Origin of the sequence: Allorhodopirellula solitaria, assembly GCF_007859855.1 — a bacterium.
Lineage (GTDB): Bacteria > Planctomycetota > Planctomycetia > Pirellulales > Pirellulaceae > Rhodopirellula > Rhodopirellula solitaria.
Genome location: NZ_SJPK01000002.1, coordinates 367,003 through 482,345 on the forward strand (window position 1 = coordinate 367,003; position 115,343 = coordinate 482,345).

Annotated in this window: 75 protein-coding genes and 1 other RNA gene (1 of these 76 running past the window's edge); 41 read left to right on the forward strand and 35 right to left on the reverse strand. The window is 58.8% G+C overall.

The genetic code is table 11. The features are described 5' to 3' along the window. Nucleotides 1-364: 364 nt before the first annotated feature. Nucleotides 365-3,220, reverse strand: a complete 2,856-nt coding sequence (locus CA85_RS04705; RefSeq protein WP_146390145.1) for a hypothetical protein — start codon at nucleotides 3,218-3,220, stop codon at nucleotides 365-367. A 166-nt stretch (nucleotides 3,221-3,386) separates the two neighbouring features. Here CA85_RS04705 and argH point away from each other — a divergent pair, with 166 nt between their 5' ends. The 8 genes from argH to CA85_RS04745 all read left to right on the forward strand — a co-directional run bounded on the left by argH (nucleotide 3,387) and on the right by CA85_RS04745 (nucleotide 11,602). Then, nucleotides 3,387-4,763: an argininosuccinate lyase gene (gene argH / locus CA85_RS04710; RefSeq protein ID WP_146390146.1), complete on the forward strand. Its 1,377-nt coding sequence runs from the start codon at nucleotides 3,387-3,389 to the stop codon at nucleotides 4,761-4,763. 40 nt (nucleotides 4,764-4,803) lie between these two features. Further along, nucleotides 4,804-5,763 carry a cytochrome c biogenesis protein CcsA gene (ccsA, locus tag CA85_RS04715; protein ID WP_146390147.1) on the forward strand — a complete coding sequence of 320 codons (960 nt, stop codon included), beginning with the start codon at nucleotides 4,804-4,806 and terminating at the stop codon, nucleotides 5,761-5,763. Further along, nucleotides 5,760-7,085: a glutamyl-tRNA reductase gene (hemA, locus tag CA85_RS04720; protein WP_146390148.1), complete on the forward strand. Its 1,326-nt coding sequence runs from the start codon at nucleotides 5,760-5,762 to the stop codon at nucleotides 7,083-7,085. The genes ccsA and hemA overlap by 4 nt, the downstream gene beginning before the upstream one ends. Before the next feature lie 254 nt (nucleotides 7,086-7,339). After that, nucleotides 7,340-8,038: a 3-keto-disaccharide hydrolase gene (locus CA85_RS04725; RefSeq protein ID WP_246112507.1), complete on the forward strand. Its 699-nt coding sequence runs from the start codon at nucleotides 7,340-7,342 to the stop codon at nucleotides 8,036-8,038. Nucleotides 8,039-8,045: 7 nt separating this feature from the next. Then, nucleotides 8,046-8,684 carry a sigma-70 family RNA polymerase sigma factor gene (locus tag CA85_RS04730; protein ID WP_146390150.1) on the forward strand — a complete coding sequence of 213 codons (639 nt, stop codon included), beginning with the start codon at nucleotides 8,046-8,048 and terminating at the stop codon, nucleotides 8,682-8,684. Next, nucleotides 8,681-9,985, forward strand: coding sequence for an arsenate reductase/protein-tyrosine-phosphatase family protein (locus CA85_RS04735; protein ID WP_146390151.1), 1,305 nt, complete (start codon nucleotides 8,681-8,683; stop codon nucleotides 9,983-9,985). Before CA85_RS04730 ends, CA85_RS04735 begins: the two co-directional genes overlap by 4 nt. Beyond that, nucleotides 9,942-10,505: a ribose 5-phosphate isomerase B gene (rpiB, locus tag CA85_RS04740; RefSeq protein WP_146390152.1), complete on the forward strand. Its 564-nt coding sequence runs from the start codon at nucleotides 9,942-9,944 to the stop codon at nucleotides 10,503-10,505. Before CA85_RS04735 ends, rpiB begins: the two co-directional genes overlap by 44 nt. A 14-nt stretch (nucleotides 10,506-10,519) precedes the next feature. After that, nucleotides 10,520-11,602, forward strand: coding sequence for a DNA polymerase III subunit (locus tag CA85_RS04745; RefSeq protein WP_246112508.1), 1,083 nt, complete (start codon nucleotides 10,520-10,522; stop codon nucleotides 11,600-11,602). 26 nt (nucleotides 11,603-11,628) lie between these two features. Here CA85_RS04745 and CA85_RS04750 read toward each other — a convergent pair whose 3' ends face one another. After that, nucleotides 11,629-13,098, reverse strand: coding sequence for a hypothetical protein (locus CA85_RS04750; protein WP_146390153.1), 1,470 nt, complete (start codon nucleotides 13,096-13,098; stop codon nucleotides 11,629-11,631). 329 nt (nucleotides 13,099-13,427) lie between these two features. On the opposite strand from CA85_RS04750, the gene CA85_RS04755 reads away from it, so the two are divergent. Genes CA85_RS04755 through CA85_RS24730 form a run of 5 tightly spaced genes read left to right on the forward strand, consistent with a single transcriptional unit; the run spans nucleotide 13,428 to nucleotide 18,134 of the window. Beyond that, nucleotides 13,428-13,790 carry a DUF3302 domain-containing protein gene (locus tag CA85_RS04755; protein WP_186774746.1) on the forward strand — a complete coding sequence of 121 codons (363 nt, stop codon included), beginning with the start codon at nucleotides 13,428-13,430 and terminating at the stop codon, nucleotides 13,788-13,790. After that, the gene (locus tag CA85_RS04760; protein WP_146390155.1) at nucleotides 13,787-13,987 is read left to right on the forward strand and encodes a hypothetical protein; all 201 of its coding nucleotides are present in this window, start codon (nucleotides 13,787-13,789) and stop codon (nucleotides 13,985-13,987) included. The genes CA85_RS04755 and CA85_RS04760 overlap by 4 nt, the downstream gene beginning before the upstream one ends. Continuing rightward, complete coding sequence (locus CA85_RS04765) at nucleotides 13,984-15,111, forward strand: HlyD family secretion protein (protein WP_146390156.1); 1,128 nt, start codon at nucleotides 13,984-13,986, stop codon at nucleotides 15,109-15,111. The genes CA85_RS04760 and CA85_RS04765 overlap by 4 nt, the downstream gene beginning before the upstream one ends. 48 nt (nucleotides 15,112-15,159) lie before the next feature. Beyond that, a complete protein-coding gene (locus tag CA85_RS04770) occupies nucleotides 15,160-16,044 on the forward strand; it encodes an SgcJ/EcaC family oxidoreductase (RefSeq protein WP_146390157.1) in 885 nt (294 codons plus the stop codon). 59 nt (nucleotides 16,045-16,103) lie between these two features. After that, the gene (locus CA85_RS24730) at nucleotides 16,104-18,134 is read left to right on the forward strand and encodes a mu-protocadherin- cell-suface protein (RefSeq protein WP_186774747.1); all 2,031 of its coding nucleotides are present in this window, start codon (nucleotides 16,104-16,106) and stop codon (nucleotides 18,132-18,134) included. Between the two features lie 152 nt (nucleotides 18,135-18,286). Here CA85_RS24730 and CA85_RS04785 read toward each other — a convergent pair whose 3' ends face one another. Beyond that, nucleotides 18,287-18,973: a beta-xylosidase family glycoside hydrolase gene (locus CA85_RS04785; protein ID WP_146390160.1), complete on the reverse strand. Its 687-nt coding sequence runs from the start codon at nucleotides 18,971-18,973 to the stop codon at nucleotides 18,287-18,289. Nucleotides 18,974-19,141: 168 nt separating this feature from the next. On the opposite strand from CA85_RS04785, the gene CA85_RS04790 reads away from it, so the two are divergent. The 3 genes from CA85_RS04790 (at nucleotide 19,142) to CA85_RS04800 (ending at nucleotide 21,863) form a co-directional block, all read left to right on the forward strand. Beyond that, the gene (locus CA85_RS04790) at nucleotides 19,142-20,077 is read left to right on the forward strand and encodes a hypothetical protein (protein ID WP_246112509.1); all 936 of its coding nucleotides are present in this window, start codon (nucleotides 19,142-19,144) and stop codon (nucleotides 20,075-20,077) included. A 479-nt stretch (nucleotides 20,078-20,556) separates the two neighbouring features. Then, nucleotides 20,557-21,588, forward strand: a complete 1,032-nt coding sequence (locus tag CA85_RS04795) for a carboxypeptidase-like regulatory domain-containing protein (protein WP_146390161.1) — start codon at nucleotides 20,557-20,559, stop codon at nucleotides 21,586-21,588. After that, nucleotides 21,585-21,863, forward strand: a complete 279-nt coding sequence (locus tag CA85_RS04800) for a hypothetical protein (RefSeq protein ID WP_146390162.1) — start codon at nucleotides 21,585-21,587, stop codon at nucleotides 21,861-21,863. Before CA85_RS04795 ends, CA85_RS04800 begins: the two co-directional genes overlap by 4 nt. Nucleotides 21,864-21,978: 115 nt before the next feature. Here CA85_RS04800 and CA85_RS04805 read toward each other — a convergent pair whose 3' ends face one another. Continuing rightward, on the reverse strand, nucleotides 21,979-22,935 hold the full coding sequence (locus CA85_RS04805) for a hypothetical protein (RefSeq protein WP_246112510.1): 957 nt from the start codon (nucleotides 22,933-22,935) through the stop codon (nucleotides 21,979-21,981). Nucleotides 22,936-23,155: 220 nt separating this feature from the next. Between CA85_RS04805 and CA85_RS04810 the strand changes: the two genes are divergently transcribed. Continuing rightward, nucleotides 23,156-26,125, forward strand: coding sequence for an AsmA-like C-terminal region-containing protein (locus tag CA85_RS04810; protein WP_186774748.1), 2,970 nt, complete (start codon nucleotides 23,156-23,158; stop codon nucleotides 26,123-26,125). 62 nt (nucleotides 26,126-26,187) lie between these two features. Here CA85_RS04810 and CA85_RS04815 read toward each other — a convergent pair whose 3' ends face one another. Both CA85_RS04815 and CA85_RS04820 read right to left on the reverse strand, forming a co-directional pair. After that, nucleotides 26,188-26,727, reverse strand: a complete 540-nt coding sequence (locus tag CA85_RS04815) for a MogA/MoaB family molybdenum cofactor biosynthesis protein (RefSeq protein ID WP_186774749.1) — start codon at nucleotides 26,725-26,727, stop codon at nucleotides 26,188-26,190. Nucleotides 26,728-26,784: 57 nt separating this feature from the next. Continuing rightward, complete coding sequence (locus CA85_RS04820) at nucleotides 26,785-27,231, reverse strand: Rieske (2Fe-2S) protein (protein ID WP_146390164.1); 447 nt, start codon at nucleotides 27,229-27,231, stop codon at nucleotides 26,785-26,787. Between the two features lie 96 nt (nucleotides 27,232-27,327). Between CA85_RS04820 and CA85_RS04825 the strand changes: the two genes are divergently transcribed. Next, complete coding sequence (locus CA85_RS04825) at nucleotides 27,328-30,204, forward strand: M16 family metallopeptidase (protein WP_246112511.1); 2,877 nt, start codon at nucleotides 27,328-27,330, stop codon at nucleotides 30,202-30,204. 62 nt (nucleotides 30,205-30,266) lie between these two features. On the opposite strand, the gene CA85_RS04830 is transcribed toward CA85_RS04825, so the two are convergent. After that, a complete protein-coding gene (locus CA85_RS04830; RefSeq protein WP_246112512.1) occupies nucleotides 30,267-31,574 on the reverse strand; it encodes a L,D-transpeptidase family protein in 1,308 nt (435 codons plus the stop codon). Between the two features lie 522 nt (nucleotides 31,575-32,096). Here CA85_RS04830 and CA85_RS04835 point away from each other — a divergent pair. The 5 genes from CA85_RS04835 to leuD all read left to right on the forward strand — a co-directional run bounded on the left by CA85_RS04835 (nucleotide 32,097) and on the right by leuD (nucleotide 38,546). Beyond that, nucleotides 32,097-33,842: a hypothetical protein gene (locus tag CA85_RS04835; RefSeq protein ID WP_146390165.1), complete on the forward strand. Its 1,746-nt coding sequence runs from the start codon at nucleotides 32,097-32,099 to the stop codon at nucleotides 33,840-33,842. 274 nt (nucleotides 33,843-34,116) lie between these two features. Continuing rightward, nucleotides 34,117-35,970, forward strand: a complete 1,854-nt coding sequence (gene glmS, locus CA85_RS04840) for a glutamine--fructose-6-phosphate transaminase (isomerizing) (protein ID WP_146390166.1) — start codon at nucleotides 34,117-34,119, stop codon at nucleotides 35,968-35,970. Between the two features lie 100 nt (nucleotides 35,971-36,070). Continuing rightward, complete coding sequence (locus tag CA85_RS04845; protein ID WP_146390167.1) at nucleotides 36,071-36,271, forward strand: hypothetical protein; 201 nt, start codon at nucleotides 36,071-36,073, stop codon at nucleotides 36,269-36,271. 138 nt (nucleotides 36,272-36,409) lie between these two features. Further along, nucleotides 36,410-37,867: a 3-isopropylmalate dehydratase large subunit gene (gene leuC / locus CA85_RS04850; protein WP_146390168.1), complete on the forward strand. Its 1,458-nt coding sequence runs from the start codon at nucleotides 36,410-36,412 to the stop codon at nucleotides 37,865-37,867. Between the two features lie 85 nt (nucleotides 37,868-37,952). Continuing rightward, nucleotides 37,953-38,546 carry a 3-isopropylmalate dehydratase small subunit gene (gene leuD, locus CA85_RS04855; RefSeq protein ID WP_146390169.1) on the forward strand — a complete coding sequence of 198 codons (594 nt, stop codon included), beginning with the start codon at nucleotides 37,953-37,955 and terminating at the stop codon, nucleotides 38,544-38,546. Here leuD and CA85_RS25945 read toward each other — a convergent pair. After that, on the reverse strand, nucleotides 38,543-38,665 hold the full coding sequence (locus tag CA85_RS25945; protein WP_261344704.1) for a hypothetical protein: 123 nt from the start codon (nucleotides 38,663-38,665) through the stop codon (nucleotides 38,543-38,545). The genes leuD and CA85_RS25945 overlap by 4 nt on opposite strands. 145 nt (nucleotides 38,666-38,810) lie before the next feature. On the opposite strand from CA85_RS25945, the gene CA85_RS04860 reads away from it, so the two are divergent. Further along, complete coding sequence (locus CA85_RS04860; RefSeq protein WP_146390170.1) at nucleotides 38,811-39,260, forward strand: NINE protein; 450 nt, start codon at nucleotides 38,811-38,813, stop codon at nucleotides 39,258-39,260. A gap of 184 nt (nucleotides 39,261-39,444) precedes the next feature. Next, entirely contained in the window at nucleotides 39,445-43,962 is a 4,518-nt protein-coding gene (locus CA85_RS04865; RefSeq protein ID WP_146390171.1) for a DUF4332 domain-containing protein, read from the forward strand. Here CA85_RS04865 and CA85_RS04870 read toward each other — a convergent pair whose 3' ends face one another. Then, complete coding sequence (locus CA85_RS04870; protein WP_146390172.1) at nucleotides 43,963-44,388, reverse strand: hypothetical protein; 426 nt, start codon at nucleotides 44,386-44,388, stop codon at nucleotides 43,963-43,965. It lies immediately after the preceding gene. 247 nt (nucleotides 44,389-44,635) lie between these two features. On the opposite strand from CA85_RS04870, the gene CA85_RS04875 reads away from it, so the two are divergent. Continuing rightward, nucleotides 44,636-48,070, forward strand: coding sequence for a PVC-type heme-binding CxxCH protein (locus CA85_RS04875; RefSeq protein WP_246112513.1), 3,435 nt, complete (start codon nucleotides 44,636-44,638; stop codon nucleotides 48,068-48,070). A gap of 17 nt (nucleotides 48,071-48,087) precedes the next feature. Here CA85_RS04875 and CA85_RS04880 read toward each other — a convergent pair whose 3' ends face one another. The 5 genes from CA85_RS04880 to tsaB all read right to left on the reverse strand — a co-directional run bounded on the left by CA85_RS04880 (nucleotide 48,088) and on the right by tsaB (nucleotide 53,128). Then, the gene (locus CA85_RS04880) at nucleotides 48,088-49,383 is read right to left on the reverse strand and encodes a polysaccharide pyruvyl transferase family protein (protein WP_146390174.1); all 1,296 of its coding nucleotides are present in this window, start codon (nucleotides 49,381-49,383) and stop codon (nucleotides 48,088-48,090) included. Between the two features lie 71 nt (nucleotides 49,384-49,454). Continuing rightward, nucleotides 49,455-50,663, reverse strand: a complete 1,209-nt coding sequence (locus CA85_RS04885; RefSeq protein WP_146390175.1) for an Nramp family divalent metal transporter — start codon at nucleotides 50,661-50,663, stop codon at nucleotides 49,455-49,457. Nucleotides 50,664-50,726: 63 nt separating this feature from the next. Then, on the reverse strand, nucleotides 50,727-51,755 hold the full coding sequence (locus tag CA85_RS04890) for a ThiF family adenylyltransferase (RefSeq protein ID WP_146390176.1): 1,029 nt from the start codon (nucleotides 51,753-51,755) through the stop codon (nucleotides 50,727-50,729). 49 nt (nucleotides 51,756-51,804) lie between these two features. Then, an RNA gene (gene rnpB / locus CA85_RS04895) (RNase P RNA component class A) lies at nucleotides 51,805-52,238 on the reverse strand. A gap of 62 nt (nucleotides 52,239-52,300) precedes the next feature. Continuing rightward, nucleotides 52,301-53,128: a tRNA (adenosine(37)-N6)-threonylcarbamoyltransferase complex dimerization subunit type 1 TsaB gene (gene tsaB, locus CA85_RS04900; RefSeq protein ID WP_246112514.1), complete on the reverse strand. Its 828-nt coding sequence runs from the start codon at nucleotides 53,126-53,128 to the stop codon at nucleotides 52,301-52,303. Nucleotides 53,129-53,232: 104 nt separating this feature from the next. Between tsaB and CA85_RS04905 the strand changes: the two genes are divergently transcribed. The 3 genes from CA85_RS04905 (at nucleotide 53,233) to tnpA (ending at nucleotide 55,449) form a co-directional block, all read left to right on the forward strand. Continuing rightward, nucleotides 53,233-53,991, forward strand: a complete 759-nt coding sequence (locus tag CA85_RS04905) for a metallophosphoesterase family protein (RefSeq protein ID WP_146390177.1) — start codon at nucleotides 53,233-53,235, stop codon at nucleotides 53,989-53,991. 4 nt (nucleotides 53,992-53,995) lie between these two features. Continuing rightward, a complete protein-coding gene (locus tag CA85_RS04910; protein WP_146390178.1) occupies nucleotides 53,996-54,754 on the forward strand; it encodes a metallophosphoesterase family protein in 759 nt (252 codons plus the stop codon). A 251-nt stretch (nucleotides 54,755-55,005) separates the two neighbouring features. Beyond that, nucleotides 55,006-55,449 (forward strand): IS200/IS605 family transposase, encoded by a 444-nt coding sequence (gene tnpA, locus CA85_RS04915; protein WP_146390179.1) that lies wholly within the window; start codon nucleotides 55,006-55,008, stop codon nucleotides 55,447-55,449. Nucleotides 55,450-57,783: 2,334 nt separating this feature from the next. Here the strand turns inward: tnpA and CA85_RS04920 are convergent. The 4 genes from CA85_RS04920 to ilvB all read right to left on the reverse strand — a co-directional run bounded on the left by CA85_RS04920 (nucleotide 57,784) and on the right by ilvB (nucleotide 66,744). After that, entirely contained in the window at nucleotides 57,784-62,409 is a 4,626-nt protein-coding gene (locus CA85_RS04920; RefSeq protein ID WP_146390180.1) for an Ig-like domain-containing protein, read from the reverse strand. A 673-nt stretch (nucleotides 62,410-63,082) separates the two neighbouring features. Further along, the gene (locus CA85_RS04925) at nucleotides 63,083-63,997 is read right to left on the reverse strand and encodes a serine/threonine protein kinase (protein WP_146390181.1); all 915 of its coding nucleotides are present in this window, start codon (nucleotides 63,995-63,997) and stop codon (nucleotides 63,083-63,085) included. Between the two features lie 2 nt (nucleotides 63,998-63,999). Next, nucleotides 64,000-64,914, reverse strand: a complete 915-nt coding sequence (gene accD, locus CA85_RS04930; RefSeq protein WP_146390182.1) for an acetyl-CoA carboxylase, carboxyltransferase subunit beta — start codon at nucleotides 64,912-64,914, stop codon at nucleotides 64,000-64,002. Between the two features lie 48 nt (nucleotides 64,915-64,962). Beyond that, nucleotides 64,963-66,744: a biosynthetic-type acetolactate synthase large subunit gene (gene ilvB / locus CA85_RS04935; RefSeq protein ID WP_146390437.1), complete on the reverse strand. Its 1,782-nt coding sequence runs from the start codon at nucleotides 66,742-66,744 to the stop codon at nucleotides 64,963-64,965. Nucleotides 66,745-66,937: 193 nt separating this feature from the next. On the opposite strand from ilvB, the gene CA85_RS04940 reads away from it, so the two are divergent. The 9 genes from CA85_RS04940 (at nucleotide 66,938) to CA85_RS04980 (ending at nucleotide 80,148) form a co-directional block, all read left to right on the forward strand. Further along, the gene (locus CA85_RS04940) at nucleotides 66,938-67,366 is read left to right on the forward strand and encodes a fluoride efflux transporter FluC (protein ID WP_186774750.1); all 429 of its coding nucleotides are present in this window, start codon (nucleotides 66,938-66,940) and stop codon (nucleotides 67,364-67,366) included. After that, nucleotides 67,363-70,368, forward strand: a complete 3,006-nt coding sequence (locus tag CA85_RS04945; RefSeq protein ID WP_146390184.1) for a DOMON domain-containing protein — start codon at nucleotides 67,363-67,365, stop codon at nucleotides 70,366-70,368. The genes CA85_RS04940 and CA85_RS04945 overlap by 4 nt, the downstream gene beginning before the upstream one ends. Nucleotides 70,369-70,757: 389 nt before the next feature. Further along, nucleotides 70,758-71,807 carry a DUF1559 domain-containing protein gene (locus CA85_RS04950; protein WP_246112515.1) on the forward strand — a complete coding sequence of 350 codons (1,050 nt, stop codon included), beginning with the start codon at nucleotides 70,758-70,760 and terminating at the stop codon, nucleotides 71,805-71,807. 184 nt (nucleotides 71,808-71,991) lie between these two features. After that, nucleotides 71,992-73,242, forward strand: a complete 1,251-nt coding sequence (locus CA85_RS04955; RefSeq protein WP_246112516.1) for a DUF5690 family protein — start codon at nucleotides 71,992-71,994, stop codon at nucleotides 73,240-73,242. Nucleotides 73,243-73,289: 47 nt separating this feature from the next. Then, entirely contained in the window at nucleotides 73,290-74,471 is a 1,182-nt protein-coding gene (locus CA85_RS04960) for a TIGR03364 family FAD-dependent oxidoreductase (RefSeq protein WP_146390186.1), read from the forward strand. Continuing rightward, complete coding sequence (locus tag CA85_RS04965) at nucleotides 74,464-74,643, forward strand: hypothetical protein (protein ID WP_146390187.1); 180 nt, start codon at nucleotides 74,464-74,466, stop codon at nucleotides 74,641-74,643. Before CA85_RS04960 ends, CA85_RS04965 begins: the two co-directional genes overlap by 8 nt. 297 nt (nucleotides 74,644-74,940) lie before the next feature. Beyond that, complete coding sequence (locus tag CA85_RS04970) at nucleotides 74,941-77,154, forward strand: C-type lectin domain-containing protein (protein ID WP_146390188.1); 2,214 nt, start codon at nucleotides 74,941-74,943, stop codon at nucleotides 77,152-77,154. Then, entirely contained in the window at nucleotides 77,154-78,869 is a 1,716-nt protein-coding gene (locus CA85_RS04975; RefSeq protein WP_186774751.1) for an Hsp70 family protein, read from the forward strand. Before CA85_RS04970 ends, CA85_RS04975 begins: the two co-directional genes overlap by 1 nt. 169 nt (nucleotides 78,870-79,038) lie before the next feature. Next, entirely contained in the window at nucleotides 79,039-80,148 is a 1,110-nt protein-coding gene (locus CA85_RS04980; RefSeq protein WP_146390190.1) for a hypothetical protein, read from the forward strand. A gap of 67 nt (nucleotides 80,149-80,215) precedes the next feature. Here the strand turns inward: CA85_RS04980 and CA85_RS04985 are convergent, their stop codons facing one another. After that, nucleotides 80,216-81,997: an ATP-binding protein gene (locus CA85_RS04985; RefSeq protein WP_146390191.1), complete on the reverse strand. Its 1,782-nt coding sequence runs from the start codon at nucleotides 81,995-81,997 to the stop codon at nucleotides 80,216-80,218. Nucleotides 81,998-82,410: 413 nt separating this feature from the next. On the opposite strand from CA85_RS04985, the gene CA85_RS04990 reads away from it, so the two are divergent. Next, nucleotides 82,411-83,301: a tetratricopeptide repeat protein gene (locus tag CA85_RS04990; RefSeq protein ID WP_146390192.1), complete on the forward strand. Its 891-nt coding sequence runs from the start codon at nucleotides 82,411-82,413 to the stop codon at nucleotides 83,299-83,301. Nucleotides 83,302-83,642: 341 nt separating this feature from the next. Here CA85_RS04990 and rsmH read toward each other — a convergent pair whose 3' ends face one another. The 4 genes from rsmH to CA85_RS05010 form a co-directional block, all read right to left on the reverse strand. After that, complete coding sequence (rsmH, locus tag CA85_RS04995) at nucleotides 83,643-84,578, reverse strand: 16S rRNA (cytosine(1402)-N(4))-methyltransferase RsmH (RefSeq protein ID WP_315852698.1); 936 nt, start codon at nucleotides 84,576-84,578, stop codon at nucleotides 83,643-83,645. Beyond that, on the reverse strand, nucleotides 84,575-85,543 hold the full coding sequence (locus CA85_RS05000) for a sugar phosphate isomerase/epimerase family protein (protein WP_146390193.1): 969 nt from the start codon (nucleotides 85,541-85,543) through the stop codon (nucleotides 84,575-84,577). The genes rsmH and CA85_RS05000 overlap by 4 nt, the downstream gene beginning before the upstream one ends. A 58-nt stretch (nucleotides 85,544-85,601) precedes the next feature. Beyond that, nucleotides 85,602-85,982 (reverse strand): acyl-CoA thioesterase, encoded by a 381-nt coding sequence (locus tag CA85_RS05005; RefSeq protein WP_146390194.1) that lies wholly within the window; start codon nucleotides 85,980-85,982, stop codon nucleotides 85,602-85,604. A 180-nt stretch (nucleotides 85,983-86,162) separates the two neighbouring features. Further along, nucleotides 86,163-86,666 (reverse strand): hypothetical protein, encoded by a 504-nt coding sequence (locus CA85_RS05010; protein ID WP_146390195.1) that lies wholly within the window; start codon nucleotides 86,664-86,666, stop codon nucleotides 86,163-86,165. Between the two features lie 155 nt (nucleotides 86,667-86,821). Here CA85_RS05010 and CA85_RS05015 point away from each other — a divergent pair, with 155 nt between their 5' ends. After that, nucleotides 86,822-90,448, forward strand: a complete 3,627-nt coding sequence (locus CA85_RS05015) for a proline dehydrogenase family protein (protein ID WP_146390196.1) — start codon at nucleotides 86,822-86,824, stop codon at nucleotides 90,446-90,448. A gap of 299 nt (nucleotides 90,449-90,747) precedes the next feature. Here CA85_RS05015 and lepA read toward each other — a convergent pair whose 3' ends face one another. From lepA to CA85_RS05030, 3 genes are all read right to left on the reverse strand, one after another. Continuing rightward, nucleotides 90,748-92,544 carry a translation elongation factor 4 gene (gene lepA, locus CA85_RS05020; protein WP_146390197.1) on the reverse strand — a complete coding sequence of 599 codons (1,797 nt, stop codon included), beginning with the start codon at nucleotides 92,542-92,544 and terminating at the stop codon, nucleotides 90,748-90,750. A gap of 737 nt (nucleotides 92,545-93,281) precedes the next feature. Continuing rightward, nucleotides 93,282-94,706 carry a TIGR01777 family oxidoreductase gene (locus CA85_RS05025; RefSeq protein WP_146390198.1) on the reverse strand — a complete coding sequence of 475 codons (1,425 nt, stop codon included), beginning with the start codon at nucleotides 94,704-94,706 and terminating at the stop codon, nucleotides 93,282-93,284. Nucleotides 94,707-95,379: 673 nt separating this feature from the next. After that, entirely contained in the window at nucleotides 95,380-96,498 is a 1,119-nt protein-coding gene (locus tag CA85_RS05030; protein ID WP_146390199.1) for a pyridoxal phosphate-dependent aminotransferase, read from the reverse strand. A gap of 125 nt (nucleotides 96,499-96,623) precedes the next feature. Between CA85_RS05030 and CA85_RS05035 the strand changes: the two genes are divergently transcribed. Next, entirely contained in the window at nucleotides 96,624-97,961 is a 1,338-nt protein-coding gene (locus CA85_RS05035; protein ID WP_146390200.1) for a glycosyltransferase family 4 protein, read from the forward strand. Between the two features lie 280 nt (nucleotides 97,962-98,241). Here the strand turns inward: CA85_RS05035 and CA85_RS05040 are convergent, their stop codons facing one another. The 9 genes from CA85_RS05040 to CA85_RS05080 form a co-directional block, all read right to left on the reverse strand. Continuing rightward, the gene (locus CA85_RS05040) at nucleotides 98,242-100,119 is read right to left on the reverse strand and encodes a prepilin-type N-terminal cleavage/methylation domain-containing protein (protein ID WP_146390201.1); all 1,878 of its coding nucleotides are present in this window, start codon (nucleotides 100,117-100,119) and stop codon (nucleotides 98,242-98,244) included. Nucleotides 100,120-100,304: 185 nt separating this feature from the next. Then, nucleotides 100,305-105,821 carry a hypothetical protein gene (locus CA85_RS05045; protein ID WP_146390202.1) on the reverse strand — a complete coding sequence of 1,839 codons (5,517 nt, stop codon included), beginning with the start codon at nucleotides 105,819-105,821 and terminating at the stop codon, nucleotides 100,305-100,307. 175 nt (nucleotides 105,822-105,996) lie between these two features. Beyond that, nucleotides 105,997-107,274 (reverse strand): type IV pilus modification PilV family protein, encoded by a 1,278-nt coding sequence (locus CA85_RS05050; protein ID WP_146390203.1) that lies wholly within the window; start codon nucleotides 107,272-107,274, stop codon nucleotides 105,997-105,999. A gap of 14 nt (nucleotides 107,275-107,288) precedes the next feature. Further along, on the reverse strand, nucleotides 107,289-108,458 hold the full coding sequence (locus CA85_RS05055; RefSeq protein ID WP_186774752.1) for a prepilin-type N-terminal cleavage/methylation domain-containing protein: 1,170 nt from the start codon (nucleotides 108,456-108,458) through the stop codon (nucleotides 107,289-107,291). An 11-nt stretch (nucleotides 108,459-108,469) separates the two neighbouring features. Then, nucleotides 108,470-109,627 (reverse strand): type II secretion system protein, encoded by a 1,158-nt coding sequence (locus CA85_RS05060; protein ID WP_146390439.1) that lies wholly within the window; start codon nucleotides 109,625-109,627, stop codon nucleotides 108,470-108,472. 1 nt (nucleotide 109,628) lies between these two features. After that, nucleotides 109,629-110,789, reverse strand: coding sequence for a type II secretion system protein (locus tag CA85_RS05065; protein ID WP_146390205.1), 1,161 nt, complete (start codon nucleotides 110,787-110,789; stop codon nucleotides 109,629-109,631). 200 nt (nucleotides 110,790-110,989) lie between these two features. Next, entirely contained in the window at nucleotides 110,990-112,432 is a 1,443-nt protein-coding gene (locus CA85_RS05070; RefSeq protein ID WP_146390206.1) for a type II secretion system F family protein, read from the reverse strand. A 777-nt stretch (nucleotides 112,433-113,209) separates the two neighbouring features. Then, nucleotides 113,210-114,931, reverse strand: a complete 1,722-nt coding sequence (locus CA85_RS05075; RefSeq protein ID WP_146390207.1) for a GspE/PulE family protein — start codon at nucleotides 114,929-114,931, stop codon at nucleotides 113,210-113,212. 103 nt (nucleotides 114,932-115,034) lie between these two features. Next, nucleotides 115,035-115,343, reverse strand: partial view of a type IV pilus twitching motility protein PilT gene (locus CA85_RS05080; RefSeq protein ID WP_146390208.1) — the 3' portion only. It continues 801 nt past the right edge of the window; the window shows 309 of its 1,110 coding nt (coding positions 802-1,110); its start codon lies off the right edge, out of view; it ends in the stop codon at nucleotides 115,035-115,037.

A 115,343-nucleotide genomic window follows, 5' to 3' on the forward strand; every position in this document is an offset into this window, starting at 1 on the left:
GCCAGCGCTGTTACTCTGTCCATGCGGAAACTCCGTTCTCCGAGGTGACGAGGTTGTAATTCAAGTCACTTTATGAACGGTTTTCCGCTTTTTTTATAGATCAATCCTTAACTTGATGCCTATGAGGTCAGCGGATCGCCACCTACGGCGTCTCGTTGGTCGTGGAACGTCGACCCCGAAGTGGGGCGCAGATCCCGTCCTGAGTGATTTTCAACCCCCATTCGGGGTTGGCCCTTGAGGCTCGCGTCGTATCCGGTGGTGTTCGCTTGCGCTCAAACCACCGGCTATTTTCTATCATCCCTGGCAGCTTGTCTGACAGGAAATCAGGCCGACAAACTTTGCTGTCACGCGGTGCAAGCCGGATTCAAAGCCCCGTCTTGGAATTCGTCCTCGCAATTTCGACGACGAGGTCAGCGACGACGCGATTGGAATACTGAGTCAGCGTTCCATCGGCACCGCGGAACCACTTCAATACCGGGGTTTGGTAGTCGGCAGGCGGATAGGTGGGTGGACGATCGTTTCCCGTCCCCCAAGCCGTGCTCCGCCAGTGCGGAGCGGCAGCAGGAGCGTTCGGATCGGCCGGTGCGAGATAGAATTCGCCGCCCAGGGCACAACGCAGGTCACTGCCGAGGATCACGCGCGTCTGTTCCATTGCCTCCTCCGGTGCAACGTCGAGTTGACTGCTGAGCGAGGCGAGGAAATCGGCCGCCGCAGCACTGCTCGTCGATGCTCGGCGATAGAGAAACTCGTTGACCCAGCCTTCGAGTTGGCTGCCATGAAGATTGCCCACATGAGCGCGGACTTGGGCCGAGTCGTCGGTCTCCTCCGCGGCAAGTTGTGAGATAGCCGCAGTCAACAGAGCCGGATCAAACGACAGGATACTGAACTCACCCCCGGTGAAACGGTAAACACCCCCGAGCAATCGGGTCATGTTCGGACCCACCGTTTGGCCGCGACCGATGCCGAGCGGCAAGCGGTCGAGCATGCCCGGCAGCGGCCAGGCCCCGAGATAGCCGGGCAGGGTCTGCAAGGCTTGGTAGCTACCGAGGATCCCATCAAATTCTTCCGGCTGAGCGGGATGAGAGTCTTTGATCCCGACGAACAGGTGTGTCGGCGGGCCGAGCACGTCACTGGCCACGTGCGCCTGCACCGCGACGATGTCATCGGCAGCAAAGCGAATGGAAGCCGTCGTGGGCGGGCCGAGTCGCTGAGCCCAGGAGCCGTAGTTCTCAGGCTGCCACGGCGCCACCTCCGCATGCACAGTCAATCGTTCGCGGCGTTCGGCGGAGTCGCCCTGCGCGGCTTGCCCCGCACCGGCAGCAACCTCGGCCTCCCGTTTGACGCTGACAAAGATCGGGTCGAGGCTGCCGAACTGCTGGGCATAGGCAGCCGCGATTTCGTTGTACCACTCGGCTTCGCTCGCCGTCACGGTTTCAATCGGATTGTCAGGGATCGGTAGGAACGTGCCACGAGCACCACGCCGCGTATCGAGGACACGGTCGCCGGCGGCAAACACGCCGCTCCCATCGGCACGCTCACCAAATCCCAACGGCAGGAAGCCAGCGTCAATGAGCGGATCGATCTCACGGACGGGCTCATACCCAGGTGTGGCTTGATCGGCCGCCGCCAGACGCGCCAGGTACACCAGGGCAATATCGGCCTCGGACTGCATTCGTCGCCGCAATTCAATCAAGTACTGTGGCGTCAGCAGACCCTGCAGCATCTCGGGTGAGAAATACACGAAAATGGTATCATCGATACTCAGTGGATGAAGGCTGCGGGCGGTTCGAAACGCTTTCGTTTTCGCCAGGGAATCACCGGTCTTGCCCACCTCGAGAAATCGTTCGGCAATCGCTTTGCTGTTGGTGACACAGATGAAACCGTTTTGTTCGACCATGTAAGAGCGGACGGTGTTGTCGCTCGATCGCAACAGGGTGCCGCGGCCGTTCGGCATGGTGACGTTCGTCAGGGAAAGGGTTTCGGAGCCATTGGCCAATTTCTTGCGATCGCTGTTGAAGCTCGACCGCAGCAGGTACGCATTGGCGGCTTGAAAAACCACACCCATCGCAGCGCCGTCGTTCAAGTAGAGGTCGCGGCCGATGACCGCTTGGTCGGCGATGATGGAGGGGCCGAGCATCCGCCCCATCACGGTCGTCTGCAATCCGAGTTGCTTCGTCAAACGCGCCGTGCCGTCGTTGGACAATCCGCTCAGGGAGATCATCTGAGACAGGTCGCCGCCATACTCGTCGGTGAGATCTTGGAACCAGAGGAAATTTTTGAAGTTGCCATAGCGGATGTAAAAACACTCCGGGGGTACATGGCTCGCCATCGCTTCGGTCTCGACCTCGCTTAGGTTCGGGGCGAGGTGGGATGCCGAGGGGGTTTCTTGCCAGCTGATCGGCGCAGGCAACGGGAGGGCAGCAACATCGGCTGCTGCGGGTAGGTCGGGAGCATCGAGATCTCGGCCAGCAGCCGCTGATGCAAAAACGCGGTTGGAAACACGAGCCGCACCGCTGATCCAGTCCAATGTCATTAGGAGCGGATCCTGCTCCACCTCGCTGTCGGTGTTTCCGTACCAGTCCGGGAGCGGCAGTCCCAATCGTCCCGAGAGCATGCCGACCAAGTAGGTGGGCAGCCAGGGCGGGGTGTCGAGCGATTCGATTTGTTGTCGGCTGTGGTTGGCGAAACCTGCCCACCAAGCCAAAAGTATCTGCTGACGTCGCGGCGAGTTGGGCTGAGGGCGAACTTCATACGAGCCTACGGCCCCGTCTCGATCGACGACCTCGACCGAAAATGGCTGATCACCTGAGAACAAAAATGTGATCCGGCGAGCAACCGTTTCCTGTTGGACCTCGTCGCCATTGGCGACCTCCCGGATCAGATTGCTGACCCGACCGAGCAAACGGCCTTCTCCGAAGCGGGGCAATGGCCGCTCCGATGGCAACTCGGAGGCGCGCACCTGCACGTTTTCGCTGACGGGGAAATAGCGTTGACGGGCCGGTTGTTTGAGTCGCAGCGGCGGCGGGCCTTGGCCAAGAACCGGACGCCGCAGCGGAATCTCGATGGTGGCGATGCCATAGGGAGTTCCCGAGACCGCCGTCACGCGAGGCGCCTGGATGGCCGGTGACGCGGGGTTGGCATACTGAGCTGCCGAGGGACCGGGAAGGAACCCCATCCCGCTGGCTAGGAACAAAGCGATCATCCGGAATCGTGGCGACATCAAGTTTTCAGTGCTCAGGGTGGGAGAATGAAGGACTTCGACCGGAGTGACCGGTTTTCAGCCAGGCGGGTTTGAGGCATCCTACAGGGAGGTGCGCCCGCGTGTCGGACGGTCGTCAACCGCTCGCTCTCTCCTTATTTCGCCCACATTCGCTTGAAAGTCAACCGTGGCTAGCCCTTCCCGCAGCGGTGTTTTTGCCGCCCAAACCGATCAACGACTCGAAGCCTATGCCGAAAGCATTACTTTCGATTCGCGGCTTTATCAACAGGACATTCGTGGCTCGATCGCTCACGCCAAGATGCTCTGCAACGTAGGTTTGATCAGCGAAGAGGAACTCACGAGGATCTGCGAGGAACTCGAGAATATTCGCGGGCAATTCGATCGCAGCGAATTGCCGCTGCGTTTTGAGCTCGAAGACATCCACATGCATGTCGAGCAAGCGTTGATTGATGCGACCGGCGACGTGGGGCGGAAACTGCATACCGCCCGCAGTCGCAACGACCAGGTCAGCACCGATATCCGGATATGGATCCGCGAATCGCTCGATGCCATTGACGCTCTGCTGCTTGACCTCCAGCGTGCTTTCCTGAGCCGCTGTGAGGATGACTTCGATGTGATCCTGCCGGCTTACACGCACCTGCAGCGCGCCCAACCCGTGCTCGCCCCGCACTACTGGCTCGCCTACATGGAAAAGTTAGAGCGGGACCGTGCGCGACTCGCCGATTGCCGCCGCCGCGTCAATCAGTGCCCCCTCGGCATCGCTGCGGTCGCCGGCACGACGCTGCCGATCGACCGCCAACAGACCGCCGAAGCCCTGGAGTTTGAAGGCATCACCGCGAACAGCCTCGACACGAGCAGTGACCGTGATTTTGTCATCGAATCCTCTTTCGTGCTGTCGATGATCGCATCCCACCTCAGCGGCTGGGCCGAAGAGTGGATCCTGTGGAGTACCGTCGAGTTTGATTTCATCGCCATCGGACAGGAATTCTGCACCGGCAGCAGCATCATGCCGCAGAAGGTCAACCCCGATACACTCGAACTGACCCGGGGCAAGTCGGCACGCGTCATGGGCGCCCTGCAAACGCTGATGCTGCTCGTGAAAAATCTGCCGCTGGCCTACAACCGCGACTTGCAAGAGGACAAACCACCCCTGTTTGACTCCTTTGACACGACACGGGCGATGTTGGAACTGGCGATTCCGATCGTCGCCGGGGCGAAGCTAAAACGGGATTCCATCGCGGCCCGGATCGAAAAGGGGTATCTCGACGCAACCACGTTGATGGAATGGATGATCCGCAAGGGCATGCCGCAGCGAACGGCCCATCACCTCGTCGGCGCGATCGTGGGCGAAGCGATGTCCCGCGGTGTGCCGCTGGCTGAACTGCCGATCGAAACCCTGCAAGGACTCAGCAGCGAGATCGACGAGAGCGTCTATGAGGTGTTGGGCACCCAGAACGCCGTCGCTGCGTTCTGTAGCGAGGGATCGACCGCCCCCCATCGTGTTCGCGAGCAGATTGACCTTTGGAAAAAGCGACTGGGGTAGGCAATGTCCGGATAGGCATCTCTTTGTGTAGGATACGGCAATGCTCCCCATTCTTCATCAAATATCGATCACTTGTTTCACGACCAGCTACGCGATCGCGCTCCTGATCGAGCTGCTGCGGCTGGTCGGCCGGCGTGTGCCTGGACGCGGTTTAGCGGAGCTGGTGATGATGGCGATTGGGATTTTTACCCACGTTGCCTATCTTTCGCTGCGGGCGACTGCGGACATCCCGGGCGGCGGCGCCGGCACGGCGGACGGGCAGGTGATCGAGGCCGGGCGGTTGGCGACGTGGACCGATTTTTCGTTGATGGTCTCCCTGGGGCTGGCGATCTGCTATTTCGTTCTTTACCTACGCCGTCCCGATACCGTCATTGGCTTCTTCTTTCTGCCTGCCATTCTCGGCTTGATCGCGTTGGCGATCTCGGTGCGGCATCTGCCCCCATTTGACCGCGGGGAAGCCACAGCGTTTTGGCGAAACGTGCATGCGATTTCGATGATGCTCGGATCCGCTGCAGTGCTGTTCGGTTTCCTCGCCGGTGCGATGTACCTAGTCCAGTCGTGGCGTCTGAAGCACAAACGGGCTGGCTCGGCACTGCGATTGCCCACCCTGGAGACGCTGCAGAATCTCAATCGCCGTTGTCTCGTGATCAGCACGGTCGCCGTGGGCGTGGGATTGGTATCGGGCGTCGTGATGAACCTCAACCGCTGGGGGGAGATTCCCTGGACCAACCGCGGCATCATGCTATCGGGGGTTCTGTTCGTGTGGTTGGCCTCGGCGACGATGGTGGAATATTTCTATGCTCCGGCGAGCCGGGGCCGCAAAGTCGCCTACCTGACCTTGGCGAGTTTCGGGTTCCTCGTGCTGGCCATGTCGGGCGTGTTGACGACTCCTCATGGAGGCGCGGCGCATCCTGCCGGGGTCAATGCAGAAACGGTAGGTGACGAAACGTCTCCGGCCGATTTGCCTGCCCCCGCCGACCGGCAGCGAGGTGACGCATGACGCTGCATATGATCGGCTGTTCGCATCACGATGCCGCAGTCGAAGTTCGTGAACAGCTCTCGTTCTCATCGGAGCATTCCTCGCAGGCCCTTGCCACGTTCAGCGAGCGGTTTGATGGCGCTGAGCTCGTCGTCCTGTCCACCTGCAATCGTGTGGAACTCTATGCCGCGGGCGGACCATTCGGTTCCGGCTTGACTGCGAGCGAGTCCGCTTCGGGATCGTGGTCGGACGAGCAGGTACGCACAGCGTTGATCGAGTTCGTAGCTGAATGCTTGCAGAAACGTGCGGAGTTTGTGGGCGAACACATGATCGTTCGCCAGGGCCGTGAGGCCGTCGATCACTTGTTTCTCGTCGCCGCGAGCCTCGACAGCATGGTGGTCGGCGAGGCGCAGATTCTTTCACAGGTGAAACAGGCCTATGACTTGTCGAATCTCGCCGGTGCGACGGGACCGCTGACCCATGCCGCCTTCCAGGCTGCCAACCGAGCGGCCAAACGCGTGCAGACCGAGACCACCATCCACCGCCGGCGGTTGAGTGTGCCGAGTGTCGCCATCGGCGAGGTGGTCCCTGAGGTGTTTGAGACACTGCGCGGAAAACGCGTTGTCTTGTGCGGTGCGGGTGAGATGGCCGAAGAGACGTTGCGGTACCTCAAGAGCGGTGGTAGCAATGATCTGTGTATCGTCAATCGCGGCCAAGAGCGAGCTGCGGCCCTCGCACAGGTCTTCGATGCGCAAACAGCGCCACTCGACGAACTCTCCGATCAGATTGTCGCCGCCGATCTGTTAATCGGTACGACATCGGCCGAAGAGCCACTCGTCGATGCAGCTACGTTTGCGAGGCTCAATGCCCAGCGAGGCGGGCGGGTCCTACTCGTGCTCGATCTCGCCGTTCCACGTGATTTTGAGCCGGTGATCGGCGAGGAGCCCGGCGTCTACCTGTACCAGATCGACGACCTGCAAGCGGCGTGCAATCGCAATCGACGCGAACGCGAAAAACAATGGCCCAAAGCCAAGGGGATCCTGGACGAAGAGGTCCAGCGGTTTTTTGATGTCTTGCAACAGCGGGCCACCGGTCCAGTTATTCAGCGACTCCGCCAGCGTGCTGATCAAGTCAAAACGGCTGAGCTGGAAAGGCTGCTGGGCAAACTCAATGGCTGCAACGACCCCGCGATCACCAAGGAAATTGAAAAGTCCTTTGATCGACTCACCAACAAACTATTGCACCCGCCCATGGCTTCGCTGCGTGATGACGCCGCCGCAGGCCATTCGCGGGGGCTGCTCGAAGCCCTCCGACATCTGTTCAATCTCGGCGACGATTTATAAGGTTCTTGCCGATTGGCCCACGTTTTCAGTTATATTAGGACGCGGTGTCCTGCGTACGTCTTGGCACCAACCCAAGACTGTCGGTGCCACCTCCTCCGCAGCGGGCGGAAGCCCCGACTCAACGGATTCGTGTTTGCGGCAGTCCAGATCTTCTGCCTCTCCATTCTCCCACTCTCTCTCCACTGAATATGCTTTACCGCCAACGATTTGTCCTGCCTCTCACCATTTCGGCCCTCGCACTGTCGACAGCATTCATGTCGGCCCCTCATGCCACCGCCCAGGACGCCGGTCTTGCTGAGAAAGCTGCTGCGGTCCCACGCACCCTCGAGGGCGGTGAGGTCACCGAGTTGTTTGATGGCGAAACGCTCGACGGCTGGCGGGGCCGCGATGATCTGTGGTCGGCTGAAGACGGTGCGATTGTTGGCCGGACGACCAAAGAGGATCCGATCAAACAGAATACCTTTTTGATTCTCGATGAAGAGATCCAAGGTGATTTCGAGCTCACTCTGCAGTTCAAAATCGATGGCGGTAACTCAGGGATCCAGTATCACAGCCGGGTTCTCGACGAAGACAAGTTCGTTGTCTCGGGTTACCAAGCCGATATTGACGCAGCGAACCGCTATGCGGGTATCCTGTACGAAGAGAGAGGACGCGGCATTTTGGCTCTGCGTGGCCAAGAGGTCGCGATCACAGAAGACGGGGAGAAACAAGCCGAAACCGTTGCCGATGCCGCTGAACTCGGCAGAGGCATCCATCCGGGCCAGTGGAATGATTACCGGATCGTGGTTCGCGGTCACCAACTCGAACACTTCATCAACGGAGCCCTCACGATGCAGGTGACCGACAACCAAACCGATCACTGGCGTGATTCCGGCGTGATCGCGCTGCAGCTGCACCAGGGCCCGCCGATGACGGTGAGGTTTAAAAAGATCACGTTGCGGCAATGGAAATAGCCTTCCGATGACCAAATCCATTTGGCCGCAAGGTGACAAGACCGACGTGCTGATCCAATCGGCACGCGGGGGCGATCCCGATGCGGTCAATCAGTTGCTCGACCGACACCGCGCCGCGATCCATCGTCTCGTCGAGATGCGACTCGATCGAAGGGTTCAGCAGCGGGTTGACGTCAGCGATGTCGTTCAAGATGTTTTGGTCGATGCCAGTGGTCGACTCGATCAGTACCTGAGCGATCCTGGCATGGCGTTTCACCTCTGGTTGCGGCAAATCGCATGGGACCGGATCATCGACACTTACCGGCGACACCGCGTCAGCGCCAAACGCAGCATGGACCGGGAACAGCCCATCAACCGCGGGGCGATCGATGAGTCGACGATGAACCTTGCCATCCAGCTCAGTGATCCGGGGCTGGGCCCCGCGGCAGTCGCGACTCAGCACGAGATTGCCCGCCACGTCGAAACCGCCATTGAAACGCTCGAGGACGCCGACCGAGAGGTGATCTTAATGCGTCACTACGAACACCTATCCAACCTCGAGATCTCCGAGGTGCTCGGCCTGCAACCCGCTGCGGCGAGCATGCGATACCTCCGTGCCCTCCGCCGCCTCCGCAGCGTGCTCGAACAAGAAGATGAAACGGGATGATCTACGACCTGCAGCAAACCGATGATCCCCGCGACGTCATCCATCGCAGTGTCCAGGCATTGGCCGAAGGCGACATCATCGGACTACCGAGCGAGACGGTGTACGGCGTCGTTGCCAGCGCGCTATGCCCTGCCGCGGTCCAGAAATTGGCGGACCTGGTCGGTGGCCCCGCCGGGGATCCAGCGATCCCGAAGGCACCGCCGGGGCAAATGATACCGCCGGGGCAAATGATACCGCCGGGGCAGATTGCACTGTGTGTGCGCAGTTCCGAGGCGGCTGGCGACTTCCTAGTTCCGCGCACCACGCTCGCCCGACGATTGCACGAACGTTGTTTCCCAGGGCCACTGACTCTGATCGCCGATTGCGACCGCAAACACTCGGCTGTGGGGATGCTACCAGCATCGGTGCAGCGGATACTGCACCGATTTGCCCGTCCAGAGGGTGAAACCACCGGCGAGCCGACTGGCGCGACGTCGCCGGTTGCGTTTCGCTGTTCCAATCACCGGTTGCTCAGCCACATCCATCGATATCTCACGGCGCCCTTGGTATGGGGAGAGTTTTCGAGTTCCGACGATTCCGCCATCACCACGGCAGCGAGTCTCGATGATCATTTGTCTCAGCAAGCTAGCCCTCATCCATTGCCGGTGCTGCTAGACGATGGTGTCAGCCGCTATGGTGGAGTGGGTACCATCGTTCAATTGTCAGGGAATTCTTGGCAAATCCTGAGAAAAGGAGTGATCCAGCGAGCCGCTATGAACCAGTTTGTGAAACCAGTGATTGTGATCGTGTGTACGGGCAATACGTGCCGCAGCCCTATGGCGGAGGCATTGCTTCGGGATATTTTGGACCGTCGATTTGGGCGTGAAGACGTCGCCCGGGTGCTCTCGGCCGGCGTTGCGGCACAGCGTGGGCACGGGGCCAGTCCCCAATCGGTCGAGGTCATGGGCCGCCGCGGTTTGGATTTGACCGGACATTGCAGCCAACCGCTCGACGATCCGCTGATGTCGATGGCCGACCTCGTGCTGACGCTCACGCGCCAGCACCGCGATGCGATCCTGGCCGCATGGCCCAATCGCAAAGGGCGTATCCACACGCTCCGGCGGGATGGGGGGGATGTTAGCGACCCGGTTGGAATGCATGTCGACGTCTACGAACAATGCGCCGACCAGATTCGTGACGAGCTGGAGAAATGGGTGGATACTCTCGATGAGGATTTTTTCCCATCAACGCCTGACAAAGTGACGTCGGAGGGCCATAATGGAAGCGACGGCCCGGACGCCCCTGAAATCCCCGAGGAGTAATCTGTTGAAAATTGGTTTAGCGAGCGATCACCGCGGCGTGCATATCAAGGCACGGCTCGTGCAAAGTTTGACGCATGAGGGGTATGACGTTTTCGATGCAGGCACCGATTCTTCCGAACCGGTGGACTACCCGGATTTCGCCATCAAGGTCGCACAACGGATTGCCCACGGCGAGCTCGATCGCGGTATCTTGATTTGCGGTACGGGCATTGGCATGTCGATTGTCGCCAATAAATTCCCCGGCGTGCGCGCCGCTTCGTGCTATGACGAGGTGATGGTGGAAATGTCGCGGCGGCACAACGATGTCAATGTGCTGTGCTTGCCCGGTGATCTCATCGGCGAACGATCGATTGATGATTTGGTGATGATGTGGCTGAACACGGAATTTGAGTGTGGTCGTCATGGCACGCGGGTGGCGAAGATCTGCGAACTCGAATCGACGCTTGGCAAGACGGCGCATCCGAGGTGTGGTTCAGCCGCCGAGCAGGTGACGACCGCCTCGCCCACCCGCACAAGCTGAGCGGGCGAGCTTCCTTGGCAACTCCGAGTCCTCCGCCGCACACCTTTCCCCGGTCATGGGACGACCTGATCGGTCACCAGCAGATTCGTGCCGCGATTGGCAGTGCGATCGCCAAGCGGCGGCTCGGTGGGAGCCTGCTGTTTGTCGGGCCTCCGGGCGTTGGCAAGACCGCCACGGCATTGCTCTTGGCGCAGACCGTGCTCTGCCGGCGCAACCCATCCTCGAGTATGCGCCCCTGCGGGGAGTGCTCCGACTGCGCCCAGGTTCGCGCGGCGACGCACCCCGATTTGATTCAGGTTTCCAAGCCCCCTGATAAAACTTTGATCCCCCTCGAAGTACTCATCGGGCCCGTTGAAGCGCGCTTGCAGGAAGGGTTCTGCCATGACGTACACCTGCGTCCCATGCAGGGCGAACGCAAGGTCGCGATCTTACATGATGCGGACTTCCTCAATGAGGAAGGCGCCAACTGCTTGCTCAAGACCCTCGAGGAACCGCCCTCCAATGCGATCATTATCCTGATCGGTACCAGCGAACAGCGTCAATTGCCGACGATTCGCTCCCGCTGCCAAACGATGCGTTTCACCAGCCCCACGGGGGACGCAGGACGCGACTTGCTGCGCCACCACCTGAGTCGTTTGAGCGAAGCCGATGTCCCGCCCCCGGCTGTCAGCGATGCTGTGCTCGACGAAGCCATCGAGTTGGCTGCGGGTGACCTGCAAGTCGCCGCCAGGCTCGCCAGTGGTCAGAGTAGTGAAATTCGAGGCAAACTGCTTGCCCAGCTCAGCTCTCCGGTGCCCGATCCGGTGCTCGTCGCAAGGTGCATCCACTCGCATCTGGATTCACTCAGCAAGAAGGAGGCATCGCTACGCCGCGCCGGGCTACGTGATCTGTGCTCGATCGCGGTCCAGCACTATCGCGGTGAACTGCGTGGGGCCGCCCGCCAGGGGCAGTTCCATGGCGAGGCTGCTCGGCGTTTGGATCGCACCCTGCGTGTTTTCCGTGAAATTGACCGCAGTGCCAACCTGAACGCCTTGATCGACTGCTACGCCGCCGATCTCTCGCTCGCGGTGACAGCCGACCGCGGCGATATCGGCTAAGCGATCTTCGGGCCGTCGGGCCTCGCTTAGAACTGAATCTGATATTTGTCGGTCATTGTCCGGCGAATCTCAGCGGTCAGTTTGTCAATCTGGGACAGCACGCTGCGGTAGTCGGCGTAGGCCGCTCCCTGCGCTCGAGCGCTCGTCACGGCTTGATAGTCCGACGAGGAGTTCGGGTCGTAATAGCCGCTGGAGGAATACCCGGCACCGCCACCATAGAAGCCACCGCTGTAGCCGCCGACATTGTAGGAACTGCCACTGGACAGGGATTGCTGAGCTTTCATCTGGCCAGCCTGGATGTTGGTTTGGCGAACGTTCAACGCGTTGCCACGCAACAGGCTGGCGACATCGCTGGAGTACTTCAACATAACCGGGTCAACGTTCAGGGTTCCCATCTCATCGATCTGGCGGGCTTGCTGGTCGTTCCATTTTGCCATTCCCCCAGTCGTCTGGGACTTGTGCTTGCGGATTTGCTCGACGCGTTTGGTCACGTCGTCAAAATAGTGTTTGGTCGTGTAGGCGACGCGATCGGCCTCACTGCCAGGGGAATCGCTAAGCGTGATCAGTTTGTCGGACACGCTCTCGGCCGCGCCGAGCAGACTGAAAATGTTCAAGATGCCGGTCAGCGACGCTTCGGAAATGGGCCCTTGGAAGGAAAGACGGTTGCCATCGACCTTGGGTTTCCAGGTCAAGACTTCGGGGGCGGCCGTGCCGCTCCGCTCGAGGATCTCGGCCAGCAGGTCGCTGGCGATTGGCGTCAGGCTCGCCGGCGATCGCTCAAAGTCGACGGCCAAGATGCACTGCGAAAGGCTCTCGCGGCCGATGATCACGCTCACTCCTCGGACGCTCGCCAAAATACTCGCGACGGTTTTGGGAGGCTGGGCCTGGAGGGAATCAAAGTTCTTGAGTTTGGCTGCAAGAGGCACGGCCGATACCATGTGGTTGAGATCAGCCGCCATCATCATCGACAAGTACGATTCTGGTTGATCAGAAACCTTGGACAGATAGCTGGATTCACTCACGGAGCCACCCGGGGTGATCCAACGTCCCAACATCGAGCGGTCAGCGGGTCGGAGGAACCCTAAACGATTTTCCTTCATGGGCACCAAATAAGACTGCCGAGGCGACCAGACGACGTCGTGGCCCACGATCGAGTCGACGTATCCCGACACCGTTGCGGCGATCTGTTTGGCATCCACTGGGACCTTGAGTGTCGCGTAACCGGCTTCCCAACGCGGACGCAGGTTGGCGAAATCGAGATCCGAGACCAACCACATTTCGCGAATGTTATCGGTCACACGAGTCGAAATCTCAGCATCCTCGGTGAGTTGATTGAGCGCGGGGATGTTCAAATACAAAACCGAATTTGCCGGGGCGGGTGACCGCTGGAGCAGCTCGGTGAGTTTGGACTCCTTCTCCTGGGCACGGCTCGGCGTGCAGTAGAGCGTGGTGGCAACCAGCAGAATAGCGACGGCGCGTTTACGAAATGATGTCATGAGTGAAGCCAGCGTTCAGGGACGGACGAGTTGCCTGCACAGTGTAGTTGAACCCATCCGCCCTGACAGTCCATCGGGGAATCAAAAATCGCCAGCCGACTCGATCGCCGATCGCTGCCCCATCTCAGCGGAATGTCGCGAACCGTCCTGCCGCAGATTTGTGCAAAGAAACAGTCCTCCGCCGCTGGAAAACCCTGCGACACCCCTTCATACTCAACACGTGGAAACCATCCGCGATGTACCACCTGATCCGCGGGAACGGGTATTTCACGATCGGTGCATTCGTTTCGCCGTCCCGCTGCACCACGCGACTCCACGTGGAGACTCCCTTGCCTATCAACCATTTCGCCTTCGAGTCCATCGGGCCAACGCTCAACAGCATCGTTCTCGTGTTCTTGATCGTTTTTGCCCTAATCTTGCTCGGATTCGTCGTCTTCCTAGCAGCCTTGCCAGGCCGGATTGCCAAAGCGAGAAACCACCGCCAGGCGGCATCGGTCAACGTTCTCGGTTGGCTCGGCTTGCCGACGGGGGTGCTGTGGGCGATTGCTTTGGCGTGGGCGTACTATCGTACCGAGCCAGTACCACCGAGGGCGAACGCTGCCGCTGACTTGAAGAGTCTGTCGCGGCAAATCGCAGGGCTAGAAGAAACCGTTCGCCAACTAGAGTCCATTCGCCACGGAGATACCCCATGATCGTCGCGATTCTTGTCTGTGCCTACGTGATCTATCTCTATCATTCCTTGAAAGAGTCACCCGGGGACATCGGCGAGCCGCCGGCCGCCGATCCTGACGTCGGCGAGTCGAGCAGGGATTCTGCCGATGCATTGGCCGCGCGGCTCGCAGCCCTGCAGCGTCGGCTCGATGCCCTTGCCCAAGGAGCCGAACGATGATCTGGATATTGGGGGGGATTTACTGCGGTGCCCTGTGGTTGATCTTTGCGAAGTGGAAACTGGTCCGGATGTCGCTACCGGTCGCAGTCCTGGCCGCATCGGTCGGCCCCACTGCTTTGCTGATCCTGCTGTTCTGTGCCCAGTACTTTCATCCCTACACCCAAATGGCCAAGGTGTTTGAACGTGTCACCCCCATCGTGCCTCAACTCAGCCAACCGGGGCGGGTGACGGATGTGGAGGTCGCTCCCAACATTCCTGTCCGCAAAGGAGAAATATTGTTTCGGGTCGACACGGTTCCCTATCAGAATGCCGTTGAGCGTTCGGAGGCAAGGCTTGCCGAAGCCATCCAGAATCACAAGGTTGCCGAAACGGCCGTGGAAGTGGCTCGCGCGAGAATCGATCGTGCCACGTCGGAACTGGAGTTCGCAACGCGCGAGCGGGATCGCCAGAAGGAACTCATCGAGCAAGGTGCCGGCAGCGACCAAGAATACGAATCTGCCATCAACCGGCACGCCGAGGCTGTCGCGGTTGCGGCCCAAGCCGCCACCGAGCTGACCCAGTCCAAATTGTCCGTGGAGGTTGCTGAAACACAGACTACGCAATCCGAGACGGCCCTAGCCGATGCGCAGTACGATTTGAAACAGACCACCGTGACTGCTCCGAGCGATGGGTTTGTCAGCAATCTGCAGCTCCGCGAAGGGATGCTTGTCGGAGGTCCAGCCAGTACCGCCGTAATGAGTTTTGTAGCGGACCGAGATGATTTCAATCGGAGCGTGATCGTCGCTTCGTTCAAGCAGAAAAACTTCCTCCGAATCCACCCCGGTCAGTATGCCGAGGTCGCGTTGTATAATTATCCCGGTCGCATCTTTACCGCCCGTGTCCTCAATCGCATCGATGTGTCAGGAAGCGGCCAAATGGCAGTGTCGGGAAATCTCCCGGAGAATCTCGGCGGAACCCAAGTGACCACCTTTCCCGTCCGCGTGCGACTCGATAACGCCGACGACATCCACATGCCAGGAGGCTCACAAGCCAACGTCGCGATTTACACTGAAAGTGTCCAATTCGCCGGAATCCCCATTATGTTTTTGATTCGTGCTCAGAGTTGGTTACGATATCTCCAGTAGTTCTCTCTTTGGTAGCGTCTATTTTTGTCTAAGAAAAGAAGGTTTGTGATGCGATTTCAATCGGTTCGGCACGGAATCGCCGCAGCAATGTTGATCCTGGTGTGCACCCCGGTCCACGCAGGTGCGGAGGATGCCGAGGTGCAAGATGCGATCAAGGAATACATTGCAGCCTTCAATGCCAAGAACGCCGAGGCGTTGGCGGTGATGTGGACCGAAGACGCGTCCCACGTCGATCATGCTATGGCGGAGACGACATCGGGTCGCGACGAGATCATGGCGGATATCCAGGCCGTTTTTAAACAGCCTGAAGACGTCAAACTTTCTGGGAGCATTGATTCGGTGCGGATGATCACCGCGGAGGTGGCTAGGGTCACCGGCGAGGTTGGGGTCATGGTCAGTGGCGAGGAACCGTCTCTGAACCGCTACTCAGCAATCGTGGTCAATAACGAAGCGGGTTGGCAAATCGATTCCATGGAGGAGATGCCGATCCCGACTCCAGTGTCGAGTGCTGCTGCCCTGACACCTCTGGAGTGGCTTGTCGGTGATTGGACAGACGAGAGTGGAGAGGATCCCGTACAAACCCATGTTCATTGGGCCCTTGGCGGCGGTTTCCTTATTCGCACTTGCACCAGCGAAGCGGCGCAGTCCACTCAGATTATCGGTTGGGATGCCCGCGGCGGAGAAATTCGCTCCTGGACATTCCATAGCGATGGGTCGCACGGCGAAGGGGTCTGGAGCCCAAGTGGCGACGACTGGATGATTCGCAGCACCCAAACGCTCGAAGATGGCCGCATGGCTTCAGGGACCTATGTTTTCCATCGCGAGGGCGATGATGCCTTCACCATTAAATTGATGGGGCGGGAGATCGAAGGTGAACCCCAAGTGCCATCCGATCCCGCTCGAGTGATTCGCACCCCCGGTTCGACTCAATAGTGATCCCGCGCCAGCCCCACCCCATCAATCTGTTCGGTACTGTTCCCGAGGACCACGTCATGCGACATCTCAAACTACTTTTCATGGTCGCGTTGGCCGTCGCGTCGACATGGATCGGCGCCCCCGAAGTGATCGCCAAAGGGTTCAAAGGCGGCTCCCAAGGCCGTGGCGGGGGCGGAGGCGCTTCGCGAGGCGGGGCACGCCATGCCAGCATGCCCAACCTTGGTAGCAGTGGGCGATCTCGACCCCAACCCTCGATCAGTCGGCCCAGTTCGAGTCGCCCCAGCATCAGCCGCCCCAGCACAAGTCGCCCCAGCACGAGCCGGCCTAGCTTCAACCGGCCGACGACCAGTCGACCCAATATCAGTCGCCCGGGCGGTCCGCAGCTCGATCGACCGAATCTAGGTGGCTCGATTTCAGGTGGCCTGAAACCAGCGACGCGGCCGAGCACGCGACCGAATTTCCCCTCGACCCTGCCAGGCACGAAGCCCAGCCTACCTAGCGCGCGGCCGGGTAACCGACCCGAACGCCCCGCCACGTTGCCGGGCAACACGCTGCCCGGAAACCGACCCAATCGTCCGTCCACGTTGCCGGGCAAGAAACCGTCTCTGCCAGGGAACAAACCCAACCGGCCAAGTTTCCCCAGCCTCGACAATGGCGGCCGCCCCGGCCGGTTGCCAGGCCACGCAGATCGCCCCTCGGCTGGCGACGTGGGGGATTTTCTCGGTATCGGCGGCGGGGTTCATCCAACCACCCTGCCCGGTAAACTGCCTAACAGACCCGACATCGCCAATCGCCCCGACCGACCTGGGAACAATCGGCCTGGAATCGATCGACCCGGCAACAACCGCCCTGGGAACGATCGGCCAGGGAATAATCGACCTGGGAACGACCGACCCGGGAACGACCGACCTGGGAATAACCGACCTGGGAACGACCGACCTGGGAACAACCGCCCTGGGAACGACCGACCGGGAATTGATCGACCGGGCAATAACCGCCCTGGAAACGATCGACCCGGAAACAATCGACCCAATAACCGGCCCAATAGCAGGCCCAACAATCGTCCGATCAATATCGGCAGTTTGAATGTCGGCAATCAGGTCATCAACAACCGACCGACGTGGAGCAATATCGACCGGACTTCCGTCAACCGAATTCAGAATCGCTGGGGCAACCAAATCGGCGGTCTCCATGGCTGGGCGGGCGCACGCCCTGGGCGAATCAATCAATGGCACTCATGGGGCAATGACGTTCGATTCCGCTGGAACGGCTATCATCATCACAACAATTGGTTCGCAGGCGATTGGTGGTACAGCCATCCCGGTGGGCTGTGCCCCTGGCACTACTACCATAGTTTCAACCGATACCCATGGAACTATTGGTGGCGACGTCCGACCTGGACTGCGGCATCGTCATGGTTCACTTGGTCCGCTCCCGCAACCGTTTGGTCACAACCGATCTATTACGATTATGGGTCCGGTGGGAATGTGACGTATGAGAACAACAACGTTTACATCAATGGCGAAGAGGTCGCGACGGCCGATGAGTTTGCCCAGAGCGCTGCAGCTCTCGCGACGGTCACACCTCCTGTTTCCCCGGCGACCGAAGGTGGTGAAATCGCTGCCGAGGACGTGGCGGGTCAAGAGGTAGCCGACAGTGATGCAGCCGACAGTGACCAGTGGATGCCGTTGGGGACGTTCGCATTGTCCACCGACGAAGATGATGTCGAACCCACTCGGCTCGTGCAGCTCGCAGTGGATAAATCGGGGATCATCTCAGGAACGCTGTACAACCGTGAAACGGATCAAGCCGACGCGATCCAAGGGCGGGTCGACAAACAGACGCAGCGAGTCGCCATGCGTCTGGGATCTACCGACGAGATCGTTGCCGAGACAGGTCTCTACAACCTGACCCAAGACGAGGCGCCGCTGTTGGTTCACTTTGGCACCGATCGCGTCGAGAACTACGTCCTAGTCCGCTTGGAAGAGCCCGAGGAACCTGCAGATTCGGCTGACGCGGAGGCGGATACTGTCGGTGATGACAGCGCCGCACTCGACGACGCTGGTTCGGCTGATACTGGCATCTGAAGAGAATTCCAAACGCTGTTCTCTACTCATCGGTTCGCTCCTGCGTGTGCATGTCACACGCCGAAGCGAAGTTTTGAAATGAGAGAACCGCGGCATCCACACGCGTTCCTCTGTCAGCTCGTCCACTACGACAGAAATTGATCGTGCGTTGCTTACTCGGCCCCACTGCTCCATTGGATCCAGTGGACCGTGGCCCAGCGATCTGAGCCATCCTCGCCTTGATAAAATTGCAAACTCAGCTGCGGCGACAATGATTCGGGATCCGGCAACGTGGTCTTACCGGCGAGGGTCCAATTCGGCGACGTGGGGTTGCGAAAGGAGCCACGGATTTCTTGACCGCTGACCTGCAAACGCAACTGAACGAGCGGATCGGCATAGGGAATGATCGCGATCGTTTGCGTTCTGTCGTGTTCTTCCCGACCCATCACAATGTTGGTCACCCCATGCTCGATTTCTAGCCCCAGCTTGACCATCGAGCTATCGCTGTAGTACCAGACCAGGTCCGCTTGCTCCCAGCGTTTTTTGGGAAGGTGCGTCAATTGAACGCTAACCTGAACGGCATCGTTCCCGTCTTCGCGAAGCGGGTAAAGCAGGACGTTCTTTGCGTCATTCGCTGGCCCCCACATGTTCCCAGGCTCGATCAGAACCTGGAGCCCTTCTTTTGAAAACCGCCAGCCCGATTTGTTTTCTCGCAACCAATGCCATCGCTCACCGAGCAAACTCCCTTCGGACGCATCGCGGAAATCCTCTCTGATTTCGAACACTTGACCCACACTGACTGCCGGCCGGAGTGCGAATAGAAGGCTCATCAAGGCCAACCCAAGAAAACGACTCATCATTTGAATCCACCTTCACTTATCTCAGTACGTAAAACGGATCTTGATCGTGACGCCCAAAAAAACGGTATCCTGATGAATATCGCTTAGGTCCGTGTCATGCGTTTCGGGCCCCGTTTTCACTCCAGGCAAGTTATCGACACCGCTTGGCATTTTAGGGACACGTCACACATGCAGTCACGAATCTTCATCACCAGTATCCTAGTCGTTTCTTTGATGGCCCAGGCGGGCGGCACGCCGAGATTGTTTGCCGACGACCCGCCAGCACCATCTGGCCTAGTTGAACTGCGAAGTGGGGCTGACTCCGCTGAGGCGGCCTTGGATGCGATGGTGGCCGCCTCCAATACTGGGGATGATCAAGCAGCGATGTTGATGATCGATCCTGCTATCCGTCCACTGTTGCGCCCCAACATTGCGATCGAGCGTTTTGCAATCGATTCCTACCTTTTTGAAATCGGGATGTTCGGAGAACCAGACGGCAATGTCGGTGGCATCTTGTTTTGGTTCACACTCCGAGATCTGGTTCGCATCCGCAGTGTCAAGCTACTAGAAACACGAGTCGTCGATGACAAACGAGTCGTGTTCACAGTTCTGACGACGGAGAAAAGCTACCACGGAGAAGAGCATATCCACAAAGTTTGTCAGTTTCTGGCAATTCAGCGTTCTGACCGTTGGTACCTGTTCCGTCCGTTCGGCATGTTGTCGCACTTACTTCAAGGAAGGTCCCCAATGTCAAGTTCAGACGAGCAACTGTCGCTGCTGCTTGTCCATAGACCCTGCGACGAACGTACCAATCGAGAGGACGCGGATTACGAACTGGAATATTTGCTTCCCATTGAGCTCATTCACGAACACTTGGTTGCGGCAGCAAAGGATCCAAAGATCAAAGAGTACAACGAAATAGCTGAAAACGTCCAGAGATCCTACAACAACATCGTCAACCGAGCGAAGCGTGGTGACTATGAGTCGCGGAGCCAATTGAAATCTGCGATGGAACCATTGGAAGAGTGGGTAGACACGCTCTCGGAGGTGACGTTCTCGCTGGAACCGGGATTGCGCGAGTTCGGCGCGAAAAACCTGCCCGTCAAAGACTCAGTGCGACAGTGATTCGAGCAGCGCGGTTCGAGGAATGTAGAATGGAGTAAAAAAGGCTCATCCGACGGAAGCGTGCGCTGGAGGTTTTGGAGGAATGGCTCCAGTATCCAATGATTGATTTGTCGGAGGTGATAGTGGATCTTAGACTGGAGCTGGCGGGAGAAACGGAGCCGAGCTCTGCAGAGGTGCTGGCTTGGCAAGGGATATCTCGGTCGATGGTACGCCAATGGTGTTGCCGGTCCCTGTCGGACATTCGTTCGTCAGGGACGCATTTTTGTAAGATGATTGGATACGAGAGCCATGCCTAGAGAAACCTTCCCCCTGTGCTCCGCGCACGCTTCCGTCGGATGAGCCGTAAACAATCGGTACGTCATGATCAGAGACCGCGAGCGGAATACAACCGCGACGGCAAAGACGGTCAGTGATCAAATGCGGCAATAACCGGGAGCCAGAAGAATCGCATTCGGTCTCCACGGACGAGTAGCCCCTTCTTGACAACAGAACATTCGCCGTCGCTGAGCCATGTGTATGTTGAGTCGCCCTCGGTAGGACGTCCGTGCCTCGCGGTGACACGAGACGACCAAGGTCGACGGGTGGTGCGTGCTCAACCGAGCGAGACGATGCAGGGATCGGTCACGTTTCTCGACGAGGAGGGGGCCGACGCGGACGGCGGCCAGTCAATCGATTGGCATGGTCTCGTGATCACATTCATGACCGAGGAGACCGATGATGGTTCCTTTGCTTGGTCGGAAACCTCTTCGCAGTCATCGGGACGCTTTGCGACCGCTCCGCTACCCACCGGCAACTTAAGATCGGTCGCTGACGTGCCCGACTCGCTCCCGTTCACGCTTGAGCAGACTGCGGTTTACAATTTCAAACGCCCCGATCCCGGTCAGCCACTCGTGGTTCCGTTCGAACGAGCGACGATTGTGACAGGGGAATTGAATGCGGCGGGCAGTGACCGGCCGCTGAAAAATATCTTCATTCAGCTTACCGAACCGGGGCCAGCCGTTTTTAGCAAATCGGACGGCACGTTCGCTTTCCGGCACAGCCAGAGCCGCATTGGTTTTCTTCCCCGCGATGCATTGGGTCGACAGCTTATGCCTCGTGCGGCCTTCACTTATCCGCAAGGCTTCCCGGTCGATCACAAGCTGGATCTCACGCCGACGGTCATGCAGCCAGCATCCCGGGCGGTCGGGAAAGTCGTTGACCCAGCGGGAGACCCGGTCGCCGGCGCCACGGTGACCTGCGGTTACATGGTGGGGCCATTTGACAACCAGACGACGTACTATACAGACCAGGCGGGCGAGTTTCGATTTACTGAGGTGATTGACGGAGCCGACGTGATCCTGACGGACACTGCCGGTCAGCAACGGACGCCCGCGCCAGTGCGTTTGGTCTTGAGTGATGACAGCCGGTGCGAGCGGCTGAGCCCATTTCGAGTTGGGATCCGGAGATGGCCGAATGGCTTCTGTTTGCCGCGATTTGGAATTGTGATGTCGAGAGCACCATCCTGCCCATGAACGTGACCTGTCAACTTGCCGCCGAGTTGGCGTCCCAGGACCGAGTGATCGCCAAAGCGTTAGTGAGTCCGGCATTCGAGGATTGGTCTTGGTTGTTCGATACCTATGATGTCCGTGTGATTTTTCAGCAAACCCCTCCGATCAATGCCGCCGCGGCAATCGACCCAGAGTGGGCGATCGAACTGGCCGCGGATTTGTTCAAACGGCATTTCCATGACACACCCTCGCGGAAGTATGAAACGATCCATTCGATCGTGGGCGAGTGGACTCGATAACGGACGTTTCCAGTGATGTTCGCTTGCGCTCAAACCCCTGGCTACTTCTAAAGCGTCTTCGGCGTAGAACAGCTTGTGGGCAGAGGACAGGATCCCACATCCCTTAACGCAATGTTCAGTGGCGAGGCGTTTGCCATTGAACGGGCCGATTGGCGGTCGACATCGAGGGTTGATTCGCAGCGGGGGAAGCATCGACGAATCCGGCACCGGACGTCGGCATGGGGGCGGGTGCGTTAGGAGGATTCATAGGCACCGGTGCGGCGCCGTTGGGAACTATCGTGTTGGGAGACGAGCTGTTTGGGGGAGGTGCCCAGCCGTTAGCGTCGGCGCTCGACGTAGGCGTGAGGTTCGTGGCGGGGTATTGTCCCGGCTGAGCCGGCTGTTGCGGCGTGCTCGCTTGCGGGTAGCTCGCTTGCGGCGTGTAACTCGGCGCGTAGTTTGGCTGAGCAGCAGCCCCCATCGGACTGGCGTAGCCCATGGTTCCGGTATATCCCGGTGGCGGAGGCGCTCCCGTCAGATCATTGACCGGCATTCCGCCGCTGCGCACGCCCGTGGCAGCATCGTTAGACAAGTCCATGGCTGGGTTGATATTGGCAGTGGGATAGGCGCCGGTTTCGTGCCAAGACGAATTGCCCGCTGGCGTAGCGCCCTGGATGCTGGCCTGCGTCCCGGGAGCCCCCCCAGCGACTGCGATTTGGTTGGTGTTGCCAGCATCGTTGTAGGACATCGGCGCGATATTCGGTGGCGCGTAGTTGGCGGGCATCGCGTTGGTTGCCCCGCCAGCCTGGCCGGCAGGGGTGCCGTAGGAGCCGGTGGCCGGAGGTGGCACTCGGGCCGAGGCACCAAAGGGGCCCAGCGCTGGCATCGCGGGGCCCGTCGTCGACGTTTGGCCTGGCAGCCCCGAAACGGGAGCCATCGTGGCTCCTCCCGCGGGTGCGCCGGTTTGCTGACATCCCGTATGGAGCAGCAGCATCGATACACATCCCGCGACGAGGCAGCACGTGGTGCCCAGCGGCTGGCGGCTCGCGTGGGGCAACGACAGTGGAGCGTGTTGGTGAGATTTGAACATCATGGGGATGTTTCCGATCGATCAATCGAGTGGGCTCGAGCGGCACGAAACATCTTCGCAATCGCTTGGTTCATTCGGCTTTAACAAATCTTGATATTTTGTCGAAAGAGCAGAATCAGTCAGCGATCAGGGCTGTTTCGTTTCCGCTTTCCATGCAGTGCGGTCGAAGACTATGGTGAGAGTGACCATTCGAGAGATCGCAGCTCCTCAGAGTACCCCGCCCATGATGCGTCCTTTTCTACTGATCGTTTCCCTGCTCGTAACTTTGCCTGCCACGAGGTGCTGCTGGGCACAGCAGCGCGCTCAGGAGGCTGCCCAGGAACAACCCGCTGCGAATCCGCCTCGGTACTGGACGACCCAGTGGGCATTTGAGGACATCGACGCGGGAAAGCTGGTCTCGCGTCTGGCGAGGATCGGGATCGACATCGGCGTGCCTCTCGACGGGAAGGTCACGGTGCAGTTCGAAGTCGGTGTGCCCTGGACGGCGCTCGGCGACGGTGCCGCGTATCGATTCGATGGCACTCTCCGCAGCCCATCACTGCGTGTGGATACGATCCGCTGTGACGACCTCCGAGCCGACGTGAGATATCGCAGCGGCAAGGTCAGCCTGAGCAACCTGCGGACGCGACTCACGACGGCGACCTCCGACGTCGCGGGAGTGATTGACGGCGAGGGGACCGCTGAACTGATACCACGCGGTGACGTGACGGCCAAACTAAACGTCAAAGACATCGCCCTCCGTCCGATCACCGACCTGGTAATGAAGGTGCGCAGCGGTTCGGCGAACACGCTCATTCAAGCCGGAACGGTATCGGGCAACGTGCAGTTCGCGGCCCCGCTCGATGCGATTTCGGATGTCTCGTCCTACGAATTACAGGCCAACCTGCAGGGTGACTCCTTGCAACTCCAGGGACTGCCTCCAGCCTCTCTCGATATCCGTGACGTTTCGATTGAGTCCAGCACGCTGAATCTGGGGCGATTTGAACTCTCCGCGACGGATGATGAGTTTGACTCACTTCGGTTGCAGGGCACGGCGGTGCTACCGCTCGCTGGGGTGGGGCCATTCCAAGTGGACGTGGCCGGCGACGATATCCCCACCCAGAGCGTTGCTGCTTTCTTCCAATCCGCGAGCGGCCAGGCCGGTACCTCAGACGCCTTTGCATGGGTGCAAGGCAAACTGGACTTCCGCGGCCAGGGGAAGGGGCGATTGGCCGCCTCCCTTGCCGACAGCCAGTGGGATATTCAAGCCGCCGTCGCCTCACCCGGACTCCGGGTTGCTGGTGTGGATCTAGGGATCCTTGAGCATGAGATTCATCTCAACCCCAGCCATTTACAGGTTCAGCCAACTCGTACTGACGGTGAGTTGCCTGCACAGATGAGGGTTCGCCGGATCGCTTGTGACTACGTCGTCGAAGCGGACGCGGTGCGCCTCGATAGTCTGGACGCGGAACTTTTTGGCGGAAGCCTGACGGGTTCGGGCAGTGTCCCTTTCAGTGGACAGGGCCTCGTGGTGGCCGATGTGAAGTTTGCAGATATCCGCCCCGTGATTCGATTGCCCCTGTCCACAGCCAATCCTCCTGATTTTTCAGCATCGTTCGCGGGCGATTTGAAGTGGCGGGTGCCGGTCGGCTTGCTCGATCAACCGGCGTCGCACCAGGGCACCGCTCGGCTGGATGTCGCCAACATGCGTTTGGGCGACGAGGCACTCGGCGAACTTTCCCTTGAACTGTCTGCTGATCAAGGCGAAGTGTCACTGCGTGGCGATGGTCGAGTTCTCGATGGCACCGTGCGGATCGACATGGCGGCGGCAACATCGCCGGAGGATCGCTGGTCCGACGTGATCGGTCGATTGCACCGCTCGAACATACGACTGGGCAACCTCCCCATCGGCTCGATGTTGAGGCTCGCCGGCATGACTCATTTGAATGTTCAAGGTGATCTCTCCGGTGAAGTCAGCGGTACTTCTCTTCCACAGCTTGGTCGCTCGGGAGCTGACACCCAGTGGGAACTGAATGTTACGAATCTGCGACATGAAAATACGCTCGTATCGAGGCGAATCACCTCACGCGGTCGCTTCGATGGCCGTGTGCTGAGCATTGATTCGCTGGTGGGCGACTATGCCGGCGGATCGGCGCGGTCGAGCGGACGGATCGAGATCGATCGGCATACCGGTGAGCTGCAGTTGCGAACAGACCTGACAGCTCGCATCGACCGCGTGGATGTCCATCGTGGGCTGCTTTTCGCCCCCGCGATCAGTGATCGGGCCGAGGGGAAAGTTTCCGCCACGGTGCGGGTGAGCGGAATTGACCAGGCGTTGCGAGTTCGCGGCAATGCGATCGGGCGCGATCTCGCCGTGAGCGACATCCCGTTAGGGACCGCTCGCAGTGGTATCCATTTGGACGCCGACATCGTGAATCGGCGTTGGAAGCTGCGGCTGCCGACGATCACCGCTCAAGTGGGAGGTGGGTCGTTGGATGGAGACGTGACAGTAGCCTCCTCCCAGCGAGGTGCCAGTGGCGTCGATCTATCGAGTCAGTGGAAAGCACGACGCGTCGATTTTTTTCGTTTGAGCGATCAGCTCGGGCAAGCCACCAGTCGGGCAACCGGTGAAATCACAGGTGATTTGAGCATCGGAGGCAAATCCGTTCGCTCGGTCGACGATATCGCCGGTCGCTTCCGATTCCGCTTGGGTGAGACGCGAGGCGGTGCCGTCCCGGGACTCGCCGGAGCCGGGCGATGGCTGGGGCCGGTATCTCTGGCGACCGAACAATTTCATGTCGGGGAAGCCCGTGGTGTGATCGGAAACGGTGTCCTGACCATGGACGAATTTTGGCTGGGGGGCGATGCCGCCGTGGTCCGCGCCGATGGTCGAATCTTCTTGCGCAGCAAACGCATGGATATGGAGGCTTTGATCGCGACAGGTGACTATCGCGACATCGCCTTTGATCTCCAGCAATTGGCCGAGCAGTACCTGCTGCGCACGCTGCTGCCGGGGTCGGTCATCCTCGATATTTCGGATCTGCTGCGCGACCGCACCCTGGTCGTCCGGATTTTGGGCCGCATCGATCATCCGATTGTGCGGCTGCAAACCGCCAAAACGTTCCGCGAAGAAGCAGCCCGTTTCCTGATTCGCGAGAGCAGTCGCTTGATTCTCACCAGCGCCGGCGTCGGCGTCTTCGACGGGTTCGACTGATGGTGGGTCGAGTGCTGACCCTTGGATTAGCAGGGGCGAAGCAGGTAAGCCCCAAATGTTCCTCAGCCAGACACGAGTGCCGAGGCGTGCCGGATGATCGGCAGGACACACTGGTTCATGGCGGTGGTGACGGCTCCTGTCGATCCGGGCAGCGCGAAGACGACAAGATGGCCAATGCGGCCCGCTGTCGCTCGGCTCAACATACCCTTGGGACCAATCTCAGCAATCGAGAGGGCCCGGAAATGCTCACCGAATCCTGGAAGACTGACCTCGAGCAGCGATTCGATCACATCGACAGCCATATCGCGTGGGGCGATGCCCGTGCCGCCTGTGGAGATGATCGCATCAAGGGAATCGTCGGCCGCTAGCGCAGCGATTTTTTCACGCAGCGGTTGGGCATCATCGGACATCACCAATCGCTGGGCCACGACATGCCCTCCCTCCTGAAGAAGTTCGGCAACTCGGTCACCGCTGCGATCTTCCGCGAGTGAACGCGTATCGCTCAGCGTGATCACCGCGACTCGCAGGGCGGCCTCGATGTTCACGTCGCGGCACCCGCAATCAGGAGAGTCACACGTATGCTGTGGCGAATGGTTGGGCATGGGGGACACCATGGGGGCAATGGAGAGATGAGGGGCAGACGCAATGGCCTAGCAAGTTCAATTCTGTTGGTCTGACTCGTTCTCGACTGGCATTTGGATCTCGACGCGATCATTGAGCTGGCGAACCGGAAACGATTGCTGCAGCGGCTGGCGATTGATCATTTGAATCCCGGTGGCTAAGTCATATTGCCAGCCGTGCCAGGGGCAGGTCACGCAGCCATCCCGCACGATTCCGGCAGCGAGCGGACCGCCTTGATGCGAGCAGATTCCGTCCATCGCGAACCAGGATCCCGCGTGTCGAAAGACCGCGATCACACGTCCGGCGAGAAGAACTTCGACGGCAATGTCCTGATCGGAATCAACTTGGCCCCGCGATATCGTTTTGACGTCCGCCGTCGAGCCGACCTCCTCGTCGGTGATCTCAAGGGCGAGTCGCCAGTCACGATCGTCCGCCTCATCGGCTGTGTCAGGCGGCGGTTCGTCATGGGGGTTGGGTACAGGCATAGCCGCATCTTACCCAGGGTGATGGCCGAGGCGGTAGTCGGGGCGTTACAATTGCAACACCACGACCCGTCTGCCACCCAAAAGGATTTCAAACAGATGAAACGGCACCTTTCGCCAGCTCAATTTTGGCACTCGCACGATCGCATGGGCCGCCCATCGGCGCTGCGACTGATCCCCGTCCTGGCGTGCGTCTGGCTCGCCGTCATGACGCTGCCCTGCGTTGCGGATCCCCCGCCGTCGGAGTCTTCGTCGGAATCAAAACCCAACTCAAAAACAACCCAGGACGACAACGTGGCCGACTCCGCCAGCCTGCCCAAGCCGATTCGCAGCGTCGAGGGAATCTCCCAATACGAACTCGATAACGGCGTGCAGATTCTGCTGTTCCCCGACGAGAGTAAAGAGGTGGTGACCGTCAACATGACCGTGTTCGTCGGTTCGCGTCATGAAGGCTACGGCGAAGCTGGAATGGCTCACCTGCTCGAGCACATGCTCTTCAAGGGGACGCCCTCTCATTCGGCCATCCCGAAATCCCTAACCGAGCGTGGAGCACGCTTCAACGGAACGACCTGGATGGACCGGACGAACTATTACGAGACCCTGCCCGCCAGCGAAGATAACCTGGAGTTCGCAGTCAATCTCGAAGCCGATCGGTTGGTCAATAGCTTCATCCGCGGCGAGGATCTCGCCAGCGAGATGACGGTGGTCCGCAACGAATTCGAACGCGGCGAGAATTCTCCCACCCGCGTGCTGATGCAGCGAATGGAATCGGCCGCCTACGATTGGCATAACTATGGCAAGTCAACCATCGGCAACCAAAGTGACATCGAGCGAGTGCCAGTCGTCAAGCTGCGAGAGTTCTATCGCAAGTTCTACCGGCCCGACAATGTGATGGTCATCGTGGCAGGCAAGTTCGACCCGGATCACGCCTTGGCTACCATCGAGAACGCTTTTGGACCGCTGCAGGTCCCCAGCAAACCGATCAATGAAACCTATACCGTCGAACCGCCCAAAGACGGTGAGCGAACCGTGGTGCTGCGCCGCGTCGGCGACGTCCAAGCCGTCGGTGCCGCCTACCATATCCCCGCCGGCAGCCATCCGGACTTCGCGGCCGTCAAAGCACTGACCGTGATCCTTGGCGACGAACCAAGCGGCCGCTTGTACCAGGCCATGGTTCAATCGAAAATGGCTAGCCGCGTTTACGCGATGGCCTATGGATTCCGCGAGCCCGGGCTCTTGGTGTCGATCGCCGAAATCCCCGAAGACCATTCGCTCGAGCAAGCTCGTGTGGAACTGATCGAGGTGCTCGAGGATTCCTGGGGCGAGAACCCGATCACGGAGGCCGAAGTCGAGCGGGCGAAGTCTCAAATTTTGAAGCAACGCGACATGGCCAGTGCCGACACCGACCGCATCGCCGTCACCCTCAGTGATTGGGCCGCCCAAGGGGATTGGCGGCTCTATTTTCTCTATCGCGATCAAGTCGAAGCACTCACTGTTGAGCACGTTCGGGAAGTCGCCCAGAAGTACCTCGTCCGAAACAACCGGACCGTCGGCCTGTTCATCCCGAGCGAAGAATCCGAGCGCGTTAGCATCCCGGAATCGCCCGACCTCAACGTCGTGCTCAAAGACTATCGAGGCCGCGAAGCGGTCGCCGCTGGCGAGAGCTTTGACCCCGATCCCAACGTGATCGAGAAACGGGTGCTGCGCGGCGATTTGGTCGGCGGCATCGAGTACGCTCTGCTGCCGAAAAAAACACGGGGCGGTTCTGTTTCCCTGAAAATGGCAATCCGGTTTGGAACTCCGACGACGCTCAAAGACAAAATGGGCGCCGTCGAACTGCTCGGCCTCTTGATGGCACGAGGCACCACGGATCTGTCCTACCAAGAACTGCAAGACGAATACACCCGGCTGAAGGCCGACGTCTCGGTCTATACGTTGATGGGACTGCTTAGCGTGGAGATCAAAACCAAACAGGAAAACCTCGTCGAGGTCATCGAGCTCGTCGGCGATGTGCTCAAGACCCCACTGCTCGACGAGCAAGAGTTTGAACTCCTCCGGCAGCAAGCCGTCACCAGCTTGCAGCAGAGCCAAACCGAACCGAATGCACTGGCGCCGCGCAAGGTCCAACAGATTTTGTCGCCCTATCCCAAGGACGACATCCGCTACGTGATGACGATCGACGAAGAGATCAAAATGTACGAAGACGCCACGATCGAGCAGGTTCGCAACCTGCACGCGGAGTACCTGGGCAACCAAGCAGGCCAACTCGCTGTCGTCGGCAACTTCGAACCCGCCGACGTTCTCGACGCCGTCAAGGCACAACTTGAGGGTTGGACCACCGATGAGCCGTATGTGCGGATCGACCGCCCTGCACACCCCGACGTGCCTGGACAAACCGTCACGATTGAGACCCCGGACAAGTCCAACGCCCTGCTCTACAGCAGTGAGCAGTACACTCTGTCGGATCTCGATCCTGAGTACTCCGCGCTCACGCTCGGTAATTTCGTCCTCGGCGGCGGTTCACTGAGCAGCCGATTGGCAGATCGAGTTCGGCAACAAGAAGGTTTGTCCTACGGGGTTCGCAGCGGACTATCGCCGAGACCCAAAGACGAGCGAGTTGATTTGACGATCTATGCGATCACCAATCCGGATAACAAAGACAAATTGATGAAGGTTATTCGTGAAGAGATCGACCGATTGATTGCCGATGGTGTGACGCAACAGGAACTCGCTGCTGCCAAGCAAGCTTATCTGCAAGCAGCCCGGATCTCCCGTACCGGCGACGCATCGCTGGCAACGATGCTGCTGATGTCCCTCTTCACCGACCGCACCATGTCAGCGGTCGCTCAACAGGAACAACAGATTCGCGACGCCGAAATCGAGCAAGTCAACGCGGCGATCAAGAAGTACATCGATCCCGAGAAGCTCGTCATCGCCCTCGCAGGCGATTTCAGCTCGCAAGAAGAGAAGGAATAGTTGGCTGGCGAGGCCGGCGAACCCGTTCAGGCGGGTTTGCCTGCTGGCCTTGCCGCTGCGGTTCAGCGGATGGTGACCGAGGAACCTTCGGAGAGAATTCCGAAGACGTCGCGAGAGTAGTTACCCGCGATGCTGATACAGCCCTGATCGGTTGCCTCGTCGTTTTGAGGGCTGCCATGCAGGCTGATGCCTTGCCCCAAGTCGATCCACATCGACCCATAGGGGTTGCGTGGATTGCCCGGGGGGACGGGGGTGCCTGCCATGTCGTAGTAGGTCTTGGCGGACTTTTTCTCTTGGATCGTGTAGCTACCGGTTCGTGGTGAGGGGTCGCTGCCAATTCCCACGGGGAAACGGCCTGCGTACAGGTCACCTAGAAAGAGCGTCATCTCGTGATTCTCGAGATCCACGTCTGCGCGGAACGGGCCGCGGACGACTTTGAGATCTGTTCCCGGCAGAACCGTGACGGGATCACTGACGCCGTTGATGTTGGCGAGCAGCTGCCAGGGGACGTCGTACTTTTTAGCAATGTCCATCAGCGTTTCGTTGCCACCGACGCGGTGGGGTTCCTCGAGCAGGTGTTCCGAGGAATAGATCACGTCGCGTGCGAGCGGATCGAGTCGGCTGAGCAACTGCTCGCGTTGTTTTTGGCTGAGATTGGGTGTTTCGTAGAACAGGCTCAACGTCGCCAGGGCTTCGCGGCGTCGGTCTTCTTGAAACTGCCGGTCCGCGGTGGCAATGGCGTTGGCGAGTCCTGCATCCGCGGTGTCGGTTGCCGGAGACGAGGTGTTTTCGGGCGACTGCGGCGCGTTATCCAGCGACTCGGGCAATCCCATCTCAGCGGTTTCGTTGGGATCGGGCAGGCTAAAACTCGAGCCCGTCGACGGGTATTGGCGGTTCGGGTCGGCCGCGACGCTGGCGGATTCGCCAGCGGCGACCACCGGCAAGCGGCTGGCGACGGGTGGAAGTTCATCATTCACATCGACATCGCTGAGTTGGAACGAAGGCGTCTCGGGCGGGCCGCCGGGGCCAGCGAGCGCGTCGTTGTTAGCTCGGTCGCCAGGGCCTCCTAGAGAGCCTGGATTCCCTCGCCGCCCTGGTCCGTGCTGAGCCGGGTCGGCGGGGTCCATTGGGGGGCCGAGCATCCCGGATGCCATGGGCGAGTCGCCCATGCCTTCGGGGGTCCCGGTATCGATCCCGAAATCGGCGAAATCGTCGGGCAAGCCATCGCTGAACTCGCTGTTTTCAGACTCCACCAGCACCGATTGCAGGCCGGGTGGCAAGGAATCAGGCGGCGTCGTCATGGAGACGTAGGCTCCGTAGAGCACAGTCATCATAAGCACGACGATGGCGGATGTTTTGAGCGTTTGCACGGCGGTCTCTCCCTGCCGGTGGATGTTCGGGGTGCACGTCCGGCTGCCAATCGCAGCGAGTCGTGTTAAGTGAACATATGTGCGTGGAAACGAAATAGCGATAAGCCCACAAATCCCTGCGGGCCCGCTTCGTGCCCCAAGGCATAGCGAATCGGGGCTGGACGGTTCCAGAGCAAATCGTGGATTTTCAATTTGTTGAGAAAATGCAACGGTTGTGGCGACTGCGAAACAGGCTTGGCAATCTAGCGAAACTGTCCCAACGGACCTCGTGTAAAAGTCCACTTTTTTCAGGGTTTTTTCCACAATTTTCTCAAGTCCTGCCTAGGCTATTACAGCGTGGATATTGCTTTGAGTTACGGCATCTGCTTGGCAAAGCTTCTCCATCGCAAACGAAGTGGGTGGATTTCCTTTGGCCTCGCTCAATCGAATAATCCGGCCGGTGGTTTGTTGCCACCGCACGGGGAAAAGATTGACCTGCCAGTCCGAATGCTACTGTCCACGATGGCTACTACAAGCAGCACTATGAAACTGACGGTCATGAACATCATGCAGAAAAAACACCTCGCCTCGCTTTTCACTCGCTCCAACGGTGCCGCTTTGCTGGCCTCGCTGATGGCCGCTGGGATCCCTGCTGCCTCGGCCCAGGATGCCTGTTGTTTCCAACCCGCTTACCGTCTCGAGTGCGAAACGGTGATGCAGCCTGAAACCGTCGAGCGCACGCGGGTGACCTACGAGACCAAAATGGTCGAGGAAGAGGTCACGAGTTTCCGCCCTGTGCTCCGGACGCGGACCGAAGAACGCACCTACAAAGTTGCTCGGCCCGTTACGGAAACGAGCTACCGGGAAGAACGTTACACGATCTACCGACCTGTTACCGAAACCTCCTATCGGGACGAAACGGTGACCCAGACGCGATATGTCAATGAAACGGCAGAGCGGGAAGAGCAGGTCACGACCTACCGGCCGGTGACCGAAACGCAGATGTACCAGCAGCAATACACGGTGCAGCGGCCGGTGACTGAAACGCAGATGGTCCAGCGTCAGTACACCGTGCAACGCCCCGTCGTCGAGACGCAGTATCAGTCCGAAACGGTGACGTCGTTTCGCCCAGTGACGACGACTCGCCAGCAGACCATTGACGCAGGTGGATTCGTGCCCCAGACAACTGTCACCCCGGGAGCGGTACAGAACACCATGGCGTGGAACCCGCGGGCCTATGCCGTCCCTGGACCGCTGGGGATTTTCGCGCGAGTCAAAGGGGCACCCGTGATGGCTCAAACCTTTACTCCGCCGACCACCCAAACCCAAATGGTCTATCGGCCCAACTACATCACTCAGGATATTGCCCAGACCTCCTTTGTGCCGCAGTCGCGCCAGGTTCAACGCCCGGTGCAGGTCACCCGGATGCAATCCGAAGTCGTCACGCAGAACGTGCCTGTCCAGGTGCAGCGTATGCAGTCTGAAGTCGTCACGCAGAACGTCCCCGTGCAAAAGACCCGAATGGTTCCTGAGACGACGACTCGAAAGGTGCCGTACACGATCCGCCGTCCGATCACCGAAACGACCACTCGCAAGGTGCCCGTCGAGCATAAACGCTGGGTCGCCGAACAACGCATTCGCAAGGTGCCTGTGCAGAGCACGCGAATGGTCTACGAAACCAAGACGGAACCGATCACGGTGAAGTACTACGAGCAAGAAGAGGTGCGTCGAAAGGTCATGCGTCCCGTGACCGTTGCGAAGTACGAGCCCTACACTGTTCAACGCATGGTGCCCCGCCGAGTCGTCCAACGGATTCCCTTGTCGTACGTCGATCCGTTCAGCTCCGCGATCAGCAGCGGCTACTCGTCTTTCTCGCCAGTGATCGAGTCAACGACCGAGTGCGTCCCGTTTGAATCCTCAAGCGTTCAGGAACCTAGCGATTCGGTGCGGAGCAATCGAGTGAGTCCAGACGACGGGGATTCGGTGCTCGAAGCCCCTGCCCAGAACGACAGCGACGTTCCCCAATCCCGGATGGGCCGTGTTGAGATCGACGCTCCCGAGCGAGGGTCCGAAGGCACGCCGAGTTCGTCGGATCGTGATGCCGATGGCGGCTACGGAAGCGAAGACGAACCCCAGACCTTGCCCGATCCGCGAGACGCAAATCCGGTCGAGACACCAGAACTCGGTGCCCGCCAAACCGGTTGGCAATCGCGGAATTCCGTGTCCAACCCCGTCCGTCCGATCGCCCATCGCGTCCAGTGGAACCCAACTTTTGCTCGCGAGATTTGAGAACGAAGCCAGGCGGATGATGACATCTGAACAAGAATTTCACATAAGAATCGATCCGCGATAACGCCTCCGGCAGGTTGATCCAGGCGGCGGGAGAAAACGGCGGACAGATTCTTAGACCTTGACGTCAGGCGATAGAGTTGCGAAACCCTGCGCAGGAGCTGTCTTGAATGGTGGCTCCTTTTTCGCGTTTCTTTTCCCGACGTTTTCTTTTCTTGACCCAGGGTGGCTCTCTTGCGATTGCCATCTTCGACAGGAAGGCTGTAGCTGTACGATGTGTGGAATTGTTGGATATGTTGGTGGCGACGATGCCGCAGATTTCCTCGTCGAGGGGCTCCGTCGCCTGGAATACAGGGGCTACGACAGTTCTGGTGTAGCGATTGCTAGCGACGACGAGATCCACGTCACCCGCGCGGTCGGCCGGATCCAATCCCTCGCAGATCGTTTAGGCGACCCTCCCGCTGGCACGCTCGGTCTTGGTCATACGCGTTGGGCGACCCACGGACCAGCCACCGAGGTCAATGCACACCCCCACGTGGGCGGAAACGGCGAAGTCGTGCTTGTCCACAACGGGGTGATCGAAAACTATCAGTCGCTCAAAGATGGGCTGCTCGAGAAAGGCTATGTCTTCCAGTCGGCGACCGATTCGGAGGTCATCGCGCACCTCATCGCTGAAGGGCTCGCTAACACGCCGGCGACCGAGGGGCAGCCGCATGCCCGCTACGTCACCGCGGTGCAGTGGGCGATCGCTCAATTGCGAGGGACTTATGGATTGGGAGTCGTTTTTCGTAATAAGCCCGGGTTCATGATCGCCGCCCGCTTCGGCAGCCCGTTGGTGATCGGCGTCGGGCGGGGCGAGTATTTTCTGGCCAGTGACGCATCGCCGATTGCTGGCCGAGCTGATCGTATCGTGTACCTCGCCGACCACCAGCTCGCTGTGCTGACTGCGGACGGGTTCTCCGTCCTGCATCGCGACAGCGGTAAGGTGCGTGTTGAGATCCAGCCCCTCGAGGCTGAATCCGGTGAAGTCAGCCTCAATGGCTACGAGCACTACATGCTCAAGGAGATCTACGAGCAGCCCGATGCGTTGCGAAACGCGATGCGCGGACGTCTCAACGACCAAGATGCCACGGCCGTCTTCGGGGGTCTCAACCTCACCCCACAGCAGCTCCGCAGCGTCGAACGAATCATCCTCACCGGATGTGGCACGAGTTGGCACTCGGCGCTAGTGGGTGAGTACATGATCGAAGAACTGTCGCGAATCCCGGTCTGTGTGGAGTACGCGAGCGAATTGCGGTATCGCAATCCGCCGATCGAAAACAACACTCTCGTGTTCGGAATCACTCAAAGTGGCGAGACCGCCGATACGCTCGCGGCGCTCAACGAGACCAAGCGGAAGGGGCACCGCACCCTGGCAATTTGTAATGTCGTCGGCAGTTCCATCGCCCAGGCTTCCGATGGAGGGGTGTACCTGCACGCGGGGCCTGAGATTGGTGTCGCGAGCACGAAGGCTTTCACGAGCCAGTGCTGCGTGCTGGCGATGCTCGCCCTGTATTTTGGGCGGATGCGGCATATGAGCTTTGAGACCGGCCAGCAAATTATCGAGGATTTACGGCGGTTGCCCGCCATGATCGAGCAGGCGTTGACCTGCGACAACGAAGTCCGCCGTGTCGCCGAGAAGTACCAATCGGCAACCAATGTGCTGTACCTCGGACGCCGATACAATTTTCCCACAGCTCTCGAGGGAGCCCTCAAACTGAAGGAAATCAGCTATATCCACGCGGAAGGCTATCCAGCGGCCGAGATGAAACACGGCCCTATCGCGTTGGTCGAAGAGGAAACTCCGAGCGTGTTCATCATGCCTCGAGGGACCACGTATGACAAAGTATTGTCCAATATGGAGGAGGTAAAGGCGCGCGGAGGCCCCGTAATCGCAATCGCAAGCTCCAACGACACAGAAATTCGCAAAATTGCTGACGATGTGATCATGATTCCCGAAGCTCCGGAGTTCCTCCAGCCGATTGTATCTGTCGTGCCACTGCAATTGCTCTCCTATCACATCGCCGTTCTGCGGGGTTGCGATGTGGACAAACCACGTAACTTGGCGAAGAGTGTAACGGTTGAATAGATTCTGAGTTGTGCACAGAATGGGATGGATTATCCTTCCCTCTGACGAAACTCTTTTCTTCACTCATCTTCTAATTTTTCAGCGACGGGATAACAGTACCATGGACAATCGAGGTCTCAGTTTCAATTCACGCAAAGCCCTGACGGTCAATATTGGCGAGAACGCCGCGATGGAGCTCTCCGATCTACTCTCACAGCTCGTCAGTGAGGTCGAAGAACTGCGTCGAACCAAGGTGAGTGTGACGCGGATCGTCCCGAATCAGCATGACCGGATCCACGAACTGATTGAAGAACCGGTTTAGTATCTTGCGGCGCCCCCAGAGCCCGTGTTTTGAGGGGAGATCTTGACATTTCAGCGATGAGTGCCGACAGTGTGAGCGATAGCTCGCGAGAAGTGTTTCTCGCAGAATGTTCGCTCCTGGTATAATTCCCGCTGCTCGATGTCTGACCCCTCCGCTGCCGCTGCCCCCACATCGGCCACTCCCCCCGTCTCGACCGGCAACCGTACGTTGTTGGACAAAATTTGGGACGAGCACGTCGTCTACGCTCCCGAAGACGAAGCGTCGATTCTGTACATCGACCTGCACCTCGTTCATGAGGTGACCAGCCCCCAGGCATTCGAGGGATTGCGGATCAACGACCGGGCCGTTCGCCGGCCCGAGCGGACAATCGCCACGCCCGATCACAACGTTCCGACCTCCGACCGCAGTTTGCCGATCGCCGATCCGATCGCTCGCAAGCAGATCCAGACGCTGCGAGAAAACTGTCAGGAATTCGGTGTGCAACTGTTCGACATCGATGATGTCCGCCAGGGCATCGTGCACGTCATCGGCCCTGAGAACGGCTACACCCAACCGGGCATGACGATCGTCTGCGGCGATTCGCACACCGCCACCCACGGAGCCTTTGGGGCGCTCGCTTTCGGTATCGGAACGAGCGAAGTGGAGCATGTGTTGGCGACGCAGACGCTGTTGCAGTTCAAGCCGAAAACGTTCGAGCTCCGCGTCGATGGTGAGTTGCCCCGGGGTGTTACCGCCAAGGACATGATTTTGTACTTGATCGGCGAGATCGGGACGGCCGGTGGGACCGGCTATGTGCTCGAGTTCACCGGTGATTGCGTCCGCGCGATGTCGATGGAAGAGCGGATGACGGTTTGCAATATGTCGATCGAAGCTGGCGCTCGCGCCGGGATGATCGCTCCGGACCAAACCACCTTTGACTACTTGCGAGGGCGACCGGAAGTCCCACAAGATTTCGACGCCGCCGTCGAACGTTGGAAGAAGCTGCCCACCGATGCGGGCGCGACCTACGATCGCAGCAATGTCTATCAGGGCAGCGACATTCGTCCACAGGTCACTTGGGGGACTAACCCTGGGCAGGTCCTTGGGGTCGATGGCTGCGTACCCGACCCGGCCGACTCGAGCGATGTCGGCGAGCAGAAAACGATTGCCCTGTCGTTGCAGTACATGGATTTGAAAGCGGGCACACGGATCACCGATATCAACATCGACCGTGTTTTCATTGGCTCATGCACCAATGCCCGGATCGAAGACCTGCGAGCCGCCGCCGCCGTCGTCAAAGGCCACCAGTGCAGTAGCAACGTCAATGCGATGGTTGTGCCCGGCAGCGGTCAGGTCAAAGCTCAAGCCGAGAAGGAAGGTCTCGACAAGATCTTCGTCGACGCCGGATTGGATTGGCGGGAAGCTGGATGCAGCATGTGTTTGGCCATGAACCCCGACAAACTCGCTCCGGGCGAACGCTGTGCCAGTACCAGCAATCGGAACTTTGAAGGTCGGCAAGGCAAAGGCGGTCGAACCCACTTGGTCAGTCCCGCGATGGCTGCCGCCGCCGCCATCAAGGGTCACTTTTTCGATATCCGTCAGTGGGATTATCGCTAGCCTACCCCGTTTATTTCTCACACTTACTTCATTCACCTACTGAGCTGCTGACGAAACGTTAGCGGCTCCAAGCCGAAGGCTTCCGATGCAACACTTCACTGTCCATCAAGGCGTTGTCGCGACGATCGATCGCGCCAACATCGATACCGACGCGATTATCCCAAAGCAGTTTCTCAAGCGAATCGAACGGACTGGTTTTGGCCAGTTCTTGTTTTATGATTGGCGTTTTCTCGATGACGGCACGACCGAGAACCCCGAATTCGAGCTCAACCGAGTGAATGTCAAAGGAGCGTCGATCCTGATCGCGCGCCAGAACTTTGGTAGTGGCAGCAGTCGCGAGCACGCCGTCTGGGCACTCGACGATTATGGGTTCCGCGCCATCATTGCCCCCTCGTTTGCCGATATTTTCTTCAATAATTCGTTCAAGAACGGATTGTTGCCGATCGTGTTGAGCGAAGCCGACGTGGAAGAGCTGTTCCAGCGGACTGCTCAGGGCAACCCGTATCAACTCACCGTCGATTTGGAAAATCAAACAGTGTCGGACGGGGCCGGGTTCGAACGGTCTTTCGAGATCGACGCCAGTCGCCGTGAGAAGCTGTTGCACGGCCTCGACGACATCGCCCAGACGCTGCAGCAGGAAGACAAAATCACTGCGTACGAAGCGAATCTGGTCTCCTAGGATCCACCGCCGAGCGTGGTCGCAGCAACGGAGGCGGCGACCAGGCGACGATCTGGGGACGACGTGGGGACGACGTGGGGACGATCGGAGGCGGCGGGGCGGCCGATTTTGACTGGCACAGAATATGCATCCAGAACGCACCTGTTGATTGCTGTGACTGCCAAAACAGCGCGAGAACACGCGCCCGGATTGGTGTCAAACCCAGCCTAATAGGTTATCGCATCATGCCTATTTCGGCTCCGTCCCTTTGATTGCAGAGCATCCATGTCTCCATCGCAGCCACACGTTGCCTCCCCCGACGATTTTCATTCTTCACGAAGTCAGCCAGCGGAATTTTCACCGCCGACCCACCCGGTCTTGATAGGTTACCTCTTCTGGATTATTGGCTTCACGGGTGCCCACCGTTTCTATTACGGGAAGCCTTTGACGGGGGCCCTCTGGTTTTTTACCGGTGGATTGCTGCTGATCGGTTGGATCGTGGACCTGTTCTTGATCCCCGCCATGTCCGAAGAGGCGGAGTATCGCTACCCGGCTCGCGAGACGGACTACAGCATCGCCTGGATCCTGTTGATCTTCTTAGGACTGTTCGGCGCCCATCGGTTTTACATGGGAAAACTGCTCACCGGACTGGTTTACCTGGTCACCGGCGGCTTGTTCGGCATCGGTTACATCTACGATATCTGCACGCTCAACGATCAGATCAAGTTCTCTTGACGGCATTTGATTGAGTTTCACGGAATCGCTCTTTCGGCAAAATTGCCATTTCGATTAAAGTCGATGCAGGAAATTTTTATGGCGAAGGATCCCGCCAGGGGCAGGAGTGCCCCAGGCCTTCGCTGAAGTCGGTTGGTACCCGGGTGGGTGCCAGCTATCGCACCCATGGAATGGAGCGTCCGCGATGTTGTTGGATCGAATCGAAATTGACAGTCATGGTCCCTTGAGCCATGTGGAGTTGGGACCCCTGTCTCACCATCTCAACGTGGTTCTGGGGGCGCCCGGATCGGGCAAGACCGCGATCGGTCGATTCATTCGCGATTCACTGATCGACCGCGACTACCCTCGGGGCATGCTTAGCGGTTCGGCGGGACGCGTGGTCTGGGTCCACCAAAACGGCTGGATTCATTGTCGCCGCGAGCAAGACGGATCCCCGGGTGGCCGACGCAATGTTGAATTTGAGTCACGCGGTGAAGTGGCCGGCTCATGGAACGGTTACACCGACGGCTGGTTTGACGTTGCTGCACCGGGAGCGGGCCGTCATGGCAACGCGGCCGGCACGCGTCAGGGTCAGTCCTCTCTGGCTTCGCGAACGCTCGGCAATATCCGCATACCGGAATCCATCGTCGATGGCGTGATGGTCGACACGACGATCAGCAGTCCCTCTCGTGTTGTCGCTGCCTGCATCTCGGCTGGATTGGATCAACCCAATCTGGCTCCCCTGCCCTTCGAGAACGAAACCTCTCATTTCAATGAACGCGGCTTTGCGCACGAGAGCGGTTCTGTTTCGCCCGCGGCGCTCGATGACCGCCGGCGCCGCGCGATGCGAGCCGAACTCGCTGACGTGGAAGCCGAACTGGGGAAACGATTGGCGAGTGAGGGTGTCTATCACCGCGGCGTCGATGGCGTTGGCGAACCTGAACACATCGCGGCGTGCAGCGCCAGTGAGATCGAAACGCTCAGCCGGCATCGCGATGACTGCCTTCGTCGACGAGATGAGTTACTGCGGCGGCGTAACGAGTTGATCGCCCGTCGTGATGCGGAGCTACGAGAGCGTCATCATCATGGCGTGACCGGCTCGTACGATGCCAGCGAGTTCGGCCCAGTCGATTCGTCGCTCCACTCCCGACGAGCCGATGCCCACTGGATCGCTCGGGATGCTCGATTGCGAGCCCTCCATCAGCGTGCCGATTCGCTCCGCAGTCGTGCTGCGGCACTGCAGCGATGGATGGCCGAGCTCGACAGCCATCTCGATCGGCAGGGGAACTACCCGGCATCGACGATGGAGCCCGGTTACGGCTACGCTACTGCGGCATCGTACACTCTTCCCTCGGCGTGGCAGTCGGTGTCATCGGAGGAACTGCAGAACTGCATTCGCCAAGCTGACCAAGAGATTGTGTCGCTACGCCGCGTGCTCGCAGACGTGCGATCCTTGCGTGATCTTTTGAGTGCCTCGGGACGAACCGACGCGACGGTCCCCGAATCGTACGACTGGCTCGACGACGGCTGGCTGCGAGGCCGACGGTATGGTTACTTCGTCCGCGCAATGGACCATTATCGCAGCGATCGCCCCTGGTCCGACTTTTATGCATCGGCCTATCAACCGCTACGCCCCGTTGACGATCTCGCCATGCGGATCGAATCAACCACCCGTCATCTCGATTGGTTGCTCTCACGGTTTGAGAAGCCCTCGGCGGCGGCCGGTCACCCCTTGGACCCACACTCTTGGCTCGTCGAAAATGAACGCGATGGTGCCATTGAGCAATCACTGCGCCGCGTACGCGAGCAACTGCGCCATCGTGACTATGTGCAGCCCTCCTATCTCGACGCGACCACCGCTGAGCTGAACCGAACTCTGGATCACCTGCTCGCTCGCCGTCGCCGCGTGGTCGAAGCGTTGGCGGGCCAGTCGCTCGCGACTCGGCCTTCGTTTTCTCGGTTCACGAGCCACCATCCCGACTGGACGTCCGAACGCAGTGCCGCGGTCGAAGAGCTTGCGAGCGTCGAGCAAGAATTACGTGTCGTTCTAGACCAGACCGCCGTGCTGCGACATGCACAACGTTTCCTACCCATCGTTGATTCAGTCTATTCGATTGGGATGGGCAGAACGGCTGGGCGAGGGCACGGCTACGAGGCGGACATGACCGGGCGTTTCGATGCAATTACTGCGGAACTGCGTTCGCTCGATACAGAAATCGCTGGCTGCCACCGGAGCATCGAAGGTTTCGATCGAGAGCTCCAAGCGGCGAGGCCTCGGCGATCTGCCCCGAGCGTGCAACTCAATTATCATTCCCATGATGACATCACTCGGCTGCAGCGTCGCCGCGACGAATTGATTTCAGAATTGAATCGCTGCCGCCCGCAACTGCGAGATGAATCTTCGCTGGCTGAACTTTCCAGCCGCTGGTTGGTTCGGCTTTCCAACGGTCGTCACCGGCTCATCCGCTGGTCCACGTCGCCGATCGCGGCCGACCGCTACACGTCGTTGGCGTCCGATCGGGGCAATCCCGTCGATCCTGATAGCGTGCCCGGTCGCAGTGTCGCGGTATCGATTGACAATGCGGATGAACGAAGCGTACCGGCGACGACTCGCGCTGTCGCGGCCCTGGCGATCCGCATGGCAGCCGGCGAGCTACTGGGCCGGATGGGGCATGGGATTCCTTTGGTTCTCGAAACGCATCGCGAGCTGTTTGCTGACTACGCGTCCAATGGGCAATCACGCACAGCCGGTCACTCGAACTATCCCTACGCAGCGGACGCTGGCGCCTATGAGCATTGGACGGCCGAAGGGATCAGCGGAGACGCGATCGCCTCAGCCCTGGCGGATTATTCCGCCGCCGGTCGGCAACTGTTGATTCTGACTGAGCACAATCCGTTGGCGAACTACCTGCAACGCTGTGGTGCCCGTCATTTTGCCTTGCACACGCAGCGGGTCGTGCATGCTCACCGACCGCTGTGGCGGGGTGGTCAGCGTGACGATCGTTATAGCGGGCCGCACACAATCGGCGTCGACGGCTTGCCGGCCGAGCAATTTGGCCGTGCAGGTGAACCGGACTGGACCGATGCAGGACGTGTCAATCAAGAATTCGATCACGCCTGGCGGGAGAGCGCTGGCCTGCGAGGCGAGAGCTATCACAGTTCGACCGCGACGGACGTGCCCGCCGCCGGTGCAGCATGCCGCGACGGGTACTACTACACCGACCAGAGCTCGACGGTTTCGACAAACTCGCCGATGTCCCAATCGCGGGCGGCCCAATCGCGGGCGGCCCAGACGTCTGATGTGGCACAGAGCCTCACGGCCCGTCACCATAGCTCAGCGATTTCCGATGTCGACGACGTCCCCTTCTTCCTGACCGTGGACAGCCCGATTGATGCCGCGCCTTCGATGGATGCAGTTGCCGCTGAGCGACTTCGACGGATCGGTATTTCGCATATCACGCACTTGATGAACCAAGACAGCAACCGCCTGGCCGATACACTCGGCTTGGCCGGTGTGGATGCTCGCACGGTACGTCGCTGGCAAGCGGAGTGTCGCTTGATGTGCCGCGTGCCTCAACTCCGGGGTTTCGATGCTCGAGTGCTGGTCGGATGCGGAATCACCGATCCGGCTCAACTCGCGGCGATTCATCCGACGGATCTCCTCGATCGAGTAAAAACATTCCTGGCAACCGAACGCGGCCAACGTATTCTATTGTCGGGAACGAGCTATGAGTTGTCACGAATCACGAGTTGGATCGCTTCGGCGAACGACAGTGTTCACACGAACTTCCGCAGTCGCACGGTCGACGGGCGAGGTGTCCGGACGCGTGTGGCCCGTGAACAGGCCGATGCGCCACGCCGCAGTCGGCGTGGATCCACGAAAACGCAGTATGTCGACAACGGCGATGCCGATTTGACAGACGACGATTTTGATCAAGAGCGTTATGAAGTCCAAGTCGAACGGCGTGCTGAACGGATCGTGGACGATCTCGACGAGCTCACTCGAGACTACGATTCCGAAGGCAGTGACCGTCACCGGACAGGCGAGGAAAAACGCAGTCGCAAACGCTCGACGGAATCCCGGTCAACCTCCCCGTCCCCCGCTTCATATCGGATGACGAGCGAGGCGGCGACGCGATCACAGCGTGCAGAGCGGAACTCGCGACGGAAGGCCGAGCGGAGTGGGGCGACGCAGAGTCGACGCAGTTCGTCCGCACGGAGCGAGGGAAAGCAGCAGAGTCGGAAGCAATCCAGCGAGCGAACCGAAACCTCGACCGAGACCACATTACGTTTTTATCTCCACCGCGCCGATGACGTGGTCGATGCTCCATCGATTGGACCTCGTATGGCTGAACGGCTCAACCGGATCGGGATCGTTACCGTCGACGATCTGTTGCAGGCAGACGCCGCCGAGATCGCTGAGAGGCTCGATTACCGACGCGTCGAGACATCGACCGTTATCGAGTGGCAACAGCAGACGACTTTGGTGTGCCGTGTGCCGATGATGCGTGGCCACGATGCCCAGTTCCTCGTCGCTGCCGGTGTCACGACCGCAGAAGAGTTGGCTCAGTGCAGTGCCAGTGAGCTATTCGAGCTCGTCGATGCGATCGCCCAGTCGAGTGAAGGCAAACGGATTGCTCGCGGCGGTGCGTTGCCTGATCTGGAGGAAGTCACTCAGTGGGTCCAGTTCGCGAGCCAGCATCGCTCGTTGCAAGCAGCGTAGTCAGAATAGGCGTTGATAGCAGGCGAAGAAAATCCACGCGTGAAGGCCCAGCAGCATGGCTGCGGCGATCACGCGGGATGAGAACAGCCCGACGGTGGCCAGGGCGCAGCCCAGGGTCGCCACGATCACACCGCCAGCGGGAAAGAGCCCGAGGCAGGCTAGGGCGCAGATCGCCACCCAGGCGGATGCCCAATTGGCTGCCCGCAACACTCCCCATTGAGGATCCAGGACCAGCTCAGGTGTCGCCGAAGACACCGTATCGCTTGGCTCGGACGAATGGGCAAAGGGGCTGCCCCGGCGGACTGGTTCCTCGTTTGCAGATACCTTCTCCACCGGTCTCGCACTTTCGTCGGATTCACCGCGAACCGGCAGCTCAGCAGCCATGCCGTCGGTCGCGTCGCCGTCGTTTGTGGGAGGTTGGGACATCGATGAGTTGAATTTGTTTGTCAAATTTTGCGGCTGCAATCATGTTCTGTGCCGCTTGGGACGGTTATCCTAGTACATGCTCTTATCCTAGTGCATGTTGCCGGAATTGTCTGGTTTGCCTCCGTTGAATTGTGGCAGATTCTCCGGTCATCCTCTATCGCTGCCATTTCGATCTAATCGTCTTATGTCACATCCATTGCTGTCTCGTTATTCTCGCCCAGGCGATCGTTTGTCTCGCCCCCATCGAATGATTACTTGTCTACTTGCGATCGCCGTCGGGTCGATGGCGGGTCGAACGACACCGGCGGCTGAGTCGACGGACTCGAATCGGTCGACGGCCGCGGTCGCCGACGTGGCCGATGCCTCCAATGAGCCTGTCGAGGCGATGTCGGCAATTCGTGTCGAACCGGATTGGCAGATCAGGCTGTTCGCAGCAGAGCCGGATATTGCCAATGTGGTCGCCTTGGATGTCGATGCCCGGGGGCGAGTGTACGTTTGCGAAACCTTTCGCCAGAACCGCGGGGTCACCGACAACCGGGCTCACGACGAAGCCTGGGTGCTCGCTGATCTCGCGGCTGAAACAGTTCAGGATCGTATTGACTACCACAAGCGACTGCTCGGCGAAGGGGCAGCTGCGTATGCACAGCAAGAGGACCGGATTCGTCGTCTTGTCGACGAGGATGGAGACGGCAAAGCGGACCAGAGCACGATCTTTGCCGATGGCTTTCATGCCTTGGAAGAGGGCACCGGCGCAAGCGTGCTGGCCCATGGCGAGGACGTGTATTACACGTGCATCCCGAAGCTGTGGCGGATGACCGATGCCGATGATGATGGGACTGCTGATCAGCGGAGTGTTCTGTCGGATGGTTATGGCGTCCGCGTGGCATTTCGAGGGCATGACCTGCATGGCCTCACGATGGGGTATGACGGACGATTGTACTTTTCGATCGGTGATCGCGGTTTTCATATTTCCACACCCGATGGACGTATCCTCTCGCATCCCGACCAGGGCGCTGTGTTTCGCTGCGAGCCCGATGGCAGCGACTTGACGATTTACGCCCGCGGCCTGCGCAATCCACAGGAACTCGCTTTCAACGATTACGGCGACTGGTTCACGGTCGATAACAACAGCGATAGCGGCGACAAAGCGCGTATCGTGCAGTTGCTCGAGGGCGGTGATAGCGGATGGCGAATGCACTACCAATATCTTCCCGATCGAGGTCCCTTCGGACGCCAGAAAATTTGGGAACCGCATCACAACGACCAACCGGCCCACCTCGTTCCGCCGATCGCCAACTTCACCGATGGTCCTTCGGGGCTTGCGTTCTATCCTGGTACTGGGTTTGGCGATCGCTTGAAGAATCGATTCTTGGTGTGTGATTTTCGTGGGGGCCCCAGCAACAGCGGCATCCGATCCTTCGAACTCAACCAAGCCGGTGCGTTCTACGAACTCGGCGAGAACGACCAACCCATTTGGAATGTGCTGGCGACCGACGTTGCCTTCGGGCCCAGTGGAGAATTACTCGTCAGCGACTGGGTCAACGGATGGGATGGACTGGGCAAAGGCCGAGTCTATCGGATTACGGATCCATCCCAACGCGATGCCCCGGTCGTGGCAGAGGTCCAGGAGATGTTGGCGTCGGGTGTCGAGCAACTCGATGCCAGTACGCTCGCGTCTCGGTTGAGCCACGTCGATCGCCGCGTTCGCTTGGCTGCGCAGTGGGAATTGGCGCGTCGAGGTGAGGCGGAATCGCTGATCCAGGTTGCCCTCGACACCACCCTCGATCCGCGCTTTCGGCTGCACGGATATTGGGGCGCCGAACATGCTGTCCGGTTGCAGGACGACCAGCGTCTGCAGGTGCTCGAGGCCCTTCGTGTGGGTTTTGAGGACGCCAGCCCCTGGATTCGCGCCGCCAGTTGTCGCTTGGCAGCCGACCAACATGACGTCGATTCGATTGAGCAGCTCATCGATGCTGTCGACGACGACGATGCCCGTGTCGCCTACCACGCCATGATGGGGTTGGCCGAATTGCTAGCCGGTGATCAGCCAGGCTCAACAGATGCTCTCCAGAACGCGTCGATGTCCAAGATCCTCAAGCGGGTCGAGCTGAATGCCAACCGAGATCCCTCGCTGCGGCACGCCGCGATCCGTTTCATGGCTGCTGTTCCCGAGGTGGCGTCGCTCGTCAATCTGCAAACTCACCACTCCATCGACATCCGCCGCGCCGCCGTAGCGGCCCTGCGAAATCGTCGCAGTGAGAAGGTTGCCGAGTTCCTAGGCGATGCTGAGACGCTAGTCGTTGCTGAGGCTGCGATGGCGATTCATGACGCGCCCATCCCAGTCGCTCAAGAACGTTTGGCCGAGATGATCAGTCGGCCTGACCTACCGATTGATTCTGAACCGTTACTCAGGCGGGTGCTCTCGGCTGGATTCCGAATTGGAACGCCCGCCGCGGCGGCAGCCATCGCGGAGTTTGCGGCATCGGACCGCTCGCCGCAGTGGGCTCGAATTGAAGCGATCGATTCACTCGCCGATTGGTCCGACCCTGGGCCGTTGTGCCGGGTGTCCAACAAGTACAACCCGTTGCCGCCCCGACCTGTGCCAGGCAACAAACCGCTACCCGGCAGTCCGCGATCGCCCAGTGCGGCGAACGAATCCATTGCCAAAGTCGCCATGACCGGCCGCATCGATGAGCTGATGCTCGCCAGTGGCCCGGTCCGCGAAAAAGCGATCGACGTGGGTTCGACGCTCGGGATCGCGAAAATATCACCGAACCTGGTCAAGCGATTTACCGATAAATCGCTCAACCCGTCCAAGCGGGCAGCAGCCTTGACGGCGTTGTCTCGATTGGAAAAGCCACTCGCGATCGAACTCGCTCGAGAAGTCGACTTGGAACAGCCCACTGCCATCGTGCTGGCGAGTCTCCGTGTACTCGGACGCTACGACGCCGCCGGATCTCTCGAACGATTGGTCACCGCGACGAAGAGTTCCAGCCAACCGGTGCGAGGATTGGCGTGGGACCTGATTGCGGCCAACGATTCGCCCCACGCGGGAAAGTACATCTCGATCGGATTGCAGGACTACCTCAGCGGTGAGTTGCCCAGCGACGTGCGGCTCAATGTTGCTGAAGCGGCCCGCCGTCGCCTACCGGGGTCGGAGGCGAAGATCGCAGCCTATGAAGAAAAGTTGCAGTCCACCGAACCACTCGCCGCTTGGTTCGACAGCCTCAACGGAGGCGACGCCGACGCGGGTAAAAAACTCTTTTTCGGAAAGACTGAGTTGTCCTGTGTGCGGTGCCATCAAGTCGACCGGGCAGGTGGGGAAGTCGGGCCAAACCTGACCACGGTTGGGAAAATTCTCTCTCGTCGCCAGCTTCTCGAGTCGATCTGCCTGCCCAACGCGAGAATCGCCGAAGGCTTTGAAACAGCGGTCATCGCTGATGAGGATGGCAGTGTATTCATTGGAATCGTCGCCTCGGAAGACGACGACTGGGTCGAGCTGATCGCCGCCGATGGTGCCCACCACCGGATCGAGAAAGAACTCATTGTCGCTCGCAAGAAAGGCCAATCCTCGATGCCTCTCGGGTTGGCCAACCTCATCTCTGCCCGTGAGCTCCGCGATCTCGTCGCCTACCTCGCGAGCTTGCAGGTTGACCCGCGTGCCGCCTCGGACATCGAGTAAGAATCGTCTGAGATCCGCTACTCGATTTCTCGTTCGCCGTCGCTCAGAGATTGTTGGAGGACCTGCATCGTTTCTCGTTGGCGTTTCTGTACGAACGCTTTAGCTTTCTCCGTCTTGGCTTGAGCGGCGGCAAAATCGCTGGCCATCGCCAGAACAGCGTCGGGGATGGCGGCTGCTTCGGATTCAATATCCAGATCAAACAGCCATTCATCCAAACCGATGTCTCGCCACATGAATCCTTTGCTCGTCTGCTCGGCGAAGCGGCAAACGATCGCAGGGATGCCGTTGCCAACGGCCATAATGGGTGAATGCATCTCGCTACCAAACAGCCCTGCGCTGCGGACGTAGACGCTGAGCGCTTCATCGGTCAGCCAAAAGTTTTTCCGCCAAACCACGCGTCGCTGTACATCAGCAGGGAGCTTGTTGTAGAGGTTCTCTTTACCAACAGTCATCTGCGTCATGTCTTCCGGACAGAGCAAGACCTTTCGATCGGTTTCTCGAATCACACGGATAATTGCTTCGCGGATAGGCGCGTGGTCGTGTTCCCGCATCGCCTCGTTACGTGCAACGCGATCGGGATTTGCTTTGCGATGGTCACCGGGGATGGTCCAATAGGGTGTGTAGCGAAGTCGCGAAAGGCAACACAGAAAATTGCCAGGCTCCAGTCCGTTTGCGGCAAGGAACTTCTCCGCCTTCTCATCGGCCCGTAGATCGCAGGCGAATGCACCATCGGGACCGAATTCCATCACGGGACAGTTCACGCCTTCTTCCTTCGCCAATTCGAGCGACACCGAGTCACGAAAGAATACGAATTCCGCATCGCTGAGTAGATGGTCGGCGCCCCCTGACCGATACGAACCGTGGGTTATCCCATAGACACCGAATGGTTTTCCGGTGTGTCTGGTGAAGGCAGCGACATCGCGGGCTGCTACTAGCGAGGGCCCCGAGCCATGCAGGAGGAAGTCTGTGGTCGCAATGGCCGCTTGCAGATCATCATTGGAGGCTCTGCCCGTATCGTTGATTGTCCCTTTGACAATCTTCAGTTTGGGGAACCGCGCGTGTTCCATGGCGGCGACTTCCTCGGTCAGGTTCCCCGACGCCCACAAGGTCACCTCCACATCCGGAAGGTGTTCCTCTAAGAGTGCTAGCACACCCGGTGTGTGCGCGATGTCACCAATATTGACGCATTGCCATGAAGAGCGCAGCAGAACACGTGGCCGACGTGAGGGACTGCTCGCCGGTAGGCGATGGGCGATCGCGGCAACCAATGAAAGGGCAGAGCATTGGGAAAGGAATTGTCGACGTTTCATCATGGAAGGTCCTCCGAGCGTACTCATTCTTGAATCCAACTTCGCGTATCGCTTCATGGTACCAGCGTCGTTACTCAGGCGAGGATGATTCTCACATAGTTGATGACGATCGCGATGAGGACTGCATAACCGACGATCGCGATCGCATGCACCCACAGCGGCGTAACGTAGACGCCCATCAACTCACGATTTCGACCGATCGCGAGGATTAAGAAACCGAGCACGGGGAATGCGATCACTGCGACACCTTGCGCAAATCGCAATAACTCAATCGGCGAACCATCGAAGACCAAAACAATCGCCAACCCGACAAGGATGGCGATCGCTGTGTAGATTCTGACCGGACGGCCTTCCATTTTTGTTTCTTGATTCAAGCCATCGGCCAGCAATGTGCCGCCGATCAACGGATTGACGATCAATGACGACAGACTGGCGAAAAAGAATCCGAAAGTGAATAGATAGAAAGCGAAGGAGCCAACGAGTGGTTCGAGTTGCATCGCCATCGCTTGGGCTGAGAAGGTATCGGCGCCCTGCATCACGGCGGCACTGGTTAACAGAATGATTGTCGAGATCAATCCCAACACGCTGATCCCAATCAAACTGTCAATGCTCTCCGAGGCTAAGTGCTCCGTGCCCCAGGCTTTCTCACGCATCAGATAGCCCTGGTAAACGGCGCCGACGACCGAGAACGTTGTCGCCGCCATCCCCAGAGTCAGCAGCGCCGCGTCGGCATCGGGAAAATTGGGGATCAGGCCATTCGCTGCCTCGGGGACGTCGATACCAACCATCAGCAGCGTTCCGGCGAACGTCACGAGCATCAGCCCGACGACTACTTTGACGAGCAGTTCGAGTTTCTCGTAGAGGTTGGGCAGGAAAACCAGTGCGAGTCCAACGAGCGTGAACACGGCCGCCCAGACCCGGAAGTCGCCCCCGAGGATCGCCGCAGCTGCAAATCCGACCGCTGCGCTGTTGCCGGCTTGAAAGGCGAGCACGGCCAAAAACCCACCGAAGCTACCCAGGGCGGCCAATCCCCGGCCGTAGGCCTGCCGGGTCAAGTCGAACAGTGTCCGCCCCGTCACCAATCCGATCCGCGCGGCAATCCATGTGAACACCAGCATGAAAATGGTACCGATCGCGGGTACCCACAGCAGTTGATAGCCATAGGTGCCGCCGGCGATGGTGTTCAGCGTCAAGCTGCCCGGCCCGATCACGACCGTCGCCAAAATCAATGCAGGACCGATGTGGTCCATCCAGCGAGCGTGTTCTTGCGGTTGGTCAGTCATAGTATCCTTTGAGTTCTCGGCCACTGCCTGATGGAGTTTTACCCAAGAACATACCAGACATGGTCATGAGCCAACGTAGCGATCGAACAGTGAGCGAGCATGGGGGATGTCGCGGACGCCGCTGATCACGGCTCGCCCATCACGAAACAGGGTCACGGTTCGCTCGTCGGGTAGCGATAAGCGAACGAAGAATCGAGACGTTTTGACGGTTCCGATGGACTGCCAAGCATTGGACATGCGTTGCAGATCAACTCTTTGTCCCGAGCCGGCGATTTGCACTGCATCGCGGCCACAGAGCGATTCGGCTGAAACATCTTCTTCTGCGTCGAGGAAGTCATAGCGGCGGAGGCCACAGGCTGGGCAACTCGGATCGGCCGACAGCGCGATCGAGCGAAACTGATTGTGCCATAGATCGACCGACAAAATCTCGCTGCGAACGTTCGAACGGTTTCCCGATATCCACTTGATCGCTTCGCAGACCTGTAGGCTAGCGATCAGGTGGGTCGCAGGGGCGATCACGCCCGCCGTATCGCATGTCGCGGTTTCACCAGGGGCGGGTGGGTGTGGTAGCAGGCATCGCAGGCAGGGGGCTGCGCCCGTGAACAGGCGGACTTGCCCGTTCGCGCCGATGCAGCCGCCATGTATCCAGGGCGTTTGCGTTTTCAATGACCAGTCATTGAGCAATAAACGGGCGGCGAAGTTGTCGGTCGCATCGATGACGATGTCGGCACCCTCGAGCTGCTGCGAGATGTTGGCAGGGGTGATGTCGACCACGTGCTCCTCAATGTGGATCGACGAGTTGATCTGACGCAGATGGTGGGCGGCGGCTTCGACCTTGGCCGCTCCGGCCTCGGCATCGGCTTCGGTGTAGAGGCTCTGCCGCTGGAGGTTGCTCCATTCGACGAGATCACGGTCGATCAGGCGTAGCCTGCCTACGCCGGCGCGAGCGAGTTGGTCAGCGGCCACCGTACCGAGGGCGCCGCAGCCGAGTACGGCGACGTGCGCCGCCTCGATTCGTTGTTGTCCCAATTCACCGATCGGGTCGAACTGCGACTGGCGGAGGTAGCGTTCGTGGGACCTCGATACGGTCATGGGGCGAAGAATTGAATGAATGTGAACCGTCGGCGTATTTAAGAACGACCGAGACAGTGGGCTTGTAAGCCGGGTTTTGTAACAGCGAATCGCTGCCGATGACCATTTATCTGTGCACGACGATTGCTCGCCGCCTCCACTGCGACCTACCCGGATGTCGATGACGAGGCGGGCCGCCTCGATTGCACCCTGTTTGGTCTAGCTCCGGATGGGGTTTACCGAGCCGGCCGAGTCACCCCGGCCGCTGGTGCGCTCTTACCGCACCGTTTCACCCTTACCACGCATCCGCTGCCGACGCTCGTGGGAGCGAGCGGCCGCGAACCGTTCGGCGGTCTACTCTCTGCTGCACTTTCCCTGACCTCACGGCCGGTCGACGTTATCGACCATCCTGCCCTGCGGAGCCCGGACTTTCCTCCAATGGCGAAAGATCGCTGTGGACGAACCACCGCGACCGTCGCCGCCAGCGATCATCCCGCCCACTGTCTCAGTCTCGCTCTAGAATCCCCCGAAATGCAAGCGGTGACAAGCCGTCGGCAAAAACCAAATCAGCCGGCCTTTTCTTCCGCTGAGCTCGGTCGCAGGTAGTCCGGCACGAGCTCGATCGGATCAGTTGTCTCGCCGCGGGCGAGCATCCCAGCGGCCACGCGGCCGACGCCGACTGCCCGTACCTCCTCGTCGTCGCACCAACTGTCGGGGCCAAGACGGACATCAGTCGAGGCGAAAACGGAACGATCGCCCGCGAAAATGAAATTATTTTCTGCCTTCTTTCCATTGGCATCACCTGGCCTCGGCGCTGCGGTTAACACTTCCGCTTTCCAATCGTCGGCAGAAACGATTCCTGTCTCCGCTGCTTGTCCTGGCACGAACCTGCCCCGGTAGACTTGACCGCGATAGGCCGCCAGCCCCACCAGAACGGGACGCCGCTGCGGGGACTGCGATGCGGGAGACGCTGTCATGGCCGGTGCCAGTTCCGCGATCGCGGCGAGGGAATTCACCGCCACGAGCGGGATTTGGAGCGCATAGGCCAGTGTTTTGGCGGTCGTTACCGCAATTCGTAAACCTGTGAACGAGCCCGGTCCCGATGCCACGGCAACGCTGCCGAGCGAATCGAGCGAACCGTTGGAGAGAAATTCGGAGGCCAATTCGTCGATCGTCTGCGCCAGGCAGGCGGCTGCACGTGAATGGCGAGCAAGCGACCGAGCAGCAATTACACTGGTGCCCGCCAGCAATGCGATCGACCCTTCCCGGCCGATTACTTCGATGGCGAGCGAGTTTGCGGTCGACGATGGGGCCGGCGGCCCGGATATTTCCTGCTGCATAGGTTGTTGCACAAATTTCATAAACGCTACAATCCCCTCGTCGCGATCCATCATGGGATGATCGGGAAGCTCGATGGCCGTTTGTCAGTGAAGACAGACCGCTGCGGGTGTGATTGCTATTTTATTGATTCGAGTTAACTACGGGTTCGAGAGTTTTCGTGAAGCGAGCATTGATCAGCGATATCCACGGCAACCTGGAAGCCTTGCAGGCCGTGATGGCCGACATTGATGACATCGGTGTCGACGATATCTATTGTCTGGGTGACATCATCGGCTATGGACCCAATCCGTGCGAGTGCCTTGACGTCGTGATGCGGCGCTGCAATCGCACCATTCTGGGCAATCATGACCAGGCGGCGTTGTTTGACCCCGATGGGTTCAACCCCATGGCCCTGCGGGCAATCTATTGGACGCGTGACCAGCTCGATGCGGGCAATGGTAGTCAGTCTCAGGTCAATGCCCGCTGGGATTTTCTCGGCGAGTTGCCCCGTTTCGTCAACGATGAACCCTATCGCTTCGTCCACGGATCGCCGCGAGACCCGACTAACGAATACGTGTTCCCCGAGTACGTTTACGACACTCGCAAAATGGAGATACTGTTCGGCAAGATCGACCAGTATTGCTTCATGGGACACACCCACTTGCCCGGCGTCTTCACCACCTCTTGCGAGTTCATCTCGCCAGAGGAATGCGATCACACGTATTCCCTCGGATCGACCAAGCTGTTAGTCAATGTCGGCAGCGTCGGCCAACCCCGTGATGAAAACCCTCGCGCCTGCTACGTCATTCTCGATACTGACGCCAAAACGGTGACCTATCGACGCGTGGGCTATGATTTCAACGCCACAGCGGAAAAGATTTACTCCCATCCCGATCTCGACAATGCGCTCGGCGACCGACTCAAACGAGGACACTGAACGGGTGACACGCACTGCAATTTTGAGTGACATTCACGGCAACCTCGCAGCGCTCGAGGCTGTGATGGCAGACATGGAATCACAGCAGGTCGATCGCGTCGTCTGCTTGGGCGATGTGGTCGGCTACGGCCCGCAACCCTGTGAATGCCTAGACCAGGTCATGAAGTTCGATTTCTGCGTGCTCGGGAATCACGACAGCAGCTCACTGTTCGATCCCGAAGGGTTCAATGTGGCGGCCGAGCAAGCGATCTTCTGGACCCGGGCGGAGTTGGAAAAGGTCGGTGATCAACCGGAGCTCAGTCGGCGGCGGATCGACTATCTATGCGGGTTGCCCCGGACAGTTCGCGAGAACGATTGGCTATTTGTACACGGTTCGCCGCGTGGCCCAACCAACGAGTACGTCTTTCCCGAAGACACTCAAAATGCGAAGAAGATGGAGAAGCTCTTTTCGCTCGTGCCGCGTCTGTGCTTCCAGGGACACACGCACGTGCCAGGCGTTTTTACAGTCGATCATCGCTTCATCCGCCCCGCCGAAACCGGGACCGGCTACTCGCTGGCCGACCCGCACGCGAAGCTGATGATCAACGTGGGTAGTGTCGGCCAGCCCCGCGATAGTGACCCCCGCAGCTGCTATGTGATCGCCGATCACGAAGTCCTCGAGTTCCGCCGCGTCGAGTACGACATCGAACGCACTGTGAAATTGATCGAAGCCGAAAGCGATCTCGACAATTTTCTCGGCTATCGGCTCCGTGAAGGACGCTGAGGCGTTTCCGGCGCCAACCACCGGCTATTGTCTAGAACCGCGTTCGCGGTAAAAGGGCGTCCTCGCGCATCCCAAAGGGTTCATCAGACAGTAGCCGGGGATAAGCGGAACGTCATCCCCGGTCATCGAACCGGCATACCCCACCGACCCCGAAGGTGGTCGCAGCATCGAGTTGGAGCGACAGAGGCGGAACGGAAGGGGTATCCTGAAAACGAAAGGACCATCATTCACCCAGCTACTGAGGTACTGCCATGTCGACCTTTCACAGCATCAACCTTCACGTCACTTTTGCGACCAAGCATCGCACACCTTGGATCAAGAGCGAATGGATCGGACGGTTGCATGAATACCTAGGCGGTGTTGTCAAGCAACTCGATGCCAAGCCGTTGAAGATTGGGGGTATCGAGGATCATGTCCACTTGCTGTTTGGCATAAAACCCACCCACCAACTATCGGAGTTTATGCGTGAGCTGAAGAAGGCTTCTAGCAAATGGGTGCATGAGACGATTCACTATCCGCCATTCCAGTGGCAAGACGGCTACGCAGTTTTCTCCGTCAGTCCGCCGAGCTGCATCGCGGTGTCTCGATACATTGCCAACCAACGGGCGCATCATCGAAAGCGATCGTTTCGCGAAGAACTGATTTCCATGCTCGACGAGGCCGGTATCGCGTACGATCCCAAGTATCTCGAGTAAGCGGTGGTGTTCGTTGCACTCAAACCACCAGCTATTGTCTATAACCGCATTCGCGGTAAGAGAACGCAGCGATCCATCCCGAAGGGATCATCAGACAATAGCCGGGGATAAGCGTAACGCCATCCCCGGACACCGAGCTAGCATACCCCACCGACCCCGAAGGTGGTCGCAGCATCGGACATGGACGATCTTCAACCCCATCCGGGGTTGGCTCTTGCGTTTGTCGATGGTTCCCGGTGGTGTTCGCTTGCGCTCAAACCACCGGCTATTGTCTGAAACCGCATTCGCGGTAAGAGAACGCAGCGATCCATCCCGAAGGGATCATCAGACAATAGCCGGGGATAAGCGTAGCGCCATCCCCGGTCATCGAACCGGCGTACCCCACCGACCCGGAAGGTGGTCGCAGTATCCGACGCGGACGATCTTCAACCCCATTAGGGGTTGGCTCTTGCGTTTGGCGATGGCTCCCGGTGGTGTTCGCTTGCGCTCAAACCACCGGCTATTGTCTGAAACCGCATTCGCGGTAAGAGAACGCAGCGATCCATCCCAAAGGGATCGACAGACAATGGCCGGGGATAAGCGTAGCGCCATCCCCGGTCACCGAACCGGCATACCCCACCGACCCCGAAGGTGGTCGCAGAATCCGACGCGGGTGCTCTTTAACCCCATCCGGGGTTGGCTCTTGCGTTTGGCAATGGCTCCCGGTGGTGTTCGCTACGCTCAAACCACCGGCTATTAGCTGTAACCGCATTCGCGGTAAGAGAGCGTCCAGGCACATCCCGGAGGGATCATCAGACAATAGCCGGGGATAAGCGTAGCGCCATCCCCGGTCACCGAGCTAGCGGATCCCGCCGACCCCGAAGGTGGTCGCAGAAGCCGGACGCGGATGCTCTTCAACCCCATCCGGGGTTGGCTCTTGCGTTTGTCGATGGTTACCGGTGGTGTTCGCTTGCGCTCAAACCACCGGCTATTTTCTATAACCGCATTCGCGGTAAGAGAGCGTCCAGGCACATCCCGAAGGGATCGGCAGACAATAGCCGGGGATAAGCGTAGCGCCATCCCCGGTCATCGAACTGGCATATCCCGCCGACCCCGAAGGCGGTCGCAGAAGCCGGACGCGGACGATCTTCAACCCCATTCGGGGTTGGCTCTTGCGTTTGTCGATGGTTCCCGGTGGTGTTCGCTTGCGCTCAAACCATCGGCTATTGTCTGTAACCGCATTCGCGGTAAGAGAGCGTCCAGGCACATCCCGAAGGGATCATCAGACAATAGCCGGGGATAAGCGTAACGCCATCCCCGGTCACCGAGCTAGCGGATCCCGCCGACCCCGAAGGTGGTCGCAGCATCCGACGCGGATGCTCTTCAACCCCATCCGGGGTTGGCTCTTGCGTTTGGCGATGGCTCCCGGCGGTGTTCGATTGCGCTCAAACCACCGGCTATTGTCTGTAACCGCATTCGCGGTAAAAGCACGTAGCGACACATCCCGAAGGGATCGACAGACAGTAGCCGGGGATAAGCGTAGCGCCATCCCCGGTCATCGAGCTGGCATACCCCGCCGACCCCGAAGGTGGTCGCAGCATCCGACGCGGATGCTCTTCAACGCCATCCGGGGCTGGCTCCTGCGTTTGTCGATGGTTACCGGTGGTGTTCGCTTGCGCTCAAACCACCGGCTATTGTCTGTAACCGCATTCGCGGTAAAAGCACGTAGCGACACATCCCGAAGGGATCGACAGACAGTAGCCGGGGATAAGCGTAGCGCCATCCCCGGTCACCGAACCGGCGTACCCCACCGACCCCGAAGGCGGTCGCAGCATCCGACGCGGATGCTCTTCAACCCCATCCGGGGTTGGCTCTTGCGTTTGGCGATGGCTCCCGGTGGTGTTCGCTGCGCTCAAACCACCGGCTATTGTCTGAAACCGCATTCGCGGTAAGAGAACGCAGCGACACATCCCGAAGGGATCATCAGACAATAGCCGGGGATAAGCGTAGCGCCATCCCCGGTCATCGAGCTGGCATATCCCGCCGACCCCGAAGGCGGTCGCAGAAGCCGGACGCGGATGCTCTTCAACCCCATCCGGGGTTGGCTCTTGCGTTTGGCAATGGTTACCGGTGGTGTTCGCTTGCGCTCAAACCATCGGCTATTGTCTGTAACCGCATTCGCGGTGAGCGGGCGTCCTCGCACATCCCGAAGGGATCATCAGACAATAGCCGGGGATAAGCGTAGCGCCATCCCCGGTCACCGCATTCGCGGTATGGGTCATCCAAAAAAAATCGCCGCTCAGGTTGGACCTGAGCGGCGATTGGGGGCAATCCAGAGAGGGCTGGAATTGCTAACTAGAAGCTATTGAGCAATTCGTCAATCGCATCTTCGTATTCTGGATAGAGGTCCGTGATATCGTTGACGTCGTCGACATCGGTGAAGACGAAGTCGTTGACGCCGCCATACAGATCGACGCGAACGTCGCTGCCGGTGTCGAGCACGGCCAAGTGTTCGGCACTCACGGTTGCCGATTGTGCCGAGAGGTCGTCTTGGACGATCACGAGCAAGGCTTCGTCGCGTTCCTCGTTCATCAGCAGTTCGACGTACTGGGCGTTGCCGAAGTCACGGCCGACTAGGACGGCATTCTGCACCAAGGTGTTGTTGGCTGATTCGCTGAAGAAGAAACTCGATGTTTCGCCCACGGTGACGGTCGGTGGCAATCCTTCACGGTGGGGATCAGTCGTCAGGGCGTTGCGACCGGCGTAGTACTGCGAACCGAGGTCTTCAATCACAAAGTCTGCGGAGACTTCGAGAGGGACCTGGCTTCCCGCTGGGATCGAGACAGGGATCACCCCATCGGCACCTTCCCCGGTAACCACCATGCCGGGAGCGAGTTCGAAGCGAACCTCGTACTCTCCGGGCGGAACGTTCTCAAAGGTGTAGCGTCCATCGCGATCGGTAACCGCAGTGGTCTCCGTTCCCTGGGACGCTCCCACGCCGACCAAGTGGACCCGCACGCCGACGAGCGTGGTTTCGCCCGATTCGTACTCACCACTGTATGTTGGATCGGCACCCGAGGAGGCCACGTCAACGATATTGGAGATCGAGTCCAGGAACAGCTGGCCGGTGACTTCCGAACCGACAACGACAGTGTCGTCGACCGTGATCGAAACGGTGGCTGTATCGCTGCCGCCCTGTCCATCGCTGAGCGTGTAGACGAACGAATCGGAGCCCACGTAGTCGGTGTCAGGAGTGTAGGTGACGACGTTGTTGGTAACCAAGACGGTGCCGTTGGCGGGCTCATCACCTGCTTCCACGGTGACGGTGACGGTGTCGGTCTCGCCACCCGGGTTGGGCGTGTCATTGGTCAAAACATCGATCTGTGTGGCGGTGTCCTTCAGCACGGTAGCCGAATCATCATTGGCAATCGGTGCGTCGTTGACTGGAGTGACCGTGATTGCAATCACGCCGGTGTCGCTGCCAGCCGAGTTGGTGGCTTGGTAGGTGACGGAGTCCGAGCCGAAGTAGTCGGCATCGGGTCTGTAAGTCAGAATTCCGTTGAGCAGCTCTGCAGTACCGTGACTGGCACTGCTAACGAGAGTGATCGTCGCGGTGTCGCCGGGATCGGTTGTGACAAACTGGTTCAAGTCGGTCGAGCCAACTTCGTCCTCAGCAACAAGCAGCGTCCCGTCACCAGCAACTGGTGGAGCGAGCACGTCGGTGACCGTGATCGATACGGTTGCTTCAACAGCGGGAGCGACCCCGTCACTGACGCTAACGCGGAAGGAATCGGTACCGACGTAATCGGCGTCGGGCGTGTACTGAACGAGGCCGCTGGCTAGCAGCACGGCGGTGCCGTTGGCAGGAGCGGTGACCACGGCTGCGGTTAGGTCGGTGGAATCCACATCCGTTGCATTGTCGACGACGTCGATGTCAACCGAGCCATTCTCAGCGACCGTTGCCGAGAGATCGCCCAATACGGGAGCGTCATTGACGGCATTGACCGTAAAGGTGAGAGTGCCCGTGTCCGATCCGGCCGCGTCAGTGGCACTGTAGACAACCGTGCCCGTTCCGTTGGCGTCCTGGGTCAGGTCAAGGACCAAGTCACTGCCATTGATGGTGGCCACACCCAGGTTGCTGGCCTGCGTGTCGATCGTGTAGGTGACCGAACCGGCTTCCGACGTGGTCAAGGCTGCGAGGTCGACGGTAACGTCGCCGGAGTCTTCGTCGACGGCGGGCACGTTCTCGTCATCGGCAACCGGTGGGCTGAGCACGTCGACCACGGTCATGCTGATCGTGCCGTTGCTCGAGACGCCGCCATCGGTGTCCGTGACGATGTAGTCAAAGCTGAAGTTGCCCTCAGACGCGTTGCCGAGGGATTGGACCACAATCTGATTGTTGACTACCGAGGCAGTTCCCAGCGGTGAGAACGTTTGATCGGGCAGCGAGACGATCAAATCGTTTGTCGCTGTTTCGACATCCGAAGGACCGGTTTGTCCTCCACCAGGCTGGAGCACATTGATCGTCCGCGAGGCCATTTCGTTGACGTCGAAGGCCAGTGGCGGTGCGACAGGGATGTCGTTGACGGCCGTGATCGTGACAAAGACCGTGCCGCTGTCACTGCCGGCGTCGTTGCTCGCCGTGTAGGTGATTGGCACGAGACCGTTATCGTTCTGTGCCGGTGTGTAGAAAATTTGGTCGCCGTCGATGCGGACGGATCCCCGATCCGTTGGCGCGGTGGCACTGTCGAGCGAGATGTTGTTATCGCCGCTGTTGACCGTGATCAGGCCGTCATCACTCAGGTCGGCCACCAGGACTTCACTGGTTGGACCACCACCGTTGTCTTCGTCAATCGTGATGCTCTTATCGGCGGCTGAAATGCCAGTGTCCACGTTGGCGACGTTGACGGTCACGGTGGCTGAATCGCTGAGCCCACCGGTGTCTGTGATCGTGTAGGTGAACGTGTCGGTTCCCGAGGCAGCACCGGCGTTGGGGGTGTAGCGAATTTCATCGCCTTCGATAGCGATCGTGCCGAGTGTCGGGGCGAGCGTGCCAGCGGTGACCGTCAATTCGCTCAGCGGCTCAGAGAAATCTCCGCCCGCATCGTCATTGGCGAGCACGGGGATCAGAATGCTGCTGCCGACGTCGACGGACAGGCTACCGGAATCTGGGTCATCGTTGGCAACCGGTGGATCGTTGACGGCATCGATGTTGACGGTCACGGTCGCCGTCGCGGTCCCGCCTGTTGGCGTCGATGCAGTGTAGACGACCAGGTCGGTGCCGAATTTATTGGCATCGGGCACGTAAGTCATCACACCGAGAGTGTCGATCGACGCCGTTCCCAGAGCACCTTGTCGGGCCGGAACGTCGTAGGTGACCGTTTCACCCTGGACCACACCGTCGACTTGCAATTGCACGGTGTCGCCTGTGGAATCTTCCGCAACGGGCAGGGTAGCGTTATTGGCCGTCAACTCATCGACGTCTTCGCCGACCACGTTGAGTTGGAATTCGGAACGCTCGTCGAGACGAATGCGATCTGGCGAAACGGTTTCTTTCCCGTTGTCGGTGCCGTAGACCAGCACGCCTTCAAAGCCAACTCGAGGTTCGACTTTGTCCAGTTTCACGCCCACGTTGGTGGCCGCACTGACGGCTCGCACTGGGATGCTGAATGCATCGTAGGCTGTCGTGAAATCATAATCGCTGATGATGTCGGTTAGTTTGCCAACCGGACCAAGCGTTCCGACTTCATCGAAAACATCGGTGCCGTTGCCACCGACGTCGATGTCAAACGAGCCGATATTGCGATCTTGACCGTAGATCAAGGGACCCAAGCCATCATTGAGCGACGGATTCGGCGGCACGTTGCGAGCATCGTTCCGCATGAACGTCTCGTAGCGTGAGGTCAGGGTGAGCGGGTTGAACGAGCCATCGGGCAAGTTCACGTTCTGTTCAAGGGTAGGAACCGTTTGGTCGGCACCGTTGATGACCAAGCGGGTTTCCAAACGCGGCACGTCGACGTTAGCCAGGTCCAGGCCGTTGTACTCGATGCGGACCAGGAACGCGCTGGTCGCCGATGTCGTACCCGCGCTAACATCAATCTCGTCTGCAGTGATGTTCAGCTCACCTGGGTCGCTGCTCAATTCCACGATTGTGTCATTGATGAAGGCCTCGGTATCGGAGTCGCTGTTGCCCAGGAAATCCGCGAGACTGGCCGAGACAACGTCCGATGGATCGTCGGCGTAGAAGAATTCGATCGAGCTGTTGGGCGTCGATGTGTTGTCGAGGATCGTACGGTCAAAGTCGAAACCCTGGATCTCCCCAACGGCAGGCACGAGAACGTCGGACTGATTGACGAGAATATTAGTGACGACCTGGAACACACCGAACGAACTGCTTCGCCCGCGGTCGTCTTGGACCGCCACTTCCAGTTTGAAAATGTCGTCCTGATCCACCGTGTAGCGAACGCCGGTCGCACCGTCTTCGGTCGTGTAGGTGCCGTCTTGCGTGAGGGTACTGTCGTCAAGATTCCGTGGGGTCAGCTCAAACCGGACGTCATAGTCCGCGGCACCCTCGGGGCCGTTGAGGCGGTTGATCACCTGCAGAGAATCCAGTGCCGAGACCATGTGGTCAGCATTCACATCGACAAAACCCACGCCCAACTCGACAGCACCCGAAGGCTCGCCTTCGGAATTCTCGTTCATGTAGTTGATCACACGCAGTGCGTCGAGCGCTGTGACCTGGCCGTCATTGTTGACGTCAAATTTGTTCCAGTAATTGTGCCCCACCGCGTAGTCGTCGACGTCTTCGACGGGTGGAAACTGAAAGCCGTCGCCGAAGTCACCCGCGAATAGTTGTCGCTTCTCCAGCATTTCCGTCAGCAAGCGACGATTGTTCGATTGGGAACCACGCGACCGATCTTCGCTGGCTCGGCGTGACTTCGTCGGCTGCACGCGGCGAAGGAGGTGACGCAGATTGTTCATCTGTTTTCTCGGCAATACGGTGTGATGGGCTGGGTCGATAGGAACTTTTGACGCTCATGCGCAGGCAGACAGCGTAATTACAAAAACTGTAAGCTGGTAGGGAATTTCGATGAGCATTGCCATATTACCTAGGACGCCTACGTTATCAACGTTATCGGCGATTTCAGCGGCAGCCATTAGGCAGAAAGTTGGCAGTGGTGATGAATAGACGAATTACTCCTGGTGAAAGTTCCAGAAAAACTCATGGAATTCGTCTCAGCTGCCGGGTTCCCCCCTCTCGACAAGCTATTCATCTTATCGTCACTGGGGGCGGTTGAGCTGTTGAATGTTTGCGAAAACCGCGGGAATCGGCCTGTCAGCGTCCAGCCCAGTGACGCTTGCCCCGGTTATTACAATCAAGAGCCTAGACACGTATGCGTGGGCTGTTAAAGAGTTGGGATTGACTCGGCGATTGCTTGCGCAGGTTGTCGTCCGCTCTATTCACGCCCGGAGCGAGTTCCCCTCCTTTATCTAGTCCCCCCCCCTTTTTTTCTCTCTCTCTCGACCCCGAAACGGGGGGGGGGCAGGAGAGGCTCCATGGTTTCGCAAGGGAGGAGGCAAGAGTGCAATTCGAAAACAAGCTGACAGGGGATCCGGTTTTGTGGGTAATGACCAGGCTATTCGGTGCCGCTGCTTACTTGACGAAGGCCGAATCGATTTTCTTGCTGAGTTTGAGAAACTCATCGATCGACGCGAGACGCTGATCGACGTTGGGTTCGATCATTTTCATGATCATGCGAGCGAGTCGTGGGTCCACGTCGGGCCGCCGCTCGAGCAAATCGGTGGGTTCGGACGTATCATGCTGGAGGGCAGCGCGTCCGGAAACGATTTCACCCTGCCAGGGATGCATGAATGTCAGCAGGCAGTAAAAGGTCACCCCGAGAGAGAAGATGTCCACCCGGCCATCGGTGTGGCGACGACGCACGATCTCCGGAGACATGTATAGCGGCGTCCCCGTCCGATTCCCCGGGGCCATGAATGGTGGGGTAGACGGCACGGTGAGGCCAAAATCGATGAGTTTAACCCCCGAGACAACCTGTTGATCTTCATTGGGCACGGTGCAAATGAAGTTCCGGGGGCAGATATCGCGGTGGATAAATCCGCTCTGGTGGACGTAGGACAGGGCTTCGGCCATCTCGCGCATCAGCATCAGCTGCACGCCGTCGATGTATTCGAGTCGTTTGCGGACGATGACATCCTGCATGCTCGGCCCGCGGACGTATTCCATCACCAGGATCCGTTGACCCTTGATCGTGATCCCGTGCTCGTACGTTTTGGCGATCAGCTCGTGCTGCATCTGCATCGCGATTTCGCCTTCGGTGGGCTTGTTGAGGCCCTTGAAGCGGGCTTCGAACAGCTCAAATTTCTCGGGATCGAGAATCTTGACGCCGACATCTTCCTTGCGTTCGAGGTCATAGGCGACGAAGAAGTTGCTCATCGTGCCGGTGGCGGCGGTACGCGAACGTGCAAACCGCGCGTCGACGTCGATTTTTTTGAGTGACGGGCTGCCACCGGAAAAGATACCGCGTAGGGAATCGAGCAGGCTCACGGCTATTTCCCGCAGTAATCGATCGCGCAGGCGATCTCGGTTTTCAAATTTCGGCGATGGACGATGCGGTCAACATATCCATGTTCGAGCAGGAACTCGCTGGATTGAAATCCTTCGGGCAGCTCAATCCCAATGGTTGCTTTGATCGTCCGCGGTCCGGCAAACCCGATCATCGCCTTGGGCTCGGCAAAAATCAGATCACCTAAGGATGCGAAACTGGCGGCGACTCCTCCCATGGTGGGGTTAGTCAGCACGCTAATGAACAATCCGCCTGCGTCGTGATAGCGGGCCAGTGCCGCGGAGACTTTGGCCATTTGCATCAGGGACAGGATCCCTTCGTGCATGCGAGCACCGCCGCCGCTGGCGCTGACGATGATCAGGGCGATGTTTTGTTCGGTGGCGTGTTCGATCAACCGGGTCAATCGCTCACCCACGACACTGCCCATGCTGCCCATGATGAAGGCGCTATCGGTGACAGCAAATGCCACGCGGCGGGCGCGAATCATGCCCGTTCCGGTCACAGCGGCGTCACTCAGCCCAGTTCGCTTTTGCTCGCCGACGATACGGTCAGCGTAGGGCCGGCGATCGTGGAATTCCAGCGGATCGCTCGGCCGCAGATTCTCATTCATGGGCTCAAAGGTGCCCTCGTCGAGTACCTGGGCAATCCGCTCGAACGCGCTGACGTAGAAATGGTGGTTGCATTTCGGGCAGACGTTGAGCTGCTGTTGGACCTCTTTGCGATACAGCGAGGCGCTACACCCGTCGCATTTCAGCCACAAGCCTTCAGGCACGCCGCGCCGTCGCGGCGTGGTTTTGCCCGGACTCGCTACATCGGTCGCAGCCGATGCTTCGTGAGGTGCGGGCGCAGTCGACTTGGGCGACGTGCCGGTCGAATCAGTAGGAGCGGTGGAATCCACGGGATATCAGCTCGAATAGTTCGAAAAAAGGTGTGGGGAGGTCTCGTCTCAATCCAAGATCATATCATCAACGGTCGCACCGCCGGGGATCATTGGCAAGACGTGTTCTTGATACGGGACTTCCACATCGAGCAGGAACGGACCTTTGGAGTCGATCATTTCTCGCAGGGCGTCCTTCAGGTCGGCTTTGCGTTTGACCGTGGCGGCGCCACATCCGTAGCCTTTGGCGATCTGGACGAAATTCGGATACCGGTCGCTGGCGTATTCGTAGCGATCGGCCGAACTCGGGCCTCTGGCTTCTTCGTGATGGATCGGACCGAGGTAGGTATGAGCGCGATTTCGCTTCTCAAAACGGTCTTCCCACTGCACCACCATGCCGAGGTGTTGATTGTTGAGCAACAGCACCTTGACCGGCAGTTCTTCGCAGAAGCAGGTCGCGAGTTCCTGAATATTCATCTGGAAACTACCATCGCCATCGATGTCGACGACGAGGGCTCCCGGGTGAGCCGCTTGCACACCCATCGCTGCGGGCAGGCCAAAGCCCATCGTACCAAGCCCGCTGCTGCTCATCCAAGTCCGTGGTTGGCGGAACTTGTAGAACTGGGCACTCCACATTTGGTGCTGGCCCACACCCACGGTGATGTACGTTTCTTGCTCGGCCGTGAGGTCGCTGAGCGTAGCGATCGCGTGCTGCTGCAGGATACCGTCGAATTCCGTGTCGTATTTCAACGGGTGTTTGGCCTTCAATTCATCACAGTGCTGTTGCCAATCCGAGATATCGGGTTTCTGCACGATCCGGTTCAACTCCGTCAAAACCTGTTTGACGTCGCCGCGAACGGGAATGTGAGCCGTTTTGTTCTTGTTCAGCTCGGACGCATCGATATCGACATGGATGATCTTGGCGTCTTTGGCAAACGCTTCCACCTTGCCGGTCACCCGGTCGTCGAATCGAACACCTAATGCGATCAGGAGATCGCAATCTCTCACGGCGTAGTTCGCGTAGGCAGCCCCGTGCATCCCGAGCCAATCGAGGGAGTGCGGATTTTCCGGAGGAACGGATCCGAGGCCCATCAGCGTGGTCACGGTGGGGATACCGGTTTTGTTGATCAGGGTCCGCAGTTCTTCGGTGGCTTCACCGAGAATGATCCCACCGCCAGAATAGATGACTGGCCGCCGGGCCATGCGGATCGCGGCTGCGATCTGGCGGATGGCTTCTGGGGGCACCGACGGGGTCGAGGCGTTGTAACCAGGTAGCTCCATGGGGGGGTCGAGGTCGTTGGGCATCTCGGTCAACTGCACGTCTTTGGGCATGTCGACGAGCACGGGGCCCGGCCGGCCACTCGCAGCGATGTGGAATGCCTCCTTCATGATCCGTGGCAGATCTTTGATATCCGTCACGAGATAATGGTGCTTGGTGATCCCGCGACAGATTTCGACCATGGGCGTTTCCTGGAACGCGTCGCTACCGATCGAGGAGGTCGGCACTTGGCCGGTAATGCAGACCATGGGGATACTGTCGAGCTTCGCGTCGGCGACCGCAGTAACGAGGTTCGTCGCTCCGGGGCCGCTCGTGGCCATCACGACACCGACTTTGCCGGTGCTGCGGGCGTAGCCCTGAGCGGCGAAGGCACCGCCCTGTTCGTGGCGTGGCAGGATCGTGCGAATCGATTCCCCAAATCGGGTCAGTGCTTGGTGCATCGGCATGCTGCAGCCGCCGGGGTACGCAAACAGTATTTCGACGCCATGGTCGACCAATGATTTGACCAGGATATCGGCTCCGTTCATCACATGCTGCGCGTGCGCGGGCGACGTGCTCGAAGCGGTACTCATCATTGTTTTCTTTCAAGTCAAAAGGAGAGTAGGGAGGTCGGGGAATCACAATTCTAGCCACTTTCAGCCCGAATGCCCCAGATGGACCTTGCCCCAGAATGGAAAAACTTCCGATTCTTCACCCCACAAAGTAAATTCCCCACAGCAAACTGACAATGGCGAAAACCGGGATGAATCCATGATGCCTTGGTCGATGAACGTGCTCGCCGTCGCGATTGGCGGTGGTTTAGGCGCTTTATGCCGCTACGGCCTGTCCGTTCTGTTTGCTCAGGGTCCGTTACAGCGTCTTATTGCGGGAATTAGCCACCTCGTTGGCGGTGAGGCGAGTTTTGCCATGACGCTTGCGAATTTGTTGGGCTGCTTTTTATTGGGAATTCTTTTTCAGTGGAGTGAGAGTCTCGCCAGTCTCGGCGAAACCCCGCTCAACCCCCACGCGCTGCTGGCGCTGCGGGTGGGCTTCCTCGGCAGCCTGACGACGTTCAGTACTCTGATCGGCGATGTGACGGTGCTCGGTAGCGAGGGCCGGGCAGTGGTCAGCCTGACGCTGCTCGCCGTCAATTTGGTTGGCGGATGTGTATTATTCCTGCTCGCAGCCGCTTCGGTGCGGGGGACGCTATCATGAATCGGCTCGATGAATGGACCTGGATCTTAATACTGCTCGCTGGATTAGCCGCGACGAATCTGCGGGCGGCCGAGGCGGACCGCTTCGATCTCGATAGCATCTCGCTGCAACCCTCGTACATTTCAGCTTCGATGCTGCGTCAGAGCAGTTGTTTGCGGGCCGTTACGCTGGCTCCCCAGGGCCGCGTGGCGACCGCGCCGGGCGAGCGGGTTGCCATTGCCGTCGGAGATGCTGGCACTCTGCTTCGCAGCACCGACGCTGGCCAGACGTGGTTGGCGGTGGAGACCATCCATCTCGATACGCCCGAGGCCAAGAACGCATTCGGCCGCAGCACGCGTCGCCGCGAACAGCCGCTGGCGATCCCGTTCTGCGATTTCACGGAAGTGTTATGGGCTTCGCCGCTCGATGTGATCGTTGTCGGTGGCGGCTACGAGCCGGTCACCGGGATCAGCCGCGGGGTCTGCCTGCTCAGCCGCGACGCGGGACAAACGTGGTATTTGGGTGATGCACACGAATTACCCCGTTTGAGCGGGCTGCGTATGGGTGGGCCGACGTCATCGACGTCGTCGGGTCGATCCCAGCGGGAATTGGCGCCGGGGGTGCTCGAGGCGGTTGGCGACCAGTCGGAGTCCAGCGGCGTGGACCATTTCTACAGTTACGATGGCGGCCAGACATGGGTCGAAGATATCCGGGTCGGTGACGCCGCTCCGGCCGCGGCATCTTCGCGTCCTGGCCAACCGGTATCCGGCGAGCCTCGATCGATTCAGACCGCTGCGGGGAGAATCATCGTTCAGGCCATCTCGCCGGTATCCAGCGCAGGACAACTCGCTGTCGCGTCGCACGGACGCGTCTGGCGTCGCAGCGACTCGGCCTCCGCCTGGCAGGCTGTGCGGGGGCAGGGCCGGAGCACTGCCGTGTTGTTCGTAGCCGCTTCCCCCGCCGAGGTGCCCTGGTCGCTGATCGGACGAGAATCGCTGCATGAGAATCGCCGAACCGCCATTCTGCTCGATCGGGGCAATCCTCCGGACGCCAGCCCATGTGATCTGAACCGTTGCCGCGCCGCTGCCGCGATGCTGGGCATTTCCAACGTGGAATGCGTCCTCGACGATAGCACGCGGGCGCAGTGGATCGCGGCAAACCAACCGGCGGTGGTCGTGCTCGATGAAAGCCTGTCCGAAGCGACCGAGCGGGCCTGGGCGGCCCTGATCGAACAATCGCGTGATCAACCCTTCTCCGCAAGCACTCGGAAATCGGCTGCTGGCGATGGCGTGCAACGCATTATTCTGACACGACGGACCGCACGCAGACCCGATCCCACTGCCGAGACAGCCAGTAAAGCCTGGTATCAATCGCAGGGCGATCCACGCTGGCAACGGGCCTGGAACCACGCCTCGGTGCTGCGAGGCAGCGCTCTGCTGAGCGGACCGGGGGTGCTCGCCAACGACTTGTTTCATGATGCATTGATGCTCGCAGCTCCCGAGCAGGCCGCGCCTGACGCGATCGAGGTAGCGACGTTGGCAGATATGTCCGGACGTGTTCGCCGAGACGTTGCTCTCGCCGCCGGGCTCGTGCTGGCAGAGGGCCAGAATCGCGCGGCGAGCGAAACTCTTTCAGCGTCGAACCGGCGATTGCAAATCACGACGGCTCGGATGAGTCAAACCCGCCGTCTGCACGACGAACTCTTCCAGAATGCTGCCACGAGCTGGTCACCGCTCGAGCAAACTCGCTTGGATGAGAAAATTGATCAGTTGTTGGCGATCTCCGCCCCCGAGGACCGCACACGCATGCTCTGGGAGACCATGGGAGTCGCGATGACGTCCGATTCGCCATTGCCTCAGGTGCGGGAAGTGCTGCTGTCAAAACTTGCCCAGCAGGGACAGCCCGCTGCGGTGCGGCGCTGGGCGGCGCTGAGCAAGGAAGCCTTGGCGGCCAGTCGCGAGAGAAACGCGATCGCATCACGCGCCCAAGTCGCCAGCCTCTGGCAGCGGCAAGCTACTGTGTTGGGCAACGTGGCCGAATCTGCAACCGATGTCGCTGAGGAGGGAGTATTGTCAGCGGCCGATGCCGGGTCCGTGGGCGGCCGACAGACACTCTCGCCATTTCAAATCACGCCGGTTTCCTATCAAGAGGAAGTGGCGGTCCCGAATGTCAGTTCGCAGCCACGGAGCAATACCACCTCAGCCACGTCCCGACTGAACCATGGTATCCCCAATCCTATTCTCGTTCCCCAAGAGAAGCACACTCAGTGGCAAGCCTCGCGAGGGCTGGTTGCGCTGGCCTCGCCGACGAGCATGCCCGGGGTAACAGGACAACGATCGGACGAGGAGAATCTGGACTCGGAACTGACGGCGAGGTTGAACTGGGACTACCACCCCGTTGTCATGTCAGCTCGCGGGATCGGCTCCCATGAGCGTCAACAGAAACAAGGGAACGAGAGCCAGTCCAACGGTGACGATACATTCGGTGGCGACACACAGCGTGGCGATACATTGGGTAGCGATACATTGGGTAGCGATTCAGCCGAGAGCGACCTGGTCTACACCCCACCTATTGCTCATGACCGGCCGCTGCTCGATGGGCGCAGCGACGATGACTGTTGGGCGGTGTCGGACCGCTGGCGGGGTGAGGGCTACCAGGCATGCTGTGTTGCCGATCAAGAGTATCTTTATTTTGCTGTAACCTCGGCCCCAGAAGCAAACCTACGTCTTTCGCTGGACTGCGACGGTGACTACTTCACCGCACTGCGATTCGAAATCCGGCCGGACGGAACCCGGCAAGCGTATGTCGACGGTGATGGAGAGATCTCGCCTGTCTGGTACTCCGCCTCAGGGGCAGACGCTGGTGATTCATTCACCACTGAGATCGCGATTGCCCGGTCGAGCCTGCCCGCTCCCGTCTGTCGTATCCATGTCCGTGCCGCCCTCCCACGCGATCGATCGCAATGGGAAGTCATGCCGCACGCCACGCAGTGGCACCCGCAGCGCCGCCAAGCAGCGGAGTGAACCGATGCCACCGCTGTGGCATCGTAGCCAGACGGCTCCGTCCGTCTGAACTGGAGCGGGAAAGCTCTCTACTCGCGACGTCGCCGGTCGAATATCAGCCCGAACGAAATGGCATGAAAACCATTTTCTCGATCCGGCAAGGGGTGTTGCTCTGCCCTAGTTCGCTTCTGCTGTCGAGTGCTCACGCGTTCGGGCTTGCACGCTCTGCCTTCAACAGTTCTTCATCTATTCCAAACACGATCTCCACGGACAGCTGGTTTAATTCCGCCCGCACAAGTAAATCATTTCATACTCGACCCAGGAATTATCCGATGCGCTGTTGCTCAACTTCCCCCCGTGCCAGGATAGTCTGTCCGAGACCGGGGTTTACCCTGGTCGAGCTGCTGGTAGTGATCGCCATCATCGGTGTGTTGGTAGGATTGTTACTGCCTGCCGTCCAAGCCGCCCGTGAAGCAGCTCGGCGCATGCAGTGCCAAAACAACATGAAGCAACTGGGGTTGGGCATGCACAACCACATGTCCGCTCACAATGCTTTCCCACCCGGCAATGTCAACTACGACGAATCGGGGAATCGCTTTAAGACAGGCGGATGGCAGCACGGACAGAATGAACTGGGCTGGCATTGGCTCGTGATGCTGTTCCCCTACATGGAACAGCCCGGGTTGTGGGAGCAAGTGAATATCTGTGAAGATTCGCGTTCGGAATCTCACGTATCCAATCCGTGTGACGACTGTGAATACCATGAATTCACAGGGCATCTTGGCCGCGAGCAATTGCCAAGTTTCAACCAATGCCCGTCCGCTCCCGCCGTGCAGGGCCAGTTTTCCGACGGCAGCTACGGACTCGAGGCGCTAGCGAAAGGCAATAACTACGCGGCATGTTGGGGCTCGGGCGACATGCTGTCTTGGGAACAGTCCGAAACGCGAGGTGCCTTTGGAACCTACTACGCCCATCAAGACGAAATCCTGAACATCGGCCCCGATGTCACCACAGCGGGTGATCGCTTTCAAAATAGCAAGGGGATGCAGAGCCGTGATTTCACCGACGGATTGAGTAACACGATGGCCATGAGTGAACTCCTCGCGGCGGAATCGAGGACGGACATTCGCGGCGTCTGGATGTCACCTGCGATGGGAGGGACCATCTTCTCAGCTTTCCGAAATCCTAACTCGAACGAGAAGGATGTCCTTGCCGCTTGCGGTGACGAGATCAACGACCCTTCGACCACCACGGTCCTCGATAGCAAGGACCGCCTGCAATGTCTTGAAGAACGCGAGACCTCCGCGGTGTACGCCGCGGCCCGCAGTTATCACACCGGCGGCGTGAACGTCTTGATGGCCGACGGGAGCGTTCGGTTTGTCACCGACTCTGTCGACAATCTGAAGATCTGGCAACCGATGAGCACGGCTCAGAACAATGAGGTGATTGAGGAACTATAGGTTTGCACTGAACCTCGCAGTGAGAGCCACGGCCTCGCAGTGAGAGCAACGGTTTTTCCAACGCAATGCCAGCACTTTGGTGTTGCGTAAATCTCACCTATCGACAATGGCCTGGAACGTGGAAGCGAATGTCATTGAGCGCCCTGTCTCCGAACCGGCTCGTTCGGTCTCGCATTGGCTGACAATGGCGAATCCCGCCGTGTTTTCAGTCTATTGCATCGTGGCTGCATTTGGGACGTACTTTTGCATGTACGCGTTCCGGAAACCATTCACTGCGGCAACCTATGAGGGCATGGTGGCGTTTGGGATCGGCTTTAAAACGATTCTCATCACATCTCAGGTCGCCGGTTATACTCTATCGAAGTTCATCGGCATCAAGCTGGTGTCGGAACTGCCTGCCCGACACCGCGCCGCGGCTATCCTCCTGCTGATTGCCATAGCTGAACTCGCCTTGATGCTCTTCGCAATCACTCCACCCCCGTGGAGTTTCGTATGGTTGTTTTTCAATGGGCTTCCACTGGGTATGGTGTTTGGCTTGGTGCTTGGTTTCCTCGAAGGTCGAGCGGTTTCCGAAGCCCTTGCTGCGGGACTGTGCGCGAGCTTCATCGTCTCGTCGGGGTTCGTTAAATCAGTCGGTCGCTCGATGATCGAGAACTACGATGTTGACGTGTTCTGGATGCCATTTCTGACCGGCCTTCTATTTGCGCCACCTTTGCTGCTGTTTGTCGGGATGCTCGCTCAAATTCCTCCCCCATCTCCATCGGATGAGTCGCTGCGAAGCAAGCGGGTCCCTATGAACGCTCAGCAGCGCAGTGGGTTTTGGCGTCGGCACGCATGGGGACTCACCGGATTGATTGCGGTCTATGTCATGCTGACTCTTGCACGGAGTTTACGGGATGATTTCGCGGTGGAAATCTGGTCCGAGCTAGGCGTAAACGACGAACCGATGGTATTCGCTCAATCGGAGTTTTGGGTGATGCTTGCGATCGTTGCCATCGCGGGGTTGTCGAGTTTCATACGCAGCAATCGAACCGCGTTTTTATCGTCCCTGGGTCTGCTTGCCGTCGGGTTCCTGATTGTTATCGGGTCGGTCCTCGGGCAAGCATACGGGTACTTGTCTCCGATGGCATTTATGGTGTTCTTGGGTTTAGGGTTGTACCTTCCCTATGTCGCGTTCCATACGACTGTGTTTGAACGAATGATGGCTGCTTTTCAGGAAACCGGTACCATTGGCTACCTAATGTACCTGGCCGACGCGATGGGCTACTTGGTGTACGTTGGCGTGATGGTCTTTCGGCAGTCCATTACTGGCGGGGATGGATTCCTGCCGCTTCTTTTGTGGGGCGCACTGGTTGTCGCTGCGGTTTCCACTGTCGTGACGGGTGTGTTGTGTTACCATTTTTCGTCGACGGTGCCGGCCGCGCGAGTTTCCTGACTTGCATCTGCTTGCACCGTCACGGTTTTGATGGCCGGAGATCTCCAATGAATAATAAGGCGAGTGATTGCCGTCACTGCGACCTGTTAGTGATCGGTGCGGGCGTGCTGGGTAGCTTCTATGCCTATCATGCTTTGCAGCGAGGTCTGAACGTGAGCCTGGTTGAACGCCACGGCAAACCGGTTGGCGCCACTGTTCGTAATTTTGGTCAGATTGTTCCATCGGGGCTCGATCGAACTTGGCAGCAGTTCGGTCGCCAAAGCTTGGAAATCTATCGAGAGATTCAGGCGAAGTGGGACATCTCGGTTCGTCAGGAAGGCAGTCTCTACATCGCCTCGGACGAAGAAGAATGCACTTTGATAGAGGAATTGCATGAGATCAACGCCGCATCGGGATATGCGTCGCAACGTTGGACAGCGGAGGCTTGTCTCGGGCATTGTTCGCCGCTCCAGCGTGGATACTGTCGAGGAGGATTGTTTTTCCCGGAGGAGATTTCGGTTAACCCGCAGCAGATGATCCATCAACTTCATCGTTACATGGCCACGTTCGACAATTTCACTGCACACTTTCAGACGCAGGTTCGACGAGTCGAGTCCCTTGACGGTGGCGGCGTTGCCGTGGAGACCTCTGCCGGAGAGATCCTGACCGCCTCACGCGTGATCGTTTGCTGCGGAAGCGAGTTGCAGACGCTGTTTCCCGAGCGGTTCCGCTGCAGCGATATTGAAATCTGCAAACTTCAAATGATTCGACTCAGCCCGCAACGGAAAGCTTCGCTACCAGGCAATCTGTTGACAGGACGCTCGATTCGGCGATATGAGAGCTTTTCTCAGTGCCCCTCTTGGGATGAAATCAAAGGCAAGGAAAGCTCGGAAGACGCCGCGCGTCGGTGGGGCATTCATGTCTTGTTCAAACAAGAAATCGACGGGTCGATCATCCTGGGAGACTCGCACGAGTACGCCCCCGCGAACGATCCCCAGGCACTGAACTTTGACATTCGTGCTGATATCAATGAATGCATTCTCGACGAGGCGCGGCGGATCATCGATCTCCCTCAATGGAACGTCGATGCAGCTTGGTATGGCACCTACAGTCAGGCGTCTCATCCCGCCGGAATCCATGTTCAATCGCCATTGCCAAAGGCTCACATCGTCACCGGAATTGGTGGCAAAGGGATGACGAGCAGCCCAGGATTCACAAAACACCATCTCGAGGAAATCTACCATGACTAGGCTCGTCGTATTCGACATGGCGGGAACAACCGTTGACGAAAACGGGGTGAAAGTCGGTGACTGGCGAATTGATATCGAGGAGGGGCAGAAGGGCCATTGCGGCATGACATTCGGCATCGCCAGCGTCGCTCAAGCAGGGCCGAACTGCTCTGGGCACGCCCCACTGCGGTGATCGATCGTGTTTCCGAGTTGATCGGCTGAATCGCCCTATCCTGGTTCGTGCCTGACTACGCAAACGACGCTTGGGGCGGCCGTGAGGACAGAGTTTTGCCGTCACGCCAGCCCTCGCGTCCAGCTTGGTTGGCCCAGGGATCCAGCCTCTCTCGTCGCTACGCAGTCCCCTGCGCGTGGTTGCAGGCCCCCTTGCAGGGAAATAGAATGCCACCATCCAGGCTGTTAAAGGAGGACAGTTCCGTCCATCATCTCTCCCATTTTCCATTTCAGGCGTCGCGACCGGAGGCTACGACTGATGATCGAATCCTTCGATCCCTATCACAAACTTCTCGGAATACCGAAACGGGATCAGCCGCCAACGTTTTATCGGTTGCTCGGTCTGGAGAGCTTTGAGGCGGACCGCGATGTCATCGATGCGGCAGCGAACAAGCAGATGGGTTACCTGCAGAACTGCTGCAATGGTGAGCACGCCGAGAGTGCTGAGCGACTCTTGAACGAAGTCTCCGAGGCGAGATTACGACTGCTGAACCCACAGAAAAAGAGCGAGTACGACGAACAGTTGCGGTTCGCCCAATCGCAGCGGCAGGTCGTTTCCGACAGCGTCGTCCCGCAGCAAACGTCCGTCGCGACCACACCCGCACCGAAGCGGCAAAACCCCGTCGTACTTGTCGACCGACCTGAAAAGCAACAGCGTCGGCGAGCGAGAAAAACGCAAGCGGGCGGACTCTCTTGGCTGCTCGGCACGATTGTGTCGACCACAGTTATCGGGGTGGTCTGGATGATGGTGGTACGACGGGCCGATCCCCCGAACAGATCGGGCACCGAGTTGGCTGCAACCCAAAGCGCCGAGGCACCACCGTTGCCTGACGATAGCGCCCTTGCCATGGACACTTCTCGCGAAGAGTCCGCTGCCTGGTCGACGATCGCACAGGCTGAGTCAGGACGCTCACAACCCTTACCGAGCAGATCGTTGTCCCGTTCGGCTGATCTTCCTCAGAGTGTCGAACCGGTCTCGACGCCGATGGCCGGCGGCAGTGTACCGCAGAGTGATAGCCAGCAGCCCAAGCGAGAGTTTTCTCCAGAAGAACGCGAGCGACTCGAGGGGTTTCGCACGATGGCGACTCCCTCGGAAGCTCCGGAAGCAGTTCCCGAGCAGAGTCCGCTGATCGAAGAGGGGGAAACCGATCGTGTGCAGACTGACTCGCGTTTGCCTGTTCCTGAAGGCGAACCTCTCAACGAAGCCGTCGCGGAGATCGAGCGGTTGTTCTCCGATAGGTTCCAAGCGGCTCAAACACCCTACGAGAAACAGTTGCTAGGGAAGACGATTCTCGACCTCGCTCAAGAAACGGATTCGCCCACCAAACGCTATGCCATGCAGCGCACTGCCCTTGAAACCTCCGTCGAGGCGGGAGACTTCCGAGGGGCAATGTCGGCAATTGATCAAATGCAAAACGACTTTGCAATCTCTGCGATCGAGCAGCGTTTGGAAGTAATGCAGCGTCTCGAACCGGTCCTCTTTCGCCCACTTGACCGGGTGGCGATGGCCGATAAAGCGGAAGAGTTGATCGACGCCGCCATCATGCGGGACGACTACCAATCCGCCGGTGATTTGTGCGTGATTTGTAAAAAGATCTCACGCGATCTGCGCAACAGTGAATCGTCCAAAAAGTTCGCTCAGTGGATGGATGAGATTGAAACTTTAGAAAGCCAGCATCCCACCGCTGTTTTAGCTCGCCAGCGAATTGCTAGCGAACCCGACAACGCCAAAGCTAATGAGTTTCTCGGCCGGTTTCTGTTCTTTGGAAAAACCCAGTGGCACGAGGGATTGCAGTATCTCAGCCGAGGCGACGATCCGGTCTTGAGGGAACTTGCGACCGCGGAGCTGCAGCCGCCACCCAACGCCACCGAAATGGCAGGTGTCGCCGACAGATGGTGGGAGATAGCCGAGACACGCGGCGCCCAGCAGATGGTGAAGCGAACGAGTCGACAACGGGCCGTTGATCTGTACCGCCGCGCGATCGCTCATGGTCTCTCAGGGCTGGCCAAGGTCGCGGCGGAGTCTCGGATTGAATCAGCAGCCGAAGTCACATTGCGAAGAACGCCCAATGCGGAACAGGGTGAGCCCAAGCGGCCGCGCGGCGTGCCGCCCGCTGCGAAGTATTTCAATGGAAACTGGTACCTGTTTTCAGAAGAGCGGGTGCAGCAATCCAAGGCTGTCAAAATCGCACTGCAGGCTGGCGGCCGACCCGTTGTCGTACGCAGTCAAGCGGAACACGACTTCTTGGTGGCCCATGGCGAATTGCCGCTGATGCTCGGGCTCATAAAACGCGATGGCGTCTGGTACGATGCACTCAATCAACGCCAAGACTTCTTTTTATGGGATACTAGAAACCGCCAGCCGTCTACCTATCAGAGAGAAGTGTTCGCGGCCATTGCGCCGGATACATCATTGTGGCATGATTACCCACCGACCCGTTTTTACTTCGTTATCGAATGGGGACGGGAATAGTGCCCAGCGAAAAGCAGAATCGTTCCAGGGGAAAAGCGGAACCGATCGCGCCAGCCGCACCGCTTGGCATTGATCTCGGCACCACTTTTAGCTGTGTCGCTCAGGTCAATTCTCGTGGCGTTCCTCGGACCCTACCGAATGCCGACGGTGATCTGGTGACACCGAGCGTTGTGTTCTTCGACACGGACGCCTGCGTGGTGGGAAAGGAAGCCGTCAAGGCGGCGTTTGTTCAACCCGAGATGATCGCTCGCTGTGTAAAACGTGAAATTGGCAAGCCCGCATTTTGGAAGGCGTTTGACGGCGAACAGTACCCACCGGAAGTGATTCAGTCTCTCATTTTGGAGAAACTCAAAGAGGACGCTCAGCTCAAAGTCGGGCCGGTCGTCGATGCAGTGATTACCGTGCCGGCCTACTTCAGCGAACCGAAACGCCGAGCGACGCAGGACGCCGGTCGGCTCGCTGGACTCAACGTGCTCGATATCATCAACGAGCCGACCGCCGCAGCGATTGCATTCGGCGTCGAGGAGGGGTTTCTCGATGCTGGTGGCGAGGCGAAATCGGAGGAGACTATTCTCGTTTATGACCTTGGTGGAGGCACCTTTGACGTCTCCGTTGTCCGCGTCGAAACCAACCGCTTCCGAGTCCTCGCAACCGACGGTGATTTTCAACTCGGCGGTGTCGATTGGGATCAGAAAATCGCAGATCAGATTTCGGCAGACTTCTTTGTCGAGCACTTGGTCGACCCCAGCGACACAGCCTTGGGAGAACAACGATTGCTGAGTGAGGCCGAGGATGCCAAACGCTCTTTATCGTCACGGGAGAAAGTGCCGATTCACTTCGAGCACGGAGGCGAATCGCTCAGCGTACCGCTGACGCGGAAAGCCTTTGAGCAGATGACAGCGAGCCTGCTGGAACGGACACGTTTCACGACGTCGAAGGTGGTTCGAGACGCGGGTTTGAAATGGGCAGATGTGACACGCATCTTGTTGGTCGGCGGGTCCACGCGAATGCCAGCTGTTACCGAAATGCTAGAGAACGAGAGCGGGATGCGCGTCGACCACAGTCTGGCGGCTGACGAGGCGGTCGCTCACGGCGCTGCGATCTATGCGAATTTAATCCGCCGAACCGAAGGTAGCCAACCGCGGCTCCAGCTGGACAACGTCGAAATTACCAATGTCAATTCGCACGACCTCGGCGTCCTGGGACTGGAAAAAGCGACAGGGATGCAGCGCAATAAGGTATTGCTGAGGCGTAACACAGCGCTGCCCGCCAAACACGGTGCCGCGTTCACAACGGCCACGGACGGGCAGACCAGCGTGGCTGTCCGAGTCGTCGAAGGTGGCGATGCGGGGGGGAATCATTCGACAGCGATCGGCAAGTGCGTGATTCGTGGGCTGCCGCCAGGGTTGCCTGAGGGCACCCAAGTCAACGTGGTGTTCCAGTACGAAAACAACGGCAGACTCACCGTCCGAGCGACGATCCCCAGTCTTGGGAAAGCTGCCAAGATGGATATTCAACGTGAGTCGAGCCTTTCGGACAGTCGGCTGGCCGAGTGGAGTACGAGGATTCGCAACCGCTCGAATGGTTCTGCGGCCGAAATGCCTGCACCAGAAGGGGCTGCACCAGAAGGAGCCGGTCAATCCAACTCAGGCAAAGCGGAGAGCGACGAGGACGGCTTGAGCGATATTTTCGACATCGACGATTTTCTTCAATAGGACTTTTTCGTCGTCACGTGCTGCTGCCCAAAAACTCTATCGGCCCAGACCGCGTTGAGTCGTGTCGCGGTTGGTTTCTCGCTAGCGTTCCGGGTTAATATTTGCTTATCGACGCGTTAAAAAATGCTCCAGCTGAAATCTCTCTCCCGCTCGTTCCCCAGCAAGATCCATGAGTACCGATTCTTCCCCCGAGCCTCGATCGCCTGAGGCAGCCGCGGCAGCGACATCGTCGGCGCGTCGCAGCGACGTCGTGCACGGTCCTGAAAAGCGACTATTTGATGGCATTCGCACCTGGGTCGACGTGTTCCCATGGCTGCGATTGGTCCGCGTTTGTCGTGTGGCGGGTGGCCCGGTTTGGGTCACTCATGTCCTCGTCGTATCACTGGTTTGGATGTGGGGCATCGATTGGCTCGGTGGCAGTGGGGCTGGCCCGGGACCGGCGTGGGTTGTTGTTCCCAGCGAGCTATTGCCGGCAGCGAGTGCGACGATGCCCAGTGACGCTTGGGCGACGTTCCCGTTGGGGACTTTTGGCATCGCGCTGGATTGGAAGATGATGCTATGGACCGTATTGGTCTGGATCCCCACGATGATGGCGCTCCTCCGCGTCGGAGCACTGCTCACAGCGGGGCGGGACATTCCATCTTATCTATCTACCTTTCGCGCAGTCGGGCAGCGATTGCGCGGTGCCCCTGTCATCGTATTGTTGCCCACGGTAGTAGCTGCGTCGTTTTGGCTGATCGCTTGGGGAGCGACCTGGAGCGCTGTTGCGATCGGTGGCTCATCGGAGCATTCCACTTGGGCGACCTGGCTTAGTCTCCCGATTGTGTTGCCGGCGACAGTCGTCGCTGCGCTATTGATCTTTGCGGGCAAGTTAGCTGTTCCCCTCGGGCTGGCTGCAGCGATGATCGAACCCGACGCAGATCCCATCGATTCGCTCAGCCGTGGATACGAGTACACCCTCCGTCGATTGCCACAGCTGGCACTGCTCGTTCTCGTCGCCGCAGTCATTTCCCTGGTGATCGTGTGGGCCTACGCTGGATTGGCTCAGGTGGGGCGCGGCGTGGCCCTATCGGTCGATCCGGTCAACACATCGCTATTGGCTTGCCTCTCGATCCTGCCCAGCGTGATCGCGGTCATGCTGCTGTGGTCGATGTTCGGCGGTATCTATTTGTTGCTGAGGCAATCCGCAGGCGGCAAGGAAGTCGAGGATCTGGCGATTGATTCAGGTCACTGGAAGTCACCTAAAATGCCTTCGGTACAGCAGCCTCCACCGGGGTGAACGACGCTGGTATGGGGCGATCTCAAAGGCTGGTGTCGGGCGATCCCAGAGGAAGCCGCCGCCGGGCTCAAATTTGAGTATCGTGAACACTCAATTCGTTGATCTCAGTAGCCACGGTGGGCAGGATCATGCGGAAGCGAGCGCCACCTTGGTTGGTGCTCGAGACCTCGACGCTGCCCCCGTGCTCCTGCATGATCTTAGCCGTTACCGGCAATCCGAGACCGGTACCGCGAGCCCCTTTTTTGGATTCAAAGAGCGAAAAGATTCGCGCTTGCTCGTCCTCAGGAACCCCATCGCCATCGTCTTCGACATCGATGACCCAACCCACGGAGGCGTCGAAACCACTGGTGACTCGGACCGTGGACTGAGCGGCATCGAGAGCGTTGGTAATCAAATTGAGCAGAGCGCGGTGGAAGGCATCGGGATCGAAACTCGCCAACGGCAGATGTTCGTCCAATTGGAACCTCAGTTCGATTCCCGCCTCGTCGGCGCGGCCTTGCATCAAGTCGATCACGTCCCCGATCGTATCGTTGAGGTCAGCCTCAACTCGCTGCGGTTCCCGTTCCTTCGAGAACGTCAGCATGTCGAGCACGAGGTTGCTGATGCGTTCCTGGTTGCGATCGACGATGGCCCATCCCCGGCGAATCGTTTCGGTCTCGTTCTTGGCGAGGCCTGATTCGATCAGGTAGCTACCGCCACGCACGCCTTGCAGAATGTTCTTGATATGGTGCGACAGGGTGGCGATCGTTTGCCCCATCGCTGCGAGTCGTTCGCCCTGCAGTAGAGCGGAGTAGTAGAACGTATCCTCGATCGCCAGGGCGGCTTGATGTCCGATCGCAGTGATCAATTTGAGGTGTTCATCGTGGAATCGGGTAGCCCCTTTTTTCTCGATCCACTCGCCCGGCGATGTATAGGTGTCGACATACAAAGCGCCAACGACGTCGTAGCGGCCTTGCAGTGGCACGCAGAGGGCTTCGCGGACTCCGCCCTGGACGATGGATGCCGCCCGCTCGAATCGCTCATCATCGATCGCATCGCTGGTCCGCACCCCTTCTTGGTGCTGCAGGACGTAATCCAAAATGGTGTGACTGATCGTGATCCGGCCTGGTGGTTTCGACCGCTTGTTGAGGTTCACCGAGGACGTTCCATGGGAATCGCGGTCGCATCGTGCCGCCGGTGTCAACCGTTTGGTTTCGGGGTCTCGCAGCATCACGCAGCCGCGGTCGGCTTCCACCCAATCAAAGATCAGCTTCAAGACACGATCGAGGACTTCGTTGAGGTCATCGGTGCGCCCTACCGCCAATGCCGTCAGGTACATCACTTCGAGTGACTGGTCGGTATCGAGAAAGTGGGCTGGCGCCTGATCGTCTTGCTTCGCCGGTGGGACCGGGTGTTCCGAACCCGGGTCGCTCCCGTCGCTCGAGGGTTGACCGGGCCCCCCCTGCCTGATGGAGAACCGATCACGCGAAAAAGACGAAACGATGCGACTGGCGTCGCCGCCCTGGACCTGTCTGACAATATCCACCCCGTGAGCGGCATCCATCGCCGAGGCTTTCCCCGTGCCGGTGAAGATCAGCAGGGTACCGCCAATTTCAATCCGGTCCCCGCTGATGAGTTCCTGCCGCGAGATCCGGTCGCCGTTGACGTGCGTGCCGTTACTGCTACCGAGATCAATCAGTTCATAGCGACCTGCAGCGACATCGCAGCGGACTTCGGCGTGACCACGGGAAGCCTCATTGTCGAGCAACTGGATGTCGTTGGTTGAGTCCCGGCCCAACCGCTGCACGGGCGTTGAGAGCGGGAAATGCTTGCCCTGATCGCGTCCTCGAATCACGAACAACGAGGCCATGGTAGGTGAATTCCTTTGGATTGAGGCGGGTTTCGACAGAATCGACAGCGTGGATTTTGTCTCGGGAAGCGAGACGGGAACCCATCGGCACCGTCGACTTAGCGAAAACGAAGCCGGCGAGACGCTCGGCCTCCCAATTTCAGGGAGGCTCAACAAGATAGCTTGTCAGCAACCCCAATGTTTGACTACCGTCGGACTTTTCACGATTTGTCCGATTTCCGCTCTCGCCGACCTTCGTAAGTGTAGCCTCCATGTATTGCGTTTCCCTCATTCGACGCGGCTGCCGTGCTGGGTGGGTACGACGATGCCTGCCAATGGCTTGCTGCGCGGTCGTGTGGGGCGCGGTCAGCTCGAATCTGGGGTGCCGTAGTCACGCGCCCATCCATTTGTGGCAGCCGCCGCAATTGCGATCGATGGACGGCGAAAAACTCGTCTTGATGGACATCGCTGGCCCGGCGGATACCGCCGCTGCTATCCGCGAGGAATTGCTAGCAGGAGCCAAGCCTTCCGCTGGCGGTGACCGATCCTCGGGGGCGGCCGCGAGCGACGCATTCACTGTGCTACTTCCCGACGAGTTGGAGTCGCGAGCGACGATTCAGCTCGTCTCCAATCGGGATCAGGCCCCGAGTGACCTCGCGATTGCGGCCGCCGCCCGCCGCTCGGGAGTCCGGTACCTGTTGCGGGGCGAAATCATGCATGCGACGGGGCGTTCGCATTCGGATCAACAGCTCAGCGTCGTCTGGCAGCTCGTCGGCCTCGATGCCGCAGCCGGGACTCATGGCCTGCCGATCACCGTCGACCAAACGTCTCTGCAAAGGCGGTATCCTGAACTGATGGCGGTACCTGACCCGACCCTGCGACTGCATCGAGCGATGGCTCGCGAGACGCTCGGTTTGATTCACGAATCCGTCGTCCGTCAAAATGTGGAGCTAGCGAATTCCTACGTGACACTCGGCAGCGCCGCCGTCCGCCGCGGCAACGATCTGGCGGCACTGGGGAACTGGCCTGCCGCCGAAGATGTTTGGTTGCAGACTCTCGAGCGGTATCCTCTCCAGACCGCAGCCTGGATCAATGCGTCGATCGCTGCAGCGGCTCGTCAAGACTTCGATCTTGCCAAGCAGCGGATCACACGGGCGATTCGGCTCTCGCTGCTCTCACCCGTCCAACGCCATCTCGCTGAAGAAACTCTTGTGTGGCTAGAACTGCGTCAGCGCGACTACCTCGAGTCATTCGACCTCCCCGACCCGGCTGATGGCTGGCGAGTCACTCACGCGAGTGATTCGGGACCGCGTTCTCTGCGGTGAGCTCTGCTGAGGTGCTGGCTTGGCACGGGACATCCCGGTCGATGGTACGCCAATGGTGTTGCCGGTCCCTGGCGGATACTCGTTCGTCAGGGACGCATTTTTGCAAGGTCATTGGATGCGAGAGCCATTCCTGGAAAAACCTTCCCCTGTGCTCCGCGTACGCTTCCGTTGGATGAGCCCAGTTTTGCTCCCCCATGTGCCTGTCACACGGAATGCGACGTTTCGAAATTAGAACACCGCGGCATCGATGTGCGTTCCCCTGTCAGCTTGTCTGACAGAAACCAAGCACATTGGTTTGGTGGTTAATCAACTACTCGTAGCTTTCTCCACTACGACATGGATTATCCCGGCGTGTCTTCGCTGCCAAGACGTTCGGCGACGCGAAGCTTCGCACTGCGGCTGCGGGGATTTTCTCGGATCTCTTGATCGGTAGGACGCAGTGGTTTCTTTGTCAGCACTTTCCATCTTTCGTCCTCGCGAAACGCATTCTTGACGATGCGGTCTTCGAGGGAGTGAAAGCTGATGGCAGCAATCCGTCCGCCCGGCGAGATCCAGTCCGCTGCCGAGGCAAGCGTCCGTTGCAAGATGTTGAGCTCATCATTGACGGCGATCCGCAATGCCTGAAACGTTCGCGTCGCGGGGTGAATATCGTGGTTCTTACTACGCGGCACACACCGTCGACAGATCTCAACGAGATCGCCCACCGTCCGCACCGGATTTCGATCCTGCGCCCGCAGGCAAATCGACCTGGCAATGCGGCGACTGTACCGCTCTTCACCGAACTGATAGATGGTGTCGGCGATCTCCCGCTCACCGCGGTACGCCAGCCATTCGTAGGCGGGGATATCCGATTCGGGATCGAATCGCAGGTCGAGCTCTGCATCCTCCATCGTGAAGCTGAACCCGCGCTCCCGGTCGACGAGCTGGTCGCTGGACAGGCCCAAGTCGAGCACCAGGGCGTCGGCATGGGAACGCTCGCAATGGGCGAGTGCGGCGGGCGATTTTTCGTAGCTGCCGAGGAACAGCTCAATCCGCGGATCACTTCCCGGCCCGCCCGGAACATCGTCTCGGGCCAAGACTGCCGGGTCACGGTCCATGCCGATAATCAGGGGCGCGGGATCGTCGCCCGTCGTCGCTTTCGGCAGCACGTCGAGCAATAATCGCGTGTGGCCACCGCCACCGTAGGTACCGTCAACAATCGTGCGCGGATGAGCCTCACCCACCCATGCAACAATCTCGTCCGGCATTACCGAAACATGTTCAATCGACTCGTTCACGCAGGCTGCTTAAGCTCCGCGGAGACGCTGGCAAACGTTTGACTGCAGTGCAACGCCGTTTCCATCTGGCCTGCGACCTTCTTCAATCGTTGTTCGTCACCGCCACCCACCTCAGCGGCGAGCCAACCCTGAAAGTCAATTTTCACGAGCGCTCGACGGACCGAACCCCAGTCGATGTCGCCTTGCGTGATATCGGTGAAACCACCGGAGGCTCGCGAGAAACCTTTGATATCGAGTTTCTGAATGTGGTCACCGAGCGTTTCCACCCATCCAGCCACATCGCCGTACTTCCAATGGTTGCCCAGGTCGAACTGCACGCCCACCGTGTCGGTGCCAAAGGACGCAATGAAGTCCGCCAAAGGCTCTGCAGATTGATTTTCGTCGCCACCGTGGTCGTAAAGAAAGTGATTCCACACGTTCTCAATCACGATGTGAACACCGAGTTTATCCGCCAGGGGAAGTGCTTTAGAAATCGCATCGAAAGCCCGCGAGCGAACCTCTTCTGGGCTCCCATCTTTGCCGTGGCCGGGCACGAGCAGCATCGTCTTCGCGCCCAGTGCAGCGGTTTGCCGGAGCGAGTTTTCGAGATGCTCCTGAGCTTGCTCACGGATCTTGGGATCGGGGTTGGTGTGTGTAACCGACCAGTGATAGCCGCCCACCGTACCGTCGATAATGATCCCCGTCTTCTCAGCGGCCGAACGGAGTGCGCTCACGTCTAAGTCACCCGTGTTCGGCTCGACGCCTTCGAACCCCGCATCCAAAGCGGCTTGGAATTTGTCGTCCCAAGAGCCCTTCACGCGGATCATTCCCATTTTGAGCGTCTTGCGCAGCCACGGCGAGGCTTGCTCCGATGAAGCGTTCTCCTCCGCAGTCACAAACCTGCTGCCGAGACAGCCGCCAGCGACGAGGGAGGCGGTCGCTAGAAAGTTGCGGCGGGAATTAAGCGATGTCGATGGATCGGACATGGGGTACTCCTAGGTGTCAGGCACGAATGGCGAGCAAAGTGAGTGGCATTGTAGCAGCCTATTGAATCAGCGCCTCAGGCACGCGCTGCAAACGACCCTCTCGGTCGATGACGGCGAGCGTCACGGTGGCCGCGACGAGTAACGAGCCGTCACGATGAATCTCGTATTCGTGAACGATTTTCGCGGCCGTAACGTTCACGATTCGAGTGGTCAATTGAATCTCATCGTCGTATCTCGCCGGCATTTTGTAACGGCAATCCACCCGCGCTACGACGACGAACCATCCGGAAGCTTCAATATCCCGGTAGCGACCACCGGATGACCGAAAGAACTCCGTACGACCGATCTCGAAGTAGGTCAGATAGTTGGAGTGGTGAACAAAGCCGCCAGGGTCGCATTCTTCGTAACGAACGCGCAGAGTAATCGTTTGGTGTTTCACGCAAACCGAGAGAATTGAGGGGACTGGGACGAACCGAGGCCCCTGTTATACATCACTTTCTCCGCGCCGACGGCTGTGGCGGCAACGATCGGTTGTCGAGCGAGGCGATTACCGCCGGTACCCCACGTCGATGGGAAGAACCTCGCTGTTTCGCCGGCGAAGTCTCTGAACTCAATAAATTCAGCTGCCGTACCACTGGCCCCGTTGCTGATTGACCAAACTCTTCAGTGCGGCGAGTTCCGAGTCAGGATGGTGGATCAGCAACCAGCTGACTTTCCCGTCCAACCCATTTTCAAAGGCACGCTGTTTGAGCGTTTGGACCCATTCGAACCGAGATGCATCTGTACAGGACAGGTCGGCGGGCACTGCGAGCACCAAATTGTTCTTTTCTCGACATGAGGAATCATTCAGAAAAAGGTCGGTCGTCTCATGAATCTGATCAATATTCAACGATCCGCAGTCGATGGCAATGATACAGCGATCAGGGCGATCCAAAGTGCGAAATAAACGCCGACGCATATAAGCGATCTGCTCATCGAGCGTCGGCATCGCCACATTTTGGGCGGATTTGACCAGTTCGGATGCCTCCTCGATGGCGTCGTCCAACGCCTTACCCGTATCTGACGATGTCAGGGAACCCGAAACGATTTCCGAATTCGACACGGAAACAACCGGTATACTCATCTTCAAAACTCCGTCGAGGATAGATTGGGACGCGATTTGCACATCCTTTGAGCAGTCTAGATATTGTAGCAATATTCGTACCGTGAAACAAATATTTGCCTGCGGACCCCTCCCGACCACCGCTACTCACACCTAATGGTGACAGAATCTCTCCTATGAACGCACAATCTAAAGACGCCGCTGAGTCGGCAATCCAACTTGCCGAACAGTTGCTCGCCGACGCCCAGGCATTGCAGACGCCTCAAGAGCGTCGCCAGCAGGCGGAGCTGAACCGCATGATTGGTCACGACGCGGACAAGGCAACGCTCGTCGAGATGACCGATCAAGCCTTTCGGACCAACGCCCCCGCTCGCGTTGCCGACCAACTGACGTTCCTGCTCGATATTCAAGGTATCCCGCGGTTTTTCAATCCGGTCGAGCAAGCGATGTTGCGCGGGTTCCAGTCCTTCGGTGAATACTTGCCTGGCGTCGCGGTCCCCTTGGTCAAGGAGAAGATGCGGCACGAAACCGCCAACGTGATCCTGCCCGCCGAGCCCGAGTTGCTCGTCAAGCACCTTCAGCAGCGCCAGGAGACTGGCGTCTCGATGAATGTAAACCTGTTGGGTGAAGCATTGCTGGGCGAAGACGATGCCCGCGCAAGGCTGCAGCATTATGTGCAGCTGCTGCGACTGCCCGACGTGCATTGCCTGAGCGTTAAGCTGACGACTCTCTACAGCCAGGTGTCGGCGCTCGCCTATGAGCACACGATCGATGTTGTTGCCGATCGGCTCGACACGCTCTATCGCAATGCCAATCACCACAGCCCACCCAAGTTCGTTTACTTGGACATGGAGGAGTACAAGGACCTCTACCTCACCGCCGATGTTCTCAAGCGAACTCTCGACCGCCGCGGGTTGGAGAAAACGGCAGCGGGTATCGCCTTGCAGGCCTACGTTCCGGATTCGTACGGCGTGATGCGAGATCTCATTGAGTGGTCGAAACAACGCGTCGAAAACGGGGGCAGTGCGCTGACCATTCGGTTGGTCAAAGGTGCAAACTGGGAGATGGAACGCGTCCATGCCAGCACTTCCGGTTGGCCGATGGCTCCCTACGAGACCAAGATCGACACCGATGCGAACTTTAAGAAGATGCTGCGCGAACTGATCGATGCCGCCGCGGCCGGTCACCTCCGCGTCGGTGTAGCCTCGCACAATCTGTTCGACGTCGCTCTGGCGATGAATTGGACCGACGCCGCGGGATGCGGATCGCACGTTCAGTTCGAGATGCTCGAGGGCATGGCGAACCACCAACGCCGCGCCATCACCAACCGTGATGTGCCGATGTTGCTCTACGCGCCGGCTTGCCGCCGCACTGAGTTCCTCAATGCGATCTGTTACCTGATCCGCCGTCTCGACGAGAACACAGGCCCCGAGAACTTCCTCCGCCACTCCTACGCTCTGCAGCCCGGTTCGGAAACCTTCGAACACTTGGCGACGGCCTTCACGCAATCGCTCGAAGAAATGGACAGCGTCCCGACCGCTGCGAGGAACCCGCAGGACCGCAACGTCGTTCCGGTGCAACCGCCGGTTGCCGATCACTGGACGAAGTTTGTCAATGAGCCGGATACGGATTGGTCGAGCCCCGTCAACGCGCAGTGGGTTTCGGATCTATTGAAACAATGGAAGAAGCAGTGCAACAAACGTGCTGTCGATATCGATCCAGTCCTCGCAGGTGATCCCCCCGTCGAGGACGCGGACAAGCCACCGATCGTTAAGTCTTATGACGTTTCCCGCCCGGAGAAGGTGGTGTGCCGGGTCCAGCCAACCGCCCTGGAGCCTTTGCTGAAGTCGATCAAGCACGTCGTCGACTGGCGTGGGTGGGCGGAAACGCCCCTGGACACCCGTCATGAAATCCTCCGCAATGTCGCGCAGAAATTGCGTGAACGACGTGGGGACCTGATCGGCTCGATGGTCGCTGACGCAGGCAAAACGGTGGCTCAAGCGGATCCGGAAGTCAGCGAAGCGATTGATTTCTGTGAGTTCTACCCGCTCACGATGCAGGACTGGGCCAATCGTCCTGAGATCGAGGTGCACGAACGCGGCGTCGTCGCGGTGATCACGCCTTGGAACTTCCCCATGGCAATCGCTGTGGGGGGCGTTGCCGCTGCTCTCGCCGCAGGTAACTGCGTCGTCCTCAAGCCTTGCAACGAAACGATGCTACCCGCCTGGATCGCCTGCCAAGCATTTTATGATGCGGGCGTGCCTGTCGAAGCGTTGCAGTTTGCACCCTGCAGCGATGAGGTGGCCGAGGAAGCCCTGGTTACCAACCCAGACATCGATACCGTGATCCTGACCGGTGGCACCGCGACGGCGAAACGCATGCTCACGGTCCGGCCCGACCTGCACCTGCTGGCCGAAACCGGTGGCAAAAACGCTACCATCGTGACGTCGCTGGCTGACCGCGACCTCGCGATCAAACATGCACTGCAGTCCGCCTTTGGGCACAGCGGTCAGAAATGCAGTGCCACCTCACTGCTGCTGCTTGAGAATGAGTTGTTTGACGACGAAACGTTCCAAAAGATCCTTGCCGACGCCGTCCGCAGCCTGCATGCGGGCTCCGCCTGGGATCTGCATACCGCCGTCACGCCGCTGGTCTCACCCCCCAACGACGAACTCACGCGGGGGATGCGAGAGGTCGATGATGATGAGTATTGGCTGGTCATGCCCGAGCACGTTGACGGCAATCCAAATCTGTACCGTCCCGGCGTGAAATGGAATGTCAAACCAGGCAGTTTCTCACACACAACCGAACTGTTTGGTCCCGTGCTCAGCGTGATGCGATTCACCCGGCTGGAGGAAGCGATCGAGATCGTGCGGTCGACCGGCTATGGCTTGACCAGTGGCCTGGAATCGCTTGATGACCGCGAAATTGAAGTCTGGCGAGAAGCCTTGCCGGCCGGCAATCTCTACGTCAACCGTCCGACCACTGGTGCCATCGTGCTGCGGCAACCCTTCGGCGGCGTGGGGCTGAGCGCTTATGGGCCCGGACTCAAGGCCGGCGGACCGCACTATGTCCTCGCCCTGGCGCGGATCACCAACGGCCAGCCACTCCCCGAGCCGAGCTCAGATGATTCCAAAGCCCAGACAAAAGAGGAGGAGCATCCCCACCTCGAACCCTTCTTGGATTGGCTTAAAAACAGTCCTCACACAAAGAACCTGAGCGAGACGCAGAAATCCGAGGTCCGTGCCACCGTGGCGAGCGGTCGGCGGGCAATGCAAAGCGATTTCGGCAAGGAACACGATACCTTCCATCTCGTCGGCCAGGACAACCTCCGCCGCTATCGGCCCGCGCCGGAATTGACGATTCGCGTCGGCCGCAACGACCCCAATAGCAACCACCCGATCTGTGACGACGCCTTGATCGCCGTCGCCGCCGCAACGGCGGTGTCAGCGCAGTTCACGCTGTCGATTGACCCGCAAGCTCCGGCACCAGAACGGGAGATGCTCGAGTCATTGGCCGATTGGCTGCCGGGATTGATCTCGCCGCTCGAAGAGAACGACGAGCAGCTCGTCAGTCGTATCGATCACGGCCTCGTCAGTCGGCTTCGCTGTGTCTGCCCGCTACCCGTGGGGCCGATTCGAAAAGCATGTGCGAGGCGGTTCGTTACGATCGTCGATGAGCCCGTCTTACGCGATGCGCGGATCGAATCGCTACGGTATCTCAACGAGCAGTCCATCAGCCATGACTATCATCGCTACGGCAACCTCGGTCGCCGCGCCGATGAACACGAACGGGGCAGCTAACTCCGCCGCGTTCACGTGAGTGAGACGTGCTACTGATTACCCACAAGTTTGCTCCCCCGTGTGCTTGTCACACGCCGAAGCGACGTTTTGAAATTAGAATACCGTGGTATCGACACACGTTCCCCTGTCAGCTTGTCGGACAGGAAACCAAGCCGACAAACTTTGCTCTGATGCGGGGCAAGCCCGCATGGGAGCGGGGTGAACGCTCCATTGTTCTAATCAGAAAACGGTGATTCCTGTCAGACAAGCTGACAGGGGTTCTGGTTATGTGGGCAGTCGACTGGCCAGGAAACCACAGGCTACTTCTTCTCGGCTCGCAAGACCGAGATGAAGGCTTTCTGGGGGATCGTGACGCTGCCGAATTGCTTCATCTTGGCTTTGCCCTTCTTCTGTTTCTCCAAGAGTTTCTTCTTCCGCGAAATATCGCCGCCATAGCATTTCGCTGTCACGTCTTTCCGGACAGCCTGGATCGTCGAGCGAGCGATCACGGTGCCGCCAATGGCACCTTGGATCGGAATCTTGAACTGGTGGCGGGGGATCTCCTCGGCAAGTTGTTCGCAGTAGTGCAAAGCTCGGGCACGGGATTTTTCGCGATGGACCAGGTATGCCAAGGCGTCGACGGGTTCCTTGTTCACCAAAATATCGACTTTGACAATGTCGGTTTTGCGGTACTCGATCGGCACGTAGTCGAAGGACCCGTAACCGCGTGTGATCATTTTCAGTTTACCGTAGAAATCAAACAGCACTTCGCCGAGCGGCATCTCGCTGACCACCTCGACCCGACCTGCCGATAGATAATTCATCGTTTGGCTCTCGCTGCGATGATCGCGGCACAATTCCATCACCGGGCCGACGTACTCTTCCGGGGTCAGGATCTGCGCCCGGATGTAGGGTTCGCTGGCTGAATCGATAGTGGACGGATCCGGCCAATTGCTGGGGTTGTCGATATCGAGTGATGAACCGTCTTTGAGGGTGAGTTGGTAACTCACCGACGGAGCAGAAATCACCAGTCCGATGTCAAATTCACGCTGCAGACGCTCTTGGATCACGTCGAGGTGCAAGAGGCCGAGAAAGCCACAGCGGAAACCGAAACCGAGTGCTGCCGAACTGTCCTTTTCATAGGTCAGGGCGGCGTCATTGATGGACAGTTTTTCCAGTGCCTTGGTGAGGTCTTGGTACTCGTCGGTGCTCATCGGATATACCGACGAGAAGACCACCTGCCTCGCGGGTTGGTATCCGGGAATGGGTTCGGCGGTGGGGCGGTCAGCGAGCGTGATCGTGTCGCCGATCTCGATGTCCTGAACGCTTTTGACGCCTGCGACGATGTAGCCGACTTCGCCCGCAGTGAGCTGTTTCTTGGGGACCAATTTGAACTGGTTGTACCCCAGTTCATCGACTTGGAAATCGCGGTCCGCGTGCATGAAGTGGATCGTGTCTTTCGGCTTGAGCGTGCCGTCGAGGACCCGGCACTGCAAAATCACACCACGGTATTTGTCGAAAAACGCGTCGAAAATGAGAGCCTTTAGCGGCGCCGAGGGATCGCCCTCGGGAGGCGGCAGGTGAGCCACGATACCCTCGAGCACATCCTCAATTCCTTCGCCGGTTTTGGCGGAAACGGGGATCGCGACGAAGGGATCGAGCCCCAGATCGGCATCGATCTCCTCCCGCACCCGTTCGACATTGGCCGCTGGCAAGTCGATCTTGTTGATCACGGGCAGCAGTTCGAGGTCGTATTCCAAGGCGAGGTAGAGGTTCGCAACCGTCTGCGCCTCGACGCCCTGGGACGCGTCGACGACCATCAGGGCACCCTCAGCCGCCATCAACGAACGCCGGACCTCGTGCGAGAAGTCCACGTGGCCGGGGGTGTCGATCAAGTTCAATTGATACGTTTGGCCATCCTTCGAGGTGTAGTTGAGCGTGACCGTATTACTCTTGATCGTGATCCCCCGCTCACGCTCGATATCCATCGAATCGAGCATCTGGTCGTGGAACTCACGCTGTGTGATGCCGCCACAGGCTTGGATCAAGCGATCGGCCAAGGTCGATTTGCCGTGGTCGATATGGGCGATAATGCAAAAGTTCCGAGTGAATTTCATACGTCGCAAAAGGGAGGATGGAGCGAGGTCGGAGCAGTGGTTCCAGACTCCGAATCCTAATGAATTCGGCCCGCGGTGGCTATCCGCTGCCCATAGTCGACCGACGGCTCCGCCCGTCGCGAGTAAAAGCACACTTTTCCCATAGCTCAGACGAACGGAGTCGTCTGGCTACATAGTCGCCCGACGGCTCCGCCCGTCGCGAGTAAAAGCACTCACTTCCCCAGCTCAGACGAGCGGAGTCGTCTGGCTACATAGTCGACCGACGGCTCCGCCCGCCGCGAGCAAAAGCACACTCTTCCCCAGCTCAGAGGAACGGAGTCGTCTGGCTGCACAGTCGACCGACGGCTCCGCCCGTCGCGAGCAAAAGCACACTCTTCCCCGGCTCAGACGAACGGAGTCGTCTGGCTACATAGTCGCCCGACGGCTCCGCCCGTCGCGAGCAAAAGCACTCTCTCCCCCTAGCTCAGACGAACGGAGTCGTCTGGCTGCAAAGTCGACCGACGGCTCCGCCCGTCGCGAGCAAAAGCACTCTCTTCCCCAGCTCAGAGGAACGGAGTCGTCTGGCTACATAGTCGCCCGACGGCTCCGCCCGTCGCGAGCAAAAGCACTCTCCTCCCCAGCTCAGACGAACGGAGTCGTCTGGCTACACAGTCGCCCGACGGCTCCGCCCGTCGCGAGCAAAAGCACTCTCTCCCCCCAGCTCAGACGAGCGGAGTCGTCTGGCTACTTTCACCCACTCAGTTCGCTGCGAGCCGTTCGACGCCTAAGCAGTAACGCAAGAGTTCGCGTAGTGACGAAAAGCGAAATTCGTAGCCGCTCGACGCGAGCTGATCGGGGATGACGCGGTTGCTCGCTAACAACAGGGCATCGGCCATCTCTCCCAACGCCAACCGCAACGCCGGTGCGGGGGCGGGAAACAGGGCCGGACGACCGATCACCTGGCCCAGAGTTCTGGCGAATTCGCGGTTGCTCATCGGCGTGGGCGAAACGAAGTTCACAGGACCGACGAGCCTCGGTGTCGCGATCGCATGGACGATCCCTCCGAGCACGTCATCGAGCGCGATCCAGCTCCAATATTGCCGTCCACTGCCCAGTGCCCCGCCACCGAACTTCGCTGGCGTGAGCATTTTTTCCAAGGCACCTCCCCGAGGTGAAATCACCATGCCCAATCGTGCATTGACCACCCGAATGCCCGCCTCGGATGCCGGTCGGCATGAGGCTTCCCACTGCTGGCACGTATCGGCCAGAAAACCCTCGCCTGGTGCGGACGATTCGTGCAGCATCTCATCGCCGCGATCGCCATAGAAACCCGTCGCGGAGGCACAAATGAGCGTCTGGGGCGGACGTGACAATTTTGCCAACCGCTCACAGAGACTACGGGTCTTCTCGATCCGACTGTCGCGGATCTGTTGCTTGATCTCATCGGTCCATCGCGGCCCCGCAATCGGCTTGCCCGCCAAATGCACAACCACATCGACCTCATTGAATCGCTCGAACTCCGCGTCGCTCGACCAAGCCGCGATTTCATCGTCGCCGGCCTGTTCGTCACGGGTGATCGTCAGCACCCGGTGGCCGAGCAGGACCAATAGTCGGCAGAGCGACCGGCCCACCAGCCCGCTCGCTCCCGAAACCGCGATCGTTAACGGATCGCTCGGGTAACGTGCCTGCAGTGCCAGGTCATCTCGAGTGACCCGATGCCGGTAGGCGAAGACAGATTCGAGTTTCTCTCGAACGCGGGAGCCTCCGACGAGGTTGCCCATCCTGCCCAGCGGCACTTGGTATTCAATCTCGTCGGTCAGTCGTGACGCATCGGGGCCGGTGGTAGAGAACCGATGGCGATGCCTCCACGACGTGAACGGGCCCGACTCCTGTTCGTCGGTGAATAATTCGGGCGGTTCGTACTCGGTATGTCGCACCTGCCAGCGTAGTGGGATGCCGGCGACAGGCGTTTTCACGACCACCCGGCTGCCTACCGTGAGGCTACCATCGCTGTGTTCCACCTCGACCGATTCCCAGGGCGGGTTCAACCGCTGCAGACATCCCGGCCGCTCGTGGTAGCCAAAGGCCACGTCAATCGGTACCGGTAAATCGACCGATGCGACCAGCCGTTCGGGGCTGGAGGTTGCCGAGCTGTCGCTCGATGGTTTGGATGCAGTAGTCATGAACGGATGGCTCATGCACTTTGCGTGCCAGCGTCGATTGATTGAGCCCAGACGCGTCAGGAACGTGGGAGAAGTATCCCGTCAGGGATGATAGAAAATAGCCGGTGGTTTGAGCGCAAGCGAACACCACCGGATACGTCGCAAATCGCAAGAGCCAACCCCGCATGGGGTGGAAGATCATTCATGACGGGATCTGCGACCCACTTTCGGGGTCGACGTTCGGTGACCAACGAGACACCGCAGGTGGCGCTGCGCTGACCTACAGCTATTCTCGTTTACGCCTTCGGCGTAGGAAAACCGGCTCATCCGACGGAAGCGTGCGCAGAGCACAGCGGAAGTTTTTTTGAGGCATGGCTCTCGTATCCAATGATCGTTCAAAAATGCGTCCCTGACGAACAAACGCTCGCCAGGGACCGACAACACCATTGGCGTACCGCTTTTGCAGGGAAACGCTGGCGACCGAGATATCCCTTGCCAAGCCAGCACCTCTGCAGAGCTCGGCTCGGTTTCTCCCGGCAGTGCCAGTCTAACATTGATAATCACATCCCACAAATAAATCCTTCGATACTGGAGCCATGCCTTGAAAACCTCGGGCGCACGCTTCCGTCGGATCAGCCGGAAAACTTGCGGGGCTCAACATGACGGCGCCAATATCGAATAGATCAACACGCCATTACCGGGCTGATTCTTGGGCGAGCCGGATCAGCATGTCCGCACCGCGGCGGAGCGTCTCGTCGCTGGCGGCGAAACTGATCCGGAAGTGGCTGTCCGCTCTGCTGAAGATGTTTCCGGGAATGATCAGCAGGCCCTGTGAAATGGCGTGCTCGACAAAGGCGGCTCCACCAGCTGTACCAGGGGCTTTGGGGAATAGATAGAAGGCACCGCCGGGTGAGGTCAGCTCGTAATGCGGCGACAATTCGCCGACGAGGAAATCACGTTTTCGGCGGTACTCGTCCACGTTGGCCTGCATCGAAACCTCGGTCGCCCGCAGGGCTCCCCATTGTGCTGGCTGCGGGGCGCAGACAAACGAGAACTGTTGGATCTTCAACATTGTCGCGATCACTTCGGGCGGGCCGTGGACATATCCCACTCGCCACCCTGTCATCGCGTGCGATTTGCTGAACCCGTCGATCACAATCGTATCGGGATTGTCCGCTGCCGGTGAGTAGAACTCGCCCTCGTAAAAGAAGCGGCTGTAGATCTCATCCGAGAGCAGGGCGACGTTGTGCTGGGCAGCAATTTCGGCGACCGCTTTGAGGTCCGCTTGGTCGGCTGTCACGCCAGTCGGATTGGCGGGGCTGTTGACCAGAATCATTTTCGTCTGGGGCGTGATCGCGGCCGCGATCTTATCCGGGTCGAGCCGGAAATCGGGATAGGAATCCACCATCACCGGCACGCCACCGGCCAACCGAACGAGCGCCGGGTACATCACAAAGTAGGGATCGAGAAAGATCACCTCATCGCCCGGGTTGACCATCGAGAGCATCGATAAAACCAAACCGCCGCTGGTGCCACTGCTGATGAACACATCGCGTTCTTGGTCGGGGTATTTCTCCCGGACTTCTGCTAGGATAGCGTCTCGCAGCGGCGCGATGCCCTGGGTCGGCGAGTAGGCGTTTCGCCCGCTACGAATCGCCTCGATGGAAGCTTCCTTAATCGCCTCGGGCACATCAAAATCGGGTTGCCCGATCGATAGATTGATCGGGTCTTTGAGTTTCGCGGCCAGATCAAACACGCGGCGAATACCGCTGCTATCGAATGTTTTGGTGCGGTCGGCAATCCAAGGATGCATGATGGCGGCGTGGGGAAAGTCGTTGAAAGGGACGGGCGAAACACGGTGCAGGCTGGAATTCTACCCTACGTAGTATCGACGTCAAAACATCTTTGTACAGTGATCTGATTTGAAAAGGATCTGAAGTGAAAATCCTCTTCCTCACCGCCGGAGCCGCTGGGATGTATTGCGGCAGTTGCATGCACGACAACTCGCTCGCCAAGGCGATGCGGGAGCTCGGCGATGACGTGCTGCTGCAACCGGTCTACACGCCGATTCGAACCGATGAACCCGGCATCGCATCCGATGAAGTATTCTTGGGCGGCATCCAGGTCTACCTGCTCCAACAATTCCCCCTGCTCCGCTGGGTGCCTCGTGGTCTGCGGTCGTGGTTGGACCGGCCAGGGGTCATTCGGGCTGCCACTCGCAAAGCCGTTGGTACCGATCCCGCTCGGCTCGGCGAATTGACCCTCTCGATGCTGAGGGGGGAACACGGTCGACAGGCCAGTGAAGTGGAGCGACTCGTCCGCTGGCTCGAGACCGAACATCGCCCCGATGCGATCATCCTCAGCAACCTGTTGATCGGCGGCGTGATCCCCTCGATCGCCGAGCGTTTGCCGCAAACGAAAATCATCGTTGTGCTGCAGGGCGATGATATCTTCCTGGATCAACTCCCTGAACAGACACGCAGCCAAGCAATCGAACTGTGCCGTCAGCTCGCTGAAAAAGTCGACACGTTCGTGACCTACAGCCGCTTCTACCGGGACAAGATGAGCGAGCTGCTCGCAATCCCGACGAGCAAGTTCGAGATTCACCCGCTCTCGATCGACCTGGCTCCCTTTGCTGAACGCGACGAAGCGACATCAGCTGGCCTCCACGGACGAAGCGTGGTTCATGAGAAGCAGGACGGCGAATTTCGCATCGGCTACTTCGCTCGCATTGCTCCCGAGAAAGGATTGCACCTACTCGCCGAGGCTTTCGAACGAGTTGCCCGTGATCCCGACAATGTGCACATCACGCTGCACGCAGCCGGATGGCTTGGCGATCACCATCGGCCGTACCTCGACGAGTTGACCGGAAAAATAGCAGCAGCCGGCCTGACCCACCGATTCCGCTACCACGGCAGCCCCTCGTTGGAGGACAAGGTCTCGTTGATGCGAAGCTTCGATCTCCTCAGCGTCCCGGCCCCCTACGAGGATCCCAAGGGCCTGTTCCTGCTCGAGGCCATGGCCGCGGGCGTGCCCGTCCTCCAACCCGCTCATGGGGCCTTTGTAGAACTGATCGAAGCGACCGGTGGCGGAGAATGTTTTGCTCCCCACGACGTAGGCGAGCTGGCCGAGCGAATTGTTGCCCTCAGCCGCACTGCGGATCGACTGGCCCAGTTCCAAAACTCCGCCAGAGAACAGCTGATTCATTACCACAGCATCGAGTCAGCCGCCGCTCGCATGCACGCAACCTGCAGCCCATCACCAAGCCCCCAATGAGCCGAGTGCCGTAAGGCACCGAGTGCCACGTTTGTTGATCCCGGTGGTGTTCGCTCCGCTCAAACCACCGGCTATTTTCTAAAACGCCTTCGGCGTACGAAGACTTGTGGGTAATCAACAGCTCGTCGGCTCGTTCACTACGACAGAAATTGATCGTGCGTTGCTAAGTAGGCATCACGAAACATCGCGGAGGGATCGACGGACAATAGTCGGGGATAAGCGGCGCGACATCCCCGGACACCGAGCCAGCGTATCGTACCGACCCCGAAGCCGTTCTCCGTCAGAGTGAATCGCGATGGACAACGGACATCTGTTGGAGTTGCCGGGTGCCGACATTCTCTAGCCGCACCGTTACCCGGATCGCCTGGGGTGTTTGTACAAACGGCGCCGAGGTTTCTCGTTCACTCGGGTCGTCGGTGCCGTACTCGCCCGGGAACAGTGTAGGCGCGTTGGTATCGATCCCATCCGCGGCCAAGTCCGTGATACTGGCATCGCCTGCATTGTATTGCTTCCAGTAGGTGCCTCGGAACCGACCCCCGATGTACCGCCGTTCTTGATAGAACCCATCACGTTCATACGCCGACGTGTACGTATCGAAGGCGGGTTGGAACAATCGAATCTGATCGCTGCCTGCTATCACCAATCGCCCCGATTTGAAAAGTGCATCGGTGTAGGTTTGGTCGGTGGTATTTGCTGGGAACGTCGACGCGGCGGCCAAATCCAAGCCGGAGAAAACCGAGGACATGCGAGTGATGTTGAGCGTGTCGCTAGCCCCGGGTTCCAGGTTCGGCGTGACTTGGCCTGACGGTGCACCTGGGGAATTGGATACTAGTAGGTCTTGCCAGCCTCGCAAGGCTCCTCCGGCGAGCACGGGATAGGCCAAATCAACGAAGCCGCCGCCCGGGACGCCGTCGGGGATCAAGGCACCCGTCGGCCCGGACAGGACCTGGCGGTAACCCGCGTCACCCGGTCCGACCACCAAGTCGCGCGACGAGAGGTAGAACGCGGCGGTGGGATCAAAAATCTGTAGATCGAGGGCGCGGCAGTTGTTGGCGATCACGTCTTCGCCACGACGATCTCCGCTCAGCACAAACTCGCGTCGCAGATACCCGCTCCACTTTTGGGGCGTGACCACGGGGGCGTTGTTCGTGGCGCTTAGAGTTGGACTGAGATTATTCGTGCTGCCTTGGCGAATCAAGCTCGTCGGCTCGAGATCCTCAAGGGCTAGAATCGGCATCGAGGTGTCCGGTGAAGTTCCGCCCACAATTTGCCCCCAAGGAACGCGCACGTGCGCAAACCGATTGTGCGGCTGAGATAAATCGTCGAGCGAGTTGGCCACGACCGCTGCATTCACATTCCGATTCGGTGTGCCGTCTGCATTGAGCTGGCGGCGAATGGAGAGATCGACGATCTGATGAGCGTCACCCATCCCCGTCAACCAATCGTTGCCCGCAGTCAATCGGAGACCGACTCCCGATGTGACTGAGTTCAAATCCGGGCGGATCAGCAGCACGCGTCGATACAGCATCACGCGGTCTGGGATCGAATCATCGTCCGCATCAACAATTGCACCGGTGGTATCACGTTCCGGGTTCGCAAAGTAAACGATCTCGGCATAGCGAGAGCGAATCACGACAGGTGTGTTGGCAGCAATCTCTGTTGCCGAGCCCGACGCCGGATCGAGCGCCGTGTTGAGAATGTACGCGGGGACTTGGCCCGTGAACCAGGCTCCTGGAGGGGCGATGGCAGTGAAGGCCAGGTAATCGTCGAGGTCACCGAAACGGCTGTCTTGGGCCACTGTCTGATCATCGATCGTGCTGTATCGACCCAGGATCGTGGTGGTGGCATCGGTCATCGGACCTTCGTAGTATTCGAAATATCCGTTGGGTTCGGGATCGTCACCGTCGACCGGGTCGAGCGGTACGGTGCAGCGGCGCAGTTCATCGTTGAGCCGCGTGGTGACATCACGCAGTTCGCTCGATAGCGAAACATTGCCGCGGCTATCGCGCACCCGTTCACCGACAAAAGCGAACGCGCGCGCTACCGCCGCCATCATCAACAGCGTGATCGCCATTGCAATGAGCATTTCCACGAGGGTGAAGGCAGAACGCGATCGGGTGCGGGTGAGGTGGCGACAGGGGTTTAAATGGTGCGACATGACAAACGGTCGGAGGAAAAGATAAACTTCTTCAGCCCCCAAGGGGGCGGCGTGATGACAGCCCAGGGCAACGCCCTGGGGATCGGGTTGGCTTGGCGCTAGCGAGGTTTCCGTTTCCGGTGCCCCAGGGCGATGCCCTGGGCTATCCTAGCAACGGCCCGTTGGGCCTCCTCTCTTTAAATTTCTCATGGGTAATACCTTTCGAAAACAACGGTGTCGCGGGCGTTTAAGTCTTGGCCGGGGATGAAGCCGACTGGGATCGAGCGGTCGACGATGAACATTGCCCGATACCGCTGTGTTTGGCCAGTCGATTCTCCGTACTCTGCCCCCAGATTCGCTGTGTCGTCAGCGTCGACTTCGAAGAAGCCGACGGTCATGCGGATCAAGAATGTCTGCGAGTTGTCGGAGGCCAAATTCGGCATCCGCATCAGCGTTTGGTATTTCAAGAACGGGTTCTTGTTGCGATTTTGATACTCGATGGTCGTCTGTGGAAGCTCGCCTCCAGAACGAACAAACAGCGGCGTGTGCGTCGGCGTCGTGCCACCGGTTCCGGTTTCTTGGTTATCCACCGTGCCTTCCCCACGCAGCAATCCGGCGTTGACGTTACGGCGTCGTAACAACAGCGAGTCGTCGTTACCTGAGGTGCTGAGGTCGCGAACTTCCATCCCGAATTTGCCTTCCGCACTCCGCCGGAAGACGCCCGCAAACTGTGTCGGGAAACGAGGGTCGAGCTGATTGGGTGCGTAGTTTACCGGCGTCGATGAATCCGACAGCAGAACGGTCGGAACGGGTGTTGTGTTGGGCGGTACATACCCGCGGCGCGTCTGTAGGAACGACTGATATGACAATTGATCGGCATTCGCTGCTCCCGACGCATTGCTGTATTCTCCCGGGTTCATGTGCCCCTGCATCAATCCTTTCCAAGCCGCGAAGGTTTCGATGGAATTGAGGTTCAGTTTGCCATGACGTTGGTTGTCTTCGGTGAAGTTAAATGGGGCCGCATAGAGAGGCACCAGAGGTGTCCCTGCAATCCGTGTCGGCAGCATCGCTTTGGACTCGCCCCGATAACGCGGTCCGGTGCCCACGAGATCAAACAGTGTGCTGAACTCGGCAGCGTTCGCTGGTGAGGTCGCTTTGATGTTTTCACTATTGAAAAAGTTCAGCAGATGGCGGAACGGCGACAGGAAGATCGTCGCGTAGGCGGGATCCGTCGATGCCGAGCTGTTTTCCGGGAAAACGGGTGGGTTGGGATTGCCAGGATCGATCACGCTGAACTCTTCGAGCAGTCGCCCTTGCGAGCACGCAGGCACCATCATCAATTCGTGCGGCGTCGCAAAGGGACGATTCAACCACGGATGCATCGCGAATGGGTTGCGAGGACGACCGCGAATGGGTGTGGTCACGGCGTCTGCCATTGGGTCCCAAAACTCACTATTGATGTAATTGAACGTGGTGGCCACGTTCGTGCCGAGGTTGAAGTAGTCACCGGCGGGCGACATCGGTGCAGAAACCGTGTCCGCGGGTTGTGGCGTCAAACCATAGTTGGTTCGGTAGGAATACAGCAAGTCGACCCCAACGCCGTCAATACCCTCGCCGGTTCGTTGGCGACTGCCGTTAAGATAGTCCAGTTCCGAAGGGGGGGTGGCCGGGACGTTACCCGTTGCGGTGACATTCGCTGCAGTATCCTCACCGCTAAACACAGTCAGATCGATGGCGATCTGATCGATCGTGCGGTAGGGGTTGAGCGTTGGATGGAACCCTCGGGTCGGATCGGCCAAACGTTGCAGAAACGCAGTGCGATAGTTTGGCACCGTTCCCAACATGGGGTCCGCGACGGTCGCCGGGTCGGCTGCGAACGCTTGAGTGAGTTGCTTGATTGGCCCGTCGACATGCATGTCCTGAGGCCTGTCGAGATAGATTGGAGTTGGAGGAAGAGGCGCGGGTGGTACGACTAATGCTCCCGTATCGTCAAGCTGCACATAGGCATCTGTCAAAGGGTAATTCGCGCCCGCGACTTCAGTATATCGCAAATACGGCTCGTCGTAATAGTCACCAGCAATGATCGGCAGCGGTTCGCTTACGTTCAAACCGATTCCGTTGGGAAGTGTCGTAGCTGTATTCGTCCAGTCACCTGGCGGAAAACTCGAAATCGCGAGGCTGAGTCCCGGTAAGACTCTCGTGCTCGTATTGGGCGTTAACAGGGTGTCGGCCGCGTCATACTGGATCAAGCCGACCGATGGTGCCGCGCTGGAGATCTCGAATCTTTGATCACTCGGTGCGCTGGGGTTGATCGTGTCGGCGTACACCTTCGACCCAAAGTGGGTCGTGAACCGTGGAGCCAACGTGAGATACTGCTCGGGCAGCAGCTCGGCGAGCGTGCCACTGCGATTAAAAAATATACCGGCGGGCTGCGTCATATCAGGGATTGGTGCAATCGCAGCATCGAGTTCGCTGTCAATAGCGTAGCTCGTGAACAGCACGAAGCGGTTCAGGTCCAGATTCGCCGCAGTATCGTTGAGTTCATCCAGTGCGTTGGGATTACCGAGCTCCGGTTGAAACGACTGGGTATCGGGCAAAGTCGCGCGCAGTTCAAGCGGAGAGCTGCCCGTGCCGACTGGATTGTTGGCAGGATCGGCGGCTTCGAAATGAGGTTCACTGATGCCAACTCGCCAGACAGGCACGTCCGCAGAAGCCGTTCCGGTTCCCCAGTTCGTTCCGTTAAAGAGGGTCGGGATCGTTCTCGCCAGGTCGAGCGAATAACTGACACTGGCGCCGCTCGTATCGACGTCATAAAGTTCACGAGGAAGGCCAGCAGTATTAGGATCCGCCGCACCGGCCAACACTCGGCGGCGAGGATTGTACAATTCCAGAAACAACGACCCCTGGGGGATGCGGACCTGATCCATGTCGTCATCCTCATCCGGCGCCGAAGTCCCCTTTTTTCCATCGGTGTCGAGGTTCGTATCTCGAACCCGAAGGTCGTGAGTCGCATAGGATTCACTGAACAGGAGATCGGGTTGCTCACAACCCCACACGACGGGTGAGAAATTGGTTGGCACCGTCGCACTGGTGCCGAACACTTCCGTAGCGGGCTGGAGTGTGCCATCGCCATTGATGTCTTCAGCGACCGCCCAACCATCGAACGGGTTGGGGTCGTAGGCGAACCGCGTCATGATGGCATCGGGATCGCGGTAGTCGACCACGTTGACCGCCCACTGGGCAATGCGCCGGGCCCGGTAGGCTTCTCGGTCTGAGACCGGGACAGGAGTGCCGAGGGTGTCGCCGTAGCTGGGGTACTCGTTCTGCAAGTCCTCGCTGATCATCATCATCAATACATAAAGATGACGCGCCAGGAGTTGACGTGGCGATGCATGCGCACTGTCGTCACGAACATAGTTAGGAGCGATTCCAGTAAAGCTGCCATTGACGGTCTCGCTGGCATAAGATTCGAAGGCACGCGTTTCGACGCCTACTGTTTCGCTTGCATCATCAACCGTTCCGTTGCCGTCGTCATCTCGACCGGGCACGTTGTACTCACGTGGCTCATCGACAATATTATTGCCATTGTCATCGATGCCGTTGCCGAATCGCCGGTTGATATTAAGGCGTTTTGCCAAACGCAGTTCGGGGGCAACGAGGTCATTGAGCTGAGCATTGGTCAGTGTGCCACCGATCAGACCACGTAGCGCGTCGTAGGCCGACGCGCTGCCGGGAGTCGCCACGATTGGACTGTCATCTGACACGCTAGTCATGGTGATTGCTTGCGCCAAATCCGGCTCGGTCGCAGCCATCGGGCTGATCAAATTCGTTAGCCGAGTAGGCAATAGGTCGTTATCAAACTCATTGATTCGAATGATCGCTTCGAGTTCTTCACCGGTGAAAACACTGTCACTACTGAGCTGGCCCGTCGGATCGAGCTCGTAGGGGTTGTCGGCCAACTCATTTGAGGTCGGCTCGGTGAATGCCGTCGTGGCGGGATCGTCGCCGAGTGCTTCACCCACATCGGTCGGTGAGAAGACGGTCACGTCCCCGTCGTTGGCTGGGACGACCGCTCCACTGAGCGAGAGACCGTGGGCACCGCGTCCGTACGGATCGATCGAATTGCCGTAAACACCGTTGCCCGTCAAGGCAGCCGGTTGCCATCCCGACATCAGGACCCCTAAAGCATCTGCTCCGGATCGACCTGGAACCAACTCACCCCCGGTTGCGATTTGGTATCGAGACTGCAGGAGGTTGCCGAGCTGGGCTGCGGTGCCCGGGATGTTGATATCAGCGGGGCCGTAACCGAGGCCGCGAAAGGCAAACTGATCGGCACTGCCGCCGTTGGTCCAATCCGCGACCGTTTCGTTCACGCCAGTTGCTTGGTTGATCAACGCGAAATTACCGTGTGCATTGACGTTCAAACGACCGGACAGGTCTTCGATCATCGGTGCCACCAACGGACGCAGTAACTTGCCATCAGGGGCCGTGATTAGCGGCAGTCCGAAGTCCACCCAGATGCTATCGGCGACACCGTCGAAATCATTGTCGACGTCCCAGGGACCATTGATGAGTGCTTCCATCAATTGGTTCAAACGGACTCGTGCTGTGGTGTAGTTCAGTGTCGGTGGGGTACCGGTCCCTTGCATTAACAGCGGCAGTCGCAGTGCGAAGCTACTGCTGCCACCGGTGAACTGCTCGTGGATGAGCGGCGAACTCGTCACCATCGGTGCAGTCGCTGTCGTCACTAATTGATTTTCGGCAATCGGGAATGGGCGAAACGTGCTACGCGCAACGCTGGCGATAACGTGGGCATATGCATCGGTCGGCGGATTGGCCCAATCGAGGTTCTCATTGAGGATGTAGTTGAGGACCGATGGACGATGGAAAGATGGGATCACCTTGCTGGTCGTGGGGTCCTGGTGGCTGAGGAACCAATTGTTGAAATCGGCGGCGTCGTAGCCTTCGTCGAAATCGCTGCCGGGCGTCGCGGTGGCAGAACCCTTGTTGACATTGGTGCCAAGTGAATGCGGTTGCAGGGCTACCGGGAGCCGGAACCCAACACTGCCGACGTTCGAGGGCGTGAACTGGTAGCCGGTCGCGGCGTCATCGTTCACATTCGTCCCATCGAACCCCAACCCCGGTGAATTCCGCGGTACACCATTCATCCAAATGGAGTCACCCACAGCAGGAGTGAGGACACCCAGTTCGGGCTTGGTTTCGATGATCACATCGTGATTTCCGGCTGACGTGGAGATCGAATGCAGGATGCGAAATGTGTGCCCCGAGAAGTCGCCCTCGGTGAACGTGATGATCCGTCCCGTATAGAGATCGTTCACCTCGTCGGTGGAGAGCGAGAGGCCTCCGGTGATCGATGTGTCGTTGGCCAGTGAAAATCGGACGTAACCATTTAACTCGACAGGTGTTGTTACCGTTCCGACCTGCAACCCCATGTAGTCCGTTCGCCCGTAGTAGTCACTCAGCATATCCTCCCCGAAGAACGGGTTTGTGGGGACACTCGTACCGCGAATCAATGTCATCAGCGCATCATCGATGATGCCGTTGACGTCGGGGCGATGGATGTTCCGCGCTGAAATCGCGAACGAGGAGTGACGCGACTGATTGCTGAAGACCAAATAGGCGGCTAACAGCACGCTGAAAAAGGTCAGTGAACTGAGCACGACTAACAAGATGATGCCAGCGGGTGGTTGCTTGCGGTTCATCGGATTTGCACTTAAAGACTGAAGAGAAGAGAGAGGGGGGAGAGAGATGGGGGGTATTCCACTCACAAAGCTGCCCCCCCGGCACTCCGCTGCGAAGAGCAGAGGGTAGGGATGAGGTAGCGTGAACGCGTCAAAGGCCGTGAGGTTTTGCTAAGTAAAAATTCATGTCATGGCCTCAGTTGAAAAAGTCATCGAGTAGGATCGTCTTTTCGTTCACCGCCACGACATCCTCGACCAACGTCGCGTAGGTCAATGAGTTTTGGTTTGCTGCCGTTGGAGCGTTGTTCGGCGAAAAGTTCCAATCTGGGCCGTCCAACATCACCTTGAGTGACCACACCGTGGTCGATGCGCGCGGGTTGCTGGAATCGGGCGCTGGTATGACCGTTCCATCGACCGACGTATTGGCGAGCAGGGGCTGTTCGAAGACCGTGGGGTCCCCGTCGACACCGACGACGCGGTACCAACGGAACACCTGGGAGGCGATTCGCTTGGCATTCGCATTGGGCGGCGTGGGCCCCGGTAATGTCGTGCGTGAGAGCATCAACCAATCACCGCTGGTGAGTTGTGGCAAGGTGTTGCCGGAGGACAGAAGCTCGACCGAGCCGCCTGCTCCACCCCGAAAACCCAACCAATTGGTCGCCAACGCGACCCGTTCAGCAACCGCGTTTTGATTCGCGTCTTCAACCGCTGCTGCAGGGAACTCGGTGGTACGCTCGCGTGATTGATAAATCACGACAGACATTGATGCGTATCGCGATTCCGCGTCCGGATCCACTGTGATCATCCAGGAATACGTGCCGACGGGAATGCGTTTGCCAGCGACGATCGCATCGGTTCCCGAGGTTGCCTGCAAACCCGTGAGCACGGCGGGGATGGAGCGGTCTTTTGGACGCAAGGCGGAGAGATCGTTGGGGCTCTCGACCCACGTTCTCGCGATCTCAAACCGATTGCCAACCGAATAGCCCGTGAAGGCGTTCAAACCCACACGTTGCATTCGGGGTTGTCCCTGGAAACCCGGGGACGCCGTGTATGTCGTCGACGGATCCACCAGCGGATCGTGATCGGCTGAGTAAAACGGAAACAGCGACATGTCGTACTGGCCGTTCATCGCAGGCACTGTGTTGTCTGCGAGCAGAGGATCCAAACAGAACGGCTGGATCACCCGCACGGTGGTCGTTCCGACGGTGTAGCTGAGATCCTGATTGCCCGTCAGTGCGGCATCACGAATCAAGTTCCGCGCGGCCACTTCGCTGATGACGGCATCGGACATCGCGGCGGCGGTGTCAAAGTCCATTGCGTCTTGAGCCCGGTGCCCGGCCAGTGGCAGGATCGAAGTCAGGCCAACCAAACCGATGAGGATGACACCGATCGCGAAAGTGACTTCGATGAGCGTGATACCGGTGCGCTGGCGACTGCTGGACTGGCGAGTTGCTACGTGAAGCTTGGTATTCATAGTTTCATTCATTTTCATTCCGCCACCGTATCGGAGAAGGTTGCGAAGACTCTGGCGGGCTTCAATGCCTCACCGTAGGCCAGAGTCGTCGGGTCAGTGGGATCTGCGGGGATCGTTCCCGGCGTCGCCATGCTGACCGTGGTGACGCGGCCCGAGGCTGGGTTGACAACAACCCACAGCGAATCCGGGTCCATGATGTTCGTCGTCAGTGTCGAATCTTGCGAGAATAGGTTGTCACGATCCGCCGCGGCTGCCCCTTCGACGGAGGCCACACCATCAATCTCACCTACGCAAAAATAGATCAACCCAGTCGGAAACACGCGTGTGTTGACGGAATTGTAGATCACTTGCGAAACCGCTCCGCTGGCGTTGAAGAGAATGTCAACGGCCCGCGGCAACGTGGCTGGGTCCATGCTCGGTGCAAACTGGCTGCCGCCGACGCCGATGCCGGAGTAGTTGAAGTCGATGGCCATTCCCCGCGGCAATGACATGACCCTGCTCGTCGACGCAGCGGGACTGCGTTGGATGCGATACTTCACGTTACCACCCGTTGCACTGGTGCCACCCGCCTGTGGAAACCGATTCACGGTCGATCCGGTCGCGCCGACAGCTGTGTTTTCGGCAAGATCAAACGTAACGGGGACGGTCGAACCAGCAACTGCACCAATTCCAGTGATCGGTACCGATCGGCCGCCCGGCAGTTCCAGCATGTCTCCCACCTGAATCGGGGCGAGGTAATCGTTGCTGGGCGTCACCGTATCGTTCAGGATCTGCGAGCTGAGGTAAATCAACGGGCTGTCGGCGGTGTCAAAATTAGCGGTGTTGGCTGGCGAGCCTGAAAGCGTGGCGACCGCGTTGGCAGCATCCCCAGTGTAGGCGGGCACACCAACGAGCTGTCGTAGCCGTAGCGAGGTCGATCGTGCATAGTTGCCATTGGCTACCGAACTGAGTCGTTCGAAACGCACGCCAACGGTACGCCCTTCGGCGATCGCTCGGCTGCGGGCGGCATCCATGAACGCCTCGATGTTCTGCGCCGTCCGCGTCGCCTTTTGATCACTGATCAATCCCTTGACGACCGGCAGAGCGACCGCCACGAGCATCAAGAAGATCACCATCACGATGAGCATCTCGACCAGCGTGAAACCGTGCGGGACGCGACTCGGTTTTCGGTTCGGTTGGGTCATGCAAAGGTTATTCATTGGGAACCCGCCAGTGCATAGTTGGTGATATTGTCGGAGACCAGTTCCGTATTGAGCTCTGCACCCGGCAAGGAACTCGGTGCATTGTGTCGCAGGTAGGGGTCGGGAAATACATAGGTTCCTGTGCGGCCCTCAGCTTCGTCGCCAACGACGACCTTCGTACCCGAATCCATTTCACTGAGTGGCCACGATTGGGTGTTGTAGGAAACTGTGTTGGAACTGAGTGACATGCCGAATTCATCGTCGCCGCCAGCCGAGACAATTAGCGGTCGCATGGCCCACGGGAAACCCGCTCCTGAGACGAAATGCCCAAAGTCCACGTGAAAGGGATCGAAGTCGTCGGGGATCGTTTGGTCGACCAACGCGTCATCATCATTGATGTAGCCCACCGGCCAGCGGATGAAACCGAGAGGCCTGCCCCAACCATCGAGGATCTCACGCATCCCATCGCCGTCGGTATCGCCAATACTGGCACTGGGAATTGAATCGATGGCGGGAGATCCGTTGGCGAAGGAAGTGGCCATGATCAAATATAGGCATTCAGCACCTTCGTTTTCGGTGGTCCACGTTTGACCGGCACTGAGAAAGCGATCGTAATACGTATACGCCTTCTGAGTTCGCTCCCAAGCGATCGGCATTTGACGGCGATTAGAGTACTGCCGAATGGCTCGCCCGCTCGTCGTGTCAGACACGACTCGGTTGGCTACCGCCGTGATCGTAACCGCGTCGGTTTGGACGGGACCGGTCATGTTGAAGACGACGTCGAGCCGTTTGTCGGGCATCTCCATCCGCTGCAGGTCACGGGTCATGATCAACCGCACCCGCGCCGCTTCGGTTGCCAGCACTTCGAAACTAACCAGCACGTCGGGCGTGGAGGTGTTGTTGTCGTGGTCGACGACTTGACTGAGCGTGGGGATGTCGACTGGTAATGGCCGGTATTTGTACGATTCATATTGTTCCTGGATCACACTGTCGCAGGCAGCGATAATCGTGCGGGTGCGCGAAGCGCGGGCCGAATTCGTCACACCTTGAACCGCAGCGAGGACCATCCCGCCCATCAAGCCAATGATGACCAGGACGACAAGGATCTCGACGAGGGTGAACCCAACGCGTCGATCGCGGTTTCGATTGATGACTGTGCTGCGGTCTGACATATCACTCAAGTCCATTGCCTAGCGAGGATTCTGTGAAATTCGTGACGTTGTCCAGGTGCGCGTTGATATTCTCGCCGCCACCCCACTGACTATCTTGAAAGCCTTGCGAGCCCACATCCGCATTGGTAAATACGAGGCCAGCTGGGGAGGTTGCATCCTCATCGGGCCACATCGGTACGCCTTGCTCAGTGAAATGCACCGGCAATGCAGCTGTATTGGTAGAATCGATGGAGACGAGTTTGCCAAAAAGCAGATCCGAGCCGGGCGAAATGATCTGGAAGGTGTTCGGGTTTTGAAACTTGACAGCATCAAAAGCAGCCTTCTCTGATCCATACGTTGTACCGGAGGGTGGATCGATGGCTTGCCCCGATTTATAGGGACGCACGCCGCCGACGGGAGATGCGAGATAGCCGTTGTAGGTGTTCACACCCGAAATCGTGGCGATCACGCCATAGGTCCGCGAATCGAAGTAGACGAGCGGTGCGTCGTCGCCTGCGACGGCCCGGTAAGCGGGTAAGATGTCGTTGCCGCCATGGGCGTTGTTGACAACATCCATCAGCGTTTCGTCATTGCTCAACAGTGGGGAGGTCTGCGACACGCGATTGATGGTCAGCCGTTCGGTATCGAAATCGAAGAATGCATTGTCCCGTGTGGCGTTGTACTGATAGTCCGTGATGTCTGTCGGCGTTCCGCCGGACACCAGCTCAATCGGGCCGCCCGGTCCGGTCAGTGGGTGCTGAATGTCCTTGCTGAATCCACCTAAGAAAAATACGAGGGCTTCGGCACGGTCCATTGCCACGCCACTGAAGTCTCCCAGGGTATTGCCGGTTTCGTCGTCCGTGAGCAGCTTGAGCAACGTCGCGTCGGGTTCGGCCATTCGTGGGAATAGCTTCCGCATGTGCCGCTGCAGTACCGCTTCGCTGCTACCGTCGGGTGGGAAATCACCGTACTTGGCCTCGTACGCCTTGACGGCTTGATCGAGAGCGTTGATCTCGAGCCGCTGCGCGCCGGTTGTGGCGTTGGACAACGCGTTGCTGATCGCGGGGATCGCGATGCCCATCAGGATGCCAATGATCATGATCACGACGAGAATTTCCACAAGCGTGAAGCCACTGCTGGCGGCATGCCGTGGACGACGGTGGGAAGGAGTTGGAGTCATCATCGGTCTAGGTTGTTGTTGAAGGGCGGAATGGTCGCTTCGCGGCGGGTTGTTTTTTAGCTATTAGCTTGTTAGCTGCTAGCTATTAGCTTTTTGAGAGGGGTGGAACGCTTCGCGTTTGGAGTGTGTGGAAACCGGGGCTAACGCCCATCGGCTGATTCAGTTCGCTAGTGGCTAGAAGCTAGAAGCTAATAGCTCGCTTCCTAGGTCAATCCTGTAATGAGTTGTACGAGGGGCATGAAGAGTGAGATCACGATAAAACCGACGGCGAGACCGAGGAAGACAATCATGATTGGCTCCATCAGTGCCGTGAGGCTGTCGGTCATGATGCGGACTTCTTCGTCGTAGGTGTCCGCGACTTTGTAGAGCATCGTGTCGAGTTCGCCGGTTTCCTCACCGACATCGACCATGTTGACGACGAGGTCGTCGACCACCCGGCCTTTGATCTTGGTCAGGTAAAACAGGATGCACATCACCATCCCGCCGCCGATCATGTACAACGCCATGAAGGTGAGCGATTCCACCATCCCGTCTTTGTCGAGTTTGCTGCCCTTGGCAGTCAACGCCACGCTCAGCACCATGATGCCCGGGAACGATCCGAACAGGGCCCAGAAGACGGCCGCCATGGGGTGGAACCCGAGCACGGAGTGTTCGGCCAGCGGCTTGCTGATGACTTCCCCTTCACGGATCTGCTCGGCGACCTTGGTATAGAGCTTTTCGAACATCGCATTGCCTGAGGTTTCACGCGTGATGTTCAGACCCTCCATAATCGGTACGCCCGAACTGATCAGCGTGCCGAGGGTTCGGGTGGTCCGGGCGAGAATGTTCTTTTCGATCAAGGGCCCGAAAATGGGTACCCGCAAGATGAACATGTCGAAACCAATCCGGCCATGTTTGAACTTCCGCATCAACTTGATCAGAATGAACGCACAGATCGGCATCGCGATCAGCAGGAACCAATAGCTACCGACGTAGTTACTCATCGCGATCAACAGCTGGGTCGGCGCGGGCAGCGTCAATCCAAACTCGTCAAACATTTTTTCGAACGTGGGGACGATCATGATCATGATGAACGTCAGAATCGCGATCGCCACGGTGACCACGATGACGGGATAGATCAACGCACCCTTGACCTTCCGCTTGAGCGACTCGGCGCTTTCGAGGAAGTCAGCAAGACGATTGAGAATCGTTTCGAGAGCACCACCAGCCTCCCCCGCCTTGATCATGTTGACGTAGAGACGGTTGAAGACCTTAGGGCATTTTCCCATCGCTTCGGAGAGCGTTGCCCCGCCTTCAATTTCGTCGCAAACGTCCATCAGGGCATTCTTGAGTTTACCCGGTTTCTGGTTGTTCTCGAGAATCCGCAGGCTGCGGAGAATCGGCAGACCGGCGTCCTGCAAAATCGATAGCTGGCGAGTGAACGCACAGATATGCTTGGTCTTGGCACCGCCCATCGCAAAGGGGCGTTTCTTCCTTTCACCCGGAGCAGCCGCGTCGCCCGCCGCCTGTTTCTTGACGGCGATCTTCGTGACGAAGTATCCCATCTGGCGGATGGTGGTTTGCGCCTCATCCTCGTTGGCTGCATCGATCTCGTCCCGGATCTCTTGTCCGGTCGCGTCCATCGCTTCGAAGGTGTAAATAGGCATCGCTTCGCTCTGGCTGTTTGATTTTAAGCTATTAGCTACTAGCTTTTTTCAGGAATCGGGTGGTTTGGATGGGCTTCGCTTCGCTCTGGCTGTTTGATCTTAAGCTATTAGCTACTAGCTTTCTTTCGGACGGCGGAGTCTTTGGGTGAAACTGCGGAGCATTCGCTGGACTTCGGTGAGTTGGTTATAAGCTGTCTGGTAGGTGGCTGCTTGGCAAACGACGAGTCAGTGGATAAGCCGCCAGCACGAACTGATGTGCCTTCTCCCAGACTTTTAAGGGCTCATCCGACGGCAGCGAGCGGCCGAGGTTTTCAAGGCATGGCTCCGGTATGCAAGGATTTATTTTTGGGATGTGATTATCAATGTTAGCCTGGCACTGCCGGGAGAAACGGAGCCGAGCTCTGCAGAGGTGCTGGCTTGGCAAGGGATATCTCGGTCGCCAGCGTTTCCCTGCAAAAGCGGTACGCCAATGGTGTTGCCGGTCCCTGGCGAGCGTTTGTTCGTCAGGGACGCATTTTTGAACAATCATTGGATACGAGAGCCATGCCTCAAAAAACCTTCCGCTGTGCTCTGCGCACGCTTCCGTCGAATGAACCCTTTTAAGTCGCGAATATCTTTCATTTTCCAATCTCCTTTTTGTAGCTACTAGCTGATAGCTTCTAGCTTTACTGACGTGTTCGGTGTTCGGTACGATTCTTGAAAAAGCTAGCAGCTAATCGTTAGTAGCTAATTGCTAAAAACAAACCAGCAGCGGCCTTGCCGCTTTCGCTCCCGCCGCTATCCATCAACAACAGTCTCCCGGACGATCTCGTCGAGTGTGGTGACACCTTCCCTGGCGACTTGCATTCCGTAATCTCTCAGTGTGATCATGCCATCGGCTTGGGCTTTGTCCCGCAAGTCATCGGTGCTGTCATTGGCCATGATCATCTCGCGAATGGCATCGTTGACGACCATCAATTCGAACAGTGCGATCCGCCCTTTGTATCCTGTGTTATTGCAGTTCTCGCAGCCGGTGCCTTTGAAGTAATCGGTCTCTTCAATCTCTTCGCGGGTCATCCCGAGTTCGGTTAGCAGGTCGGTGCTGACGCGAGTCTTCTCACGGCACTTCGTGCAGATGCGGCGCACCAATCGCTGGGCCAAAATGGCTTCCACGGTGGCGCAGATCATGAAGGGTTGGATCCCCATGTCGGTCAACCGCGTAACCGTGCTGGGGGCGTCGTTAGTGTGCAGGGTGCTGAAGACAAGGTGGCCCGTGAGGGCGGCTTGAATCGCGATCTCAGCGGTCTCGAGGTCACGGATCTCCCCAACGAGAATGATGTCGGGGTCTTGCCGGAGGATCGCCCGAAGGCAGGATGCGAACGTGACGCCAGCATCGGAATCGATCGGGATCTGGATAATGCCATCGATGTCGTACTCAACCGGATCCTCGGTCGTGATAATCTTTTCTTTGGGGTCGTTGAGCTCGCTAAGGGAGGAGTACAGCGTGGTCGTTTTCCCGCTGCCCGTCGGACCGGTCACCAGCACGATTCCATTCGGGCGATCAATCGCTTTGCGGAAGTTCGCGATCGTGACCTCATCCATCCCGACGTTATCGAGTGACAGGTCGACCACACTCCGGTCGAGAACCCGCATGACGGTCGACTCGCCGAAGATGGTCGGTAGCACACTGACGCGGAGGTCGACGGGGTGTCCGCCGACCATCAATTCAATCCGACCGTCCTGCGGCATCCGACGTTCGGCGATGTCGAGGTCTGCCATGACTTTCACTCGCGTGGTGATCGCGAATGCCAAGTGCCGTGGAGGGGGAACCATTTCATAGAGCACCCCTTCGGACTTGATCCGAATTCGGAATTCGTCTTCAAATGGTTCGAAGTGAATGTCGCTGGCGTGATCCTTGATCGCCAGCAACAGCACCATGTTGAGTAGTTTGCGAACGGGCGCCGAATCGGCCAATGCGGCCGCATCGGTGATATTGAATTTCTCTTGATCGAGGATACTCGCGGCCGCTTTGAGGTCTTCGTCCTCGGCGAGTTCAGCGACCAGTTTCTCGACACTCTCCGCTTCGCTGTCGTAGTGTTTCGTGATCGCCTGTTTGATGTCGTGCTCGGTCGCCACGACCACCCGGATCTCGTAGCCCAGGAACGTTCTCAGCTCGTCTTGGATGTTCAGGTTCTGCGGGTCGCAGGTCGCGATCGTCAACTGGTTGGCAGCCTCGTCGAACTTGACCGGCACGCAGCGGTAGAGCTGGGCCATCGTCTCGCTGATCTTCTCGAGCACCTCGGGAGCGATCTTGGCATCTTCGAGTGATACCGTCTGCATCCCCATCTGCTCGGCGAGGGCCTGGATCAGCTGCTCATCGGTGACCAACTGCATGGCCTCGGCAACTTTTCCGAACAGAGCACCGGGCTGCTGCTCCTGCTCATCGAGCACAGCTTGCAACTGATCATCGGTTAGAAAACCGAGGTCAACGAGAATCTGTCCGATGCGACGTGGGGCCATGTTTCTTTTCTCGGGAGCTATCTAGCCAATAGCGACTAGCTATCAGCTCGTTGGGGTGAATTGGGAGGGAAAGCAGCTGGCAGTTTTCACGAGCAGCTAATCGCTAATTCTCGTCCTCGATTTCGGCAGCGGAATCGTCGAGGCCTTTGCGGGCCTGGACGATGCGTCGAGCTAAATCGTCTGGGTTCTGGGCTTTCGCCAGGGCATCTTCGACGGTGATCAGGTCGTTCTTCCAGTGTTTGAACAATGCATCGTCCATGAGCTGCATGCCGAATTTGGCACCCGTTTGCATGGAGGAGTTGATGCGGAATGTTTTGTTTTCGCGAATCAGGTTGGAAATCCCCGAGGTCACCACGAGGACTTCGTAGGCCGCCACGCGGCCGCCACCGATCTTCGGGATCAGCGTTTGGGC

What these genes read in the sequence shown, in the direction of transcription:
- CA85_RS04770 (WP_146390157.1), top strand. Translation starts at nt 15,160, where the DNA reads ATGCGATTTCAATCGGTTCGGCACGGAATCGCCGCAGCAATGTTGATC.
- CA85_RS05025 (WP_146390198.1), bottom strand. Translation starts at nt 94,706, where the DNA reads ATGACTACTGCATCCAAACCATCGAGCGACAGCTCGGCAACCTCCAGC.
- CA85_RS05060 (WP_146390439.1), bottom strand. Translation starts at nt 109,627, where the DNA reads ATGTCAGACCGCAGCACAGTCATCAATCGAAACCGCGATCGACGCGTT.
- ccsA (WP_146390147.1), top strand. Translation starts at nt 4,804, where the DNA reads ATGCTCCCCATTCTTCATCAAATATCGATCACTTGTTTCACGACCAGC.
- CA85_RS04970 (WP_146390188.1), top strand. Translation starts at nt 74,941, where the DNA reads ATGATCGAATCCTTCGATCCCTATCACAAACTTCTCGGAATACCGAAA.
- CA85_RS04920 (WP_146390180.1), bottom strand. Translation starts at nt 62,409, where the DNA reads ATGAACAATCTGCGTCACCTCCTTCGCCGCGTGCAGCCGACGAAGTCA.
- CA85_RS04885 (WP_146390175.1), bottom strand. Translation starts at nt 50,663, where the DNA reads ATGACTGACCAACCGCAAGAACACGCTCGCTGGATGGACCACATCGGT.
- CA85_RS04800 (WP_146390162.1), top strand. Translation starts at nt 21,585, where the DNA reads ATGAACGTGACCTGTCAACTTGCCGCCGAGTTGGCGTCCCAGGACCGA.
- CA85_RS05045 (WP_146390202.1), bottom strand. Translation starts at nt 105,821, where the DNA reads ATGAACCGCAAGCAACCACCCGCTGGCATCATCTTGTTAGTCGTGCTC.
- hemA (WP_146390148.1), top strand. Translation starts at nt 5,760, where the DNA reads ATGACGCTGCATATGATCGGCTGTTCGCATCACGATGCCGCAGTCGAA.
- CA85_RS04890 (WP_146390176.1), bottom strand. Translation starts at nt 51,755, where the DNA reads ATGACCGTATCGAGGTCCCACGAACGCTACCTCCGCCAGTCGCAGTTC.
- CA85_RS04815 (WP_186774749.1), bottom strand. Translation starts at nt 26,727, where the DNA reads ATGCCCAACCATTCGCCACAGCATACGTGTGACTCTCCTGATTGCGGG.
- rpiB (WP_146390152.1), top strand. Translation starts at nt 9,942, where the DNA reads ATGGAAGCGACGGCCCGGACGCCCCTGAAATCCCCGAGGAGTAATCTG.
- CA85_RS04805 (WP_246112510.1), bottom strand. Translation starts at nt 22,935, where the DNA reads ATGATGTTCAAATCTCACCAACACGCTCCACTGTCGTTGCCCCACGCG.
- CA85_RS05070 (WP_146390206.1), bottom strand. Translation starts at nt 112,432, where the DNA reads ATGCCTATTTACACCTTCGAAGCGATGGACGCGACCGGACAAGAGATC.
- CA85_RS04765 (WP_146390156.1), top strand. Translation starts at nt 13,984, where the DNA reads ATGATCTGGATATTGGGGGGGATTTACTGCGGTGCCCTGTGGTTGATC.
- CA85_RS04735 (WP_146390151.1), top strand. Translation starts at nt 8,681, where the DNA reads ATGATCTACGACCTGCAGCAAACCGATGATCCCCGCGACGTCATCCAT.
- CA85_RS04945 (WP_146390184.1), top strand. Translation starts at nt 67,363, where the DNA reads ATGAATCGGCTCGATGAATGGACCTGGATCTTAATACTGCTCGCTGGA.
- glmS (WP_146390166.1), top strand. Translation starts at nt 34,117, where the DNA reads ATGTGTGGAATTGTTGGATATGTTGGTGGCGACGATGCCGCAGATTTC.
- CA85_RS04980 (WP_146390190.1), top strand. Translation starts at nt 79,039, where the DNA reads ATGAGTACCGATTCTTCCCCCGAGCCTCGATCGCCTGAGGCAGCCGCG.
- CA85_RS04810 (WP_186774748.1), top strand. Translation starts at nt 23,156, where the DNA reads ATGATGCGTCCTTTTCTACTGATCGTTTCCCTGCTCGTAACTTTGCCT.
- CA85_RS05010 (WP_146390195.1), bottom strand. Translation starts at nt 86,666, where the DNA reads ATGAGTATACCGGTTGTTTCCGTGTCGAATTCGGAAATCGTTTCGGGT.
- CA85_RS05040 (WP_146390201.1), bottom strand. Translation starts at nt 100,119, where the DNA reads ATGTCGCACCATTTAAACCCCTGTCGCCACCTCACCCGCACCCGATCG.
- CA85_RS05000 (WP_146390193.1), bottom strand. Translation starts at nt 85,543, where the DNA reads ATGTCCGATCCATCGACATCGCTTAATTCCCGCCGCAACTTTCTAGCG.
- CA85_RS05015 (WP_146390196.1), top strand. Translation starts at nt 86,822, where the DNA reads ATGAACGCACAATCTAAAGACGCCGCTGAGTCGGCAATCCAACTTGCC.
- CA85_RS04875 (WP_246112513.1), top strand. Translation starts at nt 44,636, where the DNA reads ATGATTACTTGTCTACTTGCGATCGCCGTCGGGTCGATGGCGGGTCGA.
- CA85_RS04955 (WP_246112516.1), top strand. Translation starts at nt 71,992, where the DNA reads ATGGCGAATCCCGCCGTGTTTTCAGTCTATTGCATCGTGGCTGCATTT.
- CA85_RS04825 (WP_246112511.1), top strand. Translation starts at nt 27,328, where the DNA reads ATGAAACGGCACCTTTCGCCAGCTCAATTTTGGCACTCGCACGATCGC.
- CA85_RS24730 (WP_186774747.1), top strand. Translation starts at nt 16,104, where the DNA reads ATGCGACATCTCAAACTACTTTTCATGGTCGCGTTGGCCGTCGCGTCG.
- CA85_RS04725 (WP_246112507.1), top strand. Translation starts at nt 7,340, where the DNA reads ATGTCGGCCCCTCATGCCACCGCCCAGGACGCCGGTCTTGCTGAGAAA.
- ilvB (WP_146390437.1), bottom strand. Translation starts at nt 66,744, where the DNA reads ATGAGTACCGCTTCGAGCACGTCGCCCGCGCACGCGCAGCATGTGATG.
- CA85_RS04820 (WP_146390164.1), bottom strand. Translation starts at nt 27,231, where the DNA reads ATGCCTGTACCCAACCCCCATGACGAACCGCCGCCTGACACAGCCGAT.
- CA85_RS04940 (WP_186774750.1), top strand. Translation starts at nt 66,938, where the DNA reads ATGAACGTGCTCGCCGTCGCGATTGGCGGTGGTTTAGGCGCTTTATGC.
- CA85_RS05055 (WP_186774752.1), bottom strand. Translation starts at nt 108,458, where the DNA reads ATGACCCAACCGAACCGAAAACCGAGTCGCGTCCCGCACGGTTTCACG.
- leuD (WP_146390169.1), top strand. Translation starts at nt 37,953, where the DNA reads ATGCAACACTTCACTGTCCATCAAGGCGTTGTCGCGACGATCGATCGC.
- CA85_RS04860 (WP_146390170.1), top strand. Translation starts at nt 38,811, where the DNA reads ATGTCTCCATCGCAGCCACACGTTGCCTCCCCCGACGATTTTCATTCT.
- CA85_RS04870 (WP_146390172.1), bottom strand. Translation starts at nt 44,388, where the DNA reads ATGTCCCAACCTCCCACAAACGACGGCGACGCGACCGACGGCATGGCT.
- CA85_RS04985 (WP_146390191.1), bottom strand. Translation starts at nt 81,997, where the DNA reads ATGGCCTCGTTGTTCGTGATTCGAGGACGCGATCAGGGCAAGCATTTC.
- CA85_RS05065 (WP_146390205.1), bottom strand. Translation starts at nt 110,789, where the DNA reads ATGATGACTCCAACTCCTTCCCACCGTCGTCCACGGCATGCCGCCAGC.
- CA85_RS05030 (WP_146390199.1), bottom strand. Translation starts at nt 96,498, where the DNA reads ATGCATCCTTGGATTGCCGACCGCACCAAAACATTCGATAGCAGCGGT.
- CA85_RS04790 (WP_246112509.1), top strand. Translation starts at nt 19,142, where the DNA reads ATGCAGTCACGAATCTTCATCACCAGTATCCTAGTCGTTTCTTTGATG.
- CA85_RS05050 (WP_146390203.1), bottom strand. Translation starts at nt 107,274, where the DNA reads ATGAATACCAAGCTTCACGTAGCAACTCGCCAGTCCAGCAGTCGCCAG.
- CA85_RS04750 (WP_146390153.1), bottom strand. Translation starts at nt 13,098, where the DNA reads ATGACATCATTTCGTAAACGCGCCGTCGCTATTCTGCTGGTTGCCACC.
- CA85_RS04730 (WP_146390150.1), top strand. Translation starts at nt 8,046, where the DNA reads ATGACCAAATCCATTTGGCCGCAAGGTGACAAGACCGACGTGCTGATC.
- CA85_RS05075 (WP_146390207.1), bottom strand. Translation starts at nt 114,931, where the DNA reads ATGGCCCCACGTCGCATCGGACAGATTCTCGTTGACCTCGGTTTTCTA.
- CA85_RS04965 (WP_146390187.1), top strand. Translation starts at nt 74,464, where the DNA reads ATGACTAGGCTCGTCGTATTCGACATGGCGGGAACAACCGTTGACGAA.
- tnpA (WP_146390179.1), top strand. Translation starts at nt 55,006, where the DNA reads ATGTCGACCTTTCACAGCATCAACCTTCACGTCACTTTTGCGACCAAG.
- CA85_RS04880 (WP_146390174.1), bottom strand. Translation starts at nt 49,383, where the DNA reads ATGATGAAACGTCGACAATTCCTTTCCCAATGCTCTGCCCTTTCATTG.
- tsaB (WP_246112514.1), bottom strand. Translation starts at nt 53,128, where the DNA reads ATGATGGATCGCGACGAGGGGATTGTAGCGTTTATGAAATTTGTGCAA.
- lepA (WP_146390197.1), bottom strand. Translation starts at nt 92,544, where the DNA reads ATGAAATTCACTCGGAACTTTTGCATTATCGCCCATATCGACCACGGC.
- CA85_RS04960 (WP_146390186.1), top strand. Translation starts at nt 73,290, where the DNA reads ATGAATAATAAGGCGAGTGATTGCCGTCACTGCGACCTGTTAGTGATC.
- CA85_RS04865 (WP_146390171.1), top strand. Translation starts at nt 39,445, where the DNA reads ATGTTGTTGGATCGAATCGAAATTGACAGTCATGGTCCCTTGAGCCAT.
- CA85_RS04785 (WP_146390160.1), bottom strand. Translation starts at nt 18,973, where the DNA reads ATGATGAGTCGTTTTCTTGGGTTGGCCTTGATGAGCCTTCTATTCGCA.
- CA85_RS04705 (WP_146390145.1), bottom strand. Translation starts at nt 3,220, where the DNA reads ATGTCGCCACGATTCCGGATGATCGCTTTGTTCCTAGCCAGCGGGATG.
- CA85_RS04760 (WP_146390155.1), top strand. Translation starts at nt 13,787, where the DNA reads ATGATCGTCGCGATTCTTGTCTGTGCCTACGTGATCTATCTCTATCAT.
- CA85_RS04835 (WP_146390165.1), top strand. Translation starts at nt 32,097, where the DNA reads ATGAAACTGACGGTCATGAACATCATGCAGAAAAAACACCTCGCCTCG.
- CA85_RS04845 (WP_146390167.1), top strand. Translation starts at nt 36,071, where the DNA reads ATGGACAATCGAGGTCTCAGTTTCAATTCACGCAAAGCCCTGACGGTC.
- CA85_RS04990 (WP_146390192.1), top strand. Translation starts at nt 82,411, where the DNA reads ATGGACGGCGAAAAACTCGTCTTGATGGACATCGCTGGCCCGGCGGAT.
- leuC (WP_146390168.1), top strand. Translation starts at nt 36,410, where the DNA reads ATGTCTGACCCCTCCGCTGCCGCTGCCCCCACATCGGCCACTCCCCCC.